Source organism: Colwellia sp. 1_MG-2023, from assembly GCF_030546755.1.
Lineage (GTDB): Bacteria > Pseudomonadota > Gammaproteobacteria > Enterobacterales > Alteromonadaceae > Thalassotalea_H.
This window is the reverse complement of record NZ_JAUOPE010000004.1, coordinates 173,014-288,356: the sequence shown is the minus strand read 5'-3', so window position 1 is coordinate 288,356 and position 115,343 is coordinate 173,014. Positions and strand designations below refer to the sequence as shown.

At 37.3% G+C, this 115,343-nt stretch carries 109 protein-coding genes, 3 pseudogenes and 1 riboswitch (2 of these 113 only partly in view); of the genes and pseudogenes, 40 read left to right on the top strand and 72 right to left on the bottom strand.

All coding sequences use genetic code 11. From position 1 onward, the window contains the following. The 7 genes from Q4493_RS06750 to Q4493_RS06720 all read left to right on the top strand — a co-directional run. Positions 1-480, top strand: the 3' portion of a protein-coding gene (locus tag Q4493_RS06750) for a glycosyltransferase (RefSeq protein ID WP_303450631.1). Its footprint begins 621 nt before the window's first position; 480 of the gene's 1,101 nt are visible here — the last part of the coding sequence; the start codon falls outside the window, past its left edge; the stop codon is at positions 478-480. Further along, the gene (gene wzy / locus Q4493_RS06745) at positions 464-1,816 is read left to right on the top strand and encodes an O-antigen polysaccharide polymerase Wzy (protein WP_303450629.1); all 1,353 of its coding nucleotides are present in this window, start codon (positions 464-466) and stop codon (positions 1,814-1,816) included. Before Q4493_RS06750 ends, wzy begins: the two co-directional genes overlap by 17 nt. Positions 1,817-1,820: 4 nt before the next feature. Next, on the top strand, positions 1,821-3,014 hold the full coding sequence (locus tag Q4493_RS06740; protein WP_303450626.1) for a glycosyltransferase: 1,194 nt from the start codon (positions 1,821-1,823) through the stop codon (positions 3,012-3,014). 1 nt (position 3,015) lies between these two features. Beyond that, a complete protein-coding gene (locus tag Q4493_RS06735; protein WP_303450623.1) occupies positions 3,016-3,612 on the top strand; it encodes a sugar transferase in 597 nt (198 codons plus the stop codon). A gap of 22 nt (positions 3,613-3,634) precedes the next feature. Next, positions 3,635-4,258: an acetyltransferase gene (locus Q4493_RS06730; RefSeq protein WP_303450621.1), complete on the top strand. Its 624-nt coding sequence runs from the start codon at positions 3,635-3,637 to the stop codon at positions 4,256-4,258. Positions 4,259-4,266: 8 nt separating this feature from the next. Next, a complete protein-coding gene (locus tag Q4493_RS06725) occupies positions 4,267-5,451 on the top strand; it encodes a DegT/DnrJ/EryC1/StrS aminotransferase family protein (RefSeq protein WP_303450618.1) in 1,185 nt (394 codons plus the stop codon). Between the two features lie 91 nt (positions 5,452-5,542). Further along, positions 5,543-7,507 (top strand): nucleoside-diphosphate sugar epimerase/dehydratase, encoded by a 1,965-nt coding sequence (locus Q4493_RS06720; protein ID WP_303450615.1) that lies wholly within the window; start codon positions 5,543-5,545, stop codon positions 7,505-7,507. 88 nt (positions 7,508-7,595) lie between these two features. Here the strand turns inward: Q4493_RS06720 and Q4493_RS06715 are convergent, their stop codons facing one another. Together Q4493_RS06715 and Q4493_RS06710 are read right to left on the bottom strand one after the other, a co-directional pair. Then, positions 7,596-8,687, bottom strand: a complete 1,092-nt coding sequence (locus tag Q4493_RS06715) for an MltA domain-containing protein (protein ID WP_303450612.1) — start codon at positions 8,685-8,687, stop codon at positions 7,596-7,598. Beyond that, positions 8,684-9,199 (bottom strand): glutathione peroxidase, encoded by a 516-nt coding sequence (locus tag Q4493_RS06710; protein ID WP_303450791.1) that lies wholly within the window; start codon positions 9,197-9,199, stop codon positions 8,684-8,686. The genes Q4493_RS06715 and Q4493_RS06710 overlap by 4 nt, the downstream gene beginning before the upstream one ends. 398 nt (positions 9,200-9,597) lie before the next feature. On the opposite strand from Q4493_RS06710, the gene Q4493_RS06705 reads away from it, so the two are divergent. Both Q4493_RS06705 and Q4493_RS06700 read left to right on the top strand, forming a co-directional pair. Then, entirely contained in the window at positions 9,598-10,692 is a 1,095-nt protein-coding gene (locus Q4493_RS06705) for an efflux RND transporter periplasmic adaptor subunit (RefSeq protein ID WP_303450609.1), read from the top strand. Beyond that, a complete protein-coding gene (locus Q4493_RS06700) occupies positions 10,692-13,766 on the top strand; it encodes an efflux RND transporter permease subunit (RefSeq protein ID WP_303450607.1) in 3,075 nt (1,024 codons plus the stop codon). The genes Q4493_RS06705 and Q4493_RS06700 overlap by 1 nt, the downstream gene beginning before the upstream one ends. Positions 13,767-13,862: 96 nt before the next feature. Here Q4493_RS06700 and Q4493_RS06695 read toward each other — a convergent pair whose 3' ends face one another. The 5 genes from Q4493_RS06695 to Q4493_RS06675 form a co-directional block, all read right to left on the bottom strand. Continuing rightward, complete coding sequence (locus Q4493_RS06695; RefSeq protein WP_303450605.1) at positions 13,863-14,678, bottom strand: phosphotransferase; 816 nt, start codon at positions 14,676-14,678, stop codon at positions 13,863-13,865. A gap of 85 nt (positions 14,679-14,763) precedes the next feature. Beyond that, positions 14,764-15,399: a nicotinamide riboside transporter PnuC gene (gene pnuC / locus Q4493_RS06690; protein ID WP_303450602.1), complete on the bottom strand. Its 636-nt coding sequence runs from the start codon at positions 15,397-15,399 to the stop codon at positions 14,764-14,766. Between the two features lie 11 nt (positions 15,400-15,410). After that, entirely contained in the window at positions 15,411-15,677 is a 267-nt protein-coding gene (locus Q4493_RS06685) for a hypothetical protein (RefSeq protein ID WP_303450600.1), read from the bottom strand. 58 nt (positions 15,678-15,735) lie between these two features. After that, entirely contained in the window at positions 15,736-17,895 is a 2,160-nt protein-coding gene (locus Q4493_RS06680) for a TonB-dependent receptor (RefSeq protein ID WP_303450597.1), read from the bottom strand. A 62-nt stretch (positions 17,896-17,957) separates the two neighbouring features. Further along, positions 17,958-18,064, bottom strand: a riboswitch (TPP riboswitch). Between the two features lie 55 nt (positions 18,065-18,119). Further along, positions 18,120-18,674 (bottom strand): hypothetical protein, encoded by a 555-nt coding sequence (locus Q4493_RS06675; protein WP_303450594.1) that lies wholly within the window; start codon positions 18,672-18,674, stop codon positions 18,120-18,122. A 247-nt stretch (positions 18,675-18,921) separates the two neighbouring features. On the opposite strand from Q4493_RS06675, the gene Q4493_RS06670 reads away from it, so the two are divergent. Beyond that, positions 18,922-19,530, top strand: a complete 609-nt coding sequence (locus tag Q4493_RS06670; RefSeq protein WP_303450591.1) for a cold shock and DUF1294 domain-containing protein — start codon at positions 18,922-18,924, stop codon at positions 19,528-19,530. Positions 19,531-19,544: 14 nt separating this feature from the next. Here the strand turns inward: Q4493_RS06670 and Q4493_RS06665 are convergent, their stop codons facing one another. The 6 genes and pseudogenes from Q4493_RS06665 to Q4493_RS06640 form a co-directional block, all read right to left on the bottom strand. Beyond that, a complete protein-coding gene (locus Q4493_RS06665; RefSeq protein WP_303450588.1) occupies positions 19,545-19,847 on the bottom strand; it encodes a hypothetical protein in 303 nt (100 codons plus the stop codon). Positions 19,848-20,366: 519 nt separating this feature from the next. Beyond that, the gene (locus tag Q4493_RS06660) at positions 20,367-21,377 is read right to left on the bottom strand and encodes a virulence RhuM family protein (protein WP_303450586.1); all 1,011 of its coding nucleotides are present in this window, start codon (positions 21,375-21,377) and stop codon (positions 20,367-20,369) included. A gap of 535 nt (positions 21,378-21,912) precedes the next feature. Further along, positions 21,913-22,092, bottom strand: a pseudogene (locus Q4493_RS17745) (type I restriction-modification system subunit M N-terminal domain-containing protein); the annotation flags it as partial. 170 nt (positions 22,093-22,262) lie between these two features. Beyond that, positions 22,263-23,348: a Fic family protein gene (locus tag Q4493_RS06650; protein ID WP_303450580.1), complete on the bottom strand. Its 1,086-nt coding sequence runs from the start codon at positions 23,346-23,348 to the stop codon at positions 22,263-22,265. A gap of 559 nt (positions 23,349-23,907) precedes the next feature. Then, positions 23,908-24,213: a hypothetical protein gene (locus tag Q4493_RS06645; protein WP_303450577.1), complete on the bottom strand. Its 306-nt coding sequence runs from the start codon at positions 24,211-24,213 to the stop codon at positions 23,908-23,910. Positions 24,214-24,256: 43 nt separating this feature from the next. After that, complete coding sequence (locus Q4493_RS06640) at positions 24,257-24,703, bottom strand: AlpA family transcriptional regulator (RefSeq protein ID WP_303450574.1); 447 nt, start codon at positions 24,701-24,703, stop codon at positions 24,257-24,259. 118 nt (positions 24,704-24,821) lie between these two features. Between Q4493_RS06640 and Q4493_RS06635 the strand changes: the two genes are divergently transcribed. The 5 genes and pseudogenes from Q4493_RS06635 (at position 24,822) to Q4493_RS06620 (ending at position 27,022) form a co-directional block, all read left to right on the top strand. Continuing rightward, entirely contained in the window at positions 24,822-25,247 is a 426-nt protein-coding gene (locus Q4493_RS06635) for a hypothetical protein (protein WP_303450571.1), read from the top strand. 20 nt (positions 25,248-25,267) lie between these two features. Then, positions 25,268-25,579, top strand: coding sequence for a hypothetical protein (locus Q4493_RS06630; protein WP_303450569.1), 312 nt, complete (start codon positions 25,268-25,270; stop codon positions 25,577-25,579). A gap of 315 nt (positions 25,580-25,894) precedes the next feature. Beyond that, a pseudogene (locus Q4493_RS06625) lies at positions 25,895-26,401 on the top strand (replication initiation protein); the annotation flags it as partial. A gap of 12 nt (positions 26,402-26,413) precedes the next feature. Further along, positions 26,414-26,509: pseudogene (locus tag Q4493_RS17740) on the top strand (hypothetical protein); the annotation flags it as partial. Between the two features lie 255 nt (positions 26,510-26,764). Continuing rightward, positions 26,765-27,022, top strand: coding sequence for a hypothetical protein (locus tag Q4493_RS06620; RefSeq protein WP_303450796.1), 258 nt, complete (start codon positions 26,765-26,767; stop codon positions 27,020-27,022). 99 nt (positions 27,023-27,121) lie between these two features. Here Q4493_RS06620 and Q4493_RS06615 read toward each other — a convergent pair whose 3' ends face one another. Next, the gene (locus tag Q4493_RS06615; RefSeq protein WP_303450567.1) at positions 27,122-27,565 is read right to left on the bottom strand and encodes a hypothetical protein; all 444 of its coding nucleotides are present in this window, start codon (positions 27,563-27,565) and stop codon (positions 27,122-27,124) included. A 933-nt stretch (positions 27,566-28,498) separates the two neighbouring features. Between Q4493_RS06615 and Q4493_RS06610 the strand changes: the two genes are divergently transcribed. The 3 genes from Q4493_RS06610 (at position 28,499) to Q4493_RS06605 (ending at position 30,935) form a co-directional block, all read left to right on the top strand. Continuing rightward, the gene (locus tag Q4493_RS06610) at positions 28,499-28,693 is read left to right on the top strand and encodes a hypothetical protein (RefSeq protein ID WP_303450565.1); all 195 of its coding nucleotides are present in this window, start codon (positions 28,499-28,501) and stop codon (positions 28,691-28,693) included. Between the two features lie 399 nt (positions 28,694-29,092). Then, positions 29,093-29,293, top strand: coding sequence for a TraM recognition domain-containing protein (locus Q4493_RS17735; RefSeq protein WP_368506782.1), 201 nt, complete (start codon positions 29,093-29,095; stop codon positions 29,291-29,293). 1,321 nt (positions 29,294-30,614) lie between these two features. Then, on the top strand, positions 30,615-30,935 hold the full coding sequence (locus tag Q4493_RS06605; protein WP_303450562.1) for a DUF2958 domain-containing protein: 321 nt from the start codon (positions 30,615-30,617) through the stop codon (positions 30,933-30,935). Positions 30,936-30,968: 33 nt separating this feature from the next. Here Q4493_RS06605 and Q4493_RS06600 read toward each other — a convergent pair whose 3' ends face one another. The 3 genes from Q4493_RS06600 to Q4493_RS06590 are packed head-to-tail and all read right to left on the bottom strand — an operon-like array spanning position 30,969 to position 35,142. Continuing rightward, on the bottom strand, positions 30,969-31,736 hold the full coding sequence (locus Q4493_RS06600; RefSeq protein WP_303450559.1) for a hypothetical protein: 768 nt from the start codon (positions 31,734-31,736) through the stop codon (positions 30,969-30,971). 40 nt (positions 31,737-31,776) lie between these two features. After that, complete coding sequence (locus tag Q4493_RS06595) at positions 31,777-34,140, bottom strand: S8 family peptidase (protein WP_303450555.1); 2,364 nt, start codon at positions 34,138-34,140, stop codon at positions 31,777-31,779. A 24-nt stretch (positions 34,141-34,164) separates the two neighbouring features. After that, a complete protein-coding gene (locus tag Q4493_RS06590) occupies positions 34,165-35,142 on the bottom strand; it encodes an AAA family ATPase (RefSeq protein WP_303450553.1) in 978 nt (325 codons plus the stop codon). Positions 35,143-36,176: 1,034 nt separating this feature from the next. Here Q4493_RS06590 and mobC point away from each other — a divergent pair. From mobC to Q4493_RS06560, 6 genes are read left to right on the top strand one after another with little or no spacing between them, the layout of a single operon-like run. Next, on the top strand, positions 36,177-36,548 hold the full coding sequence (gene mobC / locus Q4493_RS06585; protein ID WP_303450551.1) for a plasmid mobilization relaxosome protein MobC: 372 nt from the start codon (positions 36,177-36,179) through the stop codon (positions 36,546-36,548). Further along, on the top strand, positions 36,545-37,531 hold the full coding sequence (locus tag Q4493_RS06580) for a hypothetical protein (protein ID WP_303450549.1): 987 nt from the start codon (positions 36,545-36,547) through the stop codon (positions 37,529-37,531). The genes mobC and Q4493_RS06580 overlap by 4 nt, the downstream gene beginning before the upstream one ends. 32 nt (positions 37,532-37,563) lie before the next feature. Then, positions 37,564-37,779 carry a hypothetical protein gene (locus tag Q4493_RS06575; RefSeq protein ID WP_303450546.1) on the top strand — a complete coding sequence of 72 codons (216 nt, stop codon included), beginning with the start codon at positions 37,564-37,566 and terminating at the stop codon, positions 37,777-37,779. Beyond that, positions 37,779-39,239: a type IV secretory system conjugative DNA transfer family protein gene (locus Q4493_RS06570; RefSeq protein ID WP_303450544.1), complete on the top strand. Its 1,461-nt coding sequence runs from the start codon at positions 37,779-37,781 to the stop codon at positions 39,237-39,239. Before Q4493_RS06575 ends, Q4493_RS06570 begins: the two co-directional genes overlap by 1 nt. A 2-nt stretch (positions 39,240-39,241) precedes the next feature. After that, positions 39,242-39,472, top strand: coding sequence for a hypothetical protein (locus Q4493_RS06565; RefSeq protein ID WP_303450541.1), 231 nt, complete (start codon positions 39,242-39,244; stop codon positions 39,470-39,472). Next, the gene (locus tag Q4493_RS06560; protein WP_303450539.1) at positions 39,469-40,248 is read left to right on the top strand and encodes a DnaJ family molecular chaperone; all 780 of its coding nucleotides are present in this window, start codon (positions 39,469-39,471) and stop codon (positions 40,246-40,248) included. The genes Q4493_RS06565 and Q4493_RS06560 overlap by 4 nt, the downstream gene beginning before the upstream one ends. 155 nt (positions 40,249-40,403) lie before the next feature. On the opposite strand, the gene Q4493_RS06555 is transcribed toward Q4493_RS06560, so the two are convergent. The 15 genes from Q4493_RS06555 to Q4493_RS06485 form a co-directional block, all read right to left on the bottom strand. After that, positions 40,404-40,808 (bottom strand): hypothetical protein, encoded by a 405-nt coding sequence (locus tag Q4493_RS06555; protein ID WP_303450537.1) that lies wholly within the window; start codon positions 40,806-40,808, stop codon positions 40,404-40,406. Positions 40,809-40,916: 108 nt separating this feature from the next. Next, the gene (locus Q4493_RS06550; RefSeq protein ID WP_303450534.1) at positions 40,917-41,708 is read right to left on the bottom strand and encodes a glycine betaine ABC transporter substrate-binding protein; all 792 of its coding nucleotides are present in this window, start codon (positions 41,706-41,708) and stop codon (positions 40,917-40,919) included. Between the two features lie 79 nt (positions 41,709-41,787). Then, a complete protein-coding gene (locus Q4493_RS06545) occupies positions 41,788-42,444 on the bottom strand; it encodes a nitroreductase family protein (protein WP_303450532.1) in 657 nt (218 codons plus the stop codon). Positions 42,445-43,260: 816 nt separating this feature from the next. After that, positions 43,261-43,500, bottom strand: coding sequence for a YdcH family protein (locus Q4493_RS06540; protein ID WP_303450530.1), 240 nt, complete (start codon positions 43,498-43,500; stop codon positions 43,261-43,263). Between the two features lie 101 nt (positions 43,501-43,601). Then, positions 43,602-45,452, bottom strand: coding sequence for a monovalent cation:proton antiporter-2 (CPA2) family protein (locus Q4493_RS06535; RefSeq protein ID WP_303450528.1), 1,851 nt, complete (start codon positions 45,450-45,452; stop codon positions 43,602-43,604). Between the two features lies 1 nt (position 45,453). Next, positions 45,454-46,059 (bottom strand): NAD(P)H-dependent oxidoreductase, encoded by a 606-nt coding sequence (locus Q4493_RS06530; RefSeq protein ID WP_303450526.1) that lies wholly within the window; start codon positions 46,057-46,059, stop codon positions 45,454-45,456. Between the two features lie 415 nt (positions 46,060-46,474). Then, a complete protein-coding gene (locus Q4493_RS06525) occupies positions 46,475-47,200 on the bottom strand; it encodes an ABC transporter substrate-binding protein (RefSeq protein ID WP_303450525.1) in 726 nt (241 codons plus the stop codon). Then, complete coding sequence (locus tag Q4493_RS06520) at positions 47,200-49,440, bottom strand: EAL domain-containing protein (protein ID WP_303450522.1); 2,241 nt, start codon at positions 49,438-49,440, stop codon at positions 47,200-47,202. The genes Q4493_RS06525 and Q4493_RS06520 overlap by 1 nt, the downstream gene beginning before the upstream one ends. A 51-nt stretch (positions 49,441-49,491) precedes the next feature. Continuing rightward, on the bottom strand, positions 49,492-49,866 hold the full coding sequence (locus Q4493_RS06515) for a GGDEF domain-containing protein (RefSeq protein WP_303450520.1): 375 nt from the start codon (positions 49,864-49,866) through the stop codon (positions 49,492-49,494). A gap of 290 nt (positions 49,867-50,156) precedes the next feature. Beyond that, a complete protein-coding gene (locus Q4493_RS06510; RefSeq protein WP_303450518.1) occupies positions 50,157-50,315 on the bottom strand; it encodes a hypothetical protein in 159 nt (52 codons plus the stop codon). Between the two features lie 428 nt (positions 50,316-50,743). Further along, positions 50,744-52,702: an MHYT domain-containing protein gene (locus Q4493_RS06505; protein WP_303450515.1), complete on the bottom strand. Its 1,959-nt coding sequence runs from the start codon at positions 52,700-52,702 to the stop codon at positions 50,744-50,746. Next, positions 52,702-53,229, bottom strand: coding sequence for a DUF6436 domain-containing protein (locus Q4493_RS06500; RefSeq protein WP_303450513.1), 528 nt, complete (start codon positions 53,227-53,229; stop codon positions 52,702-52,704). Before Q4493_RS06500 ends, Q4493_RS06505 begins: the two co-directional genes overlap by 1 nt. Next, a complete protein-coding gene (locus tag Q4493_RS06495) occupies positions 53,217-54,683 on the bottom strand; it encodes a methyl-accepting chemotaxis protein (protein ID WP_303450510.1) in 1,467 nt (488 codons plus the stop codon). The genes Q4493_RS06500 and Q4493_RS06495 overlap by 13 nt, the downstream gene beginning before the upstream one ends. 172 nt (positions 54,684-54,855) lie before the next feature. Beyond that, complete coding sequence (grxB, locus tag Q4493_RS06490) at positions 54,856-55,491, bottom strand: glutaredoxin 2 (RefSeq protein ID WP_303450507.1); 636 nt, start codon at positions 55,489-55,491, stop codon at positions 54,856-54,858. A 69-nt stretch (positions 55,492-55,560) separates the two neighbouring features. Continuing rightward, a complete protein-coding gene (locus tag Q4493_RS06485) occupies positions 55,561-56,664 on the bottom strand; it encodes an L-dopachrome tautomerase-related protein (protein WP_303450505.1) in 1,104 nt (367 codons plus the stop codon). 216 nt (positions 56,665-56,880) lie between these two features. On the opposite strand from Q4493_RS06485, the gene Q4493_RS06480 reads away from it, so the two are divergent. After that, positions 56,881-57,798 (top strand): LysR family transcriptional regulator, encoded by a 918-nt coding sequence (locus Q4493_RS06480; RefSeq protein ID WP_303450502.1) that lies wholly within the window; start codon positions 56,881-56,883, stop codon positions 57,796-57,798. A 238-nt stretch (positions 57,799-58,036) separates the two neighbouring features. Here Q4493_RS06480 and Q4493_RS06475 read toward each other — a convergent pair whose 3' ends face one another. The 3 genes from Q4493_RS06475 to Q4493_RS06465 all read right to left on the bottom strand — a co-directional run bounded on the left by Q4493_RS06475 (position 58,037) and on the right by Q4493_RS06465 (position 59,565). Further along, positions 58,037-58,705, bottom strand: coding sequence for a 2OG-Fe(II) oxygenase (locus Q4493_RS06475; RefSeq protein WP_303450499.1), 669 nt, complete (start codon positions 58,703-58,705; stop codon positions 58,037-58,039). Between the two features lie 108 nt (positions 58,706-58,813). Continuing rightward, a complete protein-coding gene (locus Q4493_RS06470) occupies positions 58,814-59,194 on the bottom strand; it encodes a VOC family protein (RefSeq protein WP_303450496.1) in 381 nt (126 codons plus the stop codon). An 80-nt stretch (positions 59,195-59,274) separates the two neighbouring features. Continuing rightward, positions 59,275-59,565, bottom strand: a complete 291-nt coding sequence (locus tag Q4493_RS06465; protein WP_303450494.1) for a putative quinol monooxygenase — start codon at positions 59,563-59,565, stop codon at positions 59,275-59,277. A 237-nt stretch (positions 59,566-59,802) separates the two neighbouring features. On the opposite strand from Q4493_RS06465, the gene Q4493_RS06460 reads away from it, so the two are divergent. Then, positions 59,803-60,195: a putative quinol monooxygenase gene (locus tag Q4493_RS06460; protein ID WP_303450492.1), complete on the top strand. Its 393-nt coding sequence runs from the start codon at positions 59,803-59,805 to the stop codon at positions 60,193-60,195. A gap of 437 nt (positions 60,196-60,632) precedes the next feature. On the opposite strand, the gene Q4493_RS06455 is transcribed toward Q4493_RS06460, so the two are convergent. The 7 genes from Q4493_RS06455 to Q4493_RS06425 form a co-directional block, all read right to left on the bottom strand. Beyond that, on the bottom strand, positions 60,633-61,424 hold the full coding sequence (locus tag Q4493_RS06455; protein ID WP_303450489.1) for a transporter substrate-binding domain-containing protein: 792 nt from the start codon (positions 61,422-61,424) through the stop codon (positions 60,633-60,635). A gap of 314 nt (positions 61,425-61,738) precedes the next feature. Continuing rightward, positions 61,739-62,917, bottom strand: coding sequence for a site-specific integrase (locus Q4493_RS06450; RefSeq protein ID WP_303450487.1), 1,179 nt, complete (start codon positions 62,915-62,917; stop codon positions 61,739-61,741). Between the two features lie 209 nt (positions 62,918-63,126). Further along, positions 63,127-63,990 carry a YicC/YloC family endoribonuclease gene (locus Q4493_RS06445; RefSeq protein ID WP_303450485.1) on the bottom strand — a complete coding sequence of 288 codons (864 nt, stop codon included), beginning with the start codon at positions 63,988-63,990 and terminating at the stop codon, positions 63,127-63,129. 111 nt (positions 63,991-64,101) lie between these two features. Continuing rightward, positions 64,102-65,022 carry a DM13 domain-containing protein gene (locus Q4493_RS06440; RefSeq protein ID WP_303450482.1) on the bottom strand — a complete coding sequence of 307 codons (921 nt, stop codon included), beginning with the start codon at positions 65,020-65,022 and terminating at the stop codon, positions 64,102-64,104. Positions 65,023-65,173: 151 nt separating this feature from the next. Beyond that, positions 65,174-66,877 carry a GMC family oxidoreductase gene (locus tag Q4493_RS06435; RefSeq protein ID WP_303450480.1) on the bottom strand — a complete coding sequence of 568 codons (1,704 nt, stop codon included), beginning with the start codon at positions 66,875-66,877 and terminating at the stop codon, positions 65,174-65,176. Beyond that, positions 66,874-67,569 (bottom strand): gluconate 2-dehydrogenase subunit 3 family protein, encoded by a 696-nt coding sequence (locus Q4493_RS06430; protein ID WP_303450478.1) that lies wholly within the window; start codon positions 67,567-67,569, stop codon positions 66,874-66,876. Before Q4493_RS06430 ends, Q4493_RS06435 begins: the two co-directional genes overlap by 4 nt. After that, positions 67,566-68,099 (bottom strand): thioredoxin family protein, encoded by a 534-nt coding sequence (locus Q4493_RS06425; RefSeq protein ID WP_303450476.1) that lies wholly within the window; start codon positions 68,097-68,099, stop codon positions 67,566-67,568. The genes Q4493_RS06430 and Q4493_RS06425 overlap by 4 nt, the downstream gene beginning before the upstream one ends. A gap of 281 nt (positions 68,100-68,380) precedes the next feature. Between Q4493_RS06425 and Q4493_RS06420 the strand changes: the two genes are divergently transcribed. The 3 genes from Q4493_RS06420 to pyrE all read left to right on the top strand — a co-directional run bounded on the left by Q4493_RS06420 (position 68,381) and on the right by pyrE (position 71,992). After that, positions 68,381-70,438: a tetratricopeptide repeat-containing sensor histidine kinase gene (locus tag Q4493_RS06420; protein ID WP_303450473.1), complete on the top strand. Its 2,058-nt coding sequence runs from the start codon at positions 68,381-68,383 to the stop codon at positions 70,436-70,438. Positions 70,439-70,625: 187 nt separating this feature from the next. Further along, positions 70,626-71,339, top strand: coding sequence for a ribonuclease PH (gene rph / locus Q4493_RS06415; RefSeq protein ID WP_303450470.1), 714 nt, complete (start codon positions 70,626-70,628; stop codon positions 71,337-71,339). Positions 71,340-71,350: 11 nt separating this feature from the next. Beyond that, positions 71,351-71,992: an orotate phosphoribosyltransferase gene (gene pyrE / locus Q4493_RS06410; protein ID WP_303450467.1), complete on the top strand. Its 642-nt coding sequence runs from the start codon at positions 71,351-71,353 to the stop codon at positions 71,990-71,992. Positions 71,993-72,126: 134 nt separating this feature from the next. Here the strand turns inward: pyrE and Q4493_RS06405 are convergent, their stop codons facing one another. From Q4493_RS06405 to bioH, 3 genes are all read right to left on the bottom strand, one after another. Then, positions 72,127-73,104, bottom strand: coding sequence for a putative metalloprotease CJM1_0395 family protein (locus tag Q4493_RS06405; protein WP_303450464.1), 978 nt, complete (start codon positions 73,102-73,104; stop codon positions 72,127-72,129). 3 nt (positions 73,105-73,107) lie between these two features. After that, on the bottom strand, positions 73,108-73,395 hold the full coding sequence (locus Q4493_RS06400; protein ID WP_303450461.1) for a hypothetical protein: 288 nt from the start codon (positions 73,393-73,395) through the stop codon (positions 73,108-73,110). Between the two features lie 137 nt (positions 73,396-73,532). Then, positions 73,533-74,312: a pimeloyl-ACP methyl ester esterase BioH gene (gene bioH / locus Q4493_RS06395; RefSeq protein WP_303450459.1), complete on the bottom strand. Its 780-nt coding sequence runs from the start codon at positions 74,310-74,312 to the stop codon at positions 73,533-73,535. Between the two features lie 60 nt (positions 74,313-74,372). On the opposite strand from bioH, the gene Q4493_RS06390 reads away from it, so the two are divergent. Beyond that, complete coding sequence (locus Q4493_RS06390) at positions 74,373-75,119, top strand: ComF family protein (protein ID WP_303450456.1); 747 nt, start codon at positions 74,373-74,375, stop codon at positions 75,117-75,119. A 31-nt stretch (positions 75,120-75,150) separates the two neighbouring features. On the opposite strand, the gene Q4493_RS06385 is transcribed toward Q4493_RS06390, so the two are convergent. Continuing rightward, a complete protein-coding gene (locus Q4493_RS06385; RefSeq protein ID WP_303450453.1) occupies positions 75,151-77,850 on the bottom strand; it encodes a M14 family zinc carboxypeptidase in 2,700 nt (899 codons plus the stop codon). Between the two features lie 135 nt (positions 77,851-77,985). Here Q4493_RS06385 and nfuA point away from each other — a divergent pair, with 135 nt between their 5' ends. Continuing rightward, on the top strand, positions 77,986-78,564 hold the full coding sequence (nfuA, locus tag Q4493_RS06380) for a Fe-S biogenesis protein NfuA (protein WP_303450451.1): 579 nt from the start codon (positions 77,986-77,988) through the stop codon (positions 78,562-78,564). A gap of 66 nt (positions 78,565-78,630) precedes the next feature. Here nfuA and Q4493_RS06375 read toward each other — a convergent pair whose 3' ends face one another. From Q4493_RS06375 to Q4493_RS06365, 3 genes are all read right to left on the bottom strand, one after another. Beyond that, the gene (locus Q4493_RS06375; protein WP_303450449.1) at positions 78,631-79,377 is read right to left on the bottom strand and encodes a complement resistance protein TraT; all 747 of its coding nucleotides are present in this window, start codon (positions 79,375-79,377) and stop codon (positions 78,631-78,633) included. A 39-nt stretch (positions 79,378-79,416) separates the two neighbouring features. Continuing rightward, positions 79,417-79,770 carry a hypothetical protein gene (locus tag Q4493_RS06370; protein WP_303450447.1) on the bottom strand — a complete coding sequence of 118 codons (354 nt, stop codon included), beginning with the start codon at positions 79,768-79,770 and terminating at the stop codon, positions 79,417-79,419. 70 nt (positions 79,771-79,840) lie between these two features. Beyond that, positions 79,841-81,175, bottom strand: a complete 1,335-nt coding sequence (locus tag Q4493_RS06365; RefSeq protein ID WP_303450445.1) for an MATE family efflux transporter — start codon at positions 81,173-81,175, stop codon at positions 79,841-79,843. A gap of 108 nt (positions 81,176-81,283) precedes the next feature. On the opposite strand from Q4493_RS06365, the gene Q4493_RS06360 reads away from it, so the two are divergent. Beyond that, positions 81,284-82,339, top strand: a complete 1,056-nt coding sequence (locus tag Q4493_RS06360) for a polysaccharide deacetylase family protein (RefSeq protein ID WP_303450442.1) — start codon at positions 81,284-81,286, stop codon at positions 82,337-82,339. An 82-nt stretch (positions 82,340-82,421) separates the two neighbouring features. On the opposite strand, the gene Q4493_RS06355 is transcribed toward Q4493_RS06360, so the two are convergent. The 5 genes from Q4493_RS06355 to Q4493_RS06335 are packed head-to-tail and all read right to left on the bottom strand — an operon-like array spanning position 82,422 to position 86,342. After that, on the bottom strand, positions 82,422-83,051 hold the full coding sequence (locus tag Q4493_RS06355) for an SCO family protein (protein ID WP_303450440.1): 630 nt from the start codon (positions 83,049-83,051) through the stop codon (positions 82,422-82,424). 17 nt (positions 83,052-83,068) lie between these two features. After that, on the bottom strand, positions 83,069-83,986 hold the full coding sequence (gene cyoE, locus Q4493_RS06350) for a heme o synthase (RefSeq protein WP_303450439.1): 918 nt from the start codon (positions 83,984-83,986) through the stop codon (positions 83,069-83,071). A gap of 8 nt (positions 83,987-83,994) precedes the next feature. After that, the gene (locus Q4493_RS06345; RefSeq protein WP_303450789.1) at positions 83,995-84,978 is read right to left on the bottom strand and encodes a heme A synthase; all 984 of its coding nucleotides are present in this window, start codon (positions 84,976-84,978) and stop codon (positions 83,995-83,997) included. Positions 84,979-85,003: 25 nt separating this feature from the next. Beyond that, complete coding sequence (locus Q4493_RS06340) at positions 85,004-85,564, bottom strand: hypothetical protein (protein ID WP_303450437.1); 561 nt, start codon at positions 85,562-85,564, stop codon at positions 85,004-85,006. A gap of 19 nt (positions 85,565-85,583) precedes the next feature. Continuing rightward, positions 85,584-86,342 carry an SURF1 family protein gene (locus Q4493_RS06335; protein WP_303450435.1) on the bottom strand — a complete coding sequence of 253 codons (759 nt, stop codon included), beginning with the start codon at positions 86,340-86,342 and terminating at the stop codon, positions 85,584-85,586. Between the two features lie 61 nt (positions 86,343-86,403). Here Q4493_RS06335 and Q4493_RS06330 point away from each other — a divergent pair, with 61 nt between their 5' ends. Further along, positions 86,404-86,613 (top strand): DUF2909 domain-containing protein, encoded by a 210-nt coding sequence (locus Q4493_RS06330; RefSeq protein WP_303450433.1) that lies wholly within the window; start codon positions 86,404-86,406, stop codon positions 86,611-86,613. A gap of 200 nt (positions 86,614-86,813) precedes the next feature. Here Q4493_RS06330 and Q4493_RS06325 read toward each other — a convergent pair whose 3' ends face one another. From Q4493_RS06325 to lexA, 5 genes are all read right to left on the bottom strand, one after another. Continuing rightward, positions 86,814-87,698, bottom strand: a complete 885-nt coding sequence (locus Q4493_RS06325; RefSeq protein ID WP_303450430.1) for a cytochrome c oxidase subunit 3 — start codon at positions 87,696-87,698, stop codon at positions 86,814-86,816. A 30-nt stretch (positions 87,699-87,728) separates the two neighbouring features. Next, positions 87,729-88,286, bottom strand: coding sequence for a cytochrome c oxidase assembly protein (locus Q4493_RS06320; protein WP_303450429.1), 558 nt, complete (start codon positions 88,284-88,286; stop codon positions 87,729-87,731). Between the two features lie 9 nt (positions 88,287-88,295). After that, entirely contained in the window at positions 88,296-89,903 is a 1,608-nt protein-coding gene (ctaD, locus tag Q4493_RS06315) for a cytochrome c oxidase subunit I (RefSeq protein WP_303450426.1), read from the bottom strand. A gap of 12 nt (positions 89,904-89,915) precedes the next feature. Then, positions 89,916-91,415 (bottom strand): cytochrome c oxidase subunit II, encoded by a 1,500-nt coding sequence (gene coxB, locus Q4493_RS06310; protein WP_303450787.1) that lies wholly within the window; start codon positions 91,413-91,415, stop codon positions 89,916-89,918. Positions 91,416-91,976: 561 nt separating this feature from the next. Next, positions 91,977-92,600, bottom strand: a complete 624-nt coding sequence (lexA, locus tag Q4493_RS06305; protein ID WP_303450423.1) for a transcriptional repressor LexA — start codon at positions 92,598-92,600, stop codon at positions 91,977-91,979. Between the two features lie 218 nt (positions 92,601-92,818). Between lexA and Q4493_RS06300 the strand changes: the two genes are divergently transcribed. After that, positions 92,819-93,943 carry a GNAT family N-acetyltransferase gene (locus Q4493_RS06300; protein WP_303450421.1) on the top strand — a complete coding sequence of 375 codons (1,125 nt, stop codon included), beginning with the start codon at positions 92,819-92,821 and terminating at the stop codon, positions 93,941-93,943. A 23-nt stretch (positions 93,944-93,966) separates the two neighbouring features. Beyond that, positions 93,967-94,578: a DUF938 domain-containing protein gene (locus tag Q4493_RS06295; protein WP_303450418.1), complete on the top strand. Its 612-nt coding sequence runs from the start codon at positions 93,967-93,969 to the stop codon at positions 94,576-94,578. 63 nt (positions 94,579-94,641) lie between these two features. Here the strand turns inward: Q4493_RS06295 and Q4493_RS06290 are convergent, their stop codons facing one another. From Q4493_RS06290 to Q4493_RS06270, 5 genes are all read right to left on the bottom strand, one after another. Then, positions 94,642-95,298, bottom strand: a complete 657-nt coding sequence (locus tag Q4493_RS06290; protein ID WP_303450416.1) for a CoA transferase subunit B — start codon at positions 95,296-95,298, stop codon at positions 94,642-94,644. 2 nt (positions 95,299-95,300) lie between these two features. After that, complete coding sequence (locus Q4493_RS06285; RefSeq protein WP_303450785.1) at positions 95,301-96,020, bottom strand: CoA transferase subunit A; 720 nt, start codon at positions 96,018-96,020, stop codon at positions 95,301-95,303. Positions 96,021-96,084: 64 nt separating this feature from the next. Next, on the bottom strand, positions 96,085-96,852 hold the full coding sequence (locus Q4493_RS06280; RefSeq protein WP_303450414.1) for a 3-hydroxybutyrate dehydrogenase: 768 nt from the start codon (positions 96,850-96,852) through the stop codon (positions 96,085-96,087). Next, the gene (locus Q4493_RS06275; protein ID WP_303450783.1) at positions 96,852-98,024 is read right to left on the bottom strand and encodes a homoserine O-acetyltransferase; all 1,173 of its coding nucleotides are present in this window, start codon (positions 98,022-98,024) and stop codon (positions 96,852-96,854) included. Before Q4493_RS06275 ends, Q4493_RS06280 begins: the two co-directional genes overlap by 1 nt. Positions 98,025-98,048: 24 nt before the next feature. Then, the gene (locus Q4493_RS06270; RefSeq protein ID WP_303450411.1) at positions 98,049-99,344 is read right to left on the bottom strand and encodes a GntP family permease; all 1,296 of its coding nucleotides are present in this window, start codon (positions 99,342-99,344) and stop codon (positions 98,049-98,051) included. Positions 99,345-99,624: 280 nt separating this feature from the next. On the opposite strand from Q4493_RS06270, the gene Q4493_RS06265 reads away from it, so the two are divergent. From Q4493_RS06265 to Q4493_RS06255, 3 genes are all read left to right on the top strand, one after another. Continuing rightward, positions 99,625-101,955, top strand: coding sequence for a TonB-dependent receptor (locus tag Q4493_RS06265; RefSeq protein WP_303450782.1), 2,331 nt, complete (start codon positions 99,625-99,627; stop codon positions 101,953-101,955). A gap of 74 nt (positions 101,956-102,029) precedes the next feature. Beyond that, positions 102,030-102,698 carry a response regulator gene (locus Q4493_RS06260; RefSeq protein ID WP_368506781.1) on the top strand — a complete coding sequence of 223 codons (669 nt, stop codon included), beginning with the start codon at positions 102,030-102,032 and terminating at the stop codon, positions 102,696-102,698. Positions 102,699-102,856: 158 nt separating this feature from the next. Beyond that, positions 102,857-103,282, top strand: a complete 426-nt coding sequence (locus Q4493_RS06255; protein ID WP_303450408.1) for a hypothetical protein — start codon at positions 102,857-102,859, stop codon at positions 103,280-103,282. Positions 103,283-103,777: 495 nt separating this feature from the next. On the opposite strand, the gene Q4493_RS06250 is transcribed toward Q4493_RS06255, so the two are convergent. The 3 genes from Q4493_RS06250 to Q4493_RS06240 form a co-directional block, all read right to left on the bottom strand. After that, positions 103,778-107,284 (bottom strand): PAS domain-containing hybrid sensor histidine kinase/response regulator, encoded by a 3,507-nt coding sequence (locus tag Q4493_RS06250; RefSeq protein ID WP_303450406.1) that lies wholly within the window; start codon positions 107,282-107,284, stop codon positions 103,778-103,780. A 191-nt stretch (positions 107,285-107,475) separates the two neighbouring features. Next, the gene (locus Q4493_RS06245; protein WP_303450403.1) at positions 107,476-108,165 is read right to left on the bottom strand and encodes an ABC transporter substrate-binding protein; all 690 of its coding nucleotides are present in this window, start codon (positions 108,163-108,165) and stop codon (positions 107,476-107,478) included. Between the two features lie 154 nt (positions 108,166-108,319). Then, positions 108,320-108,793, bottom strand: a complete 474-nt coding sequence (locus tag Q4493_RS06240) for an NYN domain-containing protein (RefSeq protein WP_303450401.1) — start codon at positions 108,791-108,793, stop codon at positions 108,320-108,322. A gap of 157 nt (positions 108,794-108,950) precedes the next feature. Between Q4493_RS06240 and plsB the strand changes: the two genes are divergently transcribed. Continuing rightward, complete coding sequence (gene plsB / locus Q4493_RS06235; RefSeq protein ID WP_303450398.1) at positions 108,951-111,392, top strand: glycerol-3-phosphate 1-O-acyltransferase PlsB; 2,442 nt, start codon at positions 108,951-108,953, stop codon at positions 111,390-111,392. A 101-nt stretch (positions 111,393-111,493) separates the two neighbouring features. Here plsB and ubiA read toward each other — a convergent pair whose 3' ends face one another. Continuing rightward, positions 111,494-112,369, bottom strand: coding sequence for a 4-hydroxybenzoate octaprenyltransferase (ubiA, locus tag Q4493_RS06230; protein WP_303450395.1), 876 nt, complete (start codon positions 112,367-112,369; stop codon positions 111,494-111,496). Then, entirely contained in the window at positions 112,370-112,951 is a 582-nt protein-coding gene (locus Q4493_RS06225) for a chorismate lyase (protein WP_303450392.1), read from the bottom strand. 205 nt (positions 112,952-113,156) lie between these two features. Between Q4493_RS06225 and Q4493_RS06220 the strand changes: the two genes are divergently transcribed. After that, entirely contained in the window at positions 113,157-113,540 is a 384-nt protein-coding gene (locus Q4493_RS06220) for a flagellar basal body-associated protein FliL (RefSeq protein WP_303450390.1), read from the top strand. Between the two features lie 9 nt (positions 113,541-113,549). Here Q4493_RS06220 and glpG read toward each other — a convergent pair whose 3' ends face one another. From glpG to tdh, 3 genes are all read right to left on the bottom strand, one after another. Next, a complete protein-coding gene (glpG, locus tag Q4493_RS06215; protein ID WP_303450388.1) occupies positions 113,550-114,428 on the bottom strand; it encodes a rhomboid family intramembrane serine protease GlpG in 879 nt (292 codons plus the stop codon). Next, positions 114,428-114,745 carry a thiosulfate sulfurtransferase GlpE gene (gene glpE, locus Q4493_RS06210; protein ID WP_303450777.1) on the bottom strand — a complete coding sequence of 106 codons (318 nt, stop codon included), beginning with the start codon at positions 114,743-114,745 and terminating at the stop codon, positions 114,428-114,430. Before glpE ends, glpG begins: the two co-directional genes overlap by 1 nt. Positions 114,746-114,852: 107 nt before the next feature. Continuing rightward, positions 114,853-115,343, bottom strand: partial view of an L-threonine 3-dehydrogenase gene (gene tdh / locus Q4493_RS06205; RefSeq protein WP_303450385.1) — the final stretch only. The gene runs 538 nt beyond the window's last position; the window shows 491 of its 1,029 coding nt (coding positions 539-1,029); its start codon lies off the right edge, out of view — the gene reads right to left on this strand; the stop codon is at positions 114,853-114,855.

The window sequence follows — 115,343 nt, the reverse complement described above, 5'->3', positions numbered from 1 at the left end:
CGCTTTATGATCCCTGTACTAGCCAAATATATCGAACAATATGGGCCAATCAATTTAGCGTTACTCGGAAAAAAAGATGAAAAAATTCAACAAGAAATCATCGCACTTGCCCAAGAGCATCATTGTTTAGATTATGTCGTTTTTCTCGATGTACAGCCGAATGTTTACGACTTCCTCACGCATGCTGATGTCATGCTTTTTCCTTCATTATGGGAAGGTTTACCAGGTGCTGTGATTGAAGCGGCTTCGGTAGGTTTGCCGGTAGTTGCGAATGACTTACCGGGTGTCATTGAAATTGCACAGCAACTACCCTGTGTACAACATTTATCGGTTGAACAGCCAATAAAATTGTGGGTTGAAACAGTAAACAATGCGATAACAACTAACTTAAACGAGCGAGAAAAGCATCATACAACCTTCAAAAACAGCTCGTTTAATTTAAATCAGTGTGTTGAAGCGCTTTATGCCATATACCAGTGAACGACAGACTTTATTAAAAGTATGCTCCATCATTATTATAGTAATGTTGGCAATCATTCTTTTAACCTCGTTTTGGCAAGCAATTGTTTTTACAAGGGAAGAACTCGAATTATTCTCGTTATTTAATTGGCTGATATTAAGTGCACTCCTAGCTTATACTTTGCCAAAAGGTATTTGGTCGATTTGCTTTATCTTTTTTTCCGCTTTTAGCATTTTCCATGGCGGCTTAGTTTTTGTTTCTGCAATAGGCTTGATCACCGATAAAGATATCCTCTACTCCATCAGTTTTTGGTTTCATCGAGCGGAAACACTTTATGCCATTTACTTAATGAATTTTACCATGCTGATTTATGCTTTAACCGCGGTTACTTTTTCTAAAAAATCATCGCTAATTCGTGATGCATTAGATGTACGCTTAATAAAACGCTTTTATCATATTGGTGGTGCCATGTTACTGTTTATGATCACCACGTTTCTTTTAGTCGGCTTTGCCACTGGTGCATTACAGTCTTACACCGCTTATTTAACCGTAATAAACCAATCACCTTTAGTAACACTATTATTTGTTTATATTTATTTATTTATGGGAATGGCGGTAGTATTCGTGTCGGTTTCTTATCGTCCTGGCTTTGGCTATTTATACTTTATTGCTTTTACTATTTGGGCAGTTATCGCTTTTAAAGTAGGTTTGCGCGGTGAAGTAATGTTTCCAACTTGTGTGGCCGCAGCAATATTAGGTCGCCGAAAAATCCCTATTGGTACTTTTAAACTGATGATAATGATTTTTATCATGTTAATCGCCATCGTCATTGTGAAAAATGCCCGCTTATCAGGAGACTATTCTGAAATTGATAATATGAATCCGCTCAATGCAATAGCTGAAATGGGCAGTAGTTTACGAACCGTGCAAGAAGTGGTGAAATGGCGAAATGAAGGCTTTAAATTACTCTACGGTGCGAGTTATTGGGCGCCCTTTGAACGCCAATTAGCATTATTTTTGCCGATTGAGCGACCGCCAGCGAAAAAAGACAAACGTTTGTTAAACGTGGTCGTGCAAGAAAAAGCCGGTCCTATTGGTTTTTCACCAGTCGCTGAAGCCTATTTAAATTTTGGTGAAAAAGGCATTGTTTTAATCGCCTTTATTTTAGGGCTCAGTTTAGCGAAGTTTGACAGCATAGCGTCAACAGTACGTGCCGATACGTTAATTGGTGTTGCTTTGATCCCTTTATTCATTATGATAAGGAATAGTTTTACCTTTATTCCCGTACAAATCATCATGGGCATTGTTATCGCTTTGATCATCCTTCAATTAGCTAAAATAAGAGTAGTGAATTAGCCCAATGAATGTCATCGTAAATTGTGAATTTCGTTTCTACCAAACGCCTGACGGTAATGTGTGGACACCTTCTTCTTTTAAATATGATTTTTGGTTACGTTATGCGGCGGTATTTGAGCAAGTAATCGTTGTTGCCAGAATAAAAGAAGTATCAGAAGTTTCACCCGATTGGCTACAAGCTAATGGTAAGCAAGTGACTTTTCATGCGCTTCCTCATTATATTGGCTTAAAAGCGCTTATTTTTGCCTTACCTCGCTTAATTAAATCTTTGTTAGCGGTACTAAAATTAGACGGTTTGCTGCTATTTCGTGTGCCATCACAAACAGCAACCATTGCTACTTGCTTACTGAAAAAAAATAAATCCTATGCGGTAGAAGTAATTGGTGATCCCTACGATGTTTTTTCGACTGGTGTTGGCGGAAAACTAGCAGCGCCGTTATTAAAAACCTTCAGTAAGCGAACGCTTCAAAAGCAATGTCAACGAGCATTAGGCGCAAGTTACGTGACTCAATATTACTTACAACAGCGCTACCCACCCGGTAAAAACACCCTAACCAGTTTTTATTCATCGATTATGTTAGACGAAAGCCAGATAGTCGATACGCCCCGCAGCTATCAACAAGTCGCAAGAAAGCTTGTTTTTGTTGGTTCATTAGAGCAAATGTATAAAGCGCCCGACATTCTCTTACAAGCATTTTCTTCACTGGTAAAAGCAGACAGCACTTTTCAGTTAACCATGATAGGCGCCGGTCAACACTTGTCAGAATTAAAAGCACAAGCGCAACAATTAAATATTCAAAATAACGTTGAATTTGTGGGTGAAATTAAAAGCAACGAAGTCATTAATTTTTTAAGCCAAGCCGATTTATTTGTGCTCCCCTCTCGAACAGAAGGTTTACCTCGAGCCATTATTGAAGCGATGGCACAAGGCTTACCTTGCGTTGGTACTTCTGTTGGTGGCATACCTGAGCTAATTCCTGATGAACTATGTGTACCAGCCGATGATGCCATGGCATTGTTTACTGTGTTAAATAAACTCTGTAATAACCTTGATCAACTCACTGAACAATCCGTGAGAAATGTAGAAAAAAGTAGGCAATATGCGAATCAATTTTTATCAGCAAAACGCCAGCAGTTCTATCAAGATTTAAAAACACAATACCAAGCAAACCTAAAGAAACAACAAGGAAGTAATTAACATGTTAAAACGTTTGATGGATATACTCATTGCCTTGCTTGCCTTAGTTTTTTTGCTACCCGTATTGTTGGTATGTGCCGTTATTTTATATGCTCTCAATTGCCGTCCAATACTTTTTAAACAAACTCGCCCGGGCTTACATGGCAAAACGTTTAATATGCTAAAGTTTCGCTCGATGACCGACAACAAAGATGCCAAGGGACAATTATTACCGGATGAAGAACGGCTAACCCCTTTCGGTCAATTGATGAGAAAAACAAGTTTAGATGAACTTCCGGGGTTATGGTGTGTGTTAAAAGGTGACATGAGTTTGGTTGGTCCAAGACCTTTGCTTGTCGAATATCTACCGCTGTATTCCACCCAACAAGCACGCCGCCATGAAGTAAAACCAGGCATTACCGGTTGGGCACAAGTAAACGGTCGCAACGCCATTAGCTGGGAAGAAAAATTCGAGTTAGACGTGTGGTATGTTGATAATCAATCGCTATGGTTAGACATTAAAATTTTATTGTTAACCGTGAAAAAAGTCGTTTCTCAAGCAGATATTAGTGCCGAAGGGGAAGCAACTATGAGCAAGTTCACTGGCACAGACAGTTAAAAAAATATAAGGGCAGTAATTAATGAAAAATTTAGCCATTTTAGGCGCGGGTGGTCATGGCAAAGTTGCAGCAGATATTGCTGAACAATTAGGATGGAACATTCATTTCTTCGATATCAATTTTCCTGAAAAATCGGCGTGTGATAAATGGGAGATTGTCGGCGATGAAACCAGTTTAATTCAACATGCGTCAAAATATGACGCCGTGTTTGTTGCCATTGGTAATAATGGAATCAGAGCAAAAAAACAGCGTGAATTTAAACAGCTTGGCTTTGTTATTACTTCGTTGATTTCTCCGGCCGCGACATTGAGTGAGCATATTGAAATAGGCGATGGCGTATTAATTGTTGCCAACGCTTGTATAAATATCGGCACCAAAATCGCCGATGGTGTCATTATCAATACCGGCGCCAATATCGACCATGACAACCACATAGGTGAGTTTAGTCATATTTCACCTGGGGTAAATTTAGCGGGTGATGTTAATATCGGAGAACAATGTTGGGTGGGCATCGGCTCAAGTATTATTCATCAGATCTCAATAGGTGATAATGTAATTGTCGGCGCAGGTACGGTGATAATTAATGATGTGCCTGAAAATGTTACTGTAGTAGGTTGTCCTGCTCGAATTGCCCATAAGCGATAAGGTTTTTTATGTTAAATACACCCTTTTCTCCTTGGCCCAGTTTTTCTGAAGAAGAAATATCGGCAGTCAGTAAAGTGCTTAGCTCTAATAAAGTAAATTATTGGACCGGCGACGAAGGGCGAAATTTTGAAAAAGAATTCGCCGCTTTTACTGATTGCCAATACGCCGTTGCTGTAGCTAACGGCACACTGGCACTTGATTTGGCATTACAAAGTTTAAATATCGGTCAAGGCGATGAAGTCATTGTGACTTCTCGCACTTTTATCGCTTCTATCAGTTGTATCGTCAATGCGGGAGCGACACCAGTTTTTGCAGACATAGATCTTAACTCTCAGAATATTACCGCTCAATCCATTGCCGCGGTATTAACCGATAACACTAAAGCGGTTATATGTGTCCATTTAGCGGGTTGGCCCTGTGAAATGGACGAGATAATGGCGTTAGCAAAAACGCATAACATTTTTGTTATTGAAGATTGCGCACAAGCGCATGGTGCTAAGTATAAAGGACGTTCAGTCGGTAGTATTGGTGATATTGGCGCGTGGTCATTTTGCCAAGATAAAATCATGACCACCGGCGGTGAAGGAGGCATGCTGACCACCAATAATGAACAATTATGGCGAAAAGCCTGGGCATTTAAAGATCATGGAAAATCTTATGCTGCTGTTTATGAAAAAGAACATCCCCCTGGATATCGTTGGTTACATGAATCTTTTGGTACCAATTGGCGCTTAACTGAAATGCAATCAGCAATTGGCAGAATACAAACCGCTCGAATGCCACAATGGCATCAAACTCGAACTAACTATGCTGATAAAGTACTAAATACTTGTAAAGCTTTTGATTTTATTGATGTTCCTGAAATTCCTGACTATATCGAACATGCATTTTATAAATGTTATGTATTTATTAAGCCTGAAAAATTACCTGGCCCTTGGTCAAGAGATAGCATTATAGAGGCTTTTAACGAAATTAAAATTCCTTGTTATTCAGGCAGCTGCTCAGAAGTTTATTTAGAAAAAGCGTTTGAAAAAACAAGTTTCAAGCCTAAGCAACCTCTAGAAAATGCCAAGCAATTAGGTGAAACAAGCTTAATGTTTTTAGTACACCCAACATTAACCGAACAAGAAGTAGCATCAACCTGTCAGGCAATTAACGAAATATTTACAAAAGTAGCAGACACGTTAAAATAACCTGTTATGATAGAAAAATAATAAAAATCAAAATAACAATAATTCATAAAAAATGAATAATTTAAAGCTTTAGATCTGAAGGCGATTGCAGATGATCAGAAAAATAGACTTAATACCTAGCTCAGCAAAACTATTAATTGCATTAACTTATGACGCTTTTGCCGTAGGATTTGCATTTTTCCTCGCATATTTCTTGCGTTTAGGCGTGTCAAATTTTGATGTCTCACAAGCCGAAGTATCGGTTTTTATTACTGTTACCCTCTGCACAATCGCTTTACTTTATTTTTCAGGCACATACCGCTCAGTCATTCGTTATTTCAACGCAAAATCAACCATGAAAGTGATTGCATTAGTGGCGGTTGCTAGTGTGGTTTTCGTTTTGGCTGGGTATGCATTTGATGCCTTTGTTCCTCGCTCTGTTCCTATTGTATTTTTTGCCGTTGCTAGTTTTTTAATTGCTGGTGCCAGAGCATCATTTGGTATCATTACCGGTGAAAAATGGTTTGATGAAAAAGAAGGTGTCGTTATTTATGGTGCCGGCAGTACTGGTCGACAACTTGCCAATACCCTTGCTTTAGGTAACCAATATCAACCATTAGCCTTTATCGATCAAAAAAGTCGATATCATGGTAGAGAGTTAGCCGGCATTAATATTCATCCTGTGAAAGATATTGGCAAACTCGTCAAACGTTTTGGTCAATACAAAGTACTGATCGCAGTTGATAAAGTAACCCAAACTCGGATGAAAGAAATCGTTTCTTCTATTGAGCCCTACGCGCTTGAATTGTTAACTATTCCCAACATGGCTGACATCGTTTCAGGAAAACGAAAAATTGATCAACTGCGTGAAGTTTCTGTCGATGAATTATTAGGCCGAGAGCCTGTCGCGCCTATTCCTGAATTATTATCTGAAAATATCTGTGGCAAAGTTGTGATGGTTTCCGGCGCAGGTGGCTCTATTGGTAAAGAATTGTGCCGTCAAATTATTCATCAAAAGCCAACAAAATTAGTGTTATTAGATGTTAGTGAAGCCTTTCTGTATGAAATCAATCAAGAGCTGACAGTTTATCTTCGTGAAATTGACAGTGACATACCACTCGTGCCCCTTATCGGTAATGTGCAAAATGGTATGCTGATGACCACTATTTTTCATACCCAAAATGTACAAACTATTTATCACGCTGCTGCTTATAAGCATGTGCCTTTAGTTGAAAGCAATGTTATCGCTGGTATTTCTAACAATGTCCTAGGTACATATGAAATTGCTCAAGCGGCTATTTTTTGTGAAGTAGAAACTTTCGTCCTTATTTCAACCGATAAAGCCGTCAGACCAACGAATGTGATGGGCGCCACAAAACGTCTTGCCGAATTAGTTTTACAATCTTTAGCGCCTCGTGATCACAACACACGTTTTGTAATGGTGCGCTTTGGCAATGTGCTGGGCTCTTCGGGCTCAGTTGTGCCTTTATTTAAACGTCAAATAAAAGCCGGTGGCCCGATCACCATTACTCATCCCGATATTATTCGCTATTTTATGACCATTCCAGAAGCTGCACAGTTAGTAATACAAGCAGGTGCTATGGGTAAAGGCGGTGATGTATTTGTTTTAGACATGGGTGATCCGGTTAAAATTGTTGATCTTGCGATCAATATGACCCACTTAATGGGACTTACCGTAAAAGATGAGGCAAACCCTGACGGTGATATTGAATTAAAATATAGTGGCTTGCGTCCAGGCGAAAAGCTATATGAAGAGTTACTCATTGATGATCATGCACAACCAACACGTCATGAGCGCATTTTAACCGCCAATGAACGCTTTCTTTGTTGGCCTGACGTGAATGTGATTCTCAATAATATTAACGATGCGATGCGTGCTGAAGATACTGACAGGCTACGACAAATCTTACTGGATGCGCCGTTAGCTTATAATCCAGAGCCCAATGCAAAGCCAAGCAACAAAGAAACTGAAAGCACACAAGTTTCATCGTCGGAAATAGAAGATAAACAAGTAGATAAAGTCACTGAACTAAAAGCGGTTAACGCTAACGTATAACTCAATTTCGCTGATTTTTTATTTCTTGATTATTCGTTTAAACGGTTTCTTAGTAAAACGAACAATCAACGAACATCAGTCAAAATGATCACTGCTTTTTTAACATTAACCATGTGTTCGCATAATCAGGTAAATGTTTATTGGCTTGATAATAATCTTTCCAACCGTAATAACTGCCTTTAAGAAAATCTAATTGAAATAAATTATTATCGAATGCTCCGCCTTGATCAGCTAGCACCCCCATATTATTCACTGGCTTACCATCCACTTGATAATTAATTAAAAATAATTTGCCTAAACCTAATTGTTTAACATTGCCAGCAAATGTCACATCAGGCTTGATAGAAATTTTATCGGCGAGCGTTTTACCGTACCCTAAAATACTTGGCACCTCGGCAAAGTACCAGTAACGTGCTTGTTCACGTTTACCACGCGTATAATCATAAGCAATACCATTATTACGATGAACATTAAAATAACGTCTCTTTCCATTAATTTCGACAACTCCAGTTCCCTGCAACAATACATCATGCAAGGCTTCTTCCGTTAACCAAATGAGAGGTTGAGCAAGATTGTTATCCAACAAAGCACCATTGATAATTTGTTGCCGCGTTAACTGATATCGCGTTAACGCTTGCTTGTTTTTTTCAGCCTCAACCAACGACATTCCTTGTTCATCAGCAGGTAAAGCATATAGTGCTTGATTAAATTGAGCCGTTGGTTTTTCACTGGCATTTAATAGTTTCGTATAGTATTTCGTAATAAATATTTGCTGCTCAGGGATATTATTTAATAAGCGTTTTTTTACCGCATTCTTACTTTGTTCGGCGAGTTGATGAGCTTGTTTTTTGTCAGGCAACCAACGATAAAAGTCAAAATGTTGTAATAAATACTCACGCGTAAATGAGCGATTCTCGGGTGATTGACATAAAAAATCTAAGGTCTTTACAACACGTGTTAAACTTACCCCCTCAATCACTTCACCTGAATGTACCGCAAATGTATCTTGAGGAAACAATTCGATATAGCGTTTAGTGTTATCAGCGACATCACATAAGTTAGCCGTATTGACAGAGATTTCGCCATCAATTTCAGGGCTTTTTTGTAAAACAAATTCCGCATGAATAGAAAAACTGAGCGAAATAAAAACTAAACTAATTGGGCGGTAAATATTCATCATGATTGTGTTAATAATGTTTCTATTGCTTGTACAAACTCAGCATCATCGGGAGCGGTTTTAGGGCTAAATGACTGTACTTTATTGCCTTTGCCATCCACTAAATATTTATAGAAATTCCATTTTGGTGAAGTTGACTTATCGCCTAAAAATTTAAATACACTATTTACATCGCTACCTCTTACTGCGCTCGTCGACAGCATAGTAAAAGTCACGCCATAATTTACATAACAAATTTTCGCGGTATCTTTTTCGTTATCTTCTTCTTGAAAGAAATCATCTGACGGAAACCCTATCACCACTAAACCTTGTGACTGATATTTTTTATGAATTGCTTCTAATTGTTTAAAGTGAGGCGTGAATCCACAATTGCTCGCCGTATTGACAATCAAAACTGGTTTCCCTTGCGTTAGTTCACATAAATTTACCGTTTTACTTGAATGTAATTTTTGTTTAGTGACATTAAGGTAATCAGGACAGTTATTATTAAGTTCGTTGGCCTTAACTGGCATCATTACTGATGAGCTTAACCAAATGATTATAAGTAACGGTAAATATTTCATTATTTTCCTAATATTGCTGTATGAAGCAATGATAAATGGCGAGTTGCAATATACATTATCATAAAAATACCAATGAAAGCATTCACAAACAAAGTGATAGTTCCTAGAGTGTAAGACGCCTGATATACTTAATGACATCGTTACTATCAGTAACTCAACTGATATTTAGCTCTTAATATCGATTATCGCTTGAGTTTTAAGTTCAAGTATTTAAATTTATTGAATTAATCAAACTTAATTGAAACAAAATCTGACAATTTATCGGTTTATTTCCGTTAAGTTAAACAGGAATTTTCACAAAGTTAGCATACACTTAGCTATGTTAAATTTTACAAGGTATTTTAGATAATATGAAACCTCTTCATTTCAGCGCATTCATTAGAACATTTTCTCTGATCAGTTTTATCGCTTTTGCTGCTAATGCCCAGCAAGGACCACCGGCCAATGTTAATGTAACAAGTATTCAAAACACGACTTTGTCTCCCGTCGCTTGGGTATCAGGAAGTGTCGTCAGTCGTAATAATTCACAAATTGCCGCCGATGTTTCAGGTCGATTAATTAGCTTAGCTAGCCTTGGTAGTAAAGTAAAAAAAAACCAAGTCATTGCCGAGCTTGATGACCGAACGCTTAAATTAAAATACGATGAAGCCGATGCCCTGGTTGCCAATGCCCAAGCAAAACTAACGTTTGAAGCTGCAGAAGTAACAAGAAAAAAAACCTTAGTAGAAAAAAAGCTGATTTCTGAAAAAGAATTAGAAGAAGCCATTTCAAATCTAAATATTGCAAAAGCTAATGCAGCAGCGGCAAAGGCTAAACTTGAACAAATTGCACAAGATATTACTTACACAAAGCTAAAAGCACCTTTTGATGGCATTGTTGCTGAACGTTTAAGTAACCAAGGCGAATATGTAAACAACGGCAATGCGATTATTCGTTTAGTAGAAACCGCCAATGTTGAAGCATCTTTATTTGCGCCATTAACTGCCTATCGTTTTTTAAAAGAAAGTAAACAACTTGCCATTAAATCACCACTGGGCGAAGGAAGAGCAGATATCAAAGCCATTATTCCTGTTGCTGACTCTCGTTCGCATTTAATGGAAGTACGCCTTGATATGTCACCTTTTGACTGGCCAATTGGCTTAGATATAAAAGCGGCAGTTGCAACAGGAAATAGCAAACAAGTACTAGCAACACATCGCGATGCCTTAGTGTTACGACGCGATACCATGAGTATTTTTATCATTGATACTGAAAACAAAGCCAAACAAGTGAATGTGACCGTAGGTATTAGCGAAGGTGATCTCATTGAAGTGATTGGTGATATTCAAGCCGGCGATCAAGTTGTGATTCGAGGGGCAGAACGTTTAAGAGCAGGACAAACTGTTAATATTAAAACCAATAACGATAAGCTGATCTCTGGAAAATCGGCCATGGGAACTAAGTAATGACTCTCACCTCAGCCTCACTTAAAAACCCAACCGCGGTGATCGTCGCGGTATTATTGATCACCTTATTTGGCGCCATTAGTCTATTTAAGTTACCTATTCAATTAACGCCCGATATCAGTAAGCCACAAATTGTTATTTCAACAAGTTGGCGCGCTGCTGCACCTGAAGAAATAGAAGCAGAAATTATTGAACGTCAAGAAGATGTACTTAAAGGATTACAAAACCTTGAATTGCTAGAATCAACCTCAAATCAAGGTAGCGGTAGCATTACCTTAAGATACAAAACCGGTGTGAACTTACAACGGGCATTAATTGATGTAATGAATGCATTAAATCAAGTTCCTAATTATCCGCCTGATGCAACAGAGCCGGTAATTGCCGTAGGTGGTGCCAGTAATTTTGAAGCCATTGCTTGGTTAGCCTTAAAACCAACCGAAGGCAACACCAACGATATCGCAAGTTATCAAGATTACACAGAAGAAGTGGTACAAACCCGCCTAGAACGCGTTGAAGGTGTTTCACAAACAAATGCTTTTGGCGGATTAGCAACAGAATTGCGTATTACTTTTGATCCCTATAAAGCTGCGACGCTTGGCCTTAATATTCCTGCTATTGCCAGCACATTAACGAATAATACCGATGCTTCCGGTGGCTTTAACGAAATTGGCCGTCGAAAATATACTTTACGTTTTTCAGGAAAATATGGCGTCGAGCAGCTACAAAATATGGTGCTAGATTGGCGAAATGGGCAACCTATTTTATTAAAAGATGTCGCCAATGTTGACCTTGCCTTGTCAGACAGAACAGGCGTATTAACGCTTGATGGTTCACCTGCCATTGCGATGAATGTACAAGCTGAGCAAGGCGTCAACGTTATTCAAGTAATGGACGGCCTAAAAACCGCAATTAAAGAGCTTAACGAAGGCCCACTCAAGCGCTCCCAATTAGAAATCATTCAAATGTATGATGAAACAATCTACATTGGTCGCTCAATGAGCCTTGTTAAAAACAACTTAATTCTCGGTATTATTTTGGCCATCATTGTCTTGTGGTGGTTTTTACGTAAATTTAAAGCCACGTTGATCGTCGCCTTATCTATTCCAATTTCACTGGTCGTCACGTTAGTGATTATGCATAGCACAGGCAGAACATTGAACATTATTTCAATGGCTGGCTTAGCTTTTGCCGTAGGTATGGTGCTTGATGCCGCCATTGTCGTTTTAGAAAATATCGTTCGTCTTCGTGAAAATGGCGCTAAGCCCAATGAAGCATCGTTAAAAGGTACAACTCAAGTCTGGGGTGCCTTGTTGTCATCAACGGCCACTACTGTTGCTATTTTCTTACCGATTGCCTTTTTGGAGGAAGTATCGGGGCAACTTTTCGCTGATTTAGCCATAACGATTGCGGTTGCTATTGTCGCTTCGCTTTTAATAGCGGTAACGGTATTACCTACGGCAGCACGTCGATTATTAAGTGAAGTATCGTCAGAAGATCCTCACAATCATTGGTGGACGAATATCACCAACGGCATTATGCGTATTACTTCAACCCCTAAAAAGCGCGCAGCTTGGGTATTTGGTTTAATGATCTTTTCGTTTTTAGGCAGTTATTTAATGTTTCCTAAAATCGATTATCTTCCAAAAGGGAATCAAAATTCATTTAACGCCTTTTTATTACCACCTCCGGGGCAAAGTTACTTAGCAGCAAGAGTAGAAATGAGCGATGAAATTAATCAACGATTGATGCCTTATTTAACCGGAGAAAAAGAACCTAAAATTGAACATTCATGGTTAGGCTTTTTTGGTAATTTTGGTTTTATGGGTGGACGAGCCGAAAACTCAGACCACATCAAAGACATTGTCAATATTATAAATAGTGAAGTATTAGCAGGGTTTCCTGATACGATCGCCTTTGCCTCACAAGAAGAGTTGTTTGGCAACCTTGGCGGTGGCCGACGTATCGACATAGACATTCAAGGCAATGAAGTTGACCAATTACTTACAGCCGCACAAGTAGGTTTTGGCGCGGTAAGCCAAGCATTACCTGGTGCACAAATTAGGCCGACACCTGGGCTTTCTCTTGCTGAGCCAGAATTACGCATGGTACCTGATGAACGCAGTATTGCTGAGTCGGGTTGGTCGAGACAACAAGTATCTTCAATATCACGAGCTTTGGGAACAGGGCTTTATGTGGGGGATTTTTTCAATGGTCAAAAGCGCTTAAATGTAATTTTACGTTCAACGGATTGGGAATCTCCTGAAGAATTAGCAGCAATTCCATTATTTACACCTAAAGCTGGCGTACAACCCGTTGGCGAATTAGTTGATGTGGTTAGAACCGCAGGACCTAGCTCTATTAGACGTGTAGATAGAAAAAGAACCATTACTTTACAAGTAACACCACCAGAAAATATCAGCCTAGAAGACGCTATTAACGCAATCAAAGAAAAAGCAGAACCAGCTATTTTAGAGCAACTGCCTGAAACAGGTGCGATTAATTATCGCGGCTCTGCTGAAGCATTAACCGAAGCCTTACAAAATATGAGTCAAAGCTTCTTACTAGCTTTAGCCATTTTGTATTTACTCATGTCAGCGCTATTTCGCTCGTTTAAAGACAGTTTACTCGTAGTATTAACGATCCCCTTAGCAACTGTAGGTGGCATTGCGATGTTACAAGTAACCAACATTATTATTTTCCAACCGCTCGATTTATTAACCATGATAGGGTTTATTATTTTGCTCGGACTTGTGGTAAATAATGCCATATTACTTGTTTATCAAACACGCCTTGGCGAGAACGATGGTTTATCAAGACATGATGCCGTAGAGCAAGCAGTACGCTTACGACTTAGACCAATACTAATGAGTACGCTAACCAGTATCTGCGGAATGCTTCCTTTATTATTAATTCCTGGAGCAGGCGCAGAATTATACCGAGGTATTGCTGCGGTTATTGTCGGTGGAATGAGCGTAAGTACCGTATTTACCTTAATTTTCTTACCTAGCTTATTGCAAATGGGTAAAGCAACAGCACATCAATTTGATGCTGAACTTTCTGCAGATACCGCTTAAGTAACAGCATTTAATCAGCAAAATGGTTAGTTATTAACACAAAACGCCCACAGTAAAGTGGGCGTTTTATGTTAAACCATCTTCTTTTTTTACCCGTTAAAGGAGTTGTTCAACCAGTTTTATATCGCTTAATTTTAGTCGATCAAATTGGCTATATTGTTGATAAGCAAGATCGATATACTGGTCATTATCAATAATGTTATGAGAATGCTCTTGATACCATAAGCCATTTATTAAATAACAACAGGCTAAATAAGCGTGTACTAAAGCATGATTTAACGGCTTTTTACTCTGACCTTGATAACAATCAAAAATATAGGAAAAGTCGCAATTAGATAAATTATTAATCGCGATGAACATCGCAACATCGTATTCTGCACTGCCAATGGATGTGCATTCATAATCTACTAACCAAGCCTTCGATTGTTTATCAATGAGGATATTCGTGAAGTTTAAATCACCATGGCAAACTACCGGCTCTGTTACCTGTGTAAAGTCATTAATATCTTGATTTAACTGAAACAAAAAGGACTTTTGCTGATCTGAAAATACATTGGCGTTAATTTGCGCTTCAATGAGAGACTGTAACGAAAGTGAAGAAACTTGCTCAATGGGCGCTAACTGATGAAAATCTTGTAATAATTTCATTGCTACCGCTATTTTCTCGGCGATAGTGTATTGATTTTCAAATAACGAATAACCCTCAATATATTCAGTTACTAACCATTCTTTGCAATGATAAATAACCTGTGGCGAAAGGTTTGATATGGCGGCAGACTGAGCAACTAAACGTTCGTTTTGCTCTGTAGAGGCATGTAATGATAAAGATTTAACAAAATACTTCGCCGATTTTTGACTATCAAGATTGACAGCGGTAACGATAAAACAATGATGGCTTAACCCAAGTAACACTCTTTCAATTGCACAGATATAGCCATCAAAGCAGGTAAGTGCTTTAATTTTCGTTATATTGTTATCTTGTTCACCAGGGTTTTCATTATGGTTGTGCCGTTGATGTTTCAGTTAAAACCTCATTGCGTTTACGTTGTTTAAATTTTGCTCGCCATTGCATATAACCATATATAGCCATAAAGAAATATAACACTAAAAGTGCTGCGGTTGGCTCTAAATCTTTTTCAAGATAAAGGTAAACAGAAACTGCATTAATTACAATCCAATACAGCCAATTTTCTAATACTTTTTTCGCCACTAAGTAGGTGGTAAATACTGAGAAAACCGTGGTTGCTGAGTCAAGATACGGAAAGTGCGTGGGTGTAAAAGTTGCCATTAACCAGCCAACACCAATCGAAATGATACTTAACAGTGCAATCGCTTTGACATGAAGGCTTATTGACCAAGATTGAATATGTAAGGTTTTTTGTCGTCGGTTATTAATGTAATACCAGCAATACCAACCATAAATTGCCATGGCAAAATAATACACTTGTAACAGGCTTTCCATCCATAAATACACGTCATAAAAAATAACGGTATAAATAACGGTACTTATTAAAGCAGCAGGCCAGCACCAAATATTTTCTTTGGCGGCTAGCACGACATAGGCTAATGCTGAAGCAACGGCAATTAATTCCCAAAAAGGTAATTGAGTAAAATAGGCAATTGTTTCAGTCATTTCATGCAACCTTAGCTTTCAGCTTCAACAACACTGCGGTTGCCACCAATAAATTTACAGATAAAAACAGCAGCGTTTAACGTTTGATGAACGTGCTTAATTTCTGTCATGACTTTTTCAACAGCCAGGTCATAGTCACCAAATACTTGAGTACTCATCCCATTAGTAACCACTTCTAAACCATCGACATTTCTTAATCGCTTAATGAACGCCCAAATCTCTGTTTTGAACTTTTCTTCTGCTAATGGGTATAAACTGATCTCAATAGATATTTCCATTTCTTCACCTTTAATAAACTATGTAAGCCGATGCGCTTCATTACGCATCGCATTGAAACTAAAATTGATAGTCTAATGTAACACCAACTTGTCGCGGTGCAGCAAAACGTTCAAACTTTTTTGCTGCCCAGTCAATATCAGGTTCGTTACCAAAGTAAAATCCTCGAGTTGCCACTTTTTCATCGGTTAAGTTACGAGCCCATAAATACACAGACCACGTGTGAGTTTCATAACCAACACGGGCATTAACCAATTGATTGCTTGACGATTTTTCTGAGTGGCTGTCTGAGAAATAAAAACTGCTTTTTCCAGACGTTGACATATTAACAAACAATCCATTATCACTGGTATAACTGCCTCCTAAGCTATAGGTATTTTTAGGCGCATGAGCTAAGGTTCGGTCAGAAATATCAATGCTCGCCCCATACTTATCAAAATAAGCATAGTTATCATAACGGGCATCTAAATAACCCAATGTGGCATATACATTTAAGTTAGCCGTTACTTGCCAAGCTAAATCAAGCTCAGCTCCATAACTTGTCGAGCTAGTTGCATTAGCCGTATAAATAGTAAAACGTTGTGGATTGTTCGGGTCTTGTTGCGAGGCATTCACTTGCTGGTCTTTTCTGTCCATGTAGAAAAAAGCCACGCGAGAATGAAAAGCATTATTCAAATAAGATGAATCTATACCAAATTCATAGTTGAGCAAGGTTTCGGTATCAAACTCTTTAAATTGGCTTAACTCAGCCGGTAAGCCCATATTAAAACCGCCAGCCTTGTAGCCTTTAGCAATACGTACATAGGCATTATGGTCTTTATTCAGCGCTTTGCTCAGAGCAATATGACCGCCCCACATGGTTTCACTTGGCGAGAAACTGTCTTGTTCGCTATCGACATAATCACTGTCTCTATTTTCAACACGTAAACCTACTGACAACTGATAATCTTCAGGCAAGGTGCTGTCTAGTTGGGCAAATATGGCCAAATTTTTCGCTTGATAATGCGACAGTAAAATTTCATCTTCCCAACCATTGTAATAAGACTCCAGATCATTCTCTTCGTCTAACTTACTGATATAAACACCAGCTAACCAATCTGTGGTCTGATTAAATATTTTATGGTTTTGCTTATTATTAAAGCGAATTTCTTGTGACCAAACGTCTCTGTCAGCTTCTTTATCCCATAAATATTCATAAACACACGGAATTTGGTCGCTGTCATCACCATTGCCATTTTCATCATAATAATCGGTGCAGCTTTTGCTCGCCCAATATTCAGCATTCGCCCAATCGCCATCAAAAGCATTATGATGATCTGTGGTTGTAAAACTTGAAATAGCAGTTAATTCCGCGCTAGTAAAACCAGAATAAGAGAATTTTAACGAACTACCAGACGACTTTTGTTTATCAATACCGGGGTGATCAGTTAACGTATCAAAACCATTATTGTCTAGTGTCCATACGTCGTAACCATTATCCATATCCGCAAATAGTAACGTAAAATCAACGGCTAATTCGTCGCTCGCTTGATAAACAAGTTTCAACTTACCACTTAATTCATCAATGCCATTAGTGTCGTCTTTACCTAAAAACAAATTGTCTCTAAAACCATTTTGTTGATGCTGTTCAATACTTACGCGGTAATTTAAATTTTTGCTTAAAGCACCTGAGCTAAAACCGGCTACATTGATTAAATCATCGTTACCAAACGACGTTTTAATGCCATGTTCGGCAACATCGGTAGGAGCATTAGATTGAATATACACCATACCAGCCAAGGCATTGGCACCAAAACGAGTACCTTGTGGACCACGTAAAACCTCCACTTGGTGAACATCATACATACTAGCTGCCATACCTAAGCCAGATAAGTCGATATCATCAACGATAAAGCCAACTGAAGAATTAGGTGCACCGCTGTATTGAGAGCGCTCACCTACGCCACGAATTTGCAAAAATTTAGGACGAGAAGACTCCCCTGAAAAATTAACGTTAGCAAGACTTGCTAGGACATTTTCAAAATGTTGATCACCTTGCGCTAATATTTGTTCTGACGTAACAACAGCAATACTGGTAGGCGCTTGAGCAAGAGATTGTTGTTTAAAGTTTGAAGTAACCGTAATGCTTTCAATGACTTCCTCTTCCACAGAAGAATAGGCATTAGCAGATAAAAAACTAAAAGACGTTAGAATGGCGAGTGAAGATTTAGCTAAATTCATGTGGCTCTCATATTATTAATCGAATAATACAATAGAGAGCAAATTATCAAAGATCGAGCGATCAATAATAAGTTAACCATCCCTACGTCGGCATTATCCGTATCAGGTAGTAAGGGTTAATCATCTCAGCATAAAAACAATAAATTTTTATGCACCCCTTGGTTCGAGCGGGATAATAACAACTAATAATGCAATGTACAGCTATTTTTAGTAATAAATTATGCTTACATTTTATGAGTGTCAGTATTTTTTAGCGGGAAAAAACGTTTATGAATATAAAAATATTTCGCTGAATGGGCGCCTAATCTATAACAGCCATAACCAATAAGAATCCAGAGAAGAAAATGAGAAGCCGGTAATTTATTAGGCCAATATGTAAACCAAATCGCCGCCGTGATCATATTCATGAATGAGTCAACAATCATCCCGATAAATGCACCAATACTGAATAAATCAGTCACGTCTTGCCAGCGGGTAACTCCTAACCAAAAGTTCACAATTTGTAATAGCTCTATAATTAAAAAAGTGAGCACGGCTATTAAGCCATAAAAACCGCCACCAAAAGTCACCCATTTAGAATGAAAAAATGGCAGGTTTTTCTTATTCTTTTTCGACAGCTGCGAGGGGTTTTCATCGTTTTTATCAAAGGCGTTTTTAAAAGCAATGCTTGTCGATAAATAGCCTTTTTGATACGAAAAATACACCATCAAAAAGCTAAACGCATAAACAGGTAAACCGGCAAAGAAAAGGGCCACAAAAGCGTCTTGTATTAATTCCATTTATCTTTATCTCTTGAATATGAAGCAAAAACTTCAATAGCTAACCATTAAGTTACCACTTCGTGATTTCACTGTAAAACATTGGTTTACAGACAATAATGTAACTGAAAAATATAATGTTTATCGTTAAAACATTCTCTATACCATGACCTATTGCTTTGTATCATTGCTTTGTATCATAGTTTTGAAACATCAGAGCGTTAAGAGTAATATTAAATGCGACAGGGGTAAAATTAAGGATGTTACCGTGAGACTCAAGGGAAAAATAATTAACTGGAATGCTGAAAAAGCTTTCGGCTTTATCGAGCCAAATGGCGGTGGTGATCAGGTTTTCATTCACAAAACGGCATTAGCAAATAAGAATAGAACGCCGCAAATGCACGATATAATTACGTTCTCGATCACCAAAGACAAAGATGGCCGATATTGTGCCTGTGATGCTACCTTTGCCGGTGAAAAATTAAAGAAAAAAGCAGCAAAAAAAACCAGTAAATTTTCAATCTATTTATCTATTACTTTTTTAATTTCAATAGCAACCGCTTTTGTGTTTGGTAATTTCCCTGAAAAATTATTCTACATTTACATAGGGTTAAGTATGATCACGTTTATCGCGTATGCCAATGATAAATCAAAGGCCCAACGAGGAGCTTGGAGAACACAAGAAAGTACCTTACATCTATTTTCGTTAGCCGGCGGTTGGCCAGGTGCGGCTTTAGCTCAACAGTTTCTCAGACATAAATCATCCAAGCGAGAGTTTAGACATATATTCTGGTTAACAGCATTTATTAACGTAGGAGTTTTAATGTGGCTTTTTTCTTCATACGGAGAAGAAGTATTAACGTTAATTAATCAATAACAGATTGATATTGATTAATTTTTTGAGCGTTCATAAGCAGGGATATTAATATAACTGTCATCACCTCTTATGATAGCCTCTTTAAGATTAGCTTTTCTCTTTTTACGAGAACTGATGCTTTCATTAAACACCTCAAAGTGAGCTTTTTCCATAATTTCAACCGCTTCATCCTGAGATATTATTCCAAGACTTTTACCTGCATGAATAAAACCTTCAGTTCTATACTTACATTTATCATCTTTTTGATGGTTTTTCGCCCGCTGGAAAATCCTAAGTAACTGTTCATAACAGTAATCTAAATATGCTTGTTTATTCATGTTAAGGCCTATTTTTGAGCAGGGTTTAATTGAAAAACTGAAAGGTCTTTAAGTAGTTTGATAGCTTTTCTGGTTAATGCCAGACTTTTAAGCATTTTATTTTGAGTAATATCATTATATTTTTTAAACTAAACAAGAATAAGTTTAATGTGCACTAAGATAGTAATTTTGTAATCTACATTCAGTCCAAAAACAACCTATAAGCTGTATTTACAAAAAACAACCTATAAGCTGTTATGTGTTTTATACTCTGTTAAACGCAGTAATACGTAGCTCCTTTGAACTTTCGAGTAGGCATTTACTGGATGGGTTAAAGATCAGAAAACAAAAACCCCACAAAAGTATGGCTCTACAAGAAATTATTAACATGAAGTGAAGAGTTTAGGCTTACTCGATGTTTTAGATTTGATCACATATATTGTTAAATTTATATCTTAAAAAAACAACAATTTAAACAATAATCCTTATGCAAAAGTCAATTTTAGTAACCATATAAAAAGTAAAAAGAATATTACCTTATTATTTATTATTTAATCTTTTTATTGCTGCAGTTAAATCATGATCAACTTGATTAGGGTTTGAATCGATAACACGTCGATACTTATCGTATTCTTCCTTAGCTTTAAGTTTAGCTTGTTCAGCTGATATTCTACCTGCATGAGTTAATATATCGTATTCACTTAGTTTTAGAAAATCATCTAACTTACTTGACCAATCAGCCATTTTCATTAGTTTTCCTCTCTTTGCCTGTAACTCAGCAAATTCAAGATAACTAGTGACTAATCGGTTTAGCGTATCTAATTCATCTTCTGATAAATAGTTTTTACCTGTTACAACTTCTTTTCTCGTGGGTTCATCGCCAGCAAAATGTGTTAACCCTAAATGAGGTTTATCTGAACTTATGCGTTGGTAAACAACTTCCGCGGCTGTGTGACCATGGGCAGCCCAATGCATTTTATTCTGTACTTGTGCAAAAAACGTCATGCTGGTTGGCGCTTTACCATCATAATCAATACTCGTGGCATAAATATCACAAATCTTACGCCAAAATACTTTTTCAGATGATCGTATATCACGTATACGATTAAGCAGTTCATCAAAATACACACTAGATTCTGGATTTTTTAAACGCTCATCGTCCATCACAAACCCTTTAACCAAATACTCTTGTAAGGTTTGTGTTGCCCATTGTCTAAATTGAATACCTTGCGGAGAGCGAACTCGATAGCCAACAGCAAAAACCACATCTAAGTTAAAGTACTCTAATTGCCGATTAACCTCTCTTGAACCCTCTATTTGAACTGTTGCATATTTTGCAACGGTTGACTTTTGTACAAGTTCACCATCGTCATATATATTCTTTAAATGCTTAGAGATAACAGACTTATCTCTCCCAAATAAGGTACTTATTTGATTTAAACTAAGCCATAAATTGTCTTCTTCTAATCTGCACTCTATTTGAGTTCTACCATCATCGGTTTGGTAAATAAACAGCTGTCCTCTTGGCTCATTTGAAACTATCTCTGTCATACTTTTTTACCTATAGTTAATCTTGATGAAGCTTATATGTGATTGCAGGAAATTTATCCGTGATTTTACTAGTGAATGTTTCGGCACTTTCTTTACCCCAGTTACGGGCGACATAATACTCTTTGCCATCATAGACCAACTCGGGATCACGAGAGACACGATACTTATTATATTTTTTGTTTGTTTCCGTGACTTCTGATTCTAATTTTATCAGCGGAAAGGAGCATGTGTTATCGGATCTCAAGAACTCAAAAACGCTCTGATTAATCAAGCCCTTATTGTTAAGCAATTGCACAGTGTAATAACCAATATCTGATTTACGGATATGCGCATGGGCTTGCTCGTCATTAAAGTAAATTGAATATCGGCTTGTGTCTCTGCCACCAGAACGCGAGGCTCGTTCTTTCTGGCGCTTCTCACGGATCTGAACTTGATAATCTTCGATTTCAGGAATTGGTATTACTGACTGTACATCTAGCAAGATTTTACCGTCACTTTCATATGGGTGCATCCGAACACAACGAATAGATAAGCCGTAATCTAAGCTTTCATCACCACCAGTGATGTACTCAACAAAGTTTTCACTAAAAAAGCGATAGAAGAGTGTACCCAGTACATATTGTTTAAAGTCCCAACCATCTACAGAACCTCGTACATCATTGGCAATTTTCCAGATTTGATTTTGTAGTGCCTTACGTTGCTCGGTACTTGTCATTTTTAATACCTGTATATGTTTTTCTATATTTATGCAGCTAGCAAAAAATTGAATCTAATAATCTTTGCAAACGACTTATCTAATATTTTCAGTATTTACTTTTTTAAGAAATGTTTGTTTAATGCCTATAGGGTAATAGTTAAAATTTCTTAATCTCTATTTTGACATCATTATCTTTCATTACGCTCTATCAACAAATAAACGAGTTGTTGGTTAATGTAGTAGTTACTGCGGCCTATTTTTTCTTTGTGTAACAAACCTATTTCCACTAACTGATCTAAATATTTAGCAGCGGTTAAACGGGTTACATTAAGGTCATTCATCATAAACTCTATTTTGGTATAAGGATGATTAAACAAATTATTCAATAGTTCTTGGCGATAAATTTTAGGCAATTCGTTACGAATTTTCTTTTTAAAATCTCGCATAAGTACTTTGATGCTTTTAATCATTTCTATTGTTGCTCTAGCTGTTTCAGCGATACCTTCAAGCATATAGAGTAACCACGGCTCCCACTCACCAGTATCTCGCACCGCCTGCAAATGTTGATAGTAGTCAGCCTTATTTTCAATTAAATAACGACTTAAATATAACACCGGCAAGTCCAATAACGCTTGCGCCACCAAATACAACATATTTATGATACGGCCAGTTCTACCATTCCCATCATAAAACGGGTGTATGCTTTCAAACTGGTGATGAATAATTGCCATTTTCACTAATGGGTCTGCACTACATATTTGATCATCGTTAATGTATTGCACTAAGTTATCCATCAAACGTTCTATGTCTTGTGGGTGTTGTGGTGGTGTATAGATTATTTCTGCTGTTTGCGCATTCTTTAGTTCAGTGCCCGGTAATTTACGCAAGCCAGCTTTATTTCTTTCTAAGGTTTGTTGGATTGCTAAAATGTCTGACAATCTGATGATTTTTGAATCACGCACTAAAGTAAAGCCTTGCCTTAGTGCGATGGCATAGTCTTGAACTTCTTTAGTCGCAGGGTTTAAAGCCGTTTCCGTTAATAATTCGGCTTTGAACAACTCATCATGTGTGGTGATAATGTTTTCAATTTCCGAGCTATGTTTAGCTTCTTGTAAAGTAAGCGTATTGATTAAAATGGCTTCATTAGGAATTGATTCGGCTACGCCTTTTAATTCAGCCAAATATCGATGGGCAACAGCGGTTTTTTTAAGTACAGCTCGCGTTTCCCATTGTTCAATATTGGCTAATGGCAATTCATCCATTGTCGTATTCATTATTGTCCAATTAGAATATGTATAAAAACCAAGTTAGTTTATACATATAATATTTATATGTATAGAAAATCAAATTATTTATACACATAATGGTTACATGTATAAATTTTTACTTTATTTATGTATGTTTTTGTTATGTGCATAAACAAACTTAAAAATTATATAACTTCACCAGTCCGCTATGACAGGATAGTAAAATAGAAACAAAAAGCCTCACAAAAGTGAGGCTCTACAATAAATTATTAACTTTATGGAAAGAGTTTAAAACTATTCGATATTCTGGATCTGCTCACGTAGTAGAAAAATAAAAACCTTTACTTTCAGTTTATTAATTATAATTTCGATAAGTTTATTTGACTTTATGTCACCAATCATGTCACCACTTAGTTTAAGTATGCACGCTTATCATATTTCCTTGCGCTTACATTCCCGCAATAATCTTTCCGATATAGCTCCTAGAAAGTCATTGCAAAGGTTTGTGATAACATTGCAGTAATAGTATCAAGCACTCCAAGTATTGAGTCAATAATCTCAATTTCTTTAGAGAACTTCATGAGAATTATTTCTTCCCTGCATATTTAGGATTATTGTAAAGAACAATATGAATTATTAATCCAATTATAAAACCATTTATCGTTGCTGAAGCTATCAAATAAGAATAATCATGGCTTTCTTTAATTACTTCCCACATCGAGTTAGCAATTTCTAATATCGCTACTACCCACATAAAAGCTAACAATATCAAACAGACTTTTCCCCAGTCGCTACCGTGAGTATTTTGTCTTACTATAACGCTTCTAAAAATAAATACCGTTACAATTATTGAAAAAACAAAACCGCTGACACCATTATCGATAAAACCCATTTTACACATTCCCTCTATATTGACTTAAGCCAAAACGACTTCTTTAAATTTTCCTAATCCACTCCTGCACATCGGTTAACCGCCAACCTACATTACTCGCAGTTAGAGGAACTCTCGCCGGAAATTTTCCTTCACGCTCCAAGCGCCAGATAGTTGTTCTTGATAGCCCGGTAAGCTCTTGTACTTCTTTCGAGCGAATAATTTTATCTGCTGGTGGACTAGTACCTGATTGGTGATTTGATGAATTATTCGCCGGGGCAGTTACTTGAATATTACCTAATAAATGATTAAGCAATTGAAAGCCAAAAAACTCGGTTTGTTTTTCAGTTAGTTGAATGAACTCAATTTGATGGTTAGCTTGTAACTTAGTTATTTCAGCCAACGGACAACGCAAAAAAAGTGAGGCTTCAATAGGTGTAAATCGTTGATATAACGAGATCCCCATACTGTCTGCAAGCTCACACAAATTTGGCGTAAACGGCTTATCCATTGAGTCGTTTTAGTCCTTATTGAAATTCTTCACTATTATCAAAGTAGCGTTATATACTATTGATTTCCGTTCAATTAGCATACAAAATAAATCTTAGGATCACTAGAGAATAGTTAACATGGCATTTGCAGCACAGTTATCAAAAAAAGAAGGAAATACGCTTGAAGATCGCGTAAATAACTTCCGCTCTGTCTATGCTGCTTTTCGTGATATTCAAACTAGCCAGTCTCTTCATCAACAAGCCAAAATGCGAGATACATTAGGCTCTAAAGAAGAATTAAGCGAAGCTAATTCAATTATAAAACATAGCCTTGAACTAGCCGCAAAAGACTTTAGCCAAAGTGAACTTGATAAAGCAGAAAAGCTTGGTCTTATTTCTGATTTTGAAGCTCGCAACATTGCTGATTTATCTACGGGTAAAGACTTTAAAAATTCGCCTAATCAACAAGAAATACAAAAAAATAAAAGTCGTATAGCTGAAGCTCGCGCCTCAATGAACACTAAAAATAAAGATATGAGCAAAGACAAATCTAGAGATATCTAAAAACAAAAGGATTAATTGTAATGTTGATTTATATAGTAATAGCTATAGCTATTTTTGTAGCATTTAGGATATACACAAAAAAAACTGATGACAGCTTGCTAATGTCTTTGATTGGAACTGTTGCTGTGTATGTTGGGTACTTCGGGTTGAGTCTTACATCAGGCAATGGTCATTTCTATTTACAAAGCAAATGGGGAATAACTCATTCATTCGGTACTGATATTTTGTTCGGAGCTATTGTTCCTATTATTTGTGCATCTACATTTATATTTTTTACGATTAAAGTGATAAAAACGAAAAGAAAAAATATATCTCAAGAACATGAAAGGTAACAGTAAAGGTTGTTTATTTCTTTTAATTTCGTTTATTCCGTTTAAGCCACTTTATAAGCTTGATAACAAAGCTAAATTTAAACATTAAATATCACGCTTTTCAGGCTAAATATCACATTAATCAGGGTTAAAATCTCACTTTTCAGGTGTTAAAACACACTTTTCAGTAAATAGATTTAATTATCACTAAATTTGCTTTTATTTGATTTTTCAATAGATTATTAATACCTATTACTTAACCAACCAATAATGATTCACCAAGAAGTTACAACAATTGACTGAAACAAGTCTTTGGTTAGATGAAACGACTTTACGTCAGCCAGTTACACGCTTTCACCTGATGCTCACAGAATACTAGCGGTAGCGATATCAGCAATAGCGAAAGATGACCAAAGCTTTGTAACCTTTCGCATATATACCAAACAACTTATCGATTTTTACCCGGCACTGAAAAACGATAAAAATGCCATTGCTAGAATTGATCAAGCCACCGATTCACTCATGAGCGCCCATATCAAAATCAAACAAGCCAATGGCTGGTTAAAAAGGCATTTAATCCATTCGTGTCAATTCGTTAAAAACAACGGCCATGCCTATGTTGATATAAAGCTCAATAACGATATGTTGCCATACCTCATTGGTGTTAAAGGTTACTTTTCAGCACCAAAGTTAGAAAACATCAAACACTTTAAAAAAGACCAACACTTTAAGCTTCATGCTTACTTGTTCTCATATCTTTATCGCGGTACTACGGGCAATGTCAGCATTAAACAAATTCGCGAAATACTCGATATCGATAAAAAACAATACAAGTTGGTTTGACACCTTAAAAGCCGTTTATTACTGCCAAGTATCGAATTTATTAATGCCGTAACCGATATCAAAGTAACGATTAAAGACGTAAAACACGGTAGGCGTATTGCGGGATTTAAATTTGAAATTAATAAGAAAGTAAAACCTCAAATAACGCTAGAACAGACAGACGATAAAGCACAGCCAACAACTACCCACACAGCATTAGCTGAACAATATAAAGGAATAGGCGTAAGTACCTCAGAATTCGAGAAACTATGTAAGAAACACAGCCCAAACAACGACCAAGCTTACCTCAAGCAGCTACTTATTTATGCTCAATACCGCGCAACCAAGCAAACTATACAATCTATGTTCAAGTACTTGTGCGGAGTGTTAAACAATAAACCGCAGCTAGAAGATTTATACACGCCTAATTGCCTGTTAAAACAGAAACAAGAAAAACAAAAATTAGTTGAGGTTCATCAACAACAAACAAATGACCGTCAAACACAGGATAATGCAGATGAGTTTAAAGCGCTGTCGAAAAAAGTCGAACAGTACTTATCAAGCTGTTCTGAAAGTCAGATCCAAAAAATAAACCAAGAATTTAGCGAACAAAGTTTTGCTACCGGGCTAATCAAGCTTTGAAAAACAGTAGACTTAAGCAAAGCTTATATTAAGGCCATGTATTACCGATTTCTATTTAACAAAATAACGACACAGCTCAAATAAGGATTCGCTCGCAAGCTACTCAGGCTCTATTTGGTGACCATATTTTTCGTTTAAAAACTCAAAAAACTTATCTTTATCATTTTGTATTTCATAATCTCGAGATAAAAATTTATATTCTATATAGGCAAGTAAAACTACCGTCCCCATAAATAAAACAAGAAACACCCCAGCCCAAATAAAGTTTATTAGAGTTGAATCAGTGTTAACTAAAGAGCTTAACCAAATATTAGCAGAATCAACATTACTTAGAATTATCATAGATAAAATTAAGAAAAAATAAGAATAAAAACCTCGTCCCCTCATATATATTGTACGTATGTGATCTTCTAGAGCTTTCTCACTTTTGGAATCAATTGAGATGACTTTTCCAATATTCACCTTCACTTTTTCATTACTAAGTAATAATTCATTATCTATATATACCTTCTTTGATAACCTTTTTTTTATAAAGCTAAGCATAAAACTGTAATATCAGTTATTTGTTGGTGAATATAAACTAACAATAAATGGCTGATATTACTAACATATGATATATGGTGATTGTAGCAATTTAACCTTAGATGACTTGATTCATTAGCTGTTCAAATTATTTATACAGTTAATTACAACACTCGATTCAAAATTGTAAACACCGCTATCAACTACCAACTAACTTACCTTTACAACAAGCCAAAAGCTGGCATAAATAAAAATCTTTTTGCCAAATAAACATCCTCAATATAATAAGTTAGCAATAAATTATTATTTGCTAACTTATTTTTGATGAGCAAAAAAAAGAAGTTTTTAACCGCGATTCAAGTTGATGTTTTTAACAGCTGAATGGCAACTAATCCGCCCAAAGGCAAAAAATACCAATGATGATTAGACAAGGTGAAAGTCTATTACGACTTGGTGCCATTAACTGAGCATGAACTGGCTTCTATTGTGAAGTACATTCGAATATTGAGCAGAGATAATGACAAGGATATATAGGTTGAATCATGATTGGTGCTATTGTCATGTTTGGTAGCGATATTACGTATAAATAAGACTTAAAGATTGAATACATCTACCAAGCATTAACCGCGTATTAAACAGTAAATCATGCAACCGTTAAACACTTGCCATAAGCACTGCCAATTTCCACTGCATATGCACGGCCATATTACCTACTAAATTTTTAAAATGTTACACGCTACTCGATGGCTGAAAAGATCCCGGCATAAATTCAAACTAAAGCAGTTTTTACGTAAATTGAATAAACACCTACCCACACACGCCTTAAAAAAACATGGCTATTTAGTCGCATCATCATGAAGTGGTAAAAGTGAGTTAATCAAGCTATTAGTTTATCGAGAACTAATCAAGCCTAAGCCTCAAGAAGCAATAATTCTGCTAGATCCTCATGGTGATATGGCACAAGAAATTGCGCAGTTTAACGAGTTTAGCCAAACGCAATACGTTAGCCGATTAGTATTTATCAACCCAAGTTTAAGGCAAGCTTATTCACCCAGCATTAACCCATTTCAACTTGAAAATAAAACAGAGCAAAATATTGCCTTAATGACACAAGAGCTACTGAGCATTATTAAAGTGCTTTTACAATGAAGCTGACAAGCAAGTACAGGCAGCCAAAGCCAGTGAGCCAGTACAACAAACCAAATGGACGCTATTTTAAGCCCATGTATTGCCACGCTGTTACGTATAGAAAATAGCTCGTTCTCCGACTTACAGCGCTTTATGGACGATAATAACAATACTGATTTGCTTGCACTGGGGCAACAATCGCCGAACCCACAGCACAGGCTGTTATTTAGGCATAAATTCAATAGTCCGTTATTTAGCGCCACTAAACACGGTATATATACCCGCTTACAAGTGATATTAAACGATCCAACATTTCAAAACCTAATCTCAAACACCACTACCGTACATCTAAAGCAGCTAATTGAGGCAAAGAAAATCATTTTGTTCAAGCTCTCACTTGGGAATGCCTGAAGTGATAGCGTGCAAGCATACGGACGCTTTATTGTTGGTTTGCTGCGAATTATTGCCCTGCAAAGAACCAACATAGCAGTACACAAACGCGTACCAATACTGCTGTTTATTGATGAGTTCCAAAACTTCATTTCTAGCGATATAGAAAAGGCACTCACACAGCTAAGAAAGTACGGTTTACACTTAATGCTAGCGAATCAATATGTATGACAACAAATATCATCAGCACTGCAAAAAACGCTATTTGCATCAGGCGTTACAATTGCCGGAAAAAATGAAAAGAAGAGTTTAGGGTTACTAGCTAATGAAATGGAACTTACAGTTGACGAACTTAAACAGCTAAATACTGGGGAGTTTTACCTGCAAGTAGCAAACTACCCACCGATTAAAATTAATACACCTAAGTACCTGCTATGAAGCAAAAACGCTATGCCATCAAAGCATCGGTATAACTTGGTAAAACAAAACTTACAACGTTATTACAGCAAACTTAAACCACACGATGCTCATAGTGATTTAACGCACGAGATTAACAATCAAAAACATAATCAATATTATGTGAACCAGCAACAAATAAGCCCGAATACCCAACTCGAAAACTTACACAGTAAATACCAAATTAAATGAGACTAACCGAAAAGCAGATCATTATTTTAGAAGCCTTGGCTCGCTTTAAATATTTAACCAGTCAACAGTTACAAATCATATTTAACAGTAAAAGTACCAGTGCCATAAACACTGCAATTAGAAGTTTAAAAAGCTTCAAATACCCACTAGTCAAAAGTCTGAGCTTTGGCATAACGCCATGACACGGTAAATTGCCACACATTCATTTTTTAACGTCAGCGGGTATTAAAGTTTTGGTAGAGCAGTTATCGATACCACTACATAAAATATATGCGCCTACGCACAGGAACAGCTTTTTTCAGCGTGATTACTTTCATCGTATATCAACCATTACCTTCAATATCTTGTTTCAGCGCTGGCTAATTAACCAAGGGCATCAACTGTATTTTTTCAAAAGCTATTTCAACAGGCCAAAACATGAAAACGGCCACAAAGCCGAAACGGTAATAACAAACTGAGAATACAAATCAGAACCCGATGTCATCGGTTTATATTTCGCTAATACACAGCCACATTTATTTTTGTTTGAACAACACAATGGTGTAGATGCAAAACGCGCGATAAATCAAATGATTCACCATTGTTACGGCCTAGCCAATGGCGCAGCATCTGAACAGTTTAAACTGAATAAGCCTGTAAAAATTTACTATGCATTTGAATACGAAAGTTGTTTGAGAGCGGTACTCAAGCATTTTGAAAACGATAAATGACTCATGAAATTTAAAAGTCATTTTTACTTAAAAACGAATCAATCGCTACTAAGCAACTTTGCTGATAATTGGCACATGCCATGATCAGAAAACACGATACAGTTTTGCTCTCAGCAATAAGTAAATTTCGTTGTTCTTAGCCTTAAAAACTAAGGGCAACGGCATGTTTACTTATTGCAAAAAAGGAGCAATTTATGTCGCACTTAGCCACACCTGAGTTTAAAAAACTATTCGAAAAGTACCCGTTTTACTCGCAAGAAAATAGCAGTGACCCGCTAGTAATAGCTAAACTTTTTGACGCTTACGGCAGCGCTACTTGGTATATCACCGAATATAGCCCAATAGAAAACACCGCTTTTGCGTATATTACTGGCCTAGCTCATGACGAATGGGGTTACGTGTCATTAACAGAGCTTGAAAGCATCATGTTTGCGTCACAAGTGCCAAGAATTGAACGAGATGTGCATTTCAAATCAGTTAAATTTAGTGAGCTGAAGTTAAATAAGGCATGTTGACTTTAAAGACCAAGGTAACTTGGTCTTTAAATTTTATATATCACCTTCTGGTGACTCCATAAATGAATATCGAGCGAGATCACTAATCAAATAATTGATAGCGAAACTACTATTTGAGTTAACTAAAACGAATGGCCGAATGATAAATAAATTTATAAAACTAATAGACATGTAGCCACACCAAAACAGCAGCAAAAAACTAAACATACCCCACGACAAAACAGCAGAATAAAACTCTGAAGTAATATATTGCCAAATCTCAGCAGGATTAGTTTTTATGCCGGTTTTCGTGACCATCAATAAGACTATAATACTTAACAAACAAATGAAGAGTGACAATATCCGAGGTTTTGCTTCTGAGTTGTATAGAAAGCGGCGAAAATAGTAGCCTAAATTATCTGGCGTAAATGGACGATAGCTTTGGAGTTGTTCCTGTAAATAGTTGATATTTTTTAGAGCTTCATAGTTAGTTGAGCCGATTGAAGCTGTTAGTTGCCTTAAATATTTTGCTTTGAGTATTTTTAGGTCTTCAAGCTTATGATCATCTATGACTTGTTTCAGATACGTAGAAAGGTTGTGTTCATAACGGCTCCTAGCTGGCCTAGCAAACAACCCAAAAATCACCATAAAGATTATCATTAGCGGTGTATTAACAATCCAGTGCTCAATTGCGATAAGGTAGCCAATTGCAGCAGCAATACAGATACTAAAAAACAAGAAAGCTGCCGCTATTAGATCGAAGTGCTTAAGATTTATCGTCGTATATAAGTACTTCTTTGCAATGCGAGTAATCTCTTCCATGAATTGTCCTAAAAAGAAACTAAATATTCTCTAGCTTCTATCACTGGTTAACTTTAGCTCTTTGTTTAACTTGTTCGCGAGCTTTTAGTTTTTCAGATATTTGTTGATATAGCTTGGCTTCTTCATTTTCTCGGTCTGTGATAGATATAGCTAAAGCATAACTTTCCTCATCAGCAACCAGATTCTGAGCCCAAGGTTGATCTTGTCTTGTAACCACTAAGAATAGTTTTCTTGGTTTATTAAATTGGTTGAATGTCCATGTACTAGACTGAAGCGTTCCTCGACTTCTATCGTCTTGTGTTATATCGCGCTTATTCCCATCACTCTCGCTAATAGATTTAATTTGTTTTTTATTGTCGTTATTAAAAGCTTTAGCAACCGACTCTAATGATTCGCCGTTAACTAAATGAAATTTCATTTTAGTAGCGAGGTATTCTAATCTTGTAGTACGAACAGATGGGCTATAAGCAAGGCTGGCCGTAATGGTTCTCGTCGCTTTACCTTTGCGAAAATAATCATAAGGAATCGGTATTTCAAAAAATTGATGTTTATCGTTTTCAATTTTTTCTTCACTAATTAAAACAACATGCTCTTCTGAAGACTTGAATAAACTATCTTCATCGACAACCCCGTACCCCGCTACACGTCTCATTTGCTCTTTTGTTTCAAACGTAGATGTTATTTCGTGTGTAACATTTGCATGATTTGCTAGTAATGCCCTAAGTAAGTTCGCCGACGCTTGTGGGTAGTTGTTCAACAACCTACCTGCTAAGTGAGCGATATATGGTGCAGAAAAACTGGTTCCGCTAAATTCACTCAGCAATGTACTTCCTAGCGGGTTATGATTTAGAGTTACAACGCCGAGATGCTTGGAAATTTGATTCCAACCTTGACCTTCTCTTCTTGCTGGAATAGCAAAGTTACCGCCATGGGCTAGCAATTCAGGCTTTAAAGCCGATTTGCTATTTTGGCTACTTCTAGAGAATGGCGAAATTTGGCCTTCATTCGCTACGTGTAATTCGTTGATTTCACCTTGCTGCTGATATCTACGCTCCGCGTAGGTCATAGTATGCTTAGCAAAAGAGCCAACGGTTAACACGTTGGCTGCTGGCGCTGGATCAATTAAAGCAGCATCTTCAGACAAAAGGTAAGATGGGTAATCATCGCGCCAATTATTTATAATTTCAGAGCCATTATAATTACCAGAAGATACAACAATTAAAATATCTAATTTTCTAGCCAGCTCATCCAAAGTAACTGCCATGCCTGATATATGGCTATGCTTATAAGGTGCATTTAGGTTACCTAAAGATAAATTATAAATACGGCATCCATATTCTTCATGAAAATAGGTAATTGCATCGATGAGCGTTGTTTCTATAGTTTTTTCATCAAATACTGGTTCGCCATTCTCGTCCTGAGTTAAGACTTTACCACTGAGTAGCCATAGCTCACGAGTCCACTCATTGGCCTCAATCCTTTCTTCTAAATCACCAAATAATGCTACACCAGCTACAGCTGTGCCATGACCTACAGTATCTGTAGCATCTTCACCGCTAATAAAGCTTTGTGAATCACCTACAGCACCTTGTAACAAGATATGATTTGCATTTATTCCGCTATCCAATACGCAAATTTTGCTTGCATCATCAGGTAATTCATTTAGCTGAGGGGGCAGTGCATTAACATCAATATTTAGCTGAGAGAACTCAATACCTGTTCTTGGGGGTAAGTCTACCTGCCTAATGTCTTTATGATTTAAAAGACTTTCAGCATGATCTGAATTGACAATGAGACGAAACATTACAAGACTATCGCGGTTAACTTTATCAAGCTTTTGTATGTTCGATGAATTTAGCCACGCTTCGAAATCTGCAATTAAGTTATTTCTTTCTCCACTGCCTGTTTCACCAACTGGCCACAGTTCAACATCAAGTCTAAAAGTTTCTTCTGTAGGGAAGCCGAATTGATGTAACGCCCAACTTTTCCTATCTTCAGCACTCCAAGCATCTATCTGATCTATCGCAAATAGTAAGTTTGTATAAGTTACATGCTCACCTTCGACTAACCTTGCTAATCTGCTATTAAACTCATTGAGCTGTTGTTCATCTGCAAAAGCAAGGTAAACCGTTTCATCTTCTTGAGCAATTATCGAAATACCATGCTTAGTGATATCTTCGAAACTCATTTTTTCGGTTAGTTTTATTTTAATAAGATTTCGAGAATTATTACCGCCAACTTGTGATGCAATGGCCTCTTGAAAAGAAATAACTTGGTCTTGTAATTTTTGACCATGCCCTTTTGGATCATCGCATTTAATTTTTGAGCCAAAACCACCGCGAGATCTTCTAGGCGTTAATGGTACTTCCTTAGAAAAAGAAAGATGAGGATACGCTCCTGCCATACTACATTCCTTTGCTTACTTTATTTATTTTATTCGGCTTTCCAATGCGAATGCATGGTTTAACATTCTCACACTTAAAAACTCTTTTTGTTTCAGTATCATTCGTTTAACAGCACGCCTAATAATACGCTCAATGATTGCTGGCGACTTGCCGTCAAATATAGAGTGAAGTTCAGGGCAATCTAAATCAAATTCCCTTCTTACACCGCGAAGTTTAAGCTGTAATAAGTTTTGAAGCTGTTTCTTGTTAAGTACTGGAAATTCTACTAACTCGTCAAAACGACGCCAAATAGCGCTATCAAGAATTTGATCATGGTTGGTCGCAGCAATAATGATGCTTTGACCATCGTATGAATCCATCATCTGAAGCACGGCATTGACAACACGCCTTAGTTCGCCGTGTTCGGAACCATCATCGCGCTCTTTTCCGAGTGCATCAAACTCATCAAAAAGCACAACAAGCTTATGCTTTGCAATGAAATCAAAAACCTTTCTAAGGTTTGCTGCTGTTTCACCGAGAAATGATGATACTAGTGAGTCCAACCGAACAATTGCAAGAGGTCTATTCAATTCATAAGCGATAGCCTCAGCCGAGAGTGTTTTACCACAACCAGGAGGGCCGAAAAAAAGTACTTTTTCAGCGGGCATCATGCCATAACTTCTTAGTACATCTTCCCGTCTATACTCTTCTAATACGTTTTCAATAACTTCTAACGTGCTTTGTTCTAACACAAGTTCATCGATAGAGCGGTTAGCTTGCTTAATGTCTATTAAGGCCACACCGCTTTCTTTATCAACAGGAGCTTCTGGTAAAATACTATGAACCGTAGAACTTGAAGGCGCGCGTTCACCGTATAATATTCGTTCTAAGTCATTAGCTAATAAATTATGTTGCTTCTGCCTTTCTTCTTTTATTAATTGTTCAGTAGCACTTCTAAATGCTGTAGGGTCACCAGAAGCACCAGATTGAACAAGTAATCTCAATAATTTCCCACTAGCCATAATCCACCCCTAGTCACTTTTCCATAAATGACAAATAACAAAACATGTTATTTTCTTAGTATTAACTATACGGATTGTACCCCATTACAGGCAATAAAGCATTGCTTTTCAACGGGGGTGATTAACGAGTACCGATATACTTCTCGTATGGCCTTTCAATCAAATAAATCAATTTTACAAAGCTCTTTTAAGGGCTTTTTCTTTTATTTAACCTTGGTTGAAAAAGCCTCTTAAAACTTCGGCAATTAAAATTAATTTTGAAAATATTCTCAGGTGCTTATAGTGAGGTCACAATTTTTTCAAAATAAATTTGAGTTTCCTCAGAGCATTGTGATTGATTTATAGGATTAATCGTCCTGTTTTATTTATTAAGTTTTTTACTATGAAAACTGAATTACAACAATATGCAGATAGGTTTGAAGCTGATGTTTTAGCGTTTGGAGATTTATCAAGCAGTGAGTTCGTTAAACAAATAATTAGTGAACATTGAGCACTTAGTATTGATGAAGAGTTTGATGCAATTACCGATTACTTTAGTTGTATAGAAATTCAACATTACAGCAATGAACATTATAGTTATTTTGAAATTTGCTTAGGCTGTGGTTGACCTAATATTTATTTGAACGTGAATACGAGATGGGAAAGCGTTGAGTACATGATCTCTTGGTGAGGTGAAAATGTCACTAAAGATTTAAGTTATTTATTTTATTCAATTGAAGAAATTTATAACTTAAGTGCTTACAGCTAGTAAGCATTTTACGCTCAGTTTTAACTGGGCGTTTTTTGCTCTAGATGCAATTGTTAGCGTAAAAATTTACCTATCTGCCGTTACCATGCCAACAGGTTAGCACGTCATTTCTTGATACTTACTAACCCGCTCTCACAATTTGAAAAGCTTAATTTTTCTACTATGCTGATGTGTGATGGCAAGATTGCAAGTTGGTAACCGACTGTACCAATTACTCTCTTGCTAGGGCTAGCCCTAGAACCCATAAGGGAGCGCCCTTAACCCCGTTACTTTGAGGGACAGGTGTATGGTAAGCGAAAAACGAAAGCGATATTTAGATGAATATATTGATAAGCGAAAGCGAGTCAATATTAGCTTATCCGCTGATGAATTTTCTAAAATCAGCTATCTTGCCGACCTTAACAATACCAAACCCACCTCATTTATTGCACAACTCGTTCAACACCATTTAAACAAATCACCATTTATTTCATCGCAGCTGCAAGATGAAATAAAAGAGATGAAATTTTTGCTTCGCAATGTAGCCAATAATATTAACCAAATTGCTCACCGTTCAAATACATTAAAGGTAATGGTTGATGAACGCGACTTGTTAATGGAGCTAAAAAAGCTTGAAGATGGCATTGCTTCCTTTATTCAAAAGGAAGCAGAAAAATGATCATAAAATCGATGAGCCGCAAACACCGCACTTTTTCTCAGCTATACCATTACATGAAAGATGGCTCATCGCGCAGTAGTAAATACGATTATTTTTCGCATAATATTTATTCACGAAAAGACCAAGATATCATCAATGAATTTGTTGCCAACTCTCGTAAGGTTAAAGCGCGTAAAAATGGTAATTACCTATTTCATGAAGTGATTGCCATTACTAAATCTAAACAGCTAACGCTTGAGCAAGAAAAAGAACGCCTATTCGATATAGTTCGCAACTATGTTGATATGCGTTGCAAAAACAATTTGGTTGCTGGCTATATGCATGATGAAAAAGACATTAACGTGCATTTTCATTTAATGATCAGCAGTAACGAGCTGGATGCCTTTAAAAATCAGCGTTTAACCAAGTTCGAATTTGATAAGGCTAAAAAGCAGTTAGAGCGTTACGTGATTGAAAAATACCCTGAGCTTGAGCAAGACATCATTATGAATGCTAAAGCTGAACAGAGGAAATCACGCGAATCGAATAAAGCAGCAGAAGTAAAGCGCAAAGGTGGCCGCTTAGAAAAAAAAGAGCATATGGTAAAAACACTCAATAACATTTTTGCCAATAGCCCTACCATGAATGAGTATTTTACTCAGCTTGAAAAGCAAAATATTGAAATGTATAACCGAGGCAGTGCCATTGGTTTTATAAACAAAACCGATGGCAAAAAATATCGGTTAAAAACGTTGGCACTTGAAGAGCAATTTAAGCAAGTTGATTCGTTACTTCAACAGGGTGACAAAGCTAAGCAACAAACCAAAGTTGATGAATCAGAAAAACAGCAAAAAAATGATAAGCAAGAAACTCGCAGTGATGCGGATTCAATAAAAGAAAAAGCTGTTGAGCAAAATAAAGCGGATATAAAGAAAGCTAGGAATGCTCAACAAAAGTCGGCTAATGCCAAGAGCAAGAATAAAGATAAAGGCTTTGAACGTTAGTTACTTAAAAACTAAAAATAGGTAGGTAGAAAATGGATATATTAGGGTTTTTTGATGGTTTATTTAGTGCCTTTTCTGCCGCGCGTTCGGGCAAAAATATTGATGATGAACAAAGTAAAAAATCATCATTAATTGAGCAGGGTAACAACCAAAAAAATACGTTGGCCGCTCAATCACATAAAGCAAAAATTAAAAAGGCTAGGGAAAAACAGTCTAAAAGCAAACAATTTGAAAAGGATATGGGCTAGTGTCAAAAATTATCAAAGATACCTTTTCAGGCTTATTTAAGATTGGCTCGCTCGTCGCTAAAAATAAGTTGTTAATAAAGGAAACAGGCGCAAGGTTTGCGACAACCAAAGAGCTAGCTTCTATTTTTTCCGGCCGAAATAAAGGCTTATTGATTGATGGGCAAAACAGCCGTATTTCTCAAAAAGATTCATATGAACATGTTGCAGTAATTGCTAAGCCCGGTAGCGGCAAAACAACAGTGTTTATTATTCCTAACATTTTTGAGCTTTCAAATTCTGCTTGTTCAATGATTGTGAACGATCCCAGCTCAGAAGTTTACCAACTTACAAGTGGGCATTTGAAAGCACAAGGTTATAGGGTTGTAAAATTAAGTCCTGATGACTTAGTGTCATCTTCTCGATTTAATCCCTTTGCGGGTTTAGATGCTCGCCATACTATAGAAATAGAGCAAGTATGCGCTGCAATCATAATGTCAAAGTACAGCAATGATAAAGAGCAACTTTGGAATGATGGTGCGATTTCAATTATGGAAATATTGGCTAAATGTTTAGCTTACAGCCAACCGCATAAGCTTAACCTTGTTGAGCTGAATTCGTTAGTGCAGCGCTTTGGTAGTGATGGCTCTGGTTTAGATGATTGGGTAGCTGAAAATGCGGTTAATCCACATTACCCAAAAGATAAAAGTTTGGTTGAATCATGGATTGGCTTAACAACCAGTAATGAAAAAATGCTCAGTAGCTATGTCACTATCTGTAAAACAGCATTAAAGCAATTGAACAACCCACAAGTGCGAGAGTTATTAAGTTCAGACACGCTAGAGCTAGAGAGTATTCGCCAACAAAAAACGATTGTTTACTTAAATTTCCCAGAGTCACAACAAGCTTATTATCAGTTCATTATCGATGTATTTTACGCTCGTCTTTTCGCTGAAGTAATGAAAGCGAAACCCACAAAGCATGAATTAGATATATTCGCTTTCTTAGATGAGTTTGGTAATTCTTACATTCATAATTTTAATACCATTATCACCAATGTTCGAAAGTACCGAGTATCATTATCTTTGGTTTTTCAGGGTATATCTCAACTAGAAGATAAATATGGCGAACAACGGGCAAAAGCAATAAAAGCTGGTATTGGCAGCTCGTTAATATTTAAAGGCGGTGATTTAGATACTAATGAAGAGTTTGTAAAGATAATTGGTAAGCGAGTGATCTCGCAACGAGAAAATTTCACAAGTGTTGTGCAACATTATAACGAACTCGATTTATTATCTTCAGGGCAACTCAGAACATTGGCTGATAACCAAGCGGTTTATATTTCAAAACATTACCAACCAACCATCGTTGAGACAGTTAACTTTTTTAATCATTCCCGTTATGCTCGTTTAGCCAAAAAAGAACCAGCACAATGTAGCGAACAGTCGGTTAGAATTGAATTCGACACCAAATTAAGGATATAGCAATGAATACGGATACTATGGTGTTTTTAGGTATATTTTGGTTTGCTGGTCTATTTATTGGTTGGTTTTTCCGAAATGGTATTTCGATTTGGGGTATTCTAGTACTTTGCTTTTTAGCCCCTGTTTTTACAATTGTTTCAACTATTGACTGGTGGCCGCTGACATTATCATTTGTAGTTGGGCTGCTAATACATACATGGAAACCGCTTTATAGGAAATTACAAGAACTATGACAGAGTTGTTATTTGGTGCGGCAGGTTTAATTTTTCTAGGCTACATCGTAGGTAAACTGTTTAAAAAATTTAATCCGTTTCTGATGGTATTCGGGGCGATTATCATCCTAAGTTTTTATCCAGTATTCATGCAAATGGAGTATAGAGACTTAGCAACGGTTTGTTTTGTTGTAGGTATTATTCTGAATTTTGAACAACCCGTAACTAAATTCAAGTACTGGATTAGTGACTTATTTGGAACACTTAGTTTTCGTCGCGCAAGAGCTGGATATGTCGCCGATATAGAACAGCAAAAGGAGCAAGCAGAAGCTGAGCTATATCGTCAAAAGCAAGAAGTTGAAGAAGAACTAAGGCGACAAAAACAACAAGCTGAACAAGACATTGAACGCCAACGCAGAGAAGCTGAAGAGGCAATTCGTCGGGAAGCTGAAAACCTAAAGCGAGAGCAAGAAAGAACGCGTTCAAATCGTAAGAATAGTCAAAGTAATCAAGACTATTCTAGACAAGAAAATACCCAAGATGGACAAAATCAAAGCCACTCAAATGGTGCCGATTCAGGTCATTTAAATCCACAATACTTTCCAGACGCATGCGAAATTTTGGGAAAAGGCCAAGGTTGTTCACTTAAAGAATATAAAATTGCCTATATGCAACTGATCAAACTTTACCATCCAGACAAAATTGCTAGCTTATCTGGTACTAGGAAAGCCCAAGCAGAAAATGAAGCAAAATTAATCAATGCTGCTTGGGATACAATTAAGAAAAAACTTAGGTAATTAAAGCTAAGAGGCACTTCTCAAGCACCGATTCTATGAACAACTAATATCAATATATAATACATTGCTGTTTGACACACAAAATAAAACATATGATCGGCTATTAACCAACTATAAAACCCTACAAACAGCAACCCAAGCAGACATAATATATATCAGGCAACTCTACCAGAGTATTCATTGGTTAAAGAGGTCAACCATGCTCTGGCCTCGCTTGTAGAGTAAAACCCCTTACAATTCTGTAGTCTTATTGTGGGGCAATATTTTCTAAGCATACTACAAATCAATGAACTCCTTTTTACAAATGCTTTTCCAGTCATTCCTTTTGTAATAACCCATTGATTTAATTTCTCCAGCTCTTCAAATGCTTCTGGTGTTCCCCCTTCAACCTGAGTTATATCTACGCATAAGCTAAAACTTGACTTGTTCAAAGAGGTTATGACTTTCTTAAGTGTATCGGCATATTTTTTTGCGCCGATACAGTAAAACGCGCCTTTTAGTTTAATTTCAATAATCTTATCTTGAGTTGATATTTCAAACTCACCATGTTGATTAAACATTGTCGCTCTCCCGTTTTGAACAATAAACAGAGACAATTTACTACTTCTAGTACAGCGTTCTCTGTATGTTAAGCTTTAGCTTACACGGTTCCCTATGGAAAATAGTCACTACCCAAGGTAGTGACTATTTTCCTTTAACCATTGTAAAGTTACTGCGTCCACATCTAGGTTTTCTCGGCAAACTTTATAGTCTAATTCTGCTATAACCTGGTTGCCAAACCTCAAACTATCAAGGGTAGCCAATTGTTCTTGAGAAAACATTTCAGATACATCTTTACGCATCAATAACACCGCCTTGTCAACTGTACCTAATAACCCTTCCGGTTCAGTTAATTCACGTATATTGTGTTTGTAATGTAGAAACTGCGGTTTCCATAAAGGAACAACAAACCACTTGCTACCTGCAACATTTTGTTCAAAGGTTGTAAAACAATCTTCTTCAGTTCCGGTAAAAAACTCATACCCAAGATCATTTAAGTGATAATGTTTTACGATGCTTTGTGAAAACCTTGAAATCCCGGCACCTTGATTAATTCCTTGGATTTTTTTTACCATTTTTAAACTTACACTTGGCTTTTTTAAATCTTCAACTGTATTTACTTCCGATGCAGGAATATATTCAGGTACACCCCAAAGCGCATATGGTTCATAATGTAGCCCCAATTCTATTAGTGGAACAGTTTTTTCTACTTCTGCTTTGTAGCCACCGTGGCTTGATGGTAACCAAGCTGATGCTAGTAAACCAACATCACCTTGTTTAAGCTTCTCAAAGTTTTGTTCGTGTGGTGAGTACACTCTTTCCACTTCAAAACCAAACCTCTCTATAATGTGCCCTAATAAAGAGGCCGCTACGCGATGAAATGAAAGATCCGTAACACCAATTGTGATTTTCTTAGTCATGCTTTTTTCCTTTTCCCTTAATTTTCGGCTGATAAACATATACGCAATAAAAATTATTTAAATATGCTTCCTTTTGGTATTACAAGATTTGTATCACCTGTTCTTGAGCTAATCTCGATTTTGGCAACGGATAGTTATAGTCCTGCTTAGGGTCTTTGTACCCTATAGCTAGTCCAACTTCACAAATATACCCATCAAGCTCACTGCTAAATTCTTTGGCTATCGCCTCACTGTCAACACCCTCCATTGGTGTCGAATCAATTTTTAGTCGTGCTAAAGTATGCAATGTGTTGCCAAGGGCAATATATGTTTGTGCTTTCGTCCACGCTCTATTATCACCGCTTTCATCTGTATTCAAATCAACAAAAGCGAAACCTCCAAAGGCTTGGTCACGGTTTTCCAATGCTACACGCTTATCTTTAATACTTTGGTCTACTACTTTGGCATAGTCATCACGTGTATAACGCGGGTTGTGTGCAAATAAAATAATATGGGAACTGTCGAATACATGTTTCTGGTTAAATTGAAAGTTTTCTTCAAAAGTTTTATGCATTCTTTCTTTGGCTGTATCACTTTCGATAATTATAAACTTCCACGGTTGCGAGTTTATACTCGAGGCAGATAACCGCATGGCCTCAAGAATAACATTTAAGTTTTCCTTTGAAATTTTACGACTACTATCATAATGTTTCGTTGTATATCGACCATTGAGATCTGTAATTATTTGGTGTTCCATAATATTTCCTGTTAATAATTGTATTTTCTAGACTCAATATAAATTATGACCATCTATTTTATTTAGGAAACAGTGTTCATTTTGAATCATTTTCAAAAAATATTAGATAAAATGCTTACGCTATCGAGAGCTAACTAATAGTTAAGCTTAAGTTTTGGGTAACAGCCAAAAGCAAACACAGTGACGTTGCTGGCAAACTATAAAATTAGAGATTGAACCTTGTTGCACCCAATCGGGTATGAGCTAATGATATGGCTGTTCTGGTAGCTAGCGGAGGCCGGATGAAGATAGCCATTGTTATGGGCTTATTTTCGTTACACTATTGGTTGGCGAATCAATAAACATATAACCGCTGATTTGGTGAGCAAAAAAATGATGAAAGATTATAACTGACTTGAGCCAACCAAAGGCTTGGTGTTTTACACTGACATGGAGTCACAATATGCTAGCAAGGGTGATTCATGTTCGTGTTAGTATAATGCTATTGTTGAAAAGAATTCTTTAATAGTCTAAAGCATGGTTAGCTATTGAAAAGACAGCAACAGACTCTCAACCATATAGGAAACAGTGTGATGACATATGTAACGGCTTTATAGTGCTCGTGTGGTCTATCGAGAGTAGCGCATTAACAAACCTTCTTAATAATTGTCTTGTGATTTAGTTTCGCAAAACAGTAAAAAAACCTGTTGCAGAACGCCACGATAAACGCTACTGGATAGGAAATTGAATTGAGCAGAGAAGAATTAGTTCAAATTTAAACTGACATTCCTCAATTGAAAACGGATAACTGTCAGCTCAAATCCAAGCTAAAACATCTTATGCATTCAATATTTTCTGGTAAAGTATATCTTTCAACTCTGCTCGCTCTTTCTTTAACTGGTGTAAAGTTTCATCATCTATTGGCGCGTTATTAAGTTCTAGCTCTCTAATTTCAGCATCGAGCGCATGATAACGTTGTGCATTTTTAGCAAAAGCTTGATTGCTATTATTTAATTGCTTAATAGTCTCTTGGTGTTCAGGAAAGTCGTTTAGTAATGAGTGATTTTCGCCTAACATAGTAACTCCTTGGTTTAGTAAAGTGATACGCTCTTGGTAGGAGCAAGTAAATTAGCATAACAACTCAAAGGCATTTCTCGACGTAGCTATGCAATCGATGGTTAAAGCTCTGGGTTTTTAGCGGTCCAAGCTTTATCAAGCGAAATTAAATTTTCGTTATTATCTAACTTCATTAATTCTTCTAAATGCTCATGGTGTTTTTGATATAAAGAAATATAATTTTCTTCTTCACTCCTTTGTTTGTATAACTCTGGCATCATATCGACATCTTTCTTATGAAAAATGTTCTTAAGACGATGTACTTCATAGGGGTCAATGCCTAACTGTTTCATCGCTGATTGCCCAATGTTTAAAGCCGTGCCAAATGTTTCGCGGTAGATACTGGCAATATTTAAATCCATAAACTCAAATACAGCTTCTCGGTCATTTGCATTAACAACTATTTTTAATTGCGGATAGTGTTTTTTGGCAAGTTCAACAAGCTGTTTAGTTGACTCCGTATCGCCCAGCGTAATAATCAACAATTCTGCCGTAGCAGCACCTGCTGACTCTAGCAAATCAAGCCTTGTCGCATCACCATAGTAAACCTCAAATCCCAATTTTCTCAAAATGCTCACATTACTGGCGTTATGATCGAGAATGATTGGTTTTATGCCCGCAGATATTAAAAAACGACCAACATCGGTTCCCAAACGACCAAAGCCCGCAAGAATGACATTATGTTCACCTTTTTCGATAATGTCTTTAGTTTCTTCTTTCTGTTCCTCTCCAGGTTTTTGAGACGTTTTCTCATGAATAACAAACATTACTGGGGCTAGAAACATAGAAATAGCTACTGCCGAGATCAAAGGTTCAATAACATCAATGGGTAAAACGCCACTACTTTTAGCAAGTTGAAATAACACAAACGCAAACTCGCCGCCTTGAGCTAAAGCAATAGCAAATAACCCTCGCTCAGCATAACTAATATTAAATACTTTGCTAACTACGACTAATACCAAAGCTTTAATCGCGATTAGTCCGCAGGTTAAGCCTAGAATAAGTGCTAATTTATTACTGATCAGAGAGAGGTTTAGGCTTGCACCAATTGAAATGAAGAAAATTCCCAACAGTAGTCCTTTAAATGGTTCAATATCACTTTCTAACTCATGACGAAACTCACTATCAGCCAGTACAACACCCGCCAAAAAAGCGCCTAACGCTGGTGATAAACCAACCATCATCATCAGAAGAGACGTGCCGATAACAAGCCCTAAAGCGGCAGCAACAAAGATTTCACGAACCCCGGTTTTTGCAATGGCCCTGAATATAGGTTTGCAAGCAAATTTACCCGCAATAAGCACGAAGGCAATAGCCGAAATAGTCACTAGTATTTGTATATGGTTTGGTAAAACACTAATATCAAATAACACCGAATCATGATGAGCTCCACCAGAAGTAGATAGCGTAGCCAGTAAAGGAAGTATGGCCAACATGGGGATCACTGCCAAATCTTGAAATAACAAAACTGCAAATATCGACTGGCCAGCTTCTGTTTTCATTTTTCCCTTTTCTTGCAAGGTTTGTAAAACTATTGCGGTTGAAGATAGCGATAATATAAGCCCAATTGCTATTGCTTGTTGCCATGGAAGAAGAATATAAGCGATACAACAAATGAGTAAGCTTGTAATGACAACCTGCATTCCTCCAAATCCCACTATTGGTATTTTAAGTTGCCAGAGCATCGCTGGTTTTAATTCGAGGCCAACGAGAAATAGCATCATCACTACACCGAATTCTGTGAAGTGCATGATTTCTTCTAAATCGTGAATTAAAGAAGCGCCAAATGGGCCAATAACTATGCCTGCCATTAGGTAGCCTAAGACTGAGCCTAACCCCAATTTCTTAGCGATAGGAACCGATATAGCCGAAGCTGCTAAAAAAATAAAAAACTGTAATAAAAAAGCTTCCATATCATTTGCTCACGGTTATTGGCGTATTATCATTTAAGGTTTCTTGTTGTTGTAGTTTATTAATGTCTAAAGAAGAGTCACGCAAAGCAATTAATGTGCGGCGATACTCTGCTGAGTAATTCTCAACTTTACCTTTAGCTAAACCTCTATGAACTCCTGTTACAGCAAATGGCGGAAGCCAACTTAAATTGCAAAGTTTGGCTGTTGCTCTGAGAGGTGCAGTAAGTTCTTTTAAAGTAAATTCATTGTACCCATCTTTTTGGTACGTTGAAGCGTCACCACCCGCAGTAATGGCTTGAAAAAACAATTTACCTTCTAATGCTTTTCCCTTGGAGCCATATGCCCAGTCGTGCTCTAACACTAAATCTAACCACTCCTTTATAATCGCTGGTGTGGAGTACCAATAAAGCGGATGTTGAAAAATAATAATATCGTGGCGTTCACACAATAATTGCTCTCGCTTAACGTCAATCATAAAGTCTGGATAATTAGCATAAAGATCGTTAATTGTTAAATCCTCTATATCTTTAACCGCATTGCGTAATGCGATATTTATATTTGATCGTGACTTTGCTGGATGAGCAAAGTTTATCAGTATCTTTTTCATTCAACGTATTCCTTATAAACGTGCAACTATTAATTATGACTATCTAGCCTATTTAGGAAACAGTGTTTAGATTGATTAATTTTCAAAAAATATTAGATAAAACACTTATGCTATAGAAAGTTAGCTAGGGGATTAATTGAAGTTATTGTAATCACGAGTTTTAGTTGATCACTTGTGAGGAGCAGTTCTAAAACTAAAAGGTTGAACAAGTATGATTAACTTAATTTTTTATAGCGGGTAAGTCGGACATTTAGTTTTTTTTATTGATAGCGTATTCATATAAAATAATACACCTTTATTGGTTGACGCTAATTTGATACTGCATACATATACTGTATTTTTAGTTCAAGCTTAACTTTGGAGAAAATACGCATAATTAACATGTGATGTCCGTAACACTTTGTCAGATTCTCATTTAGTTAACTTTTTCCTCCTTTAACATTAGCTTAATAGATGTGCTCCTTAATATTTGAGTTTGTGAACGATTAGAATATCTATTTAATGCCAAGTACGCTGGTGCCCTGTGAAATAAAGGTCCCCTGACGATATTTTTCTCATCAACATTGGTATTATTCTTTATAAATTCACGATATATACTTTCTGGATGCAATACTACCTTTACTCGGTTTTTCATTAACATTTCAAATGCTTGTTTATAGCTTGATAGCTGAAATTCCATGCGCTTTTTACGCTCATTCATTCTCATTAAATCTGCTACTACAGTGTGTCGTGTATAAGCTACATTTACTTTGTCTATTTCACTATCCCTAGGGCATTCTTTATAGCACCAATAATATATGTCTACATCATGAGTAACACTCAACCACTCGAAGTGCTCTTTGTTATTTTTCGTCTTTATAATTGAAAAAATCGCTGTGTTTTTATCTTTATTCGCATGATGTAGCGCTCTTGCCCATGGAACTATATCGATTCGGTAGTCAATGTTCGCATCCTCAAATATTTGTTTTACCTTATCAACTGCTAAGCCGACGGCCTTTCCACTCGATAGATATGAATATGGTGGATAATTTTCCCCATAAATAATCCAGGTTGCATTGTTTCCAGAACTGGAGAAAGAGCACAGTATCAATAATGATAGGAACAAAATATTCCAATTCATTTGCATTATCGGGTTATACATTATAAAACCATATTGCGTTCGTTAGTAGTAATATAGTTCAATATGTCCTTTTTGTTTAATGCCTTTGAAAAGTAATACCCTTGGAAAAGATCAACACTTTTTTCTTTAAGTAATGCAAGCTCCTCTCGAGTTTCAACACATTCGGCCACTACCTTATAACCTAAAAGTTTACCTAAATTAATAATTGTATCGACCAAAGATAATTTTACATTTGATGCCATCATACTTTTAATAAATGAGCCATCAATTTTTAGCTCATCAACCGGCAAAGTATCTATATACGATAGAGAAGAGTAACCTGTGCCAAAGTCGTCTAGAGAAATTGTCATTCCCAACCGTTGGAGCTCCTTTAATTGATCTAAACTTGTGCGTCTTATTTCAACCAATGTGGTTTCCGTTATTTCTAGCTTTAGTTGCTTTGGAGTTATGTTGAATTTCTCTAAAGTGGCAAGTATACGTGATTTTAATTGTTGGTTTTTAAGTAGAATAGAGCTTATATTTATCGATACCTTAAAATTTTGATCACCTAATACTCTATTGACAGATTTTAGTAGGCGACACGTATCTGCTAGCACCCGATCTTGTAAATCAAAAATGACCCCTAGATGTTCGGCGATAGGTATAAATGTATCAGGGGTAATATAACCTAGCTTAGGGTGCTCCCAACGGCATAACGCTTCCGCCCCTAAAACATTACCATTACTATCAACCAAAGGCTGAAACAAAGTATAAAAATGCTCAAATTTCAACGAGTTTAATATCGCTCGTTCAAGCTCTAACCTTTCGGCTTTTTTAGCAAGCATCGACGGTTCAAAACAAACAATTTGCCCCCCCCCTCTTTTTTTAGCCTCGTACATAGCGATATCAGAAAAGCTTATGGCGTCAAATTCCGGTTTTGTAGAGTTGTCAATTAAGTAATAACCAATTGAAGCACCCAAGAAATACGCTACATTGTTAATACTAATTGGCTTACTCAAGAGCTCTAAAATTTTTTCAGCATACGATAATGCCGTAGTGTTAGTGTGATAGTTTTCTTCTTGAATTAACACTACAAATTCATCTCCACCAACTCTTGACAGAAATATGTCTGGGGGTAAATTACTTGATAGTGTTTCAACTGCTTTTTGAAGAACACAGTCACCAACTCCATGCCCTTGCATATCATTAATGTCTTTGAAATTATCTAAATCCACATAAAGTACCGCAGTTGAAAATTGCCCAGTTTTTGCTTGTTGGTAGGCCGTTTGAATTCGTTGGTTTAAACACCTACGGTTTGCAATTCCGGTTAATGAATCTTGCATTGCCAACGACTCAATTTGTTCTTTACGTTTTATTTTTTCAGTTATGTTACGAGCTAGCCACAAAACAGTTCTTTCTGTTGTAAAAACATTCTCGGGTACTTTGACTACTCGTCCTTCAAAATGCCTGTCTACCCCATTCCAAGAAATAATATACTCTAGTGACTCCACCGAATTCGAACAAAGAGCGCGTTGTATTGTATTCGTTATTTTATTAGCTGTAGCAGGGCTGTGTAAGTCACATACATTCTTTCCGATAATCTCATCGGTATGAACGTGTAATTCTAAGTTTTTTTGGCCGTAAAGCTCTATATAATCTCCTGATTCGGAAAGTAATATTGCGACATCAGGAATAACCTTTGTAATGTTTAAAAATTGCGTATTAGCTCTTTCAAGCTGTTGGGTTAACAATAATTCCTGGGAGCGACGGGTATCACTTTCAATTGCAATTCCAGCAAGGTGAGTAAAATAACCTATAAACTCGAAATCGTTATCTGTTGGCGTATTTTCTGACGGAAAATAAATTGCAAAAGTCCCAATTACCTCTTTTGTTGAAGCGAATATTGGGATAGACCAACATGAAGAAAAACCATGTTTCAATGCCTTATCTACTTGTGCTTGCTCCCAACATGGGTCATTTTTAATATCTTTAGATACGTGTGTTTTCCCATAGAAAGCAGCTTTTCCACAGGCTCCACCATCACTCGCGATACGAACATGATTTAACGATTCTAAATATGTTACAGGTAAGTTGGGTGCAGACTTTACCTGCAAATAATTTTCTCTTTTGACCATTACCGACGCTACTGCAACTGAGCCCCAAAAAGCATCTATGGCTTGACACAGAACGTTTAAGCTACTCTTTAACGAATCGGCCAATGCAATTTTACCGATAACTTCTTGCTGCGCTATTAGTAATTTGTTTGCTTTAATAACTTCCATATAACATCCCTTCAAACTTCTGTCTTTTTTTTGCTCTATTGTTTTATTTTTCTATTTGGTATTGGTTACGCCCACCATTTTTGCACAATATAGCGCTGAGTCAGCTCGCTTCATCAAATTGGCAGCCTCTTGAACACCATTTTTATAGGCAGTTAGGCCTATAAAAATGGTTATATTGAAAGTAATTTCGCTGGTTTTAAATGAGGTATTAGCAATTGCGTCATTAATCCTTCTGCAAGTTATTTTGCTACGACCTAAACCCATATTAGGTAGTAGTATCGCGAATTCTTCACCACCCACTCGGCCTAGGTAATCTGTATCTCGCAACAAATTTGAACACAGTTGTGCTGTTTGCTTAATTACCATGTCCCCAGTTGGGTGACCATAGGTATCATTGACCAATTTGAATTTATCGATATCTAACATTAATAGGAAAAATGGGCTTTATAACGTTTACTCCTCGCAACCTCTTCATTTACCTTACCTATAAATGTCCGTCTGTTTAGTGATTGAGACAGGTCATCGGTTGTGGCTAATATTTCACAAACCCTTACCATCTCAACCAATTCTTTTTTAGTGTTTTCGAGTTCAGTAATTTCCATGCCTATAGCAACATGATAACCACTTTCAAGTGTTAATCTACTCATGCGAAAGTAACAATTAGCGACAGTATAGGTAGCAAAATTCGTTTCGCGTGTTTTTTGATTGCGATTCTTTCATGGAGTTAAATTACTCATTAATATCACTTTTTTTATATTGACACCTGTCTTGTTATCAAAAGCATAATGCATCACTTCAGTCTGTGAATTGCCAATCATAATCTCTAAACTTACCCCTGAAAGATCTGCCATTAACTCATTACTGTATTCGTACACACATTCTTCATTCATGACACAAATACTACATTGGCTTGCTCAAAAACCAACTTAGCGTCGCTAAAAGGTTCTTCACTTTTTATACCTTATAATCGGAATTGTAGTTCAGCTCTTTCTTATAATTAAAAAATTTTGACCCACAATAACCTTAATTATTCCAATTCTGGACGATTTTTGTTTTTTGTAAACAGGAGGGGTTTTGAAAGACTTTCAAAAATTATTGGAGAAAGATCAAAAGAAAGTGATCTGAATTGACCTTATCCAAAGTTATACCATGCCACTGAGAGGCTTGCCGCTTAACGAAGGATTGTTCAGTTAAGAAATTAAGATCAGTATCTAAAGGATGGGATCCACTTTTCATTTTATCGAGTAAATTGTACCAAAAATGGAGCCTGTCAAAATATGAATTATCTCAATGAGGTAAATTTTCAAAATTTAGCGGGAAGGGTCAAAGGCAATAAAATATGGAATAAAGAACCTTTTGAATTAGACTCCTTTAAAAATAACTCTCCACCGAGCTGTTGATAGATAATATTGTGAGCTATGTGTAATCCTAGACCAGTGTTTCCGTCAAACCGTTTAGATGAAGTAAATGGTTCAAAAATCACATCTTTAATTTCATTGTCCACACCACTACCAGAATCTTTAAAGGCAATTAATACATGCTCAGGCTCTTCTAGAGCGTATATAGTAACGTCTCCTTCATTTTGCTGGTGAAACCCATGTACTATAGTGTTTTCAAAGAGAATTCGTATAACCTGTAGCAGTAAATCTTGGTAGGTTTCTATTTGAATGACACCAGACACTTCAAATTTAACGTTGACTTTTATGTCATTAATTTCGTTATTAAGGCAGTGTTTTAAGGTATTGAAAAGTTCTTCTAAATTAACTTTCGACTTTTCGTCTTGGTATCGCTCCTTTGAAATAAGCTTAAAACGTTCTATAAGCTTTGATGCTCTATTTAAATTTGTCTTTGTCAGCCTTTCACACTCTTCGAATTCACTAAAGTAGTTACTTAAACTCTGTTTGGTTAACTTTCCTTCACTATATGCTTTAGATAGTGTTTCTGTTGTTTCTTTTAGGCAAGATAGTGCCGTGATTGAAACACCCAAAGGTGTATTTAGCTCGTGAGCGACGTTGCTAACTAACTTTCCTATAGAGGCTAGTCGTTTACTTTCAGCTAACTTTTCTTGCGTATTGTGTAATTGTTCCAGCGTTTTAATAGATAGATCTTTTGCCTGTATTAGCTCTTCTTGTCTTTTTGTTTCAAAGGTTATGTCTATCCATGTGTAAATATAGTTACCTGAGGTTGTTTTAGCTTTTCGAAAAAGCCAAACTTTATCGTTGATTGCTCGCAAAGTTACTTCAAAGGCTTCTTTGTTAGCTAGTTCAATTAATGCTTCGTTATTACTAACATAGTCATTTACAAACTGTCGCAGAAGTTCCTTAATATTTATGGTTTTATTTACTTTTTCAAAATTATTCCTAAAGCTATTGTTAACCAATAAAATTTTTCCATTCTCATCTGTAAAAACAAAAGGCTCAGACATGTTTTCAACGGTATCTAATATTTGAATGTCCTTTTGTTTAGCTCGGTCGTTAAGAATGGTTATTTTATTTTTAAAATAGAGAACAATTGACAGAGATAACAATAAAAATACGATTCCTGAAAGCACAGCTTTTTCAAGTAAATCAATATTTACACCACTTAATTGTGACTGTTGGATAGTAGGGAAAAAGTAAGCTGATTGCATAGCAATGTAATGCATAGTGGCAACAGAAAATCCAAATGTTAAAGCACTTAAAAAACTTGTCATGCTTTGACTTAATCTATTTACAAAACTTATTTTTTTAAGCTTTAAAGCTATTGTTATAGTGGCCATAAACCAAGATGCTAGAATAGCAACAACAAATATAATTGGGTCGTGAACCATTACAGCGTTAATCGTCATGGCGGCCATACCAATAAAATGCATAGCAGAGATACCAATTGCTAATAGTAGTCCGTTACAAATTATTTGTTTACTAGTTGTTTGTTCAAAGTTAAGGAAATGAATAATGCTTATTGATGCTAGAATAGCTGGTAATATCGAAATTAGTGTTGTTAGAGCATCATATTTGATTGGCATTTTAAGGTTGAGTGCTAGCATACCGATAAAGTGCATAGACCAGACTCCAATCCCAAGAGTGATACCTCCAGCGACTTTAATTAAAGTTACATTTCTTTCCTTTTGTTTGGTAGTGATAAAGTCATTGATTAACGTTGCTGAGTAGCCAGCAAGAACAGCGACTAAATAGGATACAATCACTAATGTTAGGTTATATTCTTCTAATAAAGCTGTACTTTTATCAATTTCAAAACTAAAAAAATGTATATGTTTCATCATTAACTTCCCGTGTTGCAATAGCACCCTTTTGCGGAGCTGATGATTAGGTTCGCTGAAAAGCCCTTTAAATGGTTTTCAAGAACAGTCGTTGCAAAACCATTTGTTTGTGTACAGCCAAGTCCCTCGCCATAGGGACCAAAATAAATTAACTCAGATGATTCTCCGATAATAGCAATAGAAGGCGTTGAAGGAACTGAATATTTATCACTGGCTTCCACATTGACAAATTCATAGCCATTCTTCTTAGCAACCTGTTCTAGTTGAGTTATATGATTTTGACTAACACTGTTACAGGCACAATCAGCCTGATAAAAGTTCACAATTGTACTTGCATTATTTAAAGGCTGATTATTTGCAAAAATTCTATTTACAAGCTCAGCTCTAGAGGTATTCTCTAAAACGCCATTTGGGTCGAACTCTGCGATACGTTCAATTGTCAAGAAAATAAATGCACAAGCAGTAAAAGCCAACCAAGAAAAAAAAAGTGCTACTTGAAATTTATCTACTTTCACCTTTACTGAAAACATAAAATGCTTTGTTCTAATTTAGCAGCGGTATCACTTAGCTTGTGAGACTCAATACCTAGAGAAATAACATTCTGTTTATTTTTTTCTACAGTAGATCTGAGTGTCTCAGTACTTTGAGCTATGCTGTCAGTCGTAGTAGACTGTTCTTCTACCGCAGCGGCTACATTAATTGATACCTGTGATGCGGTATCAACGATACGACTTGCACTTTTGACCTGCTCTAATGCATTCTCAGCATCTGAAATGACCTCTTTAACAACTTCTAAACTTTTAGACATTGATTCAGTTGATGTCTGAGAATAACTTTCTAAGCTGGCGATGGTGTCACTGATCTTATTTGTACTATCTTTGGTTCTATTTGCTAAGGCGCGAACTTCATCCGCTACAACTGCAAAGCCTCTGCCTTGCTCACCTGCTCTTGCAGCTTCGATAGCAGCGTTTAATGCCAATAAGTTTGTTTGCTCTGCAATACTACTTATATCGGTTAAAACTGCTGATATTTCACTAACAGAATTGACTAATTCTGATATTTGAGCGCTGGTATCTTCTAGGGAGGTGGCTAGGTCTTGGTTTTGTGATGTTATTTTTACAATTCCTTCGTTTGTATTTTTTGTATATACGTTTGCGTCTTGCATTTGATCGTTTAAGCCATGGGTCTCCTGCGATATTGATGATACAGTAACTGCCATTTCTTCAGCGGAAGTTGCAATCATATTCGTTTCCATATTGGTATCATCAGAGGATTTGTCTAGATCTGTTTTTGTTTCTTCTAAATTTTGATAATTATTATTCAGTTCAATGACCTCTTTTTTAATATTACCAATCAAGTTTTCTATAACATCAAGAAGGCTATTAAAAGCCAGTAGCGTCTTATTTCCCTTTGCCTCAGCTCTAATCGTTAAGTCAATTGAACTGCTGTTTTCAGTTAATTTTTCAGCCACTCTTTGTAACTCTTGACCAGTAACGCTTTCAGTCTTCATTATGCTTGCTATATAACTTGCAACACATGCCTCAGCGGTGGCATAACATGCATGAATGAGTACAGTACTAAACATCAATCGGTCTGGATCGAAGACGTAAACCAATGAGTTATTTGTTTGAAGGTAGTAAAAAGACAGGTGGTGAATTGCAATAGTTACTAAAGCTGTGACAAAAACTTTCCAATCTTGAAAAATAATTAATAGCGCCATTAAAATAAAAATTTCAAAGTGAACTTCTATCAACCCAAAGGATTGGTGTATATGGAGTGCTGCGAAAATCATTACGGCTACACCGCATACATGCTTTGTTAATACTGAGTTTGGATCTGACTTAAGAAAATAAATCGATACGAGCATTGCTGGTAAACCGATGATAAGGCCAGATACTAATGTGCTATAGACAAAGCCTAAAATTAAGCTCTCGATAAACAAAAATATAAGCAACCCTGTGAATAATTGATTTACTTTATTCATACATTCTTTAACCTTTTGTATTAAAGATTAATATCTTTATTTTAGCTTAAGATATTAACCTTAAGTTTCTAGTGGCTCAGATTTAGTGGAATTATGACTGTTAAACTAAAATTCTATTTTACCCAAATTATAATGGTTTTGTTTGTCGGATAATTCATTAAAGTCTTCCTTATTAGTAATTGGAACTTACCAGTAACTCTATTCCCAATTCCTCACTTTTTGACTGAACCCAGTGGTAAGCTTCGGTTGTATTCTTTATATCGGTCGTGCTGTAAAGTCCCCTTAATAAAGAGAAGTGAATAGCTTGATCCAAAAGTGGTAAATCAGATAGCATTTTGTGGTTGGACTCGAGTAATTCAATATGACTATTAATCTTCGATACGATTGCTGTCGAATTTTTTAATAAATTATCAAATTTTAATTCAGGTGTTTGCTTACGCTCTTTCCAGAATAGCCGGCTTGAATATGTTTTAAACTCTTCTAAACCCAGTAGGTGCCATCTCGGATAACCAATTTGTTGAATTAATGGAAAGGCAGCAGATTGCCACTCCAAGGTACTTAACTCTGGTTTTTGTGGGACTGATATTCCAGCAAGAGATTTAAAGTGCGCGATGATATCTAGGCTTTCTGCCATTACAGTTTCATCATCTGCAACGAGTATTGGTACGCTACGTTTACCAATTAAATCTATTGGGGTAGCACTATCATCAAATTCAATAACAACTTCTTCTATCTCAATTTTTAATTGTCTCGCAATAAAACGCACACGTGCACAAAAGGGGCAATGTTTATAAATATAAAGTTTCATCATAAATCCTAACGCTATATGACCACTGTGTTTAGTGGATACATTAGTGCATCCACTAAACAATATTTACTAAGGTTGGTACTTGAACCTATAAAGTGTGTAAGGGGCCTTGGCATTACCTAACCCTTGACTAAATGCGGGGTGTTGGTGCAACTGATCTTGTGTTACATATATATAGCCGTTGCTCACAGCAAGACTGTCAGGCCATGATAACTTTTTATCTTTGATCAATGTTTGGTATTTGCCTTTAGTTGTCAAACCAATCGCACTATTCTCTAAGTCGGTTGCAAGAATTCCGCCTCCTGGCGCAAATGCAATACCATCGCTTGGATTTTTAGGGCCAAATACTTCAATGCTTTTCTTAAGTTTATTGGAAGAGGTTTTGCTATCCGCAATCAGTGACGTTGGTAGCCTATATATTTTTGTGCCACTAAACGCGCCAAAATATAACCAATTGTTTGCTTCATCAATTGCAATTGGATTTAAACCAAAGCGCAAATTATTGGTTTTACCTTCTTTGGTTTTTGATGCCAATAATGAAGCTTCAATAACAATATCGATATCTTCAGGCATTAATTGTTCAGTATTCTCCAAGACACGTTTGGACTTACCTGTTTTCACATCAACAACAATTATTGCTGGCTTAGTCGCTCCCATAAAATTGCCAAACGTCATATCAGCAATATAAATCTTACCGTGCTTTTCATCGATAGCGAAATCTTGGATAAATGAATTCGGCTGTAAAGCTACTTGATCGATAATAATAGTATTATGAAGTTTGTTTTTCACACTATCCCAGGCGATAAACTGAGCGGGCGTCGTTTCGCTACCCATGTCTAAAATCCACACAATACCATTTGAATCAGTGTGTACACCGATTACAGACGTAAGCCCTACCTTACCGATCTCCGGCCCATCAGCCCAATCAACCGTTGGGAAAGGTTTTTTCGTCCCATTCGCCATCACCTCTACCACTCTATATTTAGGGTTATCCAAAGGATGCATGCTAATAACAATACGGCCGTCTGGCGTAACGGTAATCCCACCACCACGCGTATCGTTAAATTGTGTTACTGCCTCTAATTCACCGACCTCGACCGCCTTAATTGGCGATGATACAATCACTGTCAAACCAACTGCCACAGATAATAAACTTCTCTTAAGTACTTTCATTATATTTCCTCTATTTTTAGCTTTGTGTACAAATGAATCTTTTAGGTTTGCCTTAGTTCTGCATCCTTCAAGTAACATATTTAAGGGTAGTCGTTTAATTAGCAATAAAAAACAGCTTACTATTTGATTCATTATCTAAAAATATTTGAAAAAGTTGTTGATAAACTTTATAACTAATGTCTAATTTTTCTTTTTAGGCAACTTTATTCATTCATTATGTTACTTGAAGATTTAAATATTGTGTTAAGAGTTGCTGAGTTTAAGAGCATCACAGCGGCGGCTGAGAGTATGAATATGCGCACAGCTACAGCCAGTGTGGCTATTAAAAGAGTTGAACGTGAACTGGGTGCAGAGCTTTTTATCAGAACGACTAGGCGACTTAGATTATCTACTGCTGGAGAGAGGTATATTCCTCAGTGTATGGAGGGTTTAAATGCACTCAATATTGCAAAACAAAATGTACGCACTGAAAAAGACGTAATAAGTGGTGAGTTAAGGCTGTCTGTTCCCTCGGATTTAGGCCGAAACATAATACTTCCTTGGTTAGACGAGTTCACAGAAGAGCATCAGGACATAAAGTTAAGCATACATATTGCAGACAGGAATATCGACCTTTACAAAGATTCTGTTGATATAGCAATTCGTTACGGCTCTTTGGTCGATGAGAACCTTTATGGGTTCAAAATTTGTGATGTAAGAAGAGTGTTGTGTGCCGCACCACTATATATAGAACGATACGGTCAACCTAAGATACCTCAAGATATAACGGAACATAACGCACTGTTATATCAATTACATGAATTAGTCGACTCCCATTGGCGTTTTTCACGCAATAATGAAACTTTCAAAGTCAAAGCCGTTAGTAATAGAAAAACCAATGACGCTGATTTGGTAAGGCGTTGGTGTATTGCCGGAAAAGGCCTAGCTAAAAAATCTTGTTTGGACATGTCTAATGACTTGTTAGCTAAAAAGGTAGTTAGGGTTATGAAGGATTATGAGCCAACATCGACAGAGCTTTGGATAGTTTGCCCTAGCAGACAAACTATCACACCAGCTGTAAGGCTATTGCGAGACTTCTTAAAGAAAAAGACGAATGATGTTATTAATAAGCTAACTGAAAATAAAATACTTTAATAGGGTGCGCTACGTATCACCCGCCTTAAGGATTGTCAAAGTAAAAAGAATGTCATTTATATATCTGTAATAAATGAGATTAAATAACTTATTTTATAAATTAACTCCTGAGAAATCTTATTTACAGCCCAAACATCCGTGCGAACTCCAACACCTCCTTTCCCCATACCATAAAAATACGGCTGGGATAGCTGCAACATAAAACCAAATATCAGTTATCATAAGGTCTCCCAAAGTATTAGAGTTCGAAAAGTACATCTGTACGAATGATATATTTCACGCCCTTTGTAACTTGTTCTGACGCGTGTAAACAATGCAACGGATGATTTCCATGTGGAAAGCACAAAACACTACCAGCCGACATTCGAACTGAATTTACTTTAGCATCATGCAGCTTTCTTGTTGGAGCAGGAGAAGAGTTATTGTCGGTTAGAAACTGTGTTGCCCCTCCTTCAAAGTTCTCAGACAGGAGAATAAGGAAGGTCATTTGGCTCCATTGATTTAAATAATGATTATGGATAAGCGTTTCATTCACAACCCTACTGCCTGGCCAAGAACCATCTGTATGAAAATCAAAATAGTCACCGTCCTTATATCGGTAAAAACGAAATCGCGCGTTTATACCCACCGCAGACTTATCATTGAATATCTTTGTATTACTGTTAATAAGTGTCCCTACTCGATCCCAAATAATTTGATCGGTTTCTTCATCAACAACCCAAGTAACATTGTCGTTATGCCGCACATTTCTCGGTAATGAAACCGCTGCGTCTGCTTGGTACTGTAATGATTCAGAAACTTTTATAAACTTTTCTATTTCATCAGTAGAAAATACATTTTCTAAAATAAACGCCCCTGGCACCCCCGACACCTCTTTTCTTTTCACTTCTTGGAATGAACGTGACAATTTAAGGGGGTTCGTATTGCGGTTGGCCCATGTTGGAATTCGGAGGTTTTCAGCTCCAGCTTCATATGCGACTATATAAAAGTCATTTAATAGCGCTTCCATATTATTCTAATGCTCCACCTTAACTTCTATAACCAACCCCTCTGGTGCTTGAACAAAATATTGTTTAAAGCCTAAACTCGCATTTGATATTATTTTGTAAGGAGCCCCCAGTTGATTGATTCGATTCATCAATTCAATAGAATTGTCAGAGAAAAAACTGACATGATCTACAATTGGATTCTCCGAACTGTTTTGATTATGTTTTATTGAATTAAACTGTTTTCCAAATATATGAATGACATCGTCTTTACCCAAATACAAAAAGTATCCATCGAAAGGTAACCCTTCACGATTTCCAACTGATAAACCCAAAAGCGAAACCAGAAAGTCTTTCATTTTTTCCGGGTTTTTAGCAGACAAAGAGATGTGATCGAACTTTACTTTCATAAAGTGTAACTTCCTAAGCTATAACACCGCACTGAACTATTCTCAGTGCGGGTATAGTAAAAAATATGAGCTCTGTCTTATTAACCAATAATTGACATCTCGTTTAACGTAAACTCAGCCACTGCGCCTTCAGTTGCTTTCATATACTCACTCAAATGATTATTTGCCATGTGTTTTTGCCATAATTCACGATTCTCCCAGTTTTCGTAAAACACGAAATGTGCTGGATTTTCATTATCTTGGTGCAGGTCATAATTAATACACCCTTCCTCTGCACGTGTGATTTCTATGAGTTTTAATAACTCAGCCTTTACCAATTCAACTTTGTTTGTATTAGCAATAATATTTGCAACAATTGTTAGCTTAGCCATTTGATTGAACCTTAGATTATTAATTAATGTGTTTGTCTCGATCGACGCACTAAATCTACGCTTGTTGTTGTAACTAAAAAACAGCCATTCATTAGAATTATTATCAAAAATATTTTGAAAGTTAATATACGCCAATGCTGTTTCCAATTAGATTTGATATGGGTAAATTTTGTGTTGTGGTTAGCAGATTGATGACTAGCCATATACAACTATTTAATAATGAAGGAAATGAGATAAATGAATAAAAACAAGAGTCAAGTTATTGGGGTGGTATTCGCCCTTATTAGTATGTTTAGTTTGTACACCTTTGCAGAGCCAGTGAGTAATCAGATTCCAAGTAAGAACTTAGGTTTCTTAGTTACACTAAAAGCTAAGCCAGGAAAAGAGGCTGATGTTGGTCAATTAATTTCAAACGCTATTATTTTGGCAGAAAAGGAAGAGCAAACACTTACTTGGTACGCTTTTCAGATAGATGAGTCAACATTCGGTATTTTTGATACCTTCCATGATGAAGAGGGTAGACAAGTTCACCTTAATGGGGATATCGCTAAGTTATTAATGGCCAATGCGGAAGAATTACTTATGGAGAAACCAACGATAAAGCCTATTGGTATTTTGAGTAATAAGTAGAGTTTGGATATTTTTAGCGCGTTATTAGTATGTCTGAGTAAGGGTTTAGATTTCTTAGAGAGGTATGTCTACTGTTACACTATTTAAAATGTATTAGTTACCAAGGGAAATTGTCGGTCTAGTCGGTCTAATTACCGTGCGACTTTGTGGTAAATAGGATATCAGCCAGTTATTAAACTAGCTAGTTCTTAGTTAAGCAGTTTCAGCTAGTCAGGCCTACTGAGCGCGCATTGCCACAGTATTCATGTTTTCCCTCAACCAGATATAATGAACGCCAGTTGGGCTTAGAAAAACTTTTTGATTTTTTTAACAGAAGTGACACTTGCTGTTGGCTAAGGTGCAGGTTTTCCAATGTCTAAATTTAGATTCACAAATTATAAAAATTAGCTATTAAAAACAAGATACTGATTCTTTGAAACGTGAATTCCAAAGACTAGTTATAGATTCAATACGGAACGAATTTTTTTCCTAAGGCCATTATTCAACATGGCGTCAATGGCGGCGTTTGTTTTTTTTACGCGTTTCTCATTATAGCTAGTTTTAGAATAAATGACTTGCACCGGCACCTTTTCCAATTCCAATATGTCCGAGTACTCGTCTATGTTCGACAGTTTCTCCTCGGGTTTCAGGTTTCTCAGATGTCTTTTGATAGTAGAGTTCGAAACTATTACGCCTTTTACTCGACCAGCATCTAGCATCATTAGCCCCCTGTGATAATTAAGCACCGGTACGCGATAAAACTCAGTGATTTGAGAGTGACAGTTTGTCACGAAACTTGGCTTAAACTCAGTAAAATTAAAGCAATCAGACAATTTTAATCCATTCATAATCGCAATATGAGCTCCGACTAAGTCATGAAGTGAATTTATATCGCTGTCATTCCTAACGATGATCCCAAAATTAAGCTCATAGATGACCGGTCCGGGCACTACATAATCCTCTCTATTATTAGCTCCTCCTGCCAATACAGAAAATTCAGTTTTACCATGTCGTAAATCACTTTCTACGCGAGCATAAGGCTTGATGATTGCTTGGTACATTGTATCAGTTTCTTCGGATAATAACTGAAGAAACTCTGGAACAATACCTTGGGGGTTAGCGGGAGAATGCCCCCAAGGGTACAAGTCTATTACACTTATCGCATTAGAGACTTCTTTAGCAGCGAAAACATTAGGCGAGAAAATCAAATAACAATAAACTAATAGGTTAAAACAATTCATTAATGACATTACAATACCAATAATTTAATTTGAAAAAGGCACAGCTCATAGAAGGTTAAAGGTACTTATTATCAACTTATAAGATTAGCTGATAATAAGTACCTTTTCACATTTAATTTCTTCTGTTAGTGTTTTCTTTGGCAATTTGACCTCATTGTTAATTGGATTTCACCTCGAATAAAGCCCACTTATTGGAGTAAAAATACAAGTGCGACTAGCGGACTGACTTATAGTTTTGTTTAAAGATATTTTAAAATCAGACCTCATTGATAGGAAAAGTGACGTAAGTACCATGTAATAAAGACTATAAATTTAATAAAATGCTAATTTATATAAACGCTTAAACTGATGGTCAGTGCATTTAAGGCTGTCCTCCTCTCATCCAGATAATCATATCGATCATAAATGCCTTCAACTCCTTTTAATTTGTGGTTAAGGCATCTTTCAGCAACGTGACCAGCCACACCAGCTTCAGCTAATAAGCTTCGACAAGTACGGCGAAGATCATGCACCGTAAAATGTTCAACAGGCATTTTTTCTTCACGGAATAACTTTTGAACAGCAGCATTTATGGTGTCTGGGCTGATATGTCCAAAACGTTTGCTTGCTCGTCTATTGGGAAAAACAAACTCTGAGCCGTAAGCCCTAACTTGAAGTTCTTTTAACCATTCAATAACAATAGGTGATAGCGGTACTGATATTCCACGCCCGGTTTTACTTCGTTCTTGTGGAATATGCCAAAGAGCTTCGTTGAAATCAAACTCCTGCCATTTGGCGGCCACCAGTTCGCCTTTTCGTACACCTAAACAAAGAAGTAGTGCAACAGCTAAATAATTTTCACGAGTAAATTGGTTATGGTTTTCACGTAAGCATTTAAACGCTAATGAAAGCTCATCAATTGATAATGCTCTGCTACGGCTTTTTTCAACGCCTCCGGCATCACTTACAGTAAATGCTTCAGCGGGGTTAGAAGTACGTAAATCGAGCTTTATAGCGTGCCTAAATAGCTGTTTACAGTACATCAAACAATCATTGGCTATAGTTGGCCGATTACTTTCAGTTATTTTATTAATAATTGCTCGGATATCACGAGGCGTTACTTGATCAATACCTAGCTCACCAATTGTAGGGGCAATATCTTTGGTATACACCCGCCGTGGTATATTGGGGTGTTTAAGGCGTTTCTCACACTCTTTAAGCCAGTCGCTAGCGAGATCATCAACCGTATTGAATTGTTGCGTTTCATTGCGTTTTTTCTCTGCTATTGGGTCGATGCCATTGCTAACATCAACTTTTATTCGCGCAGCTTCAAATTTTGCGTCAGCCAAAGATAAGTTTGGATACTTCCCAACTGTTACTTCTCGGCGCTTTTTATTGATGGAGTATCGAATAACCCAGTAACCAATGCTGTTGTTAGCAATACGTAGATATAAACCGTTACCTACTGCGTGTCTGCCGTGTTCACCTTGTTTAATCAGAGATTTAACTTGTTTGTCATTCATTTTTCTATATTACTCAGTTAGTTAAGCTTAAAGTGGTGACATAATTTAGAAAAATGGCTAAAAAAAGTGGTGTTTTTAAGTTTATGTCACCATTCATGTCACCACCATTCTGAAACAAAGCGTATAACTAGTAAACAGCCTGAAAAATAAAAACCGCCTAAGTGGCGGTTTTTATTGTTATTTTTCACAGCGTGAAACAGGTTGAAACATCATTCGATATTTTGGATCTGCTCTCTCATTTGCTCAATTAACACTTTTAATTCTACGGCTGAATTTGTGATATCGGCATTGATTGATTTAGAGCCTAAGGTATTCGCTTCACGGTTAAATTCTTGCATCATGAAGTCTAAGCGGCGGCCTTGAGCCCCCCCTTTTTTAAGAATACTTTTGGTTTCTTTTACGTGTGAAAATAACCGATCAATTTCTTCGTCTACATCCATTTTCTGCGCAAGCATAACGAGTTCTTGTTCAACGCGGGTTGATTCAAGTTCAATTTTGGCATCGGTAAATTTGTCGATAATGCGCGTACGCTGCCATTGAATGACTTCTGGCATATGACTTTTTACTTTTTCTGCTTGGTCAACAATGGCGTCTAATCGTTGCTCGATAAGCGCTTTCATGTTTTCGCCTTCGCTTGCTCTAGCGGCGATAAAGTCAGTTAGTGCTTGGTCAAACCCTTTTAAAATGTCGGCTTGAATGCTGTCCATGTCAGCTTCTTCAGCTTCCATCACACCTGGCCAGCGCATTATTTCGATAGGATTTACTTGGCTATTGAGTGTTTGCTCGTTTACCCAACTGGCATGCTCTAATAATTGTGAGGCTAAGTCTTTGTTTAATGAAAGCTTACCTTTGGTAGCAGGGTTGGCATTAAAACGTAAACCACATTCCACTTTGCCGCGATTTAACGCTTTGCGAAAACGTTCTCTTAATACCGGTTCAACACTGCGAAATTGCTCTGGTAATCTAAAGTAAGTTTCTAAAAAGCGTTGATTAACACTTCTTATTTCCCAAACGGCGTTACCCCAATCACCTTTCACTTCTACGCGTGAAAAAGCGGTCATACTATGGATCATAATCTTTCCTATTTTACTTTCTAATGTTTGTTTTATAAGAATGAACGAAAGGATTATGCCTGAGGCTTGGCTATCTATCCACTGATAGCCAAATTGAAAGCGTAATATAATTTATGGAGTGAACTGTAATTGCCCAAAACTCGCGCTAAATTCAACGCACCAAACACTTAATGTATTAAAATCATCTAACGATTTATCATTGGGTAATCGCAAAGTAAACTCTGCATTTTCATATGATGGTCCGTTAATTTCTCTACTTATGGCAAAGGCATTGTCGCTAGTATAATCATGATCTTGGCCCACATAAAAGTTAACTTTAGGGCCCCTTCCATCGTAATAAAATTCGGTGACTTTTATTGTACAGTTATCAATAATCTCTGCTCGTCCTGATACGCCATGCGCTAACGATTCAAAATAACCATATTGCCCAACTGAACTATGAGTGGCATCACAATTCACACTTTCTTGGTTATTTAATTCTGCAAGGGTTTGTTGAAAATGATAAACCGCCATTTCTTCTGAAATTAGTTGTTGGTAAAAACCATCATAATCAGCCAGTAAATTATCTACTTGGGTAGCAAACGCTAAAGAGGAAAAATCAACAGAAACTGTTTCAAATAAGTCATGGGCACTTTGAGTAACTTGAATGCCATTGTCAGCATCTCCATCAAAATCAATGGTTTGTAAAAGTCGTAACGCATTTATCACAGACAAATTATTGATATCAGTAGTTTCAAATATCTCTAACGGGGTAATAATGCTTTGTGAGATAACTTTAGGAAACACTATACCGCCAATTGAAAAGGTAACTTCTTCTTCTGATTGATAAATAAATTGGCCATCAGGATCTGTCATTCCTTCCTGAGTTGTCGTTTGATAACGAAGTCCTTCTACTGAAGAGTCTATAAAAACGCCTGTAAAAGTAGTGGGTGGCTGAACCACTACGGTATTTTGTTCAGGGCTACTTGTACTACCACCGCCGCCGCAAGCCGAAATAAAAACCACTAATAAAATATTAATTACGCATTTCATGTTCATCTTTAACCTTTAACATTTTTTAACTAGTATGGTTTTACTCACGATGAAAGTCTTAACAAAAGTATCACAAATTGATGTTTTTAATGAGCTCAATATATTGCTTAAACTTCGGAGCATTCATTTCAGAAAAAACAACACCTTAAGACTAAGATTGCAGCCTTTGTTTAATATGTTCAGCAACTCGAAAAGCGTTAGCATAAATAGTGAACGTGTAAGGAACGCTGCCACCTGTTGGCATAAATGAACCGTCAGTGACATAAAGATTATTTACTTCGTGCGCTTGACAATATTTATTGAGAACGGACGTTTTAGGATCATTGCCAAAACGACAACCGCCTGCCATTAAATTGGTAGGTGGTGAACTACTAACTGAGGTTGAAATGTTTTTAGCCCCTAGCTGTTTTAATAAAGCAGCGCCTTTTTCAGCTAAATACTCTCCTACTTCAAGGTCATGAGCATGGCTACCAACACGCACTTTAGCAACAGGATCGCCCCATTTATCGGTAACTTCTTCATCTAAAGAAACAAAACAATTATCAGTCGGTAGCCAATCGTTAAATACTTCAAATCGTAGCGTTTTATAGGTTGTAAATTCGTTAAAGATATTTTGTTTGAGTTCTTCTCCCCAAACTAATTCGTTATGCTCATTCCACTGACTACCACCAACGCGAGCAATCGGGTTTTGATGAAACAAAAAGTCAATTGTGCCGCCTTTCGCTTTACCGTTTTTATTGGCACCTTGAAACGTTTTATCATTAATTTGATACCAATCTTGTAATGCGCGATTGATAAAAGGCCCCACTTGTTTTAGCTCTGCTTGTTGTTGTTTAGTCACTTCGTCAAAGAAAAAATCGCCAGAGCCAGTACCACCCGCACTAAAGATAAGGTTTTTACCGACTTGGCCATTATTATTTGCCAGTCCTTGCGGAAAATAGTCACTCTTTGAAGATAGTAATAAACGAGAAGTTTCAATAGCTTGGCAAGCAACTACATATAGTTTAGCCTTTACCTGCTGATTACGTCCTTGGCGATCATAATATTGTACACCTGTCACTTCACCTTGATCATTACTGTTAATATGATGAACTTTAGCATTAGCAATAATAGTTAAATTGCCCGTGGCTACAGCATGATTTAATAATGCCGCTCGACCGCTCCCTTTCGCGCCTGTTGAACAACCGTAACTACTGCAATATCCTGAATATTCACAGCTATTTCTTCCCATTGCTGGTTGTGAAAGTACCGCGCGTGGCACAGGTATCGCATGAAAACCTAACGCCTGCGCCCCTTTATCTATCCAAGTTGAAACGGCGTGTTCAGCAAGTGGAGGATAAGGAAAATCTTGGGTTGAACGTGGTTCTTGATGAGGATGTTTCACCACTTTGCCTGATACACCAACTTCGCTTTCAACTTGGGCATAATAAGGTTCAAGTTCGTCATAGCTTATTGGCCAATCAACAATATTTGCTCCTTCAATTGCCCCGAACGCTGAACGCAGCCGAAAATCTACTGGTTTTAAACGATGAAAATAGCCGCTCATAAAATTAGAAGAGCCGCCTACTACTGTGCCATTCCAAAAGCTCCAACCTGACTCACTCGTTGGTTCTCCATCCCAATATGTTGAACCGTCATCACGTATGTATTCTTCTTCAATGACATGTTGCTCATCAGCTAACTTGGGATTGTATGAATCCCGTAAACTTATCGCTAATTCGTCTTTGTAGAATTCTTTTTCTGTTAACCAAGGGCCTTTTTCTAGCACGAGCACTTTCGCGCCTGCTTTGGCTAAGGTATACGCAACCGGCGAGGCACCCGCACCACTGCCAACAATACAAATATCATAACTCATGCTTTGTTATTCCCTTTGTTTGAATGCGTGGTAAATTTGGCGATGAGTGATTTACTTTCCATCCGTTGCGCTTGCTTACTAACCGTTAAGTTTCCCAAAGGTAATTCATAATATCGCTTTCCTGTTGGCGGTAATGGAAAGCCCGCTTGGTGATTTAGCCATTTCCAACCAATGCCATCAGGATTTCCACCATAGGCTGGTGGCGACAGCATTGCTTCATATAAATTAAGAATCATCATGTTTAGCCAATTTTGGCCGGCTTCAGAGTGACTAATGGCTCGAAGGGTTTGCTCTTTTTCGTCAATATTCAAGGCAATAAAAGACTTGCTGTGTTTCTTTTTTGTAAAGCCATTTAACCACCCGACACCGCGGTAAATAAAGTCTATTTCATCTTCAGCGGTTGGCTGTTTATGAACAAGTTGATAGAGATAAAAAGTCGCTTGAATGTCTTGTGCACTGGGCCCTGTTTTAGACACAGGAAACAAGTGGTTAAATACCGCATCAAGCGTTTGCCACACGGTATCTCTCAAGGCCAATTGATAGGCTTCATTGGTAGGTGTGGCATTAAACGCCATTGCTGGTAACGCTGCAATGGCTGATGCGCCAGCGGCAGACTTTAATACATGGCGACGAGACAGCTTTTTCTTTAACCAAACAGGTGTTCGATAATTTTCATTAAAAAATGAAGTCATTTATTTGTCTTACCTTGGTTAACATTAATATGATTATTGCCAACGTTCCATTGCTCAAGAAAGCTTAACCAAGCTTCTCTAGAATAGTTGCCGTCTGATAAAAGCTCGGCGGTATCTTTAGATAACATCATTTTACCGGTTGCGGTTGAAACATACATATGAGGATAGCCTAATGTTGGCGGCAATGACTTCATAAACGCTTCATTTTCATTTGAGTCGCTAACATTTACTTTTAATAACACATATTCGTTATGAAGCTTTTGATAAATATCGGGATTTTTGTCTAAAAAGGCATCCATTTTATGACACCACGTGCACCAATTACCGCCTATTTCTATTAAGATATTTCGATTGGTTTTGTTCGCTAATTGAATTGCTGCTTTTGCATCCGAAAAAGGGTCACGTTGATCGTCATAAATACGGCTATATTCAGGTAATGCTTCCGGAAAAAGCTCAGCGGAAGATTCAGCATACGCTTTATCAAAAATAAACAGACTACAAATAATTATTACGACTAAAAACTGATTCATTTACTTCTCATTGTTTAAGGGCTGCCAATAGTTTACACCTACCTGACAAGATGACCTTTTGATCGCGAACTATCTTTCAAAATGATCACAATTGCTTTCTGTTTCTCGTTACCTTTTACGCTTGTTCTTATTATCTACACATAAATATACGTCATGAAAATTTGCTAATAATTGATGCTGAAATCATACTGTTGTGCAAAATCAATCCGGATTTATCGAATGTAAAACGATTGCTTTACTTGCAAATCACCCTATAACGCCCTATTCTTTTTAGAAACTTAATGCACTATTTGACTATGCTAAAACTCCTCATTTATACAGGTGTTTTATTAGTGATGTTAACTAAAGTTTGTAATGGAATGCAATCATCATCAACCTTGTCTGATGAAGCTTTTAGTACATTACGAAGTGAAGTACTTGAACTAAGGCAAAAATCACCTCTTGCAGCTATTGAGCAATTGAAGCAAATACTCGCAGAAAAAAAACCTCAACTAACCCTTCGTCAAACTTTACGATTAACCTACGCACAAGCACTCTTTGAAATTACCAGTAATTTAGCTGATGACGCGCATAAAACCTTGCTGATTTGCCGTGAACTTTCCACCCAACTCGGCGAGCCATTACTTGATTATTATTATTTCAGTTATTCAGGTCGACTATTTAATCAATTAGAAATCTATGATTTAGCCTTAGAGAATTATCAAAAAAGTTTTGAGATTGCTTCAAGCATTGAAAATCAATCAATGATCTATCAGGCAAAAAATAATATTGGTTTTATTCTCTTTAATTTAGAAAAATATGATGAAGCTCAGCAAAATTATGAAGATTTTTATCAATACGGCATAAAAGAAAATATGCCAAGCTACCAAGCAACGGCTCTCAATAACTTAGGTGAAATAGCACTGAAACGAAATAAAATTGAGCAAGCATTTGCGCAGTTTACACAGTCATTGAAGATAAGAGAGCAACATGATTATGAACAAAATTCGGCTTGGTCGCATTTCAATTTAGGTAAGGTTTATCGAATTAAACAGCAATTTAATAATGCTATTAATCACCTATCACAAGCGATAGTAATACATGAAAAGTTTACTCATACCATCGAAATGCTTAATGCACAGTTAGAATTAGCCGCTGTCTATCAAGACCAAAATAATCATCAACTCGCTATAACTCTACTCAATAATATTGCCAATAAAGCTTTTCAAGTGCGCCATGATCAAACGTTTTATCTGGCGCAATCAAGTTTAAGGAAAAGCTTTCAAGCACTAAAAAAATATCAACTCGCATTACAAGCCGCCGAGCAGGAATTAATTGTTGAAAAAAACATTTTAGAAAGAAAAGCCAAAATTAGCTTTCAACACTTAATAGCCACTACCGCACTGAAAACTAAAGAGCTTGAGGTATCTAATCTCAGACAAGAAAAAGCCATTGCCATTGCCGAACAAGAACATGCACAGCAACAAACGCAATACTTATTAGTCACTTCTTTTTTGATCATTACCGCAACGCTAATTTTCATTTACTACATTCGTCAAAAAAATCAAAAATTGCATAGCGCATTAAATGATCTTGAAGCCACACAAAGTCAATTAATCGAAGCGGAAAAAGTCTCAGCACTTACCACACTTGTCTCGGGAATGGCTCATCAATTAAATACACCTTTAGGTATTATTGTCACTGCCAATTCAATTCAACAAGAAAAACTCGTTGAGCTAGAAGACTCAATTAAAGAGCAAAGATTATCGATGTCAGATATGAACATGTTTGTTGAGCAAAGCAAAGCCGCTATTACCCTATCTCAAAGTAATACCCAAAAAGCAGATGAAATGATCCGCCGATTCAAACTAATTTCGGCTGAATTAGGTAGTTCCGTTTCAAGTAATTTTACCTTAAAAGCTTTTCTAAACGATAAACTACAATTGTTAGCGAACCAGTCAATCACGCCCATTGATTATTCTGTAAAAGGTGAAGATTGCGACATAGTAAATTACCCAGATGTGCTATTTAAGGTGTTGAATCAACTCGTTATCAATACCATCGATCATAAAGAAGCAAGTACAAATGACGTCAAAATCACCATGACCATTGAAAATTTTGATCAGCACGTAAAAATAGCCTATCAAGATAACGGCCCCGGCATTGCCGCTGATTTAATATCAAAGATATTTGATCCATTTTTTACCACTAAAGGTATGCAAACCCGTTTAGGGTTAGGGCTAAATATTGCCCATAATTCTGTTATTCATCTTATGCAAGGAAAACTCAGCTGTCACTCTTCTAGTGATGGCGCAATGTTTATTATCGAACTACCTAAAAAACTCGCTGAAAAGCCTTAAGAGATATAAAAATTAAACCATTTTTTAAAACCGTTAAACATTAAAAGTATTTAACAGTTTATTTATGCAAAAGCCCATGGGGCTCAGTATAAAAATCTTTGTTCAATCATAGTGAAACTCGCATCTTGAAATGGTTTCGGTATAATAGCGGCAATTTATTTCTCGTCTTTATTATAAGGGTTACACCATGCGTCCAAGCGGCAGAACATTAGGGCAAATTCGTCCAGTTACCATTACTCGTCAATTTACTGCGCACGCAGAAGGTTCAGTGTTAATCGAATTTGGCGATACCAAAGTGATTTGTACTGCCTCAGTTGAAGAAGGTGTTCCTCGTTTTCTCAAAGGTCAAGGTAAAGGTTGGGTCACCGCTGAATATGGCATGTTACCTCGTTCTACCCATACTCGCATGCGACGCGAAGCAGCAAGCGGCAAACAAAGTGGCCGTACATTAGAAATTTCACGTTTAATTGCACGAGCGTTACGCGCTGCAGTTGATTTAAAAGCCTTGGGTGAAAATACTATCAGTGTTGATTGTGACGTTATTCAAGCTGACGGTGGCACCAGAACTGCTTCAATCACAGGTGCTTGTGTCGCGTTAGTTGATGCATTAAATTACATGCGCGCTAAAGACATTATCAAAACAAACCCTTTAAAACATATGATTGCCGCTATTTCAGTAGGTATCTATAAAGGTGAACCAGTTGCTGATTTAGATTACCCAGAAGACTCGGCAGCCGATACCGATATGAATGTTGTGATGACTGACACAGGTAAATTAATTGAAATTCAAGGAACAGCAGAAGAAGAGCCGTTCAGCTTTGATGAAATGCAAGAAATGCTTACTTTGGCTAAACACGCCATTAACGAATTATTCGATCTGCAAAAAACAGCGTTAAATTAATAGGACAAAACATGAAAGCTTATCAACGTGAATTTATTGAATTCGCCTTAAATAAACAAGTATTACGTTTTGGTGAATTCACTTTAAAATCAGGACGCACTAGTCCTTACTTTTTTAATGCAGGTTTGTTTAATACCGGTGGTGATTTAGCGCGTTTAGGTCGTTTTTATGCTTCGGCTTTAATGGACGCAAACATTGATTTTGACCTATTATTTGGGCCTGCTTATAAAGGGATCCCAATTGCCACCACAACAGCTGTAGCATTAGCTGATCATCACAATAAAGATTTACCTTATTGTTTTAACCGTAAAGAAGCGAAAACCCATGGTGAAGGTGGCAGTTTAGTCGGTTCACCCCTTGAAGGTAAAATTATGTTAGTTGATGATGTAATAACTGCGGGTACGGCAATACGTGAGTCTATGGAAATTATTCAGGCACACGGCGCTGAACTTTCAGGTGTGTTAATAGCGCTAGATCGTCAAGAAAAAGGCAAAGGAGAGCTTTCGGCGATACAAGAAGTTGAGCGTGATTTTGGCACGAAAGTCATCTCAATTGTCACATTAACAGACTTGATTGCCTATTTAGAAGAGCAACCTGATATGGCAGACAGTTTAGCAACTATCAAACAATATCAAGAAGACTACGGTATTTAATATTTAGCGCTTATAGCTGTTCTGACAAATTGTTAGTATAAAATACAAAAACCTAAATTCATGTAAGAATTTAGGTTTTTTCGTTTTGTTGCATCAATGATTGAATCTACATGGTGTTGTAAATTGAAGAGCGCTTATGCTGTTAATTCAAATTGATAGCTAGGTTGTTTTTCGTATGCTCTATTAATATTTGAATAAAAATTTTCTATGCGTAAAGCTCTTTGATCAATATCGACAGGACGAGATGGTGCAACCGCCTCTTGTCCTTTTAAAGTTTTTTCCATCGCCTGATCAAATTCATCAGATTCACGATTATGCAAAGCATCTTCTTGATTACTTTCAACACCAGAGAGTTTCGATGGGCCATCCTGATCAGAACGGTTAGTTTCTGAATTTAAACCGGCTAATTCAGATTGAGCCTCAAGAATATTTTTTGTGGCTGAACGAGCAACTCGTAAATCCTGCGCAGAAGGTTGCGCAGGCGCTAACGCTGCTGCATAAACCTTTTGCATTTTACTAATTGTCGCTTGTGGGTCACCTGCAACTATTGATAGGTCAACTGACACTTCGCCGTCAACCACATATTTTTTACCATCAGGGCCTGTTTCATAAGAGTACGATGGAGCGCCAGTTGTTGACCCGCCAACAGCAGCATGAGCCATCTCATGTGCACGCACTTCTTTATCACGATCGGCTAATTCATTAATTATTTTTTGTTCAGCTATTTCTTCACGAGAAGACTCTTGCTTTTCGTAATCAGCATTTTCACTATCGTCTTGGTTTTCAGCCGTTTGACCTTCTTTAATATTGTCAGAAAATGCCTGCTGATGTTTATCTTCTTCGTGTTTAGAGCCATGTTCTTCATCAGAAATAGTTTTATTGGTTAATTCAGCTTGTTTACGAAGGTTTTCAAAGTCTATTTGTTCATTGTTTTGCGCAGGTGTTTTTGCCCGATCACGTTCAGATGCAACACCTTTTTCAGCTGCTGATTGTTGTGCTGCAGCAGGTTTTGTGATGATTTCTCTTTGATTATTTTCACGGCGCAACGCATCCGTGGGCGGATTAACCACCGTAGGGATTGGGGTAGCGGTTGTATGCGGCGTAATATTCATCGTTTAAATACTGACATCCAGTAATGTGCCTAATGCTTCATCGGCTGTTTTAATAACATGTGCAGATGCTTTTGCTTGATGTTCTGCAACTTTCAATTCAACGAGAGATTGATTCAAATTTGGCGTATCGTCTGAAGCGCTTTTTTCATCCGTTACATCATTATCATCGACATGAAATTCTGCCGCATGATCATGGGCAATATGCGCTATATCACTTGCCGCTTGAGTCGCTGATTCAGTGGCTTTTTGAAAACCTTCGACACCAGAATTAAATGCAGATTGAATGTTCATAATATTTCCCCTTAATATCTTTAATAAGTGATGAGCAATGCTCTTTGATTACTTATTGCTACAACGGATATTTAGTGCAAATCAATGTGTTTAATTATTAACCAAATCGGTACAAATGTAAAGTTTTTGCCAACTGACTATTCAGATAAAATTCGGTGTTTAAGCCACGAAGAAAGCGTATCAACAAAATGCTCAAGTTCACTGATAAAAAGGGCGTGAGAAGCTTTTTCAAAAATAACGACATCACTTGCAGGCGCAAGCAATGTTACTTTTTCAATGACGGCTTTAGGTACTAAACCATCAAGTTTGCCATAAATACGTAAAAATGGTTGAGTGATGTGTTTAAGTTGTTGGCGTTGATCTTCTTCTTCTAAAAAGCGTAACGATAAATCTAAAGTGGTTTTATTCGGCATAGGATATTGCATAATCAATTCACGTAACTGCTTTATATCGTTACGTAAATGAGGACTGCCCATGGCTTGTATCTTCAAAAAATTATTGATAGTTTTTTGAGTATCTTCTTCAAGCTGGCGATGAAATAAAGTTAAAACTTCTGGCTTGATACCCGGCCAATTTTCTTGCTCAACAAAACATGGTGTACTCGCAACAGTAACGAGACCGATGACTTTTTTGGGAAATTGACAAGCAAGTTCCGTGGCAATTATGCCACCTAAAGACCAGCCAATCACAATTGCGGGTTCGTCAATAATATCTGCAATATGTTTAGCAATATTAGTTATCGTATATGGCGATATTTGATGATCAACATTGGTTCCAAAACCGGGTAGATCAACAGTAATGACTCGAAATGATTGTTCAAGCAACTTAACACTTGGTTGCCAAACGCCAGAGTTCAACCCCCAGCCATGTATAAACACTAACGGTAATCCAGCGCCACTATTCGTAAATTTCAACATTGTTGCCATACTTATTGAAGATAATTTAAAAAGCGTCAGTGTATAGAAAGTGATAAACAAATGGAATTGGATAACAAGGTTGCTACACAATTATTCTCGCACCTACATGATTACTTAGTTGAGTTTTTAAAACTCACTCGCTACGCATTGGGTGAATGTGAATTATGTAAGGGTGCCAAGTTGATCCATCCTTTGTTATGCCATCATTGCTACGCTGATTTACCCTTATTTACTTATCAACACCTTGGTCATAACTTATTGAATTGGCCAGCCATCGATAAATTATTTCCTAACCGGACTTTCGACCAATTACTTTGTCTTGCCCCCTATGCCGAACCCTTTAATCATTGGTTAAAGCAATTTAAATATCAACAACGTTTTGAATTAGCAGATCTTTTCGCCTTTTTATTAACCGAGCTATTGCGAGAGCAGTATTTTGAAAATAATGATTGCGGAATACTTTCAGTGCCAATTCATCTGAACAAATGGCAGCAGCGGGGGTTTAATCAAGCGCATTTAATCGCTTCAGCTTTTAACAAACGAACTAAATTACCTTATTTAGATTCGGCGTTAGTAAGAAGTAGTTATAGTGAAAGCCAAGTAGGCCAAAGTGGTAAGTTACGAAGGAAATTATTAAAAAATGCCTTTGATATTTCAGAAGAGGTAGACACTTTCCCAAGCAATATCATTTTAATAGATGATGTGATCACCACAGGAAGTACAGTAAACGCATTATGTAAACTACTGAAATTAAAGGGAGTAAAACACATTACCGTATTAACGGTTGCATTTACACTCCCCAAATAAATAGATTTACTATTTTCGACTGTGTTTATAGTTATTTCGTTGAAGCACTAAACGCTTTGGCAAAAAATAAACTATTCGCTAACACTTTGGCACTTCCTAACCAATAGCCTCTAAAAGCAAAGACATCTGACGTTGCGATAACACGACCTCTACCTTGGTTATGTGCAACAATTGCCGGGCTACTCGCTATTTTATTAATTAAATTTTGATCGGTATAACCACTCATTAATGGACTTCGCGTATATTCAGCAACAGTGATAAAAGGCGTTTCAACCGATTCCATAATGATGGTACTGTTTCTAAATAACGGTAATTGTGAATCAGTAAAGCCATAAGCTAACGGATGGCTAGTATCAAGTTTAGTGTCAAAAATAGCACCAGCAATACGTTTTCTTGCTGATAATTTTTCTTTATCTTGATAGGTCAGCTCTTCAGTATCGAATAAATCATTAATGTGGCCTTTTTCAACAAAATCAGCCTTTAACAATTCTACTGTAGATAACCATTGTGCCGCGCGTTTTTGCCCGAAAATAACCCCGCCCTTTTTAACCCAAGACTGAATATTGCTAGTAACATTTTTATCCATATCTCCATAGTTACCATCTACCATAATAATATGGCTGTATGGTGCTAAATCAACGCGAGATAAACGGCTTCTTTCAACGATAGTCACTGGAATATTTAAAATATCATCAAGGTAATAAAGAATTTCAGCGGCTTCATATTGTGAACTACCTTTACCGCCAATGAGCAAAACTTTGACAGGGTTTACTGGTTTTATTGAACCTGAGCCAACATCAACACCATTAATGGTTAAGCCTGTGTCTATGTTAAATATTGGTAATGAAGTTTCATTCGCCGCTCGTTCTAACAAATCGCGCCATTGGCTAGTTGTTTGAGTACCGGCAGGAATGACAATAGTACCCGTGGCAAAATTTTTCGTTTTACCAGCAATCACTGAAGAAAAGGTCTTCGTCGCTACTTTGGCATTGATGCCATTTGCTAACAATTGATTTAACAGCTTAGGTGCCAAGAAGTGATGCCATTCAAATGCATAAGCGTAGGCATTTTTATCAATAGATATTGCAATTTTTTCAGCAGGTTGCCATGCTTCTTTAGCAAGCCTTAATCCCCAAGTACGGCCTACTTTTAAAAAATTAATATCCATGGCTAATGGCATTGTCCACCCAGAAACATCATAAAAAGTATTATCTTTAAAATCAGTTCCTTGATTGAATAATGCTTGGATCACGCGATATTGTTTTTGCTCAAGTGGTACATAAAAACTCTGGTCTTTTTTATAAAGTTTTCCGTCATAGCGAAAATCTTCGGTTAAAGGCATTACATTGATTTGATGCGCAATGAGCTTTTCTAAAAATACATTTAAACGATAGCTATCTTTCGCTTCAGTGATTAAATAACCACTGAATTTGTCTTTTTTGATCAGTTGCTCTGATTCTTCATGAAAGCTTTTACGATAATTTTTAAATTTATCGCTATTTTCAAACGCACCTTGAATGGTGGAAAGCGATGTTAACACATGATTTTTAATGCCATATTCGAAGGTCAATAAACCGTTAATACTGTCTTGTTGAAAGCCACGACTACTGGCTTGTTCGAATAAAATTCCGATACCGCCATTAATGTCAGGATAAGTTGAACCTTTACCATAATAAAAATCGTCAAAACTTTCTTGGCTGTAATATAAACGATCTTCTTTGTCTAACGCTTTGGCATGAAATGTAGCGAGTAATTGGGTTAATTCCGTGGTTTTCTTCGGCGTTAACGGATGCGTTCTACTTGGAATACCGGGTTGGAAAAAATAACTACTATTCGCGCCCATCTCATGAAAATCACCTAAGACATGCGGTTGATATTGGTGAAAATACCTAATTCTATTGCGACTCTCTTTTTGAGAAAGTAATAACCAATCACGATTTAAATCAAAACCAAAGTGGTTTGTTCGACCTGTGCGCCATTGTTGATGGTGTTCAATATGATTAGGATCAGGGTTTGCGGTTGTGCCACGATAAGTATTTACCCAATTAACAAAACGGTCCATACCATCAGGATTGATGCTTGGCTCTAAAACAATCACTGTGTTCTTAAGAATATTAGCTACCGACTCTTCTTGGCTGGCCGCTAAATGATACGCAATAACGAGCGCTGCGTTACTGCCAGTGATTTCATCACCATGCACTGAATACCCAAGCCAAACCACTAATGGATCTTCTGGCTGCTTACCCACATCTTGGCGAGCTAATAATTCAGGTAATTTTGCAATATTGTCAGGGTGAGAAAGTGTTAATAACACTTGTTTACGCATTTCTGTTGTGCGACCAATGTCAGTCAAGACCACTTTATTTGAAGCATTAGATAACGCTTCCATGTATTGCACAAGTTGGTCATGACGAATATGTCGTTCACCTAATCCAAAACCTAGCACCGCTTCAGGCTTGATAATAGATTGATCGTAGCTGTGATTTTCTGGTAAATATTTTTCAATCGCCGCAGCGAATAAAGACTTGCTAAACAAACTTAATAATAAGGTTATTATTAGTAAACGAAAATGCATTTTTGAGATTCCTAGCTTATTGCTTGAGTTAAACCAAACGAGTTTCATTGCAACAAAATAACAAACTCTTAGATAGGCAGCCAGTAATTCTCCCTTATATTCTTGTCGATTTATCTCTTTTTTATCTCGTTTTTCAACAAAAAGACTCTTTTTCATAAAAAATAAACCGCAGCATAAATGATCACTAGCGAAACTTAACGTAGCAGAGTAAAATAAACATACCTGACTAATTTAGTCAGGTATCACAAAAATCTTATTCTTATTTTTGAAAAGTTTAGAGCGAAACGCATTATGATCACAATTTCAGAAACAGCCCAAGAACATTTTCAAAAGCTGTTATCCCAACAAGCCGAAGGCACAAGTATTCGTGTATTTGTTGTCAATCCAGGAACTGCAAGTGCCGAATGTGGTGTGTCATATTGCCCAGCAGATGCTGTTGAACCTGAAGATATCGAAATTCCTTTTGAACATTTTTCAGCTTATGTAGACGCAGACAGCAAAGCATTTTTAGAAGATGCAGAAATCGATTTTACTACTGACCAAATGGGCTCTCAGTTAACTCTAAAAGCACCCAACGCAAAATTGCGTAAAGTAGCTGATGATGCTCCATTATTTGAACGTGTTGATTACTTTTTAAAAGCGGAAGTAAACCCTCAATTAGCTGGTCACGGCGGTGAATGTACCTTGATGGAAATTACCGATGACGGTTACGCGGTTCTACAATTTGGTGGCGGCTGTAATGGTTGTAGTCAAATTGATGTAACGGTAAAAGATGGAATCGAAAAACAACTTATTGAAATGATGTGTGATGAAATTAAAGGTGTTAAAGATATGACTGAACACGAACGTGGTGAACATTCATATTATTAAAGTGTCATTAAAAAAAATCCTCGTCAGTGTTAATACTGGCGAGGATTTTTTAATACCTATTATTTATTAAAAGAAAGACGCCATTGCATAGGCTGTTTTCTCAAACATTAATGGTTGTGCTTCCATTAATTCTAAATTAGCTTTATTAGCCGTAGTTACTACACGTGTACGGTATTCTTTTTGTGTTGTTGCTTCAGAATAAGTTTGAGTAGTTGCACCGTCATCTGAAATTTTAGTATTGATTTTAGAGTCTTTACGAACAATAACACCTTTACCCGCACGCTCTTTTATTTGGATATCTGCTACCAAAAGATACATAACATCTTGCACAAAAGCATTAGCCGCTGTTGAAAGTGCTCCAACTAACAATCCTGTTCCTACTGCGTTGCGATATGAACCACCTGTAGCATAACTAATCGCAGCACCAGCACCAACCCCTTGAAATCCAGCACCTAAAGCAGCCGCAGCCATATCAGGAGTAGTCTTTTCAAGATTTCTCACAAAAACACTCATAGTATATTGCGCTTTTTTAGGATCATCAGTTAACGTATAACCATTACCACTATTAACTAACTGTTGAGATAATGCATTACGAAAAGAATTTCTATCAAACTCCATAACACCACTTCTAACTTCTAAGTAGATTTTACGTTTTTCTTGTTCAACAGGATCTACAAATATTGATGTGCTTATTTTCGTTTGTACATCTAAATCACGTTTAGCAATAGACGTATGAACTGCAGAACAACCACTTAGAATACTTAATACTGTACCAACTAATACAACATTAATGAGAGACTTTACTTTAATCATTTTAACTCCTTATTTTTTGTTTTAAATTTTATTGTTTCGTTAATAATAATATCGCCCATGATAGCGATAGTAATATTTACAATTTCTATATTGCGTCCAGTTATAGCGTAATAAGTCTCTACACGTATAACCTGGTCGCCAATATGTTCCTTGATATTCAGGCGGCTTTACTTTTTTCTCCAGCATGCTTTTTATATAAGCATCCACTTCTTTAGGCCTTTCAGCAAGAAATGGTTTGGACAATACTTCGGCGTTCATTTGAGCTTGAGCTTTAGCAAGCAGTTCTTCGTCAGTCTCTTCCGAGGCAAATAATGATTGGCTTCCAACAGTGATTTGGAGAATAAAAAACCATGTAACTATCAAAACTTTATGAGGGGTGAATTTATTTTTCATATTTAATTCCTTTTTAAACTTTAATGAATAGTTAATCACTAATAAATCCCGCGTAAAATATAGCTTAAATTTATTTAATTTGATAGACACGATGATTAAAATAATAAAAATGCCACGCTAGCGTGATTCCTCTAGCTATCATAAAAAAGATAAAGGCTAACCATAAGCCATTATTTTCAAGATCTTGCAATAACCACCACAATGGAAAGAAGCAACCAAAGGTAGAAAGAATCATACTATTTCGCATTGCTTTTGCTTGCGTTAAACCAATATAAATACCATCAAAAAGATAACTCCAGCAGGCGGCAAGCGGTAATAGCATAATCCAAAATAAATATTGGTCGGCATAAAGAACGACTGCTTCGATGTCTGAAATTAAACGGATCACATAAGCACCTGAAATCATAAAAAACAAGCTATATGCTAAAGCAAAAATGATGGTCCAAAATAAACTCACTTTAAAAACAACCTGTAACTTTTTGAGGTTATTTTCCCCTTTCGCTTTACCTACCATCACTTCTGCGGCGTTAGCAATGCCGTCTAAACCGAAAGAGATAAAAAGTAAGAAATTCATTAATATCGCATTCGCTGCTACAACATTATCCCCTAACCTTGCCCCTTGGAACGTGATAAAAACAAAGCAAGATTGTAAACACAGCGTGCGGATTAAAATGTCTCGGTTGAGTTTGAAATAACTAGTCAATGCTAATTTGTTGAACAGTTTGCTCTTAACATCCTTTACAGATGCTTTGATGACAGATTTAAAGTGATGACTAATTAAGCCAAAAGATAATAAAACACTGGCATATTCTGCAATTAACGTTGCATAAGCGACACCTTGTACTTGCCAATCAAGCCAAAGCACAAAAACGACATCAAGAATAAGGTTAACAAGATTGGTAAAAATAAGGATCCACATTACCATTTTCGCTTTGTGATTACCCAATAACCAACCTAAGAGTACTAAGTTAGCTAACGCGGCAGGTAATCCCCAAATTCTAATTTCACTGTATTGTTTAGCATAAAACTGCACCTGCTCTGAGCCGCCGGATAAATAAATCGCTCCTTCAATATAAGGCGTTTGCAATAAGATAAAACAGCCGCCAATGAACAAAGCAACCAGTAAACCTCGTAGTAATACTAATAAATTTTGTGGTGAGTTCTGTTGACCGAATGCTTGGGCAGTTAGGCCTGTGGTTGTCATACGTAAAAAGCCACATAACCACGTAATGCAGGTTATGATCATAGCACCTACGGTACTTCCACCTAGAAAATAAGCATGTTCTAAATGCCCAATCACCGCCGTATCTACCAAACCTAACAATGGTACTGTGATATTAGACAGTATCATTGGGATAGCTAAAACAAATAATTGTTTATGATCCGCTTTATTTGCAAAAAACAATATTCACCTACTTTTGAAGTTAATGACGCCTATGACACTATATATTTTTGTCAATAAGCGCTATGGTTGGCAGCATGAGTATCTTACTACGAAAAACAGGGTAATCCCGTGAAAATCATTCAATTTAGTCTGTTAATTATTCTATTCAGTTTTACGATGAATAGTGTTGCCGCGGTTATTTTACAATACCACCATGTTAGTGACGACAGTCCCGCCAGTACGAGTATTTCGCCATTGCAATTTGAAGCACATATGCAATATTTAGCCGATAATAGTTTTCGTGTTGTTTCTTTATCAGAATTGATGAATTCCACTAGAAAACAACAACCGATTCCTGATAAAACTGTGGCGATCACCTTCGATGATGCCTATTTAGATATTTTGACACATGGCAAACCGATTCTCGATAAGTTTAACTACCCTTTTACTATTTTCATTAATCCCGGCATTATCAACCAAAAATCAGCACAATATCTTTCGTGGCAACAATTAAAGAAAATGGCAGATGAGGGCGTAATTATTGCTAATCATGGTTTTAATCATGATTCTTTAGCGCGTATTCCAGAAGGGTTGAACGAGGAAGAATGGCTTAAACATTTAGGAAGGTTACTCAACAAAGCTGAAAAAATAATTGAGGATAATACCGGACAAAGTTGGCGCTATTTTGCTTACCCATATGGTGAATATACGCCAGCCATACAACATTGGATAAAGTCACATGATTTTATCGCCTTTTCACAACAAAGTGGTGCGGTAGGCTTAGGTACAGATCTTAGCGCTGTTCCGCGTTTTCCAGCATCAAAGCCTTATGACAAACTCGCCACCTTACGCGACAAATTACACGCATTGCCTTTTTCTATTACCTTAACAGGCAAAAATGCCGACACAATTCATCCAGTGAATAGCTTAGAATCTGCTACCTTCAATGTCATTGTTGATGATTTTAATAAGCGTCAATTAAATTGTTATGTTACCGGTATCGGTCGACAAAACATTGATTGGCAAACCGATAATAGCTTTATGATCACTTTCAACGCGCCATTACCGACGGGACGCGTAAGAGCAAACTGTACAGCGCCAAGCAAAAGTAAACCCGGTAGGTATTATTGGTATTCAAAACCTTGGTTTATTTTAAAAGAAGATAATCAGTGGTACCCACTTTAACTAAGCCTATTCAAAATACATTAATCGTCATATCAAAAAAGGAGCTATTCGCTCCTTTCTTTTATAACTTTATTCTTAAAGATTACTCAGATAAATTCACAATTTTTGCAAAATCACTGACTAAATTATCCCCTGAGATAATCGGTAATTGCCCTAGTTCATGCTCAGGTTTGAAAATTGCTGCAATTTTACCTTCGGGGTTAATCAACACGATAGACGCACTATGATCTACTAAGTAGTTATCATCTCGTTTTTCATCACTTATCGCATACATTAAACCTAAATTCCTCGCGAACGGAAATAATACCGAATGATCCGCGGTTAACGCTTTAAATTCTTGATTAAAATAAGCGATATATTGAGCAAGCTTTTCTACTGTGTCTCGCTGAGGATCAACGGAAACTAGCAATACTTGCGCATTTTCATTGATCGCTTTTAGCTCATCATAAACAAAATTTAACTCTTGTAGGGTGGTAGGACAAACATCAGGACATGAAGTATAACCAAAAAATACCCATGACCATTTACCGATCAATTGTTCGTTGGCAAACGTAGTGCCTTGATGATCAACCATAGCAAAAGGTTTAATCGTACGAGGTGTTTGATAAAACAAAGAATGTTCAGGCTGCGCCAAGTTAAACGATTTTTGATACAGCAAAAAACCTGTCGCTATTGATATAACCGCAACAATAGCGATAAGTAATTTATTCACAAGATTATCCTTAATAACTAGTTAATTGGCAGTACATAATGATCAACCAATAAAATAATAAACAGCAACATTAAATGGATAATCGAAAACTTAAAGGTGTCCATTGCGGTACTTTCATCGGCATTAAATTTTAGCTTCCACGCATAAACAAAAAACATGATGTTCAGTACAACAGCACCAATTAAATACAGCCAATTACTCATCCCAACAAGATAAGGCAATAAGCCAACAACAAACAATAAAACGGTATATAAAAGAATTTGTGTTTTTGTAAAGTTCACGCCGTGTGTAACAGGCAACATTGGAATGTTAACTTTCGCATATTCATCTTTACGATGAATAGCTAACGCCCAAAAGTGTGGTGGGGTCCACGTAAAAATTAACAAGACTAACAGCAGTGCATTAGGATGAATTTCATTCGTCATTGCCGTCCAACCCAACAAAGGAGGAATAGCTCCGGCTAAACCACCAATTGTGATGTTTTGTGGCGTAGCGCGCTTTAAATACATGGTATAAATAAAACTGTAACCCACTAAGCCCGAGAAGGTTAACCAAGCCGTTAAAGGATTTACAAAGCTATATAAAATTGCAAAACCAGAGACCGCTAATAGCATGGCAAATAGGGCGGCATTTTTCGGATCTAGTCGGCCAGTTGCTACAGGTCTGTTGTAAGTTCGGCCCATAACACTATCTATACGTTCATCAACGATATGATTAATTGCGGCGGCGGCAGATGAAAGAAAACCAATACCAAGCATTGAAGGAATTAAAACCTGCCAAGGAATAGCGCCAGGCACCGACAAACACATACCCACTAAAGCCGTTAATACTAATAAAGCGACCACGCGTGGTTTAGTGATTTCATAATAATCACGCCAGCTTGCCGTTAATTCTTTACTCACATCAGCCTCTACTGAAGAAATATCACTACTCATTCTTACTCCTAGGCTTTTCGTTTCAAACTATAGGTTAATAAAATTAACATTAACATTAAGAACGCTGCAACAATGTTATGACTGACCGCCACAGATAGTGGTAATGAAAACCAAATATTACTCACCCCTAATGCTATCTGTGTGGTTAATACCGCTATTAAACCGATAGCAGTATTTTTAAAGAATCGCGTATTAGCCTTGATGAAAATGGTACCGGCTAGCCACAACAAGTAAATCGCGGTGATAATAGCGCCAAAACGATGCATTACATGTATTGTGACACGTTCATAATGCCCTAAATGACCATGTTCGTAGGTATCACGCTCTGGTGGTATCAAATCAAAAGCCACTTCAATGGTGAATTCTTCTACCCAACCTGCCTGACAAATCGGTAATTCAGTACAAACTAGCGCAGCATAATTAGACGACGTCCAGCCACCTAGCGCTATTTGCCCGGTTAAAATAACCACGCCTAATAAACCATAGCGAGCATAGCGTCTCACGGCAGGATCGCCACCAGGTACTCGATATGGATTTAATCTTAAATACAGCAAAAACAATAAACACAAGGTTGTAAATCCACCAAGTAAATGCCCCATTACCACCACAGGCATTAACATTAAGGTAACTGTCCACATCCCCAATGCGGCCTGGAAAATAACCACACATAAAATCAACAAGGGGAGAAATAGCGGTGTTCCCTGCTCTCGATTTTTTATCGATAAAATAGCAATGGCTAAAATAAATAAGCCTAACGCACCAGCAAAGTAGCGATGGATCATTTCATTCCACGCTTTCTCAGGTTCAACAGGTCTATCTGGAAAAGCTTGTTCTGCTTTTGAAATTTGCTCTGACGACTCCGGTACGTCTAATAACCCATAACAACCTGGCCAATCAGGACAACCTAAGCCAGCATGCGTTAAACGAGTATAAGCGCCTAAGGTGACAACAATAATCGCGAGTAAGATACTGACAAGGACAAGTCGTCTAATATTTTTTGTACTTTTAGACTGCATATTAACCAATCCTTGAATATTTCAATAATTTCTTCATATCAGCAAGTATCGCTTTATCAAAAGATACTAAACCGGCTTTTTCTTTTGGACCTTGATAAGACATTACTACATTGCCTAAGGGATCAACAATCACTAACTGATTCGTTGCAATATGTTCATTGGCTTGTTCTGGTAACGATATTTGCTGCCACTTGGCATGACGTAAATTAGTTAATTGTTTTTCCGTTAACGTTTGCTCGTATAAAGCAACAGGGGTAACACGAGGAAGTTCTTTACCTAATAAGGTATAAGTATTATTAAGCGATAGCAGGGTTTTTTCGCATAATTGTTGACAGTTTTTTGGCAAGCGATAAAGGATCAACCACTGTTCTTTTAACACCGCCTGATCTACGCCTAAGTCAGTTAATGTCAGTTCTTGTTCGGATAATTGACCGTGGTTAGTTACCCCGTAATTAAACCAATGCTGCTCTAATGCTAATTTAGCGAGAACAACAGGTAATATGAATACAGCCAGTGTGATTAATAACGTTCGACGTGATTTATTTACTTGAGGCGAAGACATAGATACCCTTTTTCTTATTTTAATTTTTATTATTATTTTTCGGTTTATGTTTAATAAACCATACACTAGCACTGATCATTAACAGCAACCAAGCTGTAGCTAATGAAAACCATTGAAAAGCATAAGCACGATGCTTTTCTGGTGGCATCACGATAGGACGCCAATTTTTTTCAAATCCTAGACTCTCTTTTGTATCTAAGTAAACAACAAAGGGCAATAGCTTTTGTGTAAAAAGTGGTGAAAATTTGTCAATTTCTATGCGCTGAATTCTCAACGGCCAAGTAGGATTAGAGTAACTTTCTTCACTTAACACTAAGCCTTGCTCAATTAATCTGACATGACCTTTAATTTGTTGATGCCCAGATATAGGTGTAACTTCAGGTAGTTTACTTCTATCAATAAAGCCTTCAACCCAGCCTAAATTTACTAACACTGAAATATCGTTTTGGGTAATCACTTGTAATACGCGATAACCCAATCGACCATTTTGTGTTTGATTATCTAATAACAAGATTTTTTCATCATTGAAAACACCCTGAATTTTTACCGGTAGGTCATTGATATTTTCATGAGATGATTGTAACGATAAGACTTCATCGATAGATAAAGCATCTTGTGTCTTATATTGGCTAATTCGTGTTAATCGTTGCTCTTTTTCAATAGCTCTAGCCGTTTGCCACAATCCAAGCTTGATTAATCCACTAAAGACAAGCAAAGTGAAGACAACAACAAACCAGTTTAATTGATTGAAATATTCTCTAAAATCAGCAAACTTCATACATTACCGTAAAAATTAATATCAACCTGAATAACCTAACATAATAAAAAGAGAGGGTTTTGTGATTATAAAAATTATCATTGTCGGCTTATTAGCCTTTATGGTTTATAACCTGTTTCGTGCCTTAATCATCATGAATAAAAATGATCCAAACCAACCAAGTATGTCAAAATTTATTGGTCGTAGAGTCATGATTTCAGTCGTTATAGTCATTCTATTACTAGTCGGCATTCTCACCGGCGTAATCACTCCGAATCCAAGACCTTATTAGAAGAAACCTTGTTCAGAAAAATAAGGCGCTTAACTAGCGCCTTATTTTTATAATCACTCTAAATTTTAATTTTATATATTCTATGTAAAAGCTTAAGGCTAAATTGATTAGCTCAAGAACAAAAAGCAGGCACGGAATGTAAAATTTTACTTGAGTACCTTCGATAAAGTTATTGAGTTAATCAATGACGCATTCAGTTTTTAAATGATGTAAACAAACACAAATAAGAAAACCCATACCACATCGACAAAGTGCCAATACCAACTTGCGGCTTGGAAGGCAAAATGATTCTTAGGTGTAAAGTGACCTTTAAATACTCGGATCAACATCACGATTAACATGATGGTACCTAAGGTAACATGCATACCATGGAAGCCTGTCAGCATATAAAAGGTGTTGCCATAGATACCACTGGTTAAATAAAGCTTCATTTCATCAGCATAACCATGTGCATACTCTAAACCTTGGCAATATAAAAACACTAGACCAAGCACACAGGTTAACCCTAACCAAAATTTTAGTTGTGGACGTTTATCTTGCTCTAACGCAACATGAGCTAAATGCGCGGTAACTGAAGAAGTTAATAGCAAAATAGTATTGATAAGCGGTAAACCATACCAACCCATACCTGTTGTTTCTGTACCATCAGGTGTTTTAATCAATGGCCATTGCGCAGTGAACTCTGGCCATAACACGGCACCAGTCATTGCATTATTATCAGCACCGCCTAACCATGGTACCGAAAGTGTTCTGGCATAAAGTAAAGCACCAAAAAATGCGGCAAAGAACATCACTTCAGAAAAGATAAACCAACTCATGCCTTGCTTAAAAGAATTATCCATTTGGTGGCTATACTTGCCAGCCATTGATTCATTTATCACATTATTGAACCAACCAAACATCATGTAAATCACCATCGCGATACCGGCGATTAACACATAGCCACCGAAACCTGAGGTTGAATTTTTTATATCAGTTACATAATTTGCTGCGCCTACGGCGATTAAAAACAATGCAACGGCACCAACAATTGGCCAATGGCTTTGTGCGGGTACATAATATGTTTCATATTTTTTTGTAGTCATCACTATTCCCCTGTGTTTTCGCGTAATCGCTTAAGATTCAACTGAGCCGGTGATATCGTATAAAGTGTAAGACAAAGTAATGGTCTTCACTTCTTCAGGTAACTCTGCATCAACATAAAATTGCAGAGCCATTTCGACATCTTCTTGTGCTTTAAGCGGCTGAGAGTTGAAACAAAAACACTCTATTTTTTGAAAATAAATCGCGGCTCTACCGGGAGAAACTGATGGAACAGCCTGCCCAATAATGTCATTTACCGATTCATTCTTCGCATAAAACTTCACTAATTTCATTTCACCAGGGTGTACTGTAATTTCATTTATCATTGGCTCGAACTGCCAAGGAATTCCTTTTGCCGTTCGACTAATAAATTGCACAGTAATGGTACGGCTTTCATCGATGCCATCTTCATTAACACTTGCAGCGGTAGTCGCCGTTTTACCATTTAACCCGGTGATATCACAAAATACGTCATATAAAGGTACTAAAGCAAAACCAAAACCAAACATTGCAAACACCACCAACACGAGTTTTTTAACGGTTTTCGATGTTTTATTATCTGACGCTTTTTGCTCTTGCTCAGTACTCATTATAATTTCCTATTGTCCTTTAATATCTTCAGCATTAGGTGGCGTTTCAAAGGTATGATATGGCGCCGGACTTGCCACCGTCCATTCCAACCCTTCTGCACCATCCCAAGGTTTCGCTTCAGCTTTCTTACCACCTTTAATACACTTAATAACAACCACTAAGAATATTAATTGTGATAAACCAAAAGCAAAACCGCCGATACTTACCCACTTATTAAAGTCAGCAAATTGCAACGCATAATCAGGAATACGACGAGGCATGCCCGCTAAGCCTAAGAAATGCATAGGGAAGAACAAGATATTTACCGAAATTAACGAACACCAAAAATGCGCTTTACTTAATCCGTCGTGATACATATGCCCTGTCCATTTCGGTAGCCAATAATAAGCCCCAGCATAGATAGAAAATAATGAACCCGTTACTAATACGTAATGGAAATGCGCAACAACGAAGTAGGTATCATGATATTGGAAATCAACTGGGGTTAATGCCAACATCAAGCCTGAAAAGCCACCAATAGTAAACAAGATCACAAAGGCGATTGAGAACAACATTGGGATCTCAAAGGTCATAGAACCACGCCACATCGTTGCCACCCAGTTAAAGACTTTCACACCTGTTGGTACCGCAATTAACATCGTACAGTACATAAAGAACAACTCACCAAATAAAGGCATACCTGTAGTAAACATATGGTGAGCCCAAACGATGAACGATAAGAAGGCAATGGAAGCCGTTGCATAAACCATCGAGCTATAGCCAAACAAGCGTTTACGAGCAAAAGCAGGAATGATGGTTGAAACAATACCAAAAGCCGGCAATATCATGATGTAAACTTCAGGATGACCGAAGAACCAGAAAATATGCTGGAACATGACAGGATCGCCACCACCGGCAGCATCAAAGAAGCTTGTGCCGAAATACGTATCCGTTAGTAGCATGGTAACCACACCAGCTAACACCGGCATTACGGCAATGAGAAGGTAAGCTGTGATGAAAAATGTCCATACAAATAATGGCATTTTCATATAAGTCATACCCGGAGCACGCATATTCATAATGGTGACTATAACGTTAATTGCCCCCATAATGGATGAAACACCCATAATATGCACAGCAAATACAAAGAACGCTGTACTACCATTTGAATAGGTTGTCGATAATGGCGCGTAGAAGGTCCAACCGAAATTTGGCGCTCCTGACTCCATGAAAAATGAAGCAATTAAAATAGAAAATGCGAAAGGCAAAATCCAAAAGCTCCAGTTATTCATTCGTGGCAATGCCATATCTGGCGCACCAATCATCATTGGGATCATCCAGTTAGCAAAGCCAGTAAAGGCGGGCATAATTGCGCCGAATACCATGATCAAACCATGAACAGTGGTTAATTGGTTAAAAAAGTCTGGTTCAACAAATTGTAATCCTGGTTGAAATAATTCAACACGAATCATCATAGCTAAGGCACCACCAAATAATAACATGATGAATGCGAACCAAAGGTACAAAGTACCAATATCTTTATGGTTAGTTGTATATAACCAACGTTTTATACCCGTCATTTTGTGATCATGATGATCATCGTGCTCATGCGAGTCGTGAATAGCTTCTGTAGTCATTATTCTGCCTCCTTACTTAGCACTTGCAGCAATATCTGCGGGTTGAACAACATCGCCGGTATTATTACCCCAAGCATTTCGCTCAAAAGTAATGACGGCAGCAATGTCTGTTTTAGACAATTGAGCACCAAAAGCGGCCATACTTGGATTTTTCTTACTACCATTTACCACCATGTCGATATGAGCATTGACATCTCCGGTAGTAATAGGACTTCCAATAAGCGATGGGAAAGCTGGAGGTAAACCCGCGCCAGTTGCTTGATGACAAGCAACACAAGCAGTGTTATAGACTTTTTCGCCTTTAGTCATCAGCTCTTCAAGTGAATATACTTTCGATAAATCTTCGGCAGGTGCTGCAGTTACTGCTTTAGCAACTTCATCCACTACTTTTTCAACCGCGGTGGCAGCTGAAGCGGAAGATGAACCACTAGTAGCTGATTTAACATCGGCTGCTTGTACCGTATCACCTGTGTCATTACCCCAAGCGTTACGTTCATAAGTAACAACCGCCGCAATCTCTTTCATACTAAGTTGTTTACCATAACCTTGCATACCGGTACCGGCTTTACCGTTGAACACTATATCAATATGATTAGCAACACTACCTGTTGTCGCAACTGCACTACCTTTAAGCGCAGGAAACGCAGGTGGTAACCCTAAGCCGCTAGGTTGGTGACAGGCTGCACAATATGCCGTGTAAGTAGTTTCACCTAACTGCATTAATTCTTCTTTAGAGAGTGAAGCATTTAAAGAAGCGGCTTCTGCAGCAGCAGCACTCGCAATTAATTCATTTTGCTCGTCAATCCAACGGGCATAGTCTTCTTCAGACTTAACTTCTACGACAATCGGCATAAAGCCATGATCTTTCCCGCAAAGCTCAGCACATTGACCACGATAAATGCCTGGCTCAGGTACTATCGCCCATGCTTCGTTAATAAAGCCTGGGTTAGCATCTTGCTTAACGGCAAAATCTGGCACCCACCAAGAGTGAATAACATCATCTGAAGTGATCAAAAAGCGGATTTTTTTATTCACAGGGATCACTAAATGTTTATCAACTTCTAAAAGGTAATTTTCTCCTTTTGCTTCGCCAACACCATTTTGATTTTCGTATTGTCCGCGAGGAGTAGATAAAACAGAATAGAATTCAATGTCTTGGTCAAAATATTTATAGTGCCATTTCCATTGAGAACCGGTGATTTGAATGGTGATATCAGAATTATCGTTATTTTCCATGCTAACCAGTGTTTTAGTTGCTGGTATCGCCATGCCAATTAAGATGACGATTGGAATCACTGTCCAAAGAATTTCCACCTTAGTACTTTCATGGAAAGTAGCAGGTTTTACCCCCTTTGATTTGCGATGGAACATAATTGACCAAAACATCGCGCCAAAAACGACAACACCAATTGCAGTACAAATATAAAGCGCAAACATATGAAGACCATATACTTCCTGACTTATATCAGTAACACCTTTGGTAAGATTTAACTGTTTATCTGCCCAAGCCATACTAGGGACTAAAAACCCTAATAATAGCCAACTTAGGTTACGTCTCTTCACTCGACATCTCCTCCACCCTTTCTAAGTTTTTAAAATCTTGAGCACCATTAAAAAATAACGAATGCCTTGATTTCTTTTAGTTGTTTTTGTTGTTATTTTACTTGGCGATTTTTTAACCACTTAAAGTGCGCCTTATTATTATTTCTGTTCAATTTCTGTTCTAGAATTACTTAAATCTTGATCTAGGTCAATTCTTAATTTTCTTTAAAAAAATAAAAAACCTTAACAATTACAATAGAGTATCAACTCTAAAACGTTAATAAGTCCATTTTATATAGCCTGACGGCATAGGTTAAAAATCAAGCAATTACTCTAATAAAATAATTAAGGGCTGAAATGCAAGTGAATATTTTTTATACAAAAAACAATCTAGTTTGAGAATACTAAGGTTAAATAAGAATTATTCTTTATAAAAGTTCGGCTAAAGCTTGAAAAGTGACAAAAAGTGAAAAATTGCTGACTTTTATTAAAAGGGTGGGAATAGAAGTCAGCAATAAATAAAAACGAAAACTACATCCAATCTGCAGAACGAATCACTCCTACAGCGATTCCTTCAACATTAAAATGTTGTGTTGCTAAATCAACTTTTATCGGTGAGAAATCTTCATTTTCGGCGTGAAGATAAACCACATTCCCTTCACGTTTAAAACGTTTTACTGTTACATCTTCATCAATTCGCGCAACAATCACTTGGCCGTTCTGCACATCAGTGGTTTGATGAACTGCTAATAAATCACCATCAAGAATACCAATATCTTTCATGCTTTCGCCATTTACGCGTAATAAATAATCGGCGGCTGGGTGGAATAAATTGCCATCAATTTTATAGTTATCTTCAACGTGTTCTTGCGCCAAAATAGGTTCTCCTGCCGCAACCCGACCAATCAATGGCAACCCTTCTTCTTCTGTAAATTGTTCAGCTAAACGAATACCTCTCGACGTGCCCGGTAACATTTCAATATAGCCTTTTTTAGCGAGTGCTTTTAGATGTTCTTCGGCGGCATTCGCTGATTTAAAACCAAAAAAATCGGCAATTTCAGCTCGTGTAGGTGGCATACCTGTTTCAGAAATATTTTCTTTGATGAGATCAAAAATTTGTTCTTGGCGTGGCGTAAGTGGTCGTAGGTTAGTCATTCGACAATTTCCTGTATATACTGACAGTTATAACTGTTAGTATATACAGGCTGTAAATAAACGCAACCCTCGTTAGGAAAGTAAAATATTTAATCTAAATGCTTTACATAATTCTATATAAATGAAAGAGATAAAACTCACTATGAGTAATTGATGATTAAATGTCACTGCAAAATCGGCTATGCTAAAGCAAAGGCTTACTTAACGATAAAAGCAACGTGAAAGCAGAATTTCATAATAACATTAATAATATTGCTAAAAACCAATGGCAAGCCCTAGAAAAATCTGCTTGTCCGTTTATGCATTACGCGTTTTTCAAAGCGCTTGAAGATAGTGCTTCCATTACTGCCGAAACCGGCTGGCAGCCACACCACTTAACGTTATCAGCCAATAATAAAATTAACGCTGTGCTCCCTTTATATATTAAACAACATTCGTGGGGCGAATATGTCTTTGACTGGGACTGGGCACAAGCTTATCAAAACCATAATTTAGATTATTATCCCAAGCTAGTCAGTACTATACCTGTTACTCCTATTCCTAGTGAGAAGCTCTTAAGCGATTCTGGTGATTACCTTGAATTAATGAAGGTACTCATTGAATATTGTCAGCAAAACAAACTCAATAGTTGGCACTTATTATTTATTCCTGAAATATCTTTAGTTGATCAAGAAAAATTGCCGGACGATATATATCTTCGTCATACCGTTCAGTTTCATTGGTTCAACCGCCAGTATCAAAGTTTTGATCATTTTCTTTCTTCATTTACCGCACGTAAACGTAAAAACACCTTAAAAGAACGCCGTTCAATTGCACAGCAAAATGTTGAGGTAACACAATTTACTGGCAAAGAAATCACCAAAAAGCACTTAGATTATTTCTATTTAACCTACCAGTTAACCTATTTAAAAAAAGGTCATCAACCGCATTTAAGCTATGCTTTTTTTCAGCAAATATTTCAAACCTTACCGGATAATATTTTACTAATTATCGCGAGTCGGGAGGATAATTATATTGCTTGTTCATTGTTCTTTTTTGATAAAAAAAATTTATATGGCCGTTATTGGGGATGTAGCGAGTCAGTGAAAAACTTACACTTTGAACTTTGTTATTATCAAGGCATAGAGTTTTGCATTGAAAATAAGCTAGCAATGTTTAATCCCGGTACACAGGGTGAGCATAAAATACAACGAGGTTTTGAAGCTGTTCTGACATACTCTTATCATTGGATTAAAAACGAAAATTTCAAAACGCCGATTAAGAATTACTGCCAACAAGAGCGAGCACAACTAAAGCGCTATCAACAGCAATGTTTAGCGTCGTTACCGTTTAAACAAGGCTAACACATAGATAATAGGAATTTAGCATGGAATTAGCATTTTCTCAGGCGTGTGAAAACAATAAGTCTGCTATTTTAACGGTATTAAAACAGGCTTTTAGTACCACGAATAATGTATTAGAGGTAGGCTCAGGTACGGGTCAACATGCCATACATTTTGCTGAACATTTACCGCAACTTGTTTGGCAAACGAGTGATCTTGCCATCAATCATTTCTCTATCAACCAAAGAATAAGCAATAGCGGTTTAAACAATATTCGTGCGCCATTAACGCTTGATCTTAATGAAGATTGGTCTTTGATAAACAACGACAATGCGCCTTACTTTGATGGAATTTTTACTGCCAATACACTGCATATTGTCAGCTGGCTGCTAGTGCAACGCTTTTTCACAGGCGTTGGCAATAATTTAGCGAAAAATGGCACCTTGTGTATATACGGTCCATTTAATTACGACGGTAAATTTACCAGCGCAAGTAATCAACAGTTTGATTTGTGGTTAAAAGAACGTGATCAACTCAGTGGTATTCGTGATTTTGAAGCAATAGTCACTTTGGCAAATATGGCAGGTTTATCATTAGTCACCGATCATACGATGCCGGCGAATAACCGTTTATTAGTCTTTAGCAAAACGAGCTAATAAACGGAGAAATAGAGGGAATAAAAAAACGGCACTTTAAACCAACCAAAGTGCCGAACTAGGTCAAACAAGCATTTCTTTGACGTTGTCACTGACGATCAATTCGCCTTCAGTAAGCGCCTGAATCTCTTCAATAGACACACCTGGCGCATATTCTAATAAGTGAAATTTACCATTGTTGATTTCTAGATACGCTAAATCGGTGAGAACCTTTTTAATGCAATTCTTCCCCGTAAGCGGCAAAGTACAATTTGCGAGTAATTTAGAATCGCCATGCTTTGAAGCATGGGTCATGGTGACAATAATATTATCAGCACCGGCCACTAAATCCATTGCGCCACCCATGCCTTTAATTAACTTTCCGGGGATCATATACGAAGCAATATTGCCATTCACGTCGACTTCAAAAGCACCAAGTACTGTTAAATCAACATGACCACCACGGATCATGGCAAATGATTCAGCACTTGAAAACACAGAAGCTCCCGTTGCCATGGTTACCGTTTGTTTGCCGGCATTAATTAAATCCGCATCAATTTCATCTTCAGTAGGAAATTGTCCCATTCCCAAAAGGCCATTTTCTGATTGCAACATTACTTCCATATTTTCAGGAATATAATTAGCCACTAACGTTGGTATACCAATGCCTAAATTAACGTAATAACCGTCTTGTAATTCTTGAGCAACGCGCTTTGCCATTTGTTCTCGAGTTAACGCCATTTTTATTCTCCTGACTCTTGCTGCGAAGGGCGAATTGTTCGCTGTTCAATGCGTTTTTCAAAAGTGCCAAGGATCAAACGATCGACATAAATACCTGAAGTATGAATGTGGTCTGGATCGAGTTCACCTGGCTCAACAATTTCTTCCACTTCAACGACGGTGATTTTTCCTGCCGTCGCCGCCATTGGATTAAAGTTGCGCGCTGTTTTGCGATACACTAAATTGCCATATTTATCTGCTTTCCACGCTTTAATAATCGCGAAATCACCTTGAATACCTTCTTCAAGTAAATATTCCCTGCCATTAAAAGTACGTACTTCCTTACCTTCACCCACTGGCGTACCAACACCTGTTGCGGTAAAAAAAGCAGGAATGCCTGCCCCGCCCGCTCGCATTTTTTCAGCAAGCGTGCCTTGCGGTGTTAATTCAACGGCTAATTCACCGCTCATCATTTGTCGTTCAAACTCAGCATTTTCACCGACATAAGAGGCGACAATTTTGCTAATTTGGCGATCGGCAAGTAACACCCCTAAACCAAAATCATCCACGCCACAATTATTTGAAACAACCGTAAGATCTTTGGTGCCTTTACGCTTAATTTCATTGATTAAATTTTCAGGAATGCCGCACAAGCCAAAACCACCAGCGATGACCGTCATTCCGTTTTCTAATCCTGCCATCGCTTCTTGATAATTCGCGACAACTTTATTAAAACCCGCCATTTTCTTTGTTCCTATCATTGGTAAATCAATTTGCTTGATCATTAAATCAAACTATTCAATGGGATTATTTAACTGTCCAACCACCATCAAGGACAAGCGCTTGTCCCGTCATATTTCTTGCTTCTTTACTCGCTAAAAAACAAACCGTAGCGCTAATTTCTTCAATATCGATAAACGACTTTTTCGGCATAGGCTCTAGCATTATTTTATTGATAACCTCTTCTTCGCTTATGCCATGCTGTTGCGCTTGATCTTTAATTTGTTTCTCAACCAAAGGCGTTTTAACGTAGGCTGGACAAATGGTATTAATAGTAATATCAGTATCCGAAGTTTCTAACGCGATGACTTTTGAAAAGCCAATTAAGCCATGTTTAGCCGCCACATAAGCAGACTTAAAAGGCGAGGCCACTAAGCCATGAATCGAACCAATATTGATAATTCTGCCAAAACCGTTTTCTCGCATTTGCGGCATAAATGCTTTGCAAGTTCTGGCAGGGCCAGTCAGTAATACATCGACAATTTTTTGCCAAACATTCATTGGAAAATCTTCAAGACGTGACACATATTGTATGCCGGCATTATTAACCAAAATATCAACGCTTGTGTCCGCTAAAGCTACGAGCAAATTTTCGATATCTTGTTCATTAGTGACATCCAGTTTAATACCTTTAACTGTTAAACCTTTTTCAGCTAATTTTTGTTGGGCAGATAATACCGCCTCATCATTAATATCCGTGATAATGATATTCGCACCTTTTTCAGCTAACGACTGAGCCACACCGAAACCAATACCACTGCCTGCTCCGGTAATTAAGGCGGTCATGTTTTCCATTATTTACTCTCCAAAAATGTCGCAATGGTTTTTGCTTTACTACTGATTGAGAAGAGGCCGTCGAGGTGTCCCCACATGCCTTGAATTTCTTCATACTGACTATTCTCGCCAATCAGTTCATGTGCCTTTTTAGCCATTGATGGAAACAACACTAAATCATTGGCGGCAGGAAGAAATAACGTTTTAGCGGTAATTTTTTTCAAACTTCCGGCTAAATCATTATTATGTCCGGCAATAAATAATTGATTGGCGCGAACGAGATATAAAACATGATTCGCATCAATAATATCAACTTTGGCTCCCGCGGCAGCATAAAGCCAATCAACCACTGGAAAGTTAGCGTTAATATCGTTTAATGCGGCCTGATTAACAGCTTGGTGGTTAGGGTTTGAAGCATTGAAAATAGCGGGGTGCATTGCATCTTTGGTGATACTCGCTAACGACAATTGCAAACCTTTTTTCGGTGCTTTGCTTTGGTAATAGTCACCGCCATTCCAATTTGGATCTTGTTTTATCGGTGCAGCCCAAGATTCAAGCCCCGCGACCAACCACGCGTCCATTTCTGCCGCCCCAATCACAGAAACCATGCGCTCAACCATATCAGGGTAAGCAACTGACCATTCGATGGCTTGCAATGATCCCATGGAAGCACCGACAACAGCATGTAATTTTTCAATACCTAAACTTTCTATCAGCGCTTTTTGCACATTGACAAAATCACGTATTGTCACCACAGGAAACGTTAATCCGTATGGTTTACCTGTTTTAGGATCTATGCTCGTTGGCCCTGTAGTAATAACATTTTTATCAAACGCGCTAGCATTCACTAACGTGTCGGAACTTATGACATAGTATTTATTCGTATCAATGGCTTTGCCTGGGCCAATAATGCTATCCCAATAACCGGGTAGCGCATCACTTTCACTGTACTTACCCGCAGCATGTGAGTTTCCTGAAAAGAAATGAGTAATTAAAATCGCATTACTTTTATCTTGGTTTAACGTGCCATAAGCTTCCCAGCCCACATTAACCTTTGCGATATTCTTGCCGCCAAAGGTTTGAAAATTATCGAGGGTGAATTTTTGCTTAGTTACCAGTAACGGTTTACTAGCTTCGTCTGCTAAGCAAATTCCTGATAACAGCAGGATCGCTGCTAAAAGAAGAAGTCGAATATTCATAATATTTCCTATCAAAATCTAAATAAAAATAAACAAGCCAATGGCGAGTATTAAGCCTAACAAAGGAACTGCGCCGGTCATAGCGAACATCGACCAATACGCACTTGCATGCGTTTCCTTACAAATAGCACGAATAGTAGTAACGACATAGCCATTATGTGGCAAGGTATCTAAAGCGCCTGAACTAATAGCAACCACACGGTGTAGCTCTTCAGGGTTAACCCCTTGATCAATATAATGTGGTGCAATTAAGGGTAATGCTATCGCTTGGCCACCTGAGGCTGAGCCCGTTAATCCGGCAATAACGCTTACCGCTACAGCGGCACCAATTAATTCATTGCCCGGTATTTGAGTCATGATATTCACTGCTGTTTGAAAAGCAGCGGTTGATTTTGCCACTGCGCCAAAACCAACGACGGCGGCTGTGTTACCAATTGCAATTAATGCACCATTGGTACCATCAGAAATAGCTTGATTAAAGTTGTGAAAATACTTGTGATTGATCAACCAAATACTGATCACGCCACCGGCTAAAGCAACAATCAGCGCATTATGGCCAAAGTAGCTATGAAGAGTAAACGACAAGGTTAATACTACTAATAAAGGGATAACACCGGTAATGGGATGAGGATAATCTCGTTGAAAAATTTCAGGATCATCATCACGGTGTTCAAATACCTCACCATTTGCCACGGCTTTTGCAATGAGCTTTTTTAACCACCAATAGCCGAATAACGCCATAAAAATCGCAACCACTAAACTGACTTCCCAACCGGCATAAGGAGTAGTGCCTAGATATTTTATCGGGATCCAATTTTGAATTTCCGGCGAGCCTGCCGACGTCATGGTAAAAGTAACCGAGCCAAACGCTAACGTGGCAGGGATAAAACGGCGTGGTAAATTAGCATCTTTAAATAAACTTAACGCCATTGGATATACGGAAAACGCCACAACAAATAAGTTAACGCCGCCATACGTTAAAATAGCACAAGCGGCTACAACGGCAAAAACCGCCTTCTTCATGCCGAGTTTATCAACAATATAGCGGGCAACACTGTCTGCTGCGCCCGTATCTTCCATAAATTTACCGAATAAAGAACCCAGTAAAAACATAAAAAACCACGCGGCAATAAAACTCGTAAAGCCAGACATATAAGTGCTAACAAAATAAGTGTCGCCAGTAAGTAACGCCATATTATTGCTAAGGGCAACAAGTAACGCACATAAAGGAGCGCTAATGAATAAATTCATACCCCTCATCGTAAGAACCACTAATAAAATGAGTCCTCCGACTAAGCCAAACATACTTAACATAAATAATTCCTGAGTATTGTTTTAATTAAATCAATTTGACTGAAGAGATCTCTCACTAACAAAACTCATGAGTAATATAAGATGATAGCGAATAGAAAAATAATCACCTTAAATGCTCAATTTCATTGTGCTTCACAAGATGATAAAAAGGTATAGTACTTAAGTACCACATACAGATGGGTTAGCTTGCGCTAGATTAATTAGCGACTGAAAAACAATCACTGCAATAAATATAACTATAAAGAAAGAATATCCATCGGGGAGAAACATGAATACATCAATGTTTACATCAAAAACGGCTCAAAGTAAGTCGTTACAAAACACTTTTAGCAAATCGCTATGTGCAATCGCTATTAGTTCAACACTAATGAGTTCTGCAGTTTATGCAGCAGAAGAAGCTACAGAAAAGAAAGTGGCAGGTTTAGAAATAATTGAAGTAACCGCCCGTAAAACTACCGAAAACTTACAAGAAACACCGGTAGCCATGACATCAGTTGGCGCCGCCGAGTTAGCTGAAAATGGTATTTCTGTGATGACAGAAGTACAACGCTTTTCACCAAACACAACGCTACAAACCAGCCGTGGTACTAACTCAACACTTACCGCCTTTATTCGTGGCGTTGGTCAACAGGATCCGCTTTGGGGCTATGAACCAGGCGTGGGTATTTATGTAGACGACGTATATTTAGCGAGACCACAAGGTGCAGTATTAGATCTTTTAGATATTGAAAGAATCGAAGTATTACGTGGTCCACAAGGAACTTTATACGGTAAAAATACCATTGGTGGTGCGGTTAAATATGTTACCAAAGAAATGTCTGGTGATGCTGAATTTGACATCCAAGGTACATTTGGCAGCTACAATCAAAAAGATTTAAAAATGACGGGACAAATACCGTTAGTTGAAAATACCCTTTACTTAGGTTTTGGTTACGCGAATTTAAATCGTGATGGGTTTGGTGAATTTTTAATTTCTGACTTACCAAATCAAGATAAAGAAAACTACAACAAAGACTTAACTGCAGCACGGTTAACCTTAGAATATCATGCTTCTGATGACTTATTTATGCGTTTAGCTTGGGATAAAACGCAAGATGATTCAAATGCTAAAGGTGGTTATCGTTTATTGCCGAGCTTATTAACCAATGCTCCAGTGCCAGATGATGTTTATGACTCTTACACCAGTATGCCAACAGAAAATAGTGTCGAACTGTCTGGTTTAAGTTTTATGGTGAACTGGCAGGCTTCTGAGGATTTATCATTAAAATATGTCGCCACCTCTCGAGAAGGCTATTCAGATACCAATATTGATTTTGATAATACCCCATTAGATATTTTTGACGTGCCAGCGTTTTATGATGATGAAAATACTAGCCACGAATTACAAGCCTCTTATTCAGGTGAAGGTTATAACATTGTTGGTGGTCTGTATTTATATGATGGTGAATCATGCGGACATTTTGATGCTATTTTAGGTTTCTTAGGTCGTGCAGCTTATGGCGCTTCATTAGGTGCTACCGGACTAACGCGAGAAGTTACTGGCTGTAACAATAGTGAAAGTAGTGCAATTTACTTACAAAGTAGTATCGACTTATCAGAAAAACTCTCTTTAACATTGGGTGCTCGTTATACCAATGAAGAAAAAGAAGCTTATGTTAACAACGGCTTAGCTTTTTCTAATGTTTACCCAAATACCGGGTGGATTGACGGTTACACCAGAGATCCTAGTATTACTTTTCCACAGGTATTAGGAGAAGATACCAATGGTGACGGTATATTAGACGCACCTAAAAAAGCAGATTGGTCACAATTTTCGCCTCGCGTAGGACTTGAATATCAAATGGATGATGACACCATGATATTCGCTAGTTACTCACAAGGTTTTAAATCTGGTACGTTTAATCCACGAGCCACCTTAAACGAAGATGCAGCAAATCCAGAAATTGTTGATTCAATCGAAATAGGGATCAAAAAAGATTGGAACGATATGCTACGTACCAACGTAACATTCTTCTCTATCGACCATAAAGATCGTCAATATATCACTATAACGCCTGATCCAAATGATCTAACGGTATTAAATCAAAACTTAGGTAATATCAAAGGTTCTACCGGTGACGGTATTGAAGCTGAAGTCACTTGGGCAGCAACGGATGATTTAAGAATCGACTTTTCATTCGGTTACATTGATTCAGAAATTGAAGACGACCCAACAGTAGCGGTGCCTTTAGTCGGTTTATCAAATACCCCTAAATACACCATGAACCTTTCAGCCAATTACACGCTTGATACTGAAATCGGTTATTTTGTCTTCAGCGGTGGATATTATTACCGTGACGAGTATCTGTTATTTGAAGATAGCGATATGTTGATTCAAGAAGGCTCAGGTAACTTAAACGCAAGCATTACTTGGGAAAGTACCGAAGGTAATTGGTACGGTGGTTTACACGGTAAAAACTTAACCAACGAAGAAGTGATGGTTGGTGGTTATAACTTTGCCGTAGACAATGGTGATGGCACTTATGGCGCTGGTTTAGGTGGTGATACTACCTTAATTGGTTACTTTGCCGACCCGCGTACCATCCACTTAACCGTTGGCTATAGATTCTAAAATCTACCTTATTGGGGCGTTATACTAGCGCCCCACTATTCTTCCGTGTTTTAATAAATGCATTAAGGTCAAACATGAGTATAGAATTTGTGAAATTAGCCATTGCAGATGATCACCCTTTATTTCGTGCGGCCCTGATTCAAGCAGCAAAAAAGTCATTGCCACTAAGTGAAATAATTGAAGCAGAGTCATTCGACAGTATCATTGATGTGATCCAAGAGAACCCTGATATTGAGTTAATTTTTCTTGATTTAAATATGCCAGGCAATGATGGTTTCACCGGCTTAGCAACCATCAGAAACGCCTACCCAGATATACAAGTTGTCATGGTGTCAGCCACAGAAGAAGCCAATATTATTAATCGAGCCATCGATTTAGGCGCCAGTGGTTATATCCCTAAATCAGCGTCACTCGATGAAATTTCTGACGCCATAGACTTTGTCTTAGACGGTGAAACTTGGTTACCGCCAGGCATCAATTTATCAACCGAAACACCTTCTGAAGAAAAAGAAATAGCCGAGAAGCTCAGTAAGCTTACCCCTGCCCAATACCGTGTTTTGCAAATGATTGCCGATGGTTTGTTGAATAAGCAAATTGCTTATGAAATGAATATCCAAGAGCCGACGGTTAAAAATCATGTTTCCGCCATTTTGCAAAAGTTTGAAGTCAATAACCGCACGCAAGCGAGTACGCTTTTTCAAAAGCTAAAACAAACACCTTTTAATCACTCAACCATACAATAACTTTTCGTTAAAAAAAGGCAATTTCTCAATAAGCCTATTATAGTAATAACTATCGATTTTTATTTTCACGAGTAATGAATATTACTATTATTAAAACCTTGTTGTTTTCGTGTCTGCTTCTTTATTGCACGACTCTTTTCGCCGAAGAAAAGCCTTTAGTGACTATTTATACCTATCATCTAAAACCACCTTTAGTGATTAATGCCGCTAAAAAGCAAGGGATGTACTACGACTTTGTACGACACATAAATACCATTAATGAAAAATATTTTTTTGAAATAGTGCCAGTTCCACGTAAGCGTATCGAGCGAATGATAGAGAATGACACGCTTAACGGTATATTACTCGGTGTAAATCCCTTATGGTTTAATGATCCCAAAGAGGATAAATTTCTTTGGACACATAAGGTTTTCACCGATAGAGATAAAATCGTTTCATTAAAAGAACAATCTATCGAATATAATGATCAAACTTCTCTAATTGGAAAAATATTTGGTGGTGTGAGAGGGTTTTATTATTATGGTATTAATGAGTTAGTTGCAAAAAATAAAATTATCCGCGTCAATACTACTAGGGCGTGTTGACCTTTCGAGGTTAAATTTTGTTCAAAATAAAAGTCATTTATTCAAGGCGTGAGCTAAGTAGCATGGTTGTTTCATGTAAATAGCGAACAACGAATAAAAAATGGCTTTTAATTGAACCCTTCGGGCAACGTTTGTTTGTCATTTCTACTTCATTTTTGCTCATTGATGTGGAATAACCACATATCATTCGCAATGCTTTGTATAAATACCAAACAAACTGTTGCAAAAATCATCGCGAAAGATCATCACGCCCTTATGAAATTGATTTATTTACTATGTTATTAAATAAGCGCATAGACTCTGCAGTCATTAGCCGATCAACTTTTAATTATTTAGTTAAAAAAAATCATTGGCAGGAAAAATTTTACCTTTCTAAAAAGCCACATGATATTTTTGATCGACGCATTTTAATTCCTAAAAAATATCATGATGTTTATCGTCACCTAAACCCAATTATTCAACAGCTACAACTTGATGATTCCTGGCTCTCTACAATCAGGTATTAACATTAATAAGTAACGTTTTGATCGTCCTTTTTAAGGCCGCCGGTTTAACAGGCTTATGAATAAACATAAAACCATTGGTCACAACTTGCTCATGTATATCTTCCGAGTGATCAGCCGAATTAATAATAACAGGAATATTCGTTTGTAGTGTTTCATTGATAAAAACAACCGCATCAACCCCTGTTTTGCCAAAATCTAAATGGTAATCCGCAATAATAATATCAGGTTGTGCGTTCTCGCATTGCTGCAAGGCTTCTTGTTGATCTTTAGCCGTTGAAACCACACAGCCCCACTCTGTAAGACGTTTTTGCATAGCCAATAATACTGGCGCATCATTATCTATCACCAATACTTGTAGACCAACCAAATCTTTTCTGGCGACGTTTGTTAGTTGTTTAGGTGCGGTGTTATCGCTTTTTATATTAATGACCGGTAGATAAACACTAAACTGGCTGCCTTCGCCAATTACAGAAACAAGCTCAAAAGGCATCCCTAAAATTTTACAAATACGCGAGGTTATTGCTAACCCTAAGCCAAGCCCTACTTCTTGACGATTTGCTTGATTCAACGGTTTTTCAACTTGTTCAAAGTCATTAAATATCCGTACTTTATCTTTTTCTTCAATGCCGATACCTGTATCAGCTATGGTTAATTTTAACAGACCATCTGCTTCTATAATTGATAAGGAAATTTTACCTTTTTCAGTATACCGTAATGCATTTGATAATAAGTTTTGCAGCACTCTTCGCAACAAAGTTTTATCTGAACGCGTACCGACAACAAGAATATCTTCTTCAAATAATAACCCTTTATTCTCAGCAATAAGTTTGAACTCATCACAGATAGGCCGAATAAATTCATTCAGATGAAAGTCTTCCACTAACGGTTGCGTGGCTCCGGCATCTAATTTCGTTAACTCCAAAATTGAACTTAATAATTGCTCAGCATTACTTAACGAATAGTGAATATTTTGGCTAAGATCGCGTAACTCTTTTTTATCTAAATGCTCGGCTAACGTGTCATCTTCGGTTTTCTCCGCCAGAATAGACGAAAATAAACTCGCCGCATTAAACGGCTGTAAAAGGTCATGGCTTAACGCCGCGAAGTATTTAGTTTTATTAATATTAGCTTGTTCGGCATCTAACTTTGCTTCTTGCAAATGTTGATTGGCTTGCTGTAAGTCTATCGTGCGTTTTTCAACCCGTGTTTCAAGGTGAGCATTAATTTCTTCCAATGCTTTTTGCGTTTTCACAAATTCGGTAATATCAGCATAAGTGGTAACAAATCCTCCGCCTGGTAGAGGATTGCCCGACATTTCGTAAACCTTGCCATTTTTTTGCACCCGCTGAAACCGATAAGCTTTGCCCTCTTCCAAGTAAGCAATACGCTTAGCGATTTCAAGCTCACCGTTCAAATTAGGAAAATACCCACGTTTTGCATTAAATTTCAGCACTTCTTCTACCGGTCGACCGACAAAAATTTCAGCTTCAGGGTAATCAAACATTTCAATATAACGACGATTCCAAGCCACCACTTTAAGGTCTTTATCCACCACAGATATACCTTGCTCAACATTTTGTATTGTCGCTTGTAACAATGAACGATTAAAACGTAACAACTCGCTAGCTTCATCAACAATATCCACTACATCGTTCAATAATGCATGGCGTCGACGTTTTGCGGAATCTAATAATAATTTTGCTGAAGGACCACCAATCACACCGGCAAGCTCTTGTTCAACGGTTAGCTCAAAGGTTACGGGGGCAATATGTTCCCAATTAATATTCTCGGATTGAAAATGTTGCGATAACAATTTATCAGCAAAGGTTTGGCCAAAAAAACGTACTACCAAATTATATAAATCACGAATAGTTAACGGAGATGTTCTTTGTTGATTATTTTTTTGCTGGTTATCAGAATCAATAAAATGGATAGCCTGCAGCTGCTCACTCATATCAGGAGCATTCACTAATGAATAATAGACAAAAACCGCCAAACTAGACGCTAAACTCACAACAACACCATGAGAAATAAACTCAAGCTCTAGCCCAAACATCATAGTTGGTCTTAACCAAGCAATCCCTAAAAACCCTTGTTCTATTAAGCCGTCAATATTGATAAAAGTGTTATTCAATGAAGGTAATAATAAGGTATACGCCCACAACGTAGTGCCAACAATAATACTTCGATAGGCGGCTTTCATATTCGCTTTGCGCCACACTAAACCAAGCAATAACGCCGGAGAAAATTGTGCGACTAATGACATTGCCATTAAGCCAGTCACCGCTAATAATTGCGTATTCGAAGTAACGCGATAATAGGCATACGCAGCGAGCAATATCACGACAATCGTAATGCGACGAATGATCAATAATTTATTAGGACTTAGGCGCTCTTGCTGATGTAAGCCACTTTCATTGGCTAATAACTTTGGCGTAATCAAGTCATTAGACACCATAATACTTAGCACGATAGTTGCGACAATCACCATACTAGTAGCCGCAGAAAATCCGCCTAGATAAGACACTATGGTCATAAAATTATTATTGGCCAACATAGGCAATTGCAACATAAAGCTGTCTGAGCCAACCGCTGAACCATCAAATAAAATTAATCCGGCATAAGCGATAGGCAAAGCGAAAATATTCAAGACAATCATATATAAGGGGAATAACCAACGAGCAGTTGTAAGCTCATTTTCATTGTCTTGCTCAATAAAGGCCATATGAAACTGGCGTGGCAAGCAAAACATCATTAATGCGCCTAACAAAGTTTGAGTAATATATACATAGCTTGGCGGTGAGCTTATTGTTTGTACCGCTTGATTATTAGCCGCTTGCGCAAATAAATCCCCCACTCCATCAAACATCACATAACAAACAAAAAAACCAATCGCTAAAAACGTAAATAATTTGATAATTGATTCAAAGGCTATTGCTAATAAAAGCCCTGGATTATGCTCAGAAGGGCGAATTCTTCGCGTACCAAATAAAATCGCAAATATCGCTAATGTCACGGTAAACAGTAAAGTAATATCAATATTATCTAATGCGGGGGAGTTGAGGGTTACGGCATTGAAACTGTTGGTAATTGCGCGAAGTTGTAAGGCGATATAGGGAATGATGGCAAAAAAAGCCGTAATAGTAATAAGACCAGCTAAACTCGAAGACTTACCGTAGCGAGAAGAAATAAAGTCAGCCAACGACGTCAGCGATTGTTCACGACAAATTCGGGCAACTTTAAGCACTAATGGCCAGGCTAAAATAAAAACTATTATCGCGCCTGTATAGGTAGGAGTTAACCACCAACCCGTTTTAGCTGTCTGACCCGTCACACCATAAAACGCCCAAGAGGTACAATAAACACCTAAACCTAAGCTGTAAATCATAGGTTTAACTTTTGAGGAAATCGTATATTTATCGCCAATATAGGCAATTGCAAAAAGGAGAAGTAAATAGAAGAATGTCAGTAATACTAATAATGAAATCGACAGCATATCAGCGCATAATTTTTATTATTGATGCTCTATCATAAGTGATTCGAAAATTAATGCGAATAGTTCGAAAGTATCAGAAGCATAAACAGCTATTTTCGCCGCCGAATATCCATCGCTAATGTCCTGCGGATTTATTCAATAAAAAATGAAACATATTCAGCCAAAAATCGCTAAATCGAGAGTAAAAATTATCAATAAAAACGCTGCAAATGTTTATCATAAACCTTTTGGTATTCACCACTGGCTTTAAACTTAACTAAGGCTTGATCAAATTCATCACAATGCTCTTGTTTAATAAAGCCCATAGAGCTTGCAACAGGTGGAAAAATAGGATGGAAAACATAATCACTCGCTTCACTTTTCCCTCTCGACCATATCGCGAGACTATGTAAAAAAATGTATTTATCACCAATACTTACATCCACCAAGCCACTTGACAATAACTTAGCTTGCTTTATCGGATTGGGTACTTCTTTATAATAGGAAGCATGTGCCACTGCTTTTTTATATTCAGGGCCTAACAATTTTGTTGCGCCTTGATATGAGACTACGGAATAGTTCGCTAACGTGTGAACATCATTGATATCAATAGCACGATCTTTTTTGCTAATCGCAACATCAAAAAAACCAAACAGGGGCTCAGTTATACAACCTTGTATATATCGATTAGAAAAAATGTTAGCGGCGCCATCAAGTGATTTAATGTTTAAGCCCATCTCCAAACGAGCATTCGAAAGCATATAGCGATACGTTATTGTTTTATCCGGAATATATCGATAAACGCCATCAATTAAATCTTTAAATAAAGCGGGAGAGCCAGACGTTGAAAAAAGTGGCGGAAAATTTCCTAGACCTATCACTAATTCTTCCCCCAAAGACATAGTCGTTCGGAGTAAGATGAAGATAATCAAAAAACATTTTAAATAATAAGCCGTAAGCTTATTTATTCTTGTTTTCACAGTGATTATACCTAGTAAAATAAACCTTCTATATCATGCCTTATTAAGCATAAATTGTGTATATAAAATACAATATTTACAAAAGTAAGGTGTTATCTATTGGAAAAAATTCTGTCGCAGCATTAATAAGAGCATTAGCCGTTAACGCAGTAACACCATAAACTTGCGTTGTAACTTGATATTTTTCAGCCACTTTTTTTAACAACAAGTCAAAATCACCATCGCCCGATAATAACACTACCGTATCAACGTCAGCCGCTAATTCCATAATATCTATGGTGATGCCAACATCCCAATCTCCTTTCGCTGAACCGTCAGCTCGTTGAATAAAAGGCTTGAGTTTTACATTAAAGCCAATATGTTTTAGCGCTTTTTGAAACTTATGTTGAGCGTCATCGCTTCGTTGAATAGCATAGGCATTGGCATGAATTATCTCACCTTGCTCACTTAATTGTAGCCAAAATTTTCGATAATTAAACTGGCGCTGAAAAGTATCCCGCGTGGTGTAATAAATATTTTGTACGTCAACAAAAACCGCAATTTTATTCACTTTTATCCTTTGAAGGCTTTGCCTTATTTATCAATGAAACACCTTTAATCGTCATGTGTTGAAAAAGTAAAACACTTAATGCAAACCTATCACGAAATAAGACAAGTCTTTTGATTAATGCTACACTATTTATTCTGATAAGTCTGAGAAAAACAAGATGTTAGCACTACGTACATTTTTTTATATGCTATTAAAATTTCCGGTTCAATTTTGGGTAAAATGTCGGATCGTTGCCGATAAAGTCCTTGAAACTCAACAAGGTAATAACAACAAACCCATTTTTTATATTGTAAGACATCAATCGGCGAGTGATTTATTAACCCTACAAAAAGCCTGTAAAAAACTCAATTTTCCTGATCCTTTAGAAAGCATCACGATTGATGGTAAAACATTCCAGCGTACACTTTGCTTAGAAAAACCAAGCCAAGTGCTCTTTTCAAAAGGGGCGATTAAAGGTAAAGCTAAAGAGCAAGGCTTAGCATTGTTAGCTTTACATAAAAACAATCCACAATTAGACGTACAGCTGATCCCAGCGAATTTAGTTTGGGGTAGAAAACCCACCATCGAGAAAAATAATGCCAATGTAGGCACCATACTTGCTGACCAAGAATCACCAAGCTGGTTACGTAAATTTTTTATTGTGCTGTTTTTAGGGAGAAACACGCTCGTACGTTTTAGTGAATCATTGTCACTACGTTACATGGCAGATAAACATGGAACAGACGATGCAATTGCACGAAAATTATTACGGGTTGCCCGCTTTCATTTTCATCGCCAAAAAATTGCGGCGACTGGGCCAAGATTAATGCATCGACAACAAATGTTTAAAGCATTACTGAAAAACCCAGCAATTAAAAAATTAATTCAAGACGAAGTAGAAAGCAAAGGACAAAGTGAAGCTGCGGCCAAAAAACAGGCGTTAAAAATCATGGATGAAATCGCCGGTGATTATCGCGAATCTATGGTTCGCGTGGGTGAACGAGTGTTGCACTGGTTATGGAATCGTCTTTATCAAGGGATTGAAGTGAATAATGCCAATACCTTGCGAGAACTTGCCGATGACGGTCATGAAATCATTTATGTTCCTTGTCATCGCAGTCATATGGATTATTTATTGCTCACTTATATTATTTATCAACAAGGTCTTGTTACACCAAGAATTGCCGCAGGTATTAATTTAAACTTTTGGCCCGCTGGTCCTATATTCAGAAAAGCCGGTGCGTTTTTTATTCGTCGTAGTTTCCGCGGTAACCGCATGTATTCCACGATTTTCCGTGAATATTTAGGCTTGTTGTTTGAACGTGGTTATTCTGTGAAATATTACTCGGAAGGTGGCAGAAGTAGAACCGGCCGTTTGCTAGATCCTAAAACGGGTATGTTAGCGATGACCATTCAAAGCCTTTTACGTGGCATTAATCGTCCGCTCACCTTAGTGCCTGTCTATTTAGGCTATGAACATGTTATGGAAGTAGGTACTTACCATAAAGAATTAAGCGGCAGTAAAAAGAAAAATGAATCCGTTTTTGGCGTTTTTAAAGCGATTAAAAACCTCAGAAATTATGGTAAAGGTTTCGTCAATTTTGGTACGCCAATTAACATCAATCAGTTTTTAACCGAGCAAGTCCCTAACTGGAAAGATGATATAGATGCAGTTGACCCTCAAAAACCAAGCTGGTTAACCCCAAGCGTTAATGTGTTAGCCGACCAAGTAATGGTCGCCATCAACAAATGTGCAGCGTTAAATGGTGTTTCACTAATTGCCCTAATATTACTCGCTACGAAAAATAAAGCCTTGTCTCGTCAAGAACTGATTATTCAATTAGATTTCTTTTTAGCGATACAAAAACAAGCTCCTTATAGTAAAGAACTTACTTTACCTGAGCAAAGTGGTGAACAATTACTCGATGACGCTATTACCTTAAATAAAGTAACGGTAGATCATGATAGTTTTGGCGACATTATTTCATTAAGTGAGTCCGCTGCTTTGGAAATGCGCTATTACCGTAATAATATTTTACACACTTTTATGCTGCCAGCTTTAGTGTGTCGAATTTTAGAAAAAAATGCCAAAATTACTCAACAAGTATTAGAAAAGCAGGTGCAGGATATTCTTGTGTTACTTAAACGAGATTTATTCTTGTGGCAAAGTAATGAAGAAATATCACAACAAGTTTCACAGGTGCTTTCGGCACTCGCTGCGCTTAATACCGCAAAACAAAGTAAAGCAGGATTTTGGTCTTTAATTAATGAAAATAAGACTCTCAGTAGTATCAGTTTACTCGGTGAATGCGCAGACGAAACGTTACAAAGGCTCACGATTATTTCAATCCTCATCAATCGTTTATCACCAATCAATAAAAACGACTTTGTTGAAAAAGTTGTCGCTATTGCTAAACGTTTAACCGTGTTAAATAACATCAATGCGGCAGAATTTATTGATAAGAAAACACAAATGACGTTAATTGAGGCGATGCGAGAAGAAGGATTAATACACACTGATGAAAATGGCCTGTTAATTGCCAACAGTACTTTAGATATTACGCGATCATACGTGTCTAATTTAGTCGATATTTCTGTATTACAAAGTATTTTACGATAACCGAGCAACGATGTTTTTTGACAAGATTAGCATTACTTAAAACACGGTCAAAAAACGTCATGATTAAATCAGTACTTATCTAAGATGTGTTGTTATTTCCGTTATAAATATTCGATGTAAATACCAACAAATATAATTAATCCGACCCAGTGGTTATTTAAAAACGCTTTAAAACAATTATCTCTATCACGATTAACAATTAGTATTTGCTGATAACAAAATAGACCTGCACTTAACACAAGCGTCAATTGAAATGGCCAGCCAAATGCTAACATTTCGCCAACGGTAAACAGTAATGCTAAGGTCAACAATTGCAAAAATCCAACAATTCTTTTGTCATGTTTACCAAACAAAATAGCGGTAGATTTCACGCCTATTTTTAGATCATCGTCACGGTCAACCATGGCGTACATAGTGTCGTATGCTACCGTCCACAGTAGGTTAGCAGCAAATAATAACCACGCCACCAACGGAATTTCGCCTTGCAGTTCAGCAAATGCCATTATCATTCCCCAACTAAAAGCCGCCCCTAAAACCACCTGAGGTAACTGGGTATATCGTTTCATGAAGGGATAACTAGCCGCTAATATCAGCGCAATCACCGATAAATAAATAGTGTAAAGGGAGAGTGTCAGCACTAAAGCGATCGCGCCACCAATTAAAAAAGCAAATAAGCTTAATGCTTGTTCACTGCTCATGGCTCCTGAAACTAAGGGTCTATGCGCTGTTCTTTTAACTTTGCCATCCACTTTTCTATCAGCAAAATCATTAATCACACAGCCAGCACTTCGCATGATGAAAACACCCAGTGAAAAAACAAACAGTAAATGCAAATTAGGAAACCCATCAGCCGCAATCCACAAAGCCCAAAAGGTTGGCCACAGTAATAAATAAGTACCTATGGGCTTATCCATACGAGTAATTTGCTTAATAGCCTGCCACTTTTCAGGCCATGTTTGGATTTGATTATTGCTCATTTATTCACTTATTTCTTGATAGGCAAATGACTTTGGTAAGAAAACTTCTGCCACCATGAGTGGTTTGTCATTTACCACAAAGACAGAACGTCGGCCCCATAGAGGGTGCTCTACTGACAACTGATAATAACTTGCCAGTGCTGCAACCGTTGACTGCTGATCAAAACTTGCTACTTCAATCCCTTTACGTTTGAGATCTGGGTGATTAAACAAAACTTGCCCTAACGATTGTTCACCTAATTTTGCTAATTGTGCTTCATTGCCTGTTAGTGATCGTAAAGGTAGTAAGCTTCTCGCGAAAACTTGCGGTTTGTTATCACAAAACAATAACACTTCACGCACTAAGACTTCTTCGCCGGCAATAATATCGTCATTACTTTCAACGTCCGAGCAATTTTCGACACGTTGCCCTAATACTTGCACATGAAAATCTTGGCAGTGTTGCTTTAACCTCGCCGTTAAAGAGCTCGGATCTAATAACCAATCTTGCAAATAAAGATTTAATTGCGAAGTTTTTTCTCGACACCATTTCGCATGCATTTGCACAGGAAATAAACGATGTGATTGAGCGTGTTGCACCATGTATAATTGAACCATTGACGATTAAAGCGGGCGTATGATATCAGGTTTTTATTTATAGCCAAACCTCTGCCGGCGGGTCGATTTTTGTATTTTTAATATTCAGTAAAATAAATAAAATGAAAATTCTCGCTAATATCGCTACAATAAATGCCGATAACTTAGCAGTACCTATAGCAACTTATTAATTTTCAAGGACGCAGCCTTTATGCTTAAAAGCTTTCTTCTATTTTCAGTCATGCTCATTTCTTCTCTTCAAGCTAAAGCGGCTGACTATGCCTATTTTGGTTTTGAACCTGAGATCATCACCAATTACGTTGCGGTTAAAAAGAAGATGGGCTACGTACGGCTAACCGTAGAATTGATGATTGAAGATTCGTCTAATTTTGAAGCGGTTGAACATCATTCGCCATTATTACGCGATGCAATTATTGACATTATAGGTCAGCAACCAGAAGCAAAAATTAAATCTATTAATGGTCGCCATGAAATTCAAAAGCTTTGTGAAGATCAAATTAAAAGCTTATTGACGAAAGAAACCGGTCAACCATTAATTAAAAAATTACTTTTTACGCAGTGGCTAGATAATTAGTAAAAATAACTATTGAAGCTTTTCACCTTTAGCTTGGTTAGCAAACCGCAGCCAAGCTAAAAAGCACCCTGATACTAACCCTAATAAATGCGCAGTATTCGCCATATTCACAGGCAAGACATCAACGAAGCCGAGTAACAACCAAAACAACAGAAAGCCAACGATAGCTTTAGATAATACTAATCCTTTTTCTGGCGCTAACCAACCGGCCCACCAAACATAACCTACCACGCCATAAACAACACCTGATAAGCCACCAAAATTTGGCCCTGATACAATAAATTGTCCTAAATTTGATAAAATAGCCGATAGTAAAAATAATTGTACGAGCTCCATTTTGCCCATCACTTTTTCAATGCTGCCACCGAGTTGCCACCACCACATGGTATTAAACGCAATATGTAACAATGAGAAATGAAAGAAAACAGGACCAATTAACCGCAAAGGGTTATCAAAAAATTGTGTCACCGATAATGCAGTAAAAAAATGAATTTCGCTAAAAATAGCTTTTTGCCAGCCTAAAATACTGCCAATATAAATCAACCAACATAAGGCAAAAATGCTTAAGGTTACACCACCGGCATGCGCTAAAAACTGCTGTTTAAAGCTGGTAAAAAATGCAGGGCCATTTTGCACGACATCGATAGTTTCACTGCTATGCCAAGCCGCTTGTTGATATTTAACATCGTAAGGGTTGTCAATAAAGTCATTGAACATTTCCCGCGCATGCTCATACATGTCAGGGGAACATAAAATGACAAATTGTTCACCTTCAATTTGCACACGGCTTGCAATATTTTGACTGTTTAAATAATTTGAAAACAGCAAAGCAATATTATGCTGGGGAACACTAACAAGCGGTTGTAAAGAATGTGAAGAGTCCGTCATTACTCTGCATTACTTCCTGAGGTAACCAAATCAGGATAGTGTAATTGCCAATCAACAAAACCACCATCTAATGAATAAACTTCGGTAAAATCTTGACTGAGTAAAAACTGAGCCGCTTGTTGACTTGAATTACCATGGTAGCAGCACACCACTACAGGAGCATCGATGTCGGCTTCACGGATAAAGCTTGATATATTATCATTGGTTAAATGAATCGAGTCAGGAATATGACCAGCTTGAAATGAGTTAGGATCTCGAATATCAACCACTACATGACTTTTATCATTAATCACCGCATGTAACTCGCTAATATGCATATGTTTAAAACCTGCTTCACTCACTCTTCATACTCCTAATATTTTAACTAGTGCTAATGCACAATATCTCAACAGTCTATCTTATTACTGCTGAGATTACTGTTGAATTAATCTTGCCAGTTAAGAATTACTTTGCCTGATAAACCTGAACGCATGGTATCAAAACCTTGTTGAAAATCATCGATATCAAAATGATGGGTAATGATTGGCGACAAATCTAATCCCGATTGAATTAAGCTTGCCATTTTATACCAAGTTTCAAACATTTCGCGACCATAAATCCCTTTTATTGTTAATCCTTTAAAAATAACTTGGCTCCAATCAATTGCCATTTCATTACCGGGGATGCCAAGCATCGCGATTTTTCCGCCATTATTCATATTGGCAAGCATGTCAGTAAACGCCATTGGTACGCCTGACATTTCCATTCCGACATCAAATCCTTCAGTCATGCCTAGCTCATTCATCACATCTTTGAGCTTTTCTTGGCTAACGTTGACCGCTTTTGTTGCGCCCATTTTTCTAGCCAAATCAAGACGATATTCATTCACGTCAGTGATCACTACATGCCTTGCGCCAACATGTTTAGCAACAGCCG

Coding starts and splice junctions, on each gene's coding strand:
- Q4493_RS06595 (WP_303450555.1), bottom strand. CDS start 34,140: ATGGCAGGAGCGTATCCTCATCTTTCTTTTTCTAAGGAAGTACCATTA.
- pnuC (WP_303450602.1), bottom strand. CDS start 15,399: ATGACTGAAACAATTGCCTATTTTACTCAATTACCTTTTTGGGAATTA.
- wzy (WP_303450629.1), top strand. CDS start 464: ATGCCATATACCAGTGAACGACAGACTTTATTAAAAGTATGCTCCATC.
- Q4493_RS06710 (WP_303450791.1), bottom strand. CDS start 9,199: ATGATGCCAGTTAAGGCCAACGAACTTAATAATAACTGTCCTGATTAC.
- bioH (WP_303450459.1), bottom strand. CDS start 74,312: ATGTTGAAATTTACGAATAGTGGCGCTGGATTACCGTTAGTGTTTATA.
- Q4493_RS06705 (WP_303450609.1), top strand. CDS start 9,598: ATGAAACCTCTTCATTTCAGCGCATTCATTAGAACATTTTCTCTGATC.
- Q4493_RS06340 (WP_303450437.1), bottom strand. CDS start 85,564: ATGTCTTCGCCTCAAGTAAATAAATCACGTCGAACGTTATTAATCACA.
- Q4493_RS06495 (WP_303450510.1), bottom strand. CDS start 54,683: ATGAATAAAGTAAATCAATTATTCACAGGGTTGCTTATATTTTTGTTT.
- coxB (WP_303450787.1), bottom strand. CDS start 91,415: ATGGCTTGGGCAGATAAACAGTTAAATCTTACCAAAGGTGTTACTGAT.
- Q4493_RS06420 (WP_303450473.1), top strand. CDS start 68,381: ATGCACTATTTGACTATGCTAAAACTCCTCATTTATACAGGTGTTTTA.
- Q4493_RS06400 (WP_303450461.1), bottom strand. CDS start 73,395: ATGAACATTCAATCTGCATTTAATTCTGGTGTCGAAGGTTTTCAAAAA.
- Q4493_RS06285 (WP_303450785.1), bottom strand. CDS start 96,020: ATGGCGGGTTTTAATAAAGTTGTCGCGAATTATCAAGAAGCGATGGCA.
- Q4493_RS06245 (WP_303450403.1), bottom strand. CDS start 108,165: ATGTCTTTGGGGGAAGAATTAGTGATAGGTCTAGGAAATTTTCCGCCA.
- Q4493_RS06580 (WP_303450549.1), top strand. CDS start 36,545: ATGATCATAAAATCGATGAGCCGCAAACACCGCACTTTTTCTCAGCTA.
- Q4493_RS06540 (WP_303450530.1), bottom strand. CDS start 43,500: ATGTTAGGCGAAAATCACTCATTACTAAACGACTTTCCTGAACACCAA.
- Q4493_RS06720 (WP_303450615.1), top strand. CDS start 5,543: ATGATCAGAAAAATAGACTTAATACCTAGCTCAGCAAAACTATTAATT.
- Q4493_RS06525 (WP_303450525.1), bottom strand. CDS start 47,200: ATGTATAACCCGATAATGCAAATGAATTGGAATATTTTGTTCCTATCA.
- Q4493_RS06715 (WP_303450612.1), bottom strand. CDS start 8,687: ATGATGAATATTTACCGCCCAATTAGTTTAGTTTTTATTTCGCTCAGT.
- Q4493_RS06675 (WP_303450594.1), bottom strand. CDS start 18,674: ATGGAATTAATACAAGACGCTTTTGTGGCCCTTTTCTTTGCCGGTTTA.
- Q4493_RS06600 (WP_303450559.1), bottom strand. CDS start 31,736: ATGGAAGAGATTACTCGCATTGCAAAGAAGTACTTATATACGACGATA.
- glpG (WP_303450388.1), bottom strand. CDS start 114,428: ATGACGGACTCTTCACATTCTTTACAACCGCTTGTTAGTGTTCCCCAG.
- Q4493_RS06450 (WP_303450487.1), bottom strand. CDS start 62,917: ATGAATGACAAACAAGTTAAATCTCTGATTAAACAAGGTGAACACGGC.
- nfuA (WP_303450451.1), top strand. CDS start 77,986: ATGATCACAATTTCAGAAACAGCCCAAGAACATTTTCAAAAGCTGTTA.
- Q4493_RS06445 (WP_303450485.1), bottom strand. CDS start 63,990: ATGATCCATAGTATGACCGCTTTTTCACGCGTAGAAGTGAAAGGTGAT.
- Q4493_RS06560 (WP_303450539.1), top strand. CDS start 39,469: ATGACAGAGTTGTTATTTGGTGCGGCAGGTTTAATTTTTCTAGGCTAC.
- Q4493_RS06635 (WP_303450571.1), top strand. CDS start 24,822: ATGGCATTTGCAGCACAGTTATCAAAAAAAGAAGGAAATACGCTTGAA.
- Q4493_RS06485 (WP_303450505.1), bottom strand. CDS start 56,664: ATGAAAGTACTTAAGAGAAGTTTATTATCTGTGGCAGTTGGTTTGACA.
- Q4493_RS06665 (WP_303450588.1), bottom strand. CDS start 19,847: ATGAATAAACAAGCATATTTAGATTACTGTTATGAACAGTTACTTAGG.
- Q4493_RS06590 (WP_303450553.1), bottom strand. CDS start 35,142: ATGGCTAGTGGGAAATTATTGAGATTACTTGTTCAATCTGGTGCTTCT.
- Q4493_RS06685 (WP_303450600.1), bottom strand. CDS start 15,677: ATGGAAATATCTATTGAGATCAGTTTATACCCATTAGCAGAAGAAAAG.
- pyrE (WP_303450467.1), top strand. CDS start 71,351: ATGAAAGCTTATCAACGTGAATTTATTGAATTCGCCTTAAATAAACAA.
- Q4493_RS06660 (WP_303450586.1), bottom strand. CDS start 21,377: ATGACAGAGATAGTTTCAAATGAGCCAAGAGGACAGCTGTTTATTTAC.
- Q4493_RS06640 (WP_303450574.1), bottom strand. CDS start 24,703: ATGGATAAGCCGTTTACGCCAAATTTGTGTGAGCTTGCAGACAGTATG.
- Q4493_RS06575 (WP_303450546.1), top strand. CDS start 37,564: ATGGATATATTAGGGTTTTTTGATGGTTTATTTAGTGCCTTTTCTGCC.
- Q4493_RS06295 (WP_303450418.1), top strand. CDS start 93,967: ATGGAATTAGCATTTTCTCAGGCGTGTGAAAACAATAAGTCTGCTATT.
- Q4493_RS06615 (WP_303450567.1), bottom strand. CDS start 27,565: ATGCTTAGCTTTATAAAAAAAAGGTTATCAAAGAAGGTATATATAGAT.
- Q4493_RS06480 (WP_303450502.1), top strand. CDS start 56,881: ATGTTACTTGAAGATTTAAATATTGTGTTAAGAGTTGCTGAGTTTAAG.
- Q4493_RS06605 (WP_303450562.1), top strand. CDS start 30,615: ATGTCGCACTTAGCCACACCTGAGTTTAAAAAACTATTCGAAAAGTAC.
- plsB (WP_303450398.1), top strand. CDS start 108,951: ATGTTAGCACTACGTACATTTTTTTATATGCTATTAAAATTTCCGGTT.
- Q4493_RS06225 (WP_303450392.1), bottom strand. CDS start 112,951: ATGGTGCAACACGCTCAATCACATCGTTTATTTCCTGTGCAAATGCAT.
- Q4493_RS06335 (WP_303450435.1), bottom strand. CDS start 86,342: ATGAAGTTTGCTGATTTTAGAGAATATTTCAATCAATTAAACTGGTTT.
- Q4493_RS06260 (WP_368506781.1), top strand. CDS start 102,030: ATGAGTATAGAATTTGTGAAATTAGCCATTGCAGATGATCACCCTTTA.
- Q4493_RS06700 (WP_303450607.1), top strand. CDS start 10,692: ATGACTCTCACCTCAGCCTCACTTAAAAACCCAACCGCGGTGATCGTC.
- Q4493_RS06680 (WP_303450597.1), bottom strand. CDS start 17,895: ATGAATTTAGCTAAATCTTCACTCGCCATTCTAACGTCTTTTAGTTTT.
- Q4493_RS06325 (WP_303450430.1), bottom strand. CDS start 87,698: ATGACTACAAAAAAATATGAAACATATTATGTACCCGCACAAAGCCAT.
- Q4493_RS06530 (WP_303450526.1), bottom strand. CDS start 46,059: ATGAAAAAGATACTGATAAACTTTGCTCATCCAGCAAAGTCACGATCA.
- Q4493_RS06555 (WP_303450537.1), bottom strand. CDS start 40,808: ATGTTTAATCAACATGGTGAGTTTGAAATATCAACTCAAGATAAGATT.
- glpE (WP_303450777.1), bottom strand. CDS start 114,745: ATGCATATTAGCGAGTTACATGCGGTGATTAATGATAAAAGTCATGTA.
- Q4493_RS06535 (WP_303450528.1), bottom strand. CDS start 45,452: ATGGAAGCTTTTTTATTACAGTTTTTTATTTTTTTAGCAGCTTCGGCT.
- Q4493_RS06290 (WP_303450416.1), bottom strand. CDS start 95,298: ATGGCGTTAACTCGAGAACAAATGGCAAAGCGCGTTGCTCAAGAATTA.
- Q4493_RS06405 (WP_303450464.1), bottom strand. CDS start 73,104: ATGAATATTACGCCGCATACAACCGCTACCCCAATCCCTACGGTGGTT.
- Q4493_RS06470 (WP_303450496.1), bottom strand. CDS start 59,194: ATGAAAGTAAAGTTCGATCACATCTCTTTGTCTGCTAAAAACCCGGAA.
- Q4493_RS06520 (WP_303450522.1), bottom strand. CDS start 49,440: ATGGAAGTTATTAAAGCAAACAAATTACTAATAGCGCAGCAAGAAGTT.
- Q4493_RS06270 (WP_303450411.1), bottom strand. CDS start 99,344: ATGTTAAGTATGTTTGGCTTAGTCGGAGGACTCATTTTATTAGTGGTT.
- Q4493_RS06740 (WP_303450626.1), top strand. CDS start 1,821: ATGAATGTCATCGTAAATTGTGAATTTCGTTTCTACCAAACGCCTGAC.
- Q4493_RS06320 (WP_303450429.1), bottom strand. CDS start 88,286: ATGAGTACTGAGCAAGAGCAAAAAGCGTCAGATAATAAAACATCGAAA.
- Q4493_RS06610 (WP_303450565.1), top strand. CDS start 28,499: ATGGCACAAGAAATTGCGCAGTTTAACGAGTTTAGCCAAACGCAATAC.
- Q4493_RS06460 (WP_303450492.1), top strand. CDS start 59,803: ATGAATAAAAACAAGAGTCAAGTTATTGGGGTGGTATTCGCCCTTATT.
- Q4493_RS06565 (WP_303450541.1), top strand. CDS start 39,242: ATGAATACGGATACTATGGTGTTTTTAGGTATATTTTGGTTTGCTGGT.
- grxB (WP_303450507.1), bottom strand. CDS start 55,491: ATGAAACTTTATATTTATAAACATTGCCCCTTTTGTGCACGTGTGCGT.
- Q4493_RS06630 (WP_303450569.1), top strand. CDS start 25,268: ATGTTGATTTATATAGTAATAGCTATAGCTATTTTTGTAGCATTTAGG.
- Q4493_RS06545 (WP_303450532.1), bottom strand. CDS start 42,444: ATGGAACACCAAATAATTACAGATCTCAATGGTCGATATACAACGAAA.
- Q4493_RS06265 (WP_303450782.1), top strand. CDS start 99,625: ATGTTTACATCAAAAACGGCTCAAAGTAAGTCGTTACAAAACACTTTT.
- Q4493_RS06550 (WP_303450534.1), bottom strand. CDS start 41,708: ATGACTAAGAAAATCACAATTGGTGTTACGGATCTTTCATTTCATCGC.
- rph (WP_303450470.1), top strand. CDS start 70,626: ATGCGTCCAAGCGGCAGAACATTAGGGCAAATTCGTCCAGTTACCATT.
- Q4493_RS06515 (WP_303450520.1), bottom strand. CDS start 49,866: ATGTTAGATATCGATAAATTCAAATTGGTCAATGATACCTATGGTCAC.
- Q4493_RS06430 (WP_303450478.1), bottom strand. CDS start 67,569: ATGACTTCATTTTTTAATGAAAATTATCGAACACCTGTTTGGTTAAAG.
- Q4493_RS06375 (WP_303450449.1), bottom strand. CDS start 79,377: ATGATTAAAGTAAAGTCTCTCATTAATGTTGTATTAGTTGGTACAGTA.
- lexA (WP_303450423.1), bottom strand. CDS start 92,600: ATGACTAACCTACGACCACTTACGCCACGCCAAGAACAAATTTTTGAT.
- cyoE (WP_303450439.1), bottom strand. CDS start 83,986: ATGAGTAGTGATATTTCTTCAGTAGAGGCTGATGTGAGTAAAGAATTA.
- ubiA (WP_303450395.1), bottom strand. CDS start 112,369: ATGAGCAATAATCAAATCCAAACATGGCCTGAAAAGTGGCAGGCTATT.
- Q4493_RS06735 (WP_303450623.1), top strand. CDS start 3,016: ATGTTAAAACGTTTGATGGATATACTCATTGCCTTGCTTGCCTTAGTT.
- Q4493_RS06505 (WP_303450515.1), bottom strand. CDS start 52,702: ATGATGAAACATATACATTTTTTTAGTTTTGAAATTGATAAAAGTACA.
- Q4493_RS06250 (WP_303450406.1), bottom strand. CDS start 107,284: ATGCTGTCGATTTCATTATTAGTATTACTGACATTCTTCTATTTACTT.
- Q4493_RS06730 (WP_303450621.1), top strand. CDS start 3,635: ATGAAAAATTTAGCCATTTTAGGCGCGGGTGGTCATGGCAAAGTTGCA.
- mobC (WP_303450551.1), top strand. CDS start 36,177: ATGGTAAGCGAAAAACGAAAGCGATATTTAGATGAATATATTGATAAG.
- ctaD (WP_303450426.1), bottom strand. CDS start 89,903: ATGACTACAGAAGCTATTCACGACTCGCATGAGCACGATGATCATCAT.
- Q4493_RS06455 (WP_303450489.1), bottom strand. CDS start 61,424: ATGTCATTAATGAATTGTTTTAACCTATTAGTTTATTGTTATTTGATT.
- Q4493_RS06500 (WP_303450513.1), bottom strand. CDS start 53,229: ATGTTTTCAGTAAAGGTGAAAGTAGATAAATTTCAAGTAGCACTTTTT.
- Q4493_RS06425 (WP_303450476.1), bottom strand. CDS start 68,099: ATGAATCAGTTTTTAGTCGTAATAATTATTTGTAGTCTGTTTATTTTT.
- Q4493_RS06435 (WP_303450480.1), bottom strand. CDS start 66,877: ATGAGTTATGATATTTGTATTGTTGGCAGTGGTGCGGGTGCCTCGCCG.
- Q4493_RS06465 (WP_303450494.1), bottom strand. CDS start 59,565: ATGGCTAAGCTAACAATTGTTGCAAATATTATTGCTAATACAAACAAA.
- Q4493_RS06725 (WP_303450618.1), top strand. CDS start 4,267: ATGTTAAATACACCCTTTTCTCCTTGGCCCAGTTTTTCTGAAGAAGAA.
- Q4493_RS06390 (WP_303450456.1), top strand. CDS start 74,373: ATGGAATTGGATAACAAGGTTGCTACACAATTATTCTCGCACCTACAT.
- Q4493_RS06220 (WP_303450390.1), top strand. CDS start 113,157: ATGCTTAAAAGCTTTCTTCTATTTTCAGTCATGCTCATTTCTTCTCTT.
- Q4493_RS06440 (WP_303450482.1), bottom strand. CDS start 65,022: ATGAAATGCGTAATTAATATTTTATTAGTGGTTTTTATTTCGGCTTGC.
- Q4493_RS06650 (WP_303450580.1), bottom strand. CDS start 23,348: ATGAATACGACAATGGATGAATTGCCATTAGCCAATATTGAACAATGG.
- Q4493_RS06370 (WP_303450447.1), bottom strand. CDS start 79,770: ATGAAAAATAAATTCACCCCTCATAAAGTTTTGATAGTTACATGGTTT.
- Q4493_RS06280 (WP_303450414.1), bottom strand. CDS start 96,852: ATGGAAAACATGACCGCCTTAATTACCGGAGCAGGCAGTGGTATTGGT.
- Q4493_RS06645 (WP_303450577.1), bottom strand. CDS start 24,213: ATGGGTTTTATCGATAATGGTGTCAGCGGTTTTGTTTTTTCAATAATT.
- Q4493_RS06385 (WP_303450453.1), bottom strand. CDS start 77,850: ATGAAAAAGAGTCTTTTTGTTGAAAAACGAGATAAAAAAGAGATAAAT.